Here is a 115,343-nt window from a genome sequence, read left to right on the forward strand (position 1 = left end):
TTCTGGGGAAAGAGAGACGCCTTTAAAGCTGAGCCGCTAGGGAAGGCCATTCATTCCCGTACCCAAACGTGGGAGCCGATTTTTACCCCTGGTCATGCGAAGGACCATATGGTGTATTTGAATCACAGTAATGGGTTGCTCTTTTCAGGAGACCTTTTCGTAACGCCAAAAACAAAGCTTGTCTTACGGGAAGAGTCTGTCCCGGTCATCATCGATTCCATAAAAAAATTACTTCAATATGACTTCAGGGAAGTGTTTTGCTGCCATGCTGGGCATGTGCCTGATGGGAAGGAAATGTTTCGAAAAAAACTCGATTATTTGGAAAACCTCCAAGGTGAAATTTTACGCTTACATTCTCAAGGACTGACCGTTCATGAAATCCAGCAGGTCGTTTTACCGAACCGCTATCCACTTATCGAGATATCTGGGCATGAATGGGATTCAGAGCATATCATTACATCGATATTAAAAGGAAATGTATTGATTAATAAGGATAATCTAGCAAAACACTAAGTAGTGATTTTGTGTAATGGAAGAAGAAAAATCGTAAGAAATGGAGGAGGTTCTAAGCAATTTCTTTTTGAACACGAAGCACGAATTGTAATTTAAGGGATGATTTGATACATTAATACGTCTAGAAAAAGGTGCAGGCAATGTTTTTGGGGAGTGTCTGCTTAAAAGGGAAGTCCGGTTAGATTCCGTCGCTGTCCCGCAACTGTATATGGGAGCGATTCGAGTAATGCCACTGTCTTCTGCAAAAGGGGATGGGAAGGTTCGAAAAGCGATGATCATGAGCCAGGATACCTGCCTATTTTTAGCACAGCATCATAAGCCTACGAGGATAGGAGGTGTAAAATGCGAAAATTGACAAGAGCATGTTTTTTATTTTTTGTTATGTTTCGTTTGCACTCTAACAACTTCTAATGGGAAGTTGTTTTTTTATTTTTAAAGAAGGAATCCGATACAATAGTAGACTTATTATCAAAATCATAAGGAGATCTCTTCTTCCTATGGAACAGAGAAAAGAATTCTTTATGAACAAAATTTAAAGAGGTGTAATGCATGTTTGGAACAGTTAGGTACTATACGGATTTTTTTAAGCTCAGGTTATATCTAATTTTTCTGGGGAAGAAATGGTTTCTTTAAGTGAAAATTATGCAAGGTTGAACAAGTAAATTAATGTGAAGGCAAAAAATTCAAAAGAACAAGTAGAGTATTTACTTAATCTTGAAAAGGCTTATGTAATAATTAATAAAGAAATGTTCGGGCTAGAGGAAGAGTTGGCAGTTTTATAAAAAGGAGCCACCTAAAGGAGGCTCCGAACATTATTATTTATTTTCGTTTGGATCTGTTTCATCATAAAAGTCATGTGCTTCTTCGATGTTCTGAAGGTTAGCGACTTCATACACATTTCCGCCCGCCATTCCTTCATTGATGATACGGTCGATATCCAGGTAAACGGAATCCTTGCCGTCATATTCGGTATCCTTCAAAAATGTCATTTTTTCTTTATCCAAAATAAATCCCTCCTAGCCTTTTCTTTAGTTTAGGCAAAGGAGTTTTTTTTATTCAGTTTAGGGATTTCATGAATGTAAAGGGGGGTCATTCGTATACATGGAAGATCATTAAATCATGTATCATGCTTTTGAGTTTGGTTTCATCTGTTTCAGAGGGCGGATTGGCTGTCCACTCGATGGATCCATCTTTATGATACAAGGCCTGGACTGCCTGCTTGTTGAAGTAAAAGGAAATTTTCCATCCTGGCAGATTTTTATGCAATGGTGCCCATTGAAAATGAGTGATCATATGTATTACCTCCATATATACAGTTTCTCATATAATTATAATGGAAAACAGCGTCTGGAGGTGTTATTTTATTGTCAGGTTAGGAAAAGTTAATTCAATGAAAAGATTTTTTAAATGCAAAAGCCTGTTTGTTTCAATTTCCTCCTCATCGAATTGCATGGGCTTTGAGTTCACTTCGTATATGAAGAGAGAGCCTGATTCGTCTTCCCCTATATCAATGGAAAACTCTCCGAGAAACCCGATTTTTTTTGAAAGTATCTCTCCGCATTTTTGGGCGATATTCGCTAATTTTAGATTCAGGCTTCTTGATTGCAGGTCTTGATAAGGAAAAAGCTTACCCCCTCGGGGAGTGTGGGTGGTGATTTCCTGAGTTTGTGACATTCTTACCGCTTTGCCGGTCACTTTATAAAAACCTTTTTCATAATGGACGAGAATCCGGTAATCGTAACGATGTCCAAAAAGTTTTTTTGGTATGATCGCCTGTTGAGCAATGTAGCTCCTTTTTAATAAATCCCTTTTTTTTGTTTCCCAGAATGACGCGTAGTCCGGGAAGGACTCACTATGCTTTAAGCTATTGAACAATAGTGTATCATCATCGTTTTTGATTATAGTATAAATGCCCTTTCCTTGGCTGCCTTTGCAGGGTTTAAGGTATATATGCCTGTAGGTCTCCAGGAAAACATCAAGGCAACCGCTGTTTCGTAAGACCATGGTGGGGGGAAGGTGATTGGTGAGGGATCCATCTTCCGCTAATGCTTCGAACATCACATATTTATCTATAAAACAGGGGTTGAATAGATTCATTCGGCATTCTTTAAAATATTTGATGAGATTTTGGAATTCCTCTGACGCCTCATAGCTCCTCGAGGGGATACGGTTATAGACGATGTCAGGTAAGGGCACTTTACATGCGGTCCACTTGTTTGAAATGGAGGAAAAAACATAAGCTCTCATCGACTCGGAATGAAGGGCATTTCCTGTGAATACATACGCCAATATTCCATGTTTCAATAAATATAAGGATAGGTCCCGAAAAAGGTTCAGGTTTCCACCCAAACCTGATTCCTTTTTGGGATTGGAAATAGTTAAAATTCCGACGGCAAGCATCCGGTTACCTGGAAACATTGTGATTGGAATAAGGGGTTGATTTGAATGGTCCTTTTTATAGCTGATTTTCTCTTGGGCAGAGCCCGCGAAAAGCTCCGCATTCTCATGAGTGTGGTACCAATTTTCAGTGTGGATATCGTAAAAAATGTTCATCGCGGCACACTGATTGATTTTGTAATCGTCTGTTCCGTAAGATAAATGGCATAATCAAGGCTTAGCTTTCTGGTCAGCAATTCGAAATCCTTGAGTTTTGGATGGGAGAAGATGGAACGTCCCGGTTTGGAATTGGCTTCAAACATCCAAACCTGCCCTTTTTTATCCAATCCAAAATCAAATCCTATTTCTGCAATGATGCCATCCAAGTTCTTTTCTATACTGTCACTTAAAATCAGCGCGGCTTCCGATAGCTTTCGTTCGACTTCTTTGGCCTCATCGTCATCTCCAAACAGTTCGGCAACCGTTTTGATGACACCCCCGCTTTTAATATGGGTCGTGACGCTGCCGGCGCCGGCGATTTTTGCGGCAATCGCGGTTACCTGCCATTTTCCATTACTATCCTTGTTCGAATGGACCCGGAAATCCACTGGACGTTTTTCAGATCGAATTAATGGGATGCCCTGCTGCACGATAAGATTCTCAAGGGGTCGGTCGTGAAAAATATGTTTAACGATGGATTCCAATGTGGAAAACTTTTGCAGTTTATTTTCTTTTGCTTCATTTGTATAGCGGCAATAGTAAACATCCTCATGCTTATCATAAAGAATTTGGTGAATCCCTAGACCGAGGCTGCCGTGAATGGGCTTTATATAAACTTGCCGGTAATGGGAAAGAAGGGTTTCCACCACGGACATGGATTGAAATGGGTACGTTTCCGGCAAATAAGACAGTGCCCGCTCATCTGCGCATAACCTTTCATTTACATCCCATTTATTGAAAAATCCTGGATTATACCATGGAATGGTATATTCTTTTTGAAATTTTTGCTTCACTTCTTTAGGTCCATCGCGGTTTTCCGTCAAACGATTTGGGAGACGGTCATAGATGACATTAGGAAAAGGAAATTCATTAATATGCCAGTCATCGTTATCAAATACATAGCCTTTGATTGTCTCCTCATCCCAATTGATTACATTCTCACCAAAAACAAAGGGGATACAGCCTGTGGTCCTGCTAAGCGAAAGGAGCTTTGAGAAAAATTCCGATCTCTCCCCTAATGGTTTGTTTGAAAGGCCGGTGAAGCCTGAAGAAAAAATTCCGACAAGCGGTCCGATATGGATGCTCTTGCCGTATATGAATAAATGAAGGGGAATATCGGTATGATCGAATATTAGAGATTCCGCAAGACTTTTCGATAGGACGATTGATTGATTGACTGCCGGGTTTTGTTTGACGATGGCAGGACATGAATGTCGTCCGAAATAAATTAATTCAATCTCTGCCAAATCTCCAAGCTCTGAAGGGTAGAAGAGAACATTGCCAGGGATAGCGGCAATTTCGGCAGGATAAGTCTTTCTCACTGTCTATTCACCTGCTTTCTGAAGATGTTCGGCTAAATACTGGCTATATTGAAATGGTGCGCGATGAATATCTTTCATGGTCTCCGGCTGTAGTACCTGAATGATTTTCCTTCCGGGCTTCGAGTTAATGTCCATTATCCATATTTGACCTTTTTTATCGATGCCTAGATCAATCCCCAACTCGAATAATCTTTCAAAGACAGCTTCGGTTTCTATGGGCAGGGTGCGAAGGATATGCTGAATTTTTCGTTCGACAGCAATCGTAATCGTTTCTGGGTTTCTTTTGATGAAAGTATCCAGTGAAATGGCTTCCCCGCCTGTGGCAAGATTTGAGGTAATTCCGTCTTTTTGTCCCGTCCGAATCCCGCGGCCCCGTTCCATCCAGTGATTCTTCTCGTTTTTTTGAAGTAAAATCCGTAAATCAAATGGCTCGTTATTTTGGTTGCAAAGTTCCAAATATGGCTGGCAGAGGTAACGGTATCGATTTAATAAATGCTGCAGCCATTTGTTAAGCTGAGATTTGGAAGAGAATTGGCGGTCATATTTGGTGCCCTTTTTCGTCATGGATACTAAAGTGCCGTCTTCGGTATTTGAAAGAAGATAGATTCCTGTACCTCCTGCACCGAATTCAGGTTTGATGATGATTTTATCCAGGCGTTCCAAATGACCTGTAATATCTTCAGGTGTCGTCACTTGTACGGTCTCTGGAAAAAATGCCTGTAGGTGTGGATGGTTTTTTAGGATTTGGTACACTTCCCACTTACCAGGAAGGCCCAGCCCTAAGAAATTCGAGTTATCTTTTAACCAATCGATTTTGTGTCGCGTTTCCGTTGACTCACGAACTAATCCGTGAAAACAGCGATCATATACAAAATCAGGTAAATCAAAAGATGCGGCGATCCAAGTTTCGTTCTCGGCATCAAAACGCTCGCCCCGCACCTTTTTTAAATCCATATCAATATTTTCCGGTGAGAATTTACAAACTTTCATATTAAATGATTTAGCGGTTTTGGCTATTTCGGTGAAGTAGTTGTTTTCATGTGAATCCGACGCGGCCATTAATCCTATTAACACGTGCTAGCAACTCCTTTTATGGATGGTTTTCGCGGTTAAGGGTAAGCATGAAATCTATGATTGACTTTACTGATGGACGAAAGGTTTCATAGTTGCCTTGAAATTTTTTCGAAGGTTTTGAATTCACTTCGATGATCCATGGATGGATATCGGTATCCAGTGCTAAATCGATCCCTAGCTCACCGAATGAATCGTCATGGTTTACCACTAAGGCCTGGGCAGTGTTTTTAGCCAGTCGTACGAGCTTTTGATATATGCTGCTGGCGTCCTGAAGGTCAAATGCTTCCTTTAGAAAATCCGGCCCATTTTTCATCAATCCGCCTTGTGCAATATTGGAAACGATAGTACCAGGGTCCCCAATCCGGGCAACCATTGATGAAACTTTCCATTCAAGCTGTTCGTTCCGGTGAAGAAGTATGCGGAAATCAACTTTTCTCTGATCGGTTTCGAATAGGGAAATCCCTTTTTGAAGAATGAAGGATTGTTTTCTGGAAAACCTTTTTAAGGTTTCATACAACTTTTCATCCGTATCAGCAAAATGCACATCCTGGAGATGTCCAGATTGCTCGATTTTCCATTTATCAGCTACTTGCGTTAATCTGAAAATATTTCTGCCCTGGCTGCCTGATACGGGTTTAAAGTAGATTACCGAATGCTTTTCTATAAATGTGAAGAAAGATTCCTTTTCGTTAAAAAGTATCGTCTCTGGCAAATTTGGCAACAGCTCATCTTCTAAGATTAGCAGCTCATGTACATGATGTTTGGAGAGGAACCTTCCATTGAACATCGGTTTTGACAGTTCCTGGAGTTCAGTTTTAAACAGCTTGAAAGAATGCGATTCCTCAAGTTTTCGCGAATGAATCCGGTTATAAAATACATCAGGAATGGGGAGGGGCATGGTTTGCCAGCCATCTTGCCCTGGCAGGTAACCTTCCACAACTCCATCATGAAGAGACTGCAGTTTTACTAAATAGAAGGGGATGCCCTGCTGATTACAATATGATTTTATTTCCTGATAAAATTTTTCCATCTCGCCGAATGTCCCGTCTTGTAAGGGAGTCTGGTTCATGAGTGAAGCGAAGAATGGGCCTATTTTAATTGACCTTCCCTCCGCATGGTATGAGACGGAGATTGGATCGGAAAAAACGGGTAAGGATAAAATTTGGTTCATATCATATGAAAGTTTCAATGTAGGCTGGGATGACGGAAATGGCTGGACAAGTACCGGAACGGAACGGCATCCAGCCATGATCGTTACGGGTTCTCCAAATTGAAGGCCCCATTCCTTAAATAGTTTTTCTTCGATAAACAGTAGCGCCTTCTTTCTAGTCTCTGCGGGATTTACCGTAATGAAAACTTTCTGATGGTTAAGGTTCATAATAATTCCCCGTTTGCACTAAGTTTGATATCCTTTAATAATTAAATGCTGGGCAAATGTGGATAACACATTCTATGTTTTTTTAAATAGAAGGTGTCATCAAGCCTCTATTTCAAGCAATAAAAGGAGAAATTTCATGGCTGAGTTTTGGATGACGATACTGTTTATGGTCGTCGTAGGTGCTGTAATAGGTGGCTTCACTAATTTATTAGCTATCCGAATGCTGTTCAGACCTTATAAACCAATCTATATTTTCGGGAAACAGCTGCCGTTGACACCAGGGTTGATTCCGAAGAGGCAGATGAGTTAGCCAAACAATTAGGCAAATTGGTGGTTGATCATTTAATCACGCCAGAGAGCATTCAAAGTAAAGTCATCAATGATGCCTCTATACAGAATATGAAAATTTTCGTGAAGGCAGAAGTAAAGAAAGCATTGTCCACGGAAAAAAGTACTGCTCAATTGCTTGATCAATTGGGAATCAAGAATTCTTCATTTACGTTAGAACAGAGATTACAAACATTCATTCTTGGTAAATATGAAACCTGGTCGGAAGAGAACAGGAGCAAGAGCTTGAAGGATATCGTCCCGCCGCACATCCAGCAAAAAGCCCTCGACTCGATTCCTGATTTTTCACGTTTCATTGTGAAAAAGGGAAAAGAATATTTTGACAGTGCAGAAGGCAAAAGCCGTCTTGAAGACATGTTGGATGATTTTTTCAAGGAACGGGGCAAGCTGATCAATTTAATTCAGATGTTCATTGGAAAAGAAAAGTTAATTGATAAGATTCAGCCGGAAATCATTAAATTTTTTGAACAATCGAGAACGATTGATATATTGTCAGTGATGATGGTGAAAGAGTGGGGAAATCTCGAGAAATGGGATGTAGAGAAAATCGAGGGAATGGTCGGACGAGAAACGATAAAACAATTGATTACCGAAAAAACGGCTGAAATGCTGCCTGTCGCTTCGATCATGAAGAAGCCGGTTCGAGAATTGACGGCTAATTTCATGGACACCATTGTGGAAAAAGGCGTCCCGATCTTCGTGGAAAAAGGTGCCGATTACTTAATCAATCATTTTCAGCCGCTTTTCCAAAAACTGCATTTGGACGATATCGTGGAAGAACAGGTTTCGGCATTTTCGGTTTCCTGACTTGAGGAAATGGTCGTTTCCATCACTAAGAAGGAATTGTCGATGATCACATACCTTGGGGTTCTGCTTGGTGGAATAATCGGTTTATTTCAAGGTTTCGTAACTGTTTTTATAGGATGACGTGTAATTCGCAATCGGATTTGTTATAGTGGAAAAGGTGTAGGAATACAATGATTACCGGGAGGGGAAAAAATGAGTAACGTATATGATGCAGCGTATGAAATGGAAAAGGCGATTAGGGCAAGTAATGAATATGCCGATTTGCAACGCTTATATGATCTTGTCAATTCTGATGAAGCAACAAAAGGAATGTTTGAAAACTTCCGTAATCTGCAGATGTCATTGCAGCAAAAGCAAATGATGGGACAGGAGATTGCACCGGAAGAGGTTGAGCAAGCACAAAAGACAGTACAGCTTGTCCAACAAAACCCAACCATTTCACAATTGATGGAAGCTGAACAACGGATGAGCATGGTCATCGCAGACCTCAATAAAATTATCATGAAGCCGCTTGAAGATTTATATGGCTTACCTGAACAACAGCAATAAGCAGTTGGAGAGACTCCCTTCTATAATGGTTGGGGGTTTTTTTGTTCCCTAAAAGCACCGGTGCAAGGGTCATGAACCACTATTTGTTCTATTCTCGAAATTTTAGTCATAAATTTGAAAGAGGATACTACAGATGGGGGAGATCAGCATGGTATATCGATTACTTGCGGTCAATATCGACGGGACATTGCTCCAATCGAATGGCCGTTTAAATAAATCGACTAAAGAAGCAATAGATTATGTTCACCAAAAAGGTGTCCATGTTGCACTTGTGACGTCAAGAAACTATCACTCAGCAAAAAAAGTGGCCAAAGCCCTAAAAATAAATCCGATGATCGTTGCTCAGCAAGGAGCCTTTGTCGGAGCTTCCATAGAAAAGCCTATAATGGTAAAAAGAATATCAGAAGAACTGACTGCAGAGCTCGTACAAATGCTTGAAAAGACCACGTGCCAAATATTGCTCGTTCATGAAAAATACTCGCTGGGCAATCGGGTGAACCTTCCCGAGAATTTGCTTGGTAAAACGGTTATGTATATGAATGATCAAAATATTTATGCTCAAAATTATGTGGACGATATCAGTGAAGAGCTTTTTGACCAGCCGATGGCCCCGACGAAGATGGACATAATATTTCCAGAAAAAAGTGATCGAAATGATATGTTGAAATTGATAAAGGAAATGTTCCCTGAAGTGGATGCAATCTTACATCCAGGACATAAAGTGACAATCGTTCCTAAGGGTGTTTCCAAATGGAGTGGTGTATTGTATCTAGCTGACCATTTAGAGGTGAAAAGAACGGAAATCGTCTCGATTGGAGATGGATTGGATGATATGGAGATGATTGCCGGTTCTGGTTTGGGAGTTGCCATGGGCAATGCGGATGAGGAAGTAAGGAAAGTTGCAAAATGGGTGACGCGCTCCAATGATCAAGATGGTGTTGCCTATATGCTGAGGGAATTTTTCCGGAAACAGCATCCGATCGATTTTTTACAAAAGATGAATATGCTTAAGTGAATGGCGGGGCTCCTTCATATAGAAGGGGCCCCATTCAGGTAATGTCGCTTGCGAGGCCTGTTATATTTCATAATAATTATAAGTTTCTTTCCATAAACTAAAGGAAAATCAGTAATGGAAAGGAAGAATTCAATGGGTGTAATCAATGCAAAAGAAGTGCAAGTCGGTGACGAGGTGTTTGTGATTTATAATAATCCGCATGTTCCTACCGTTTCGAATATAAGGGCAGCGGAAATTGTACCGCATCCCAAAGATCCCAATGCAGTTGCCTTGTTCCTGAACGATACATTTCATACGATTGAGGATGATGATGCTTTGTTCACTTCGGAAGCCGCAGCGGAAAAAGCATACAGTGATTATATGGATAACCAGGACCAAATGACTTGAAGAGCGAATACTTCGCTTTACGGAAAGAGAATGAACAGATGAAAGCCCTCGCTTAAAAAGCGGGGGCTCCTTTTGATTATTAAATTAGAGCATTGAACAAACGTAGCTTGGCATTGATTGGCCCCATAGAAAGGAACCAAACTCACGAGTGGATGCTCCGAATTTACAAGTAAAAGCACGAAACTCACGAGTATTTGCTCTAAACTTACCGATACTCACATGTCAGAAGCCATTAGTGATTAAAACAGCAAATTTGACTGGTGAATTTCTGTCTTAATTAAAAAATACTGCCACTCGTTTTTTCAAGAAAAACAGAGTGACAGTTACATAATCTCAGTTATTGGATTGTACGAATAGTTTCATTGCGTGAATTTGGCCTATATGATTGGTTTCATGCAAGACTACAAAATTAATGAATTCTCCCACTGTTTCCATTCCGTTGAAAGGCTGTGCCGTTTTTTCTGTCAGTCGTTCTTCCGGAATTTCAAGAAGTCGACCAAGTTGATCATGCAACTGTTGCTTTAAAACTTCAACTGTAGGTACATCCCCGGTCCAGTCGGCAGGTTTTGAACCATATCCGAATAGCTGGCTGTAATTCGCTGGCAAATTGCTGTTGGCGTTCAATAAAAATTTTTCCGCTGCAGTAAGGACATGTCCAATGTGCCAATGGATTGTATTATTAAAGCCTTCAGGCTGCACATCCATAAACTCTGGATTGATTCCCTCGATTTCTTTTAAAAGATTGCCGCGCATGGCTGTCAGTTGATTTTTAATATAATTCATTTTACATTCCCCTTTCAATCTTGTTTTTCTTACCGCTACTCATGAAATTATAGCAAGGATATTTCAATATTATCAAATTTTAGATAAGCCTTTCAAAAGGGAAGGGCTTATCGATTTACAATTTATTTCATTTTAAGGGTTGTAATTGTCAGATAATTTATTATAATTAAAATAATGTCAGGTAAACTTACATGAATATGTAAAGTTAAGGTGCGGAAAGAGAAACAAGATGATGGTAATTAAAGTCAGTGTATGTGTTTATTGCGAGGGAAGAGTGTATCCAAATTTAATGGGGAGTACTTGGAATATTTGGCGGTATAGTTTGGCAAAAGGAGAGAGGGTATGCGTTTAACAGCAAGGGAGCAGGAAAAGTTAATGGTTGTAGTGGCGGCAGATTTGGCAAGAAGGCGAAAAGATCGCGGCTTGAAATTGAACTATCCGGAATCCATTGCCTTGATTACCTATGAAATAGTTGAAGGCGCCAGGGATGGGAAATCAGTATCGGAACTGATGCAATTTGGCAGGACGATTCTTTCAAGTGAAGATGTTATGGATGGGATTCCTGAGATTATTCATGATATTCAAGTTGAGGCGACGTTTCCGGATGGTACAAAGCTTGTGACTGTTCATAATCCGATTCAGTAAGGAGGAGGAGGCCATGATACCAGGTGAATATATCTTGAAAAAAGAACCGGTGGTATGTAACGAGGGAAAGATTTCAACGGTCATAACAGTCATCAACAGGGGAGACCGTCCGATACAGATTGGATCACACTTTCACTTTTATGAAGTGAATCTTGGACTGGAGTTCATTCGTGAGAATGCTTTTGGGAAAAGGCTGAACATTCCTGCCGGTACAGCTGTCCGTTTTGAGCCGGGTGATGCGAAGGAAATCGAACTGGTCCCATTCAGCGGCAAGAGGGAAGTTTATGGATTAAGTAATAAAACGAATGGTCCGCTTGATAAGGAGTGAAAATATGAGTCATGAGATGTCACGTAAGCAATATGCCGACATGTTTGGTCCGACAACAGGGGATTTAATTAGATTGGCAGATACCGAGCTTTTTATAGAAGTGGAAAAGGATTTTACAAAGTACGGGGATGAAGTGAAATTTGGCGGGGGTAAAGTGATCCGTGATGGTATGGGGCAACATCCAACCGCTTCAAGAGATGAGGTGATGGATCTTGTTTTCACCAACGCGATCATCATCGATTATTCAGGCATTTATAAAGCGGACATTGGCGTGAAGGATGGAAATATTTCAGCTATAGGAAAAGCGGGAAATCCCCTATTGATGGATGGGGTGACAATGGTGATAGGAGCAGCTACCGAAATAATTGCAGCTGAAGGAAAGATCGTTACAGCTGGTGGTATTGATGCCCACATCCATTTCATTGCCCCGCAGCAAATCGAGACTGCACTGTCAAGCGGGATCACGACAATGATCGGTGGGGGAACCGGACCAGCAACGGGAACGAACGCCACGACGTGTACTCCGGGAGCTTGGAATATACATAAAATGCTCGAAGCAGCAGATCATTTCCCTATGAATCTCGGTTTTTTGGGTAAAGGCAATTCCTCGGCCAAAGAACCGCTTGCTGAGCAAATAGAGGCTGGTGCGATCGGGCTGAAATTACATGAAGATTGGGGCACGACAGCTGCAGCGATCGATACAAGTTTAATGGTGGCTGACGAATACGATGTTCAAGTGGCGATTCATTCCGACACGCTTAATGAAGGTGGTTTCGTTGAGGATACGATCAGAGCGATCGACGGCCGTGTCATTCATACATATCATACCGAAGGAGCGGGCGGGGGGCATGCCCCTGATATCATCAAGGCGGCTAGTTATCCTAATATTCTCCCGTCCTCGACGAACCCTACCCGTCCATACACCATCAATACGTTGGAAGAGCATTTGGATATGCTGATGGTATGCCATCATTTGGATCCATCCGTTCCGGAAGATATCGCTTTTGCCGATTCCCGGATAAGAAAAGAAACTATTGCAGCTGAAGACATTCTTCATGACCTGGGCGTCTTTAGCATGATCAGCTCCGATTCCCAAGCGATGGGTCGTGTAGGAGAAGTTATACTACGAACATGGCAGACTGCCGATAAGATGAAAAAGCAGCGTGGCAAAATGCTGGAGGATACAGGGGAAGGGGACAATTTCCGCGTTAAGCGTTATATTGCCAAATATACGATAAATCCTGCAATTACACATGGGATTTCTGATGTCGTCGGATCTGTGGAAGAAGGGAAATTCGCAGACTTGGTGCTATGGAATCCAGCCTTTTTCGGAGTTAAACCGGACATGATTCTAAAAGGGGGCATGATCGCGCACAGTATGATGGGAGATCCGAATGCTTCGATTCCAACGCCTCAACCCGTGTTATACCGCCCGATGTTTGCAAGTTTTGGAAAGGCCGTTGCGAGTACGTCGATTACGTTCCTATCAAAAGCATCATATGAAGCGGGAATTCATGATGACCTTGGTTTGAAAAAAATAGTGAGGACTGTCTCGAACATTCGCAATCTTACAAAAAAAGATATGAAGTTAAACGGGGAGACCCCTGTCATAGAAGTTGATCCGCAAACATATGAAGTGACGGTGGATGGTGATTTAATTACGTGTGAGCCTGCGGAAATCCTGCCGATGGCGCAACGATACTTTTTATTCTGAGGTGATAACATGATAGTTGAAGAAGTATTGGGGAATATAGAGTTTGTTGAAAAAAAAGCGAAACATATGGAAAAGGTTTATCTGGAAAGCGATGCATTAAGAAAACGGATACTAAGGGTTAAAACGGATCATGGAAATGAAATAGGGATACGCCTTAAAGAAAACAAGGATTTGATGGATGGCGACATCCTTTATATGGATGAAAATAATATGATTGTGATCCATACGATAGATGACGATATTTTGACGATCTTGCCTACAACTCTAGGGCAGATGGGCGATATAGCGCATCAATTGGGAAATCGCCACTTACCTGCCCAATTTGATGGGGATGAAATGCTTGTTCAATATGATTACCTGGTGGAAGAGCTTTTAATGGAACTTGATATACCGTTTCGTCGTGAAAAGAGAAAGGTGAAGCAGGCATTCCGTCATATCGGCCATTCACATGATTGAACGTTTGTTTCCGTTGATCCAGCTTTGTGATTCCAATTTTCCTTCTGGGTCGTTCTCCCATTCATTCGGGATGGAGACTTACATTCAAGAAGGGAAGATCCATGATGCAAATTCTTTAAAGGCGTTTTTGAAGGTATACATTTCTAAATCTTTAACTTATACAGATGGACTGGGGTGCCGGCTTGCATATGAATTCGTAAGTAGTCGTAGGGCTGAAAGAATATGGGATCTGGATGAGTTGCTTTATGCCGCATGCTCCGCCCAGGAATCCAGGGAAGCCTCGAAAAGAATTGGACAGCAGATGGCTAAACTATGCTCGAACTTATACCCATCCGAAGAGTTATCGGAATACTTGAAGAAAATCCAAGGAAAACAATGCTATGGACATCCGGCCATTGTATTTGCGCTTGTGTGTAACGAACTGAACCTTACCGTAGAAATGGCCATTCATGCCTGTTTGTATGCAGCCGTGTCCTCGCTGATCCAAAATGCAGTAAGAGGGATCCCTTTAGGTCAGACAGCTGGACAATCATTGTTATTTTGGACACATGAGGTCATCCAGACAGCCGTTGCATTCATTAAAGGACTTCCAGAGGATGAACTCGGACGGACACTGCCGGGATTGGAAATCGCCCAAATGAGGCATGAGGGTTTACATGTAAGACTATTTATGAGTTAACCAGAAAAGAGGTGACAGGTTTGCCTCATATGGAGGTAAATCGAAATGGATGAAACAAGTAGTCAAAATAGGTGTAGGCGGCCCGGTTGGTGCCGGAAAAACGATGCTTGTCGAGAAGTTGACACGGGTAATGGAAAATGACTTCAGCATGGCAGTTGTAACGAATGATATATATACAAAAGAAGATGCGCTGTTTTTAATGAAAAATGGTGTACTTCCTGAAAATCGGATCATTGGTGTGGAAACAGGCGGCTGTCCACATACAGCGATACGTGAGGACGCCTCGATGAATTTTGCAGCCATTGATGAATTGATGGAACTCCATCCGGAACTGGATTTGATCTTTGTGGAGAGCGGCGGTGATAATTTAGCGGCGACCTTCAGCCCTGAACTCGTTGACTTTTCAATCTATATCATTGATGTCGCACAAGGAGAGAAAATCCCTCGGAAAGGTGGCCAGGGAATGATTAAATCGGATTTATTCATCATTAATAAAACGGACTTGGCGCCGTATGTAGGAGCAAGCCTGGAAGTGATGGAGAGGGATACATTAACGACCCGAGGGAATAAACCTTTCTTTTTTACTAACTTAAAAGACGAAAAGGGTTTGACTGATGTCGTCAACTGGATAAAGTCAGAGGCATTTCTAGTAGGTCTTGAGCAATGAGTTGGACAGGCAGCATTCGCTTAAAGGCGGTGCTGAAAAATGCTCGAACGATAGTGAGTGATGCTTATTATGACGGGGCATTCAAATTGTCCCGTCCTGTGTTTCTTGATGAACTTTCACCTACCTATTTTCTCATTCATGTTGGAGGCGGCTATGTAGGTGGTGACAAGTACCATCAGCTTTTTTGTTTGGAAGAAGGGGCTACAATGACATTGACGACACAGTCTGCGACAAAGATATACAAAACGATGGATGAGCCGGCAGTGCAGAAAACCGAGTTAGTCTTAAAAAAGGAAAGTTTTCTTACCTATGTGCAGGACCCTGTAATTGCCTATGAATCTGCCCGATATATTCAGGATACGACGATACATATGGAAAGCGGAGCGGGATTGTTGATGACTGATATATTTACACCAGGATGGTCAGAGAGCAGGGGGACATTTACATATGATTGGATCCGATCCAAATTGAATGTGTTTCAAGATGGTAAAAGGCTGATAATGGACCACTTGTTTCTGAATCCTTCAGACGAGATGGACTCTGTACTTTTATTGGAAGGATACAGTCATTTTGGCTCGCTATTATTGATATATCAAGAGGTGGATGGGGAATTCATTACCGAGCTAGATGAAATGCTTTCCCCGTTAGGAAGCAATGTTAGAATAGGTTTTTCCCAGCTGCCGATACGTGGTTTGATGCTGCGGGTATTGGCAAATCAAACTCAACAGATAGAAAAGGTATTTTCAGTTTGTGAGGATCTCTTCCGAAGGAAAATCCTTCGGGAGGATCCAATTTTTTATCGTAAATATTAGTAAAGGGAAAGGCTGTGTTTTATGGAAATGAGTTTATTGCTGGTTTTAGGGATTGGATTTGTATTAGGCATCAAGCATGCTCTGGAACCCGATCATATCATTGCCGTTTCTACGATTGCGAGCCAAAGCAAGAAAATATGGAAATCTTCACTTGCAGGCGTATTTTGGGGAATCGGGCATACACTTACTCTTTTCGTGTTCGGTGTCATCCTGATCCTTTTGAAAAACGAAATTCCGGAAGCTTGGGCAATGTCATTGGAATTTCTTGTGGGAATCATGCTGGTATATTTAGGTTTCACGACGATTTTTTCTTGGAAGCAACCGGAGCGGCATGACCATACAGGACGGGCTACATATCTGAAATCGATGATAGTGGGAATTGTCCACGGACTTGCAGGCAGTGCTGCAATGGTCCTTCTTACTATAAGTACGATTGATGAAGCATGGCAGGGGGCAATCTACATTATCATATTTGGTGTGGGTACTTGTATAGGCATGCTTCTGTTCACTACGATTTTAAGCATCCCCTTTGTCACGAGCTCTTCCTCCAAAAAAGTCAATCGTTTACTCATCCGATTGACAGGTGTGATAAGCACGGTTTTCGGAATCTATTATATGTACAATCTAGGCATCAACGAGGAACTATTTTCTGTATGGTTTGGGTGAATGCAGGCCATATGCAAGGGATACAAGGATCATGAACTCTCAAGCCAAAAGCTTGAGGGTTTTTTTGCTGTTAATAAATCGATAAACATTCCTATTACTCTTTTGAGTGGACTAGTATAATGAAATATATTGGATAATTAATCCATTTGGGTGTGAGGAGATGACATGTAATGAAAAGGAAACCGTTCCTGGTTGCACTTAGCCTAATATCAATAACGTTAGCTTCAGGTTGCACAACAAAGCAAGAACATATTTCCGTTCAAAAATATGAAGGTAAAAACTACAAATTCGAAGCATATAAAGAAAAGATAGAAATGGGGAAAACAGAAAAAACAAAAGAAATAGTAAAGAATGCTGAGTGGGAAGAATTCGCATTGGAGAAGGATCATCCTAAGGCGGACTTCATCTTTTATTTTAATGATGAAAAAAGCGAAGGTAAAATAGCTGTATTTTATGTTTGGGTTAATACTGATGAAAATATTGTAGAATTGACGAAGGATGAACATAGCCAGTATGTACAGTTAAATAGAAAGGATTCTGAAACTATATTAAGACTGCTGCATTAATGAAAAGGAGAAGATTCCTACTTTCAAAATTCCAGACAAGCAACTTTTTATCATGTGCCCGAATAACATCAGAGTTAGAGTATTTAACGTAGCCGGCTTTTTAAGGTGTAATCTTTAGGGGGACTTATGAGGAAAATTACTTTATCTAATGGAAAACGGTGGAAGTTGAATGTTTAAGCTGTGCTTTGACAAGTGGGGAGGTAGAAGCCGAGGGTGGTGTAATAGTCGAATCTGAATATTTTCATGCTCACCAAGACGTTGCATATCCCATTAAAGGTTTAGTTATTTTAGCATCTAAACGCCATTTTAAGTGCTTTGATGAAATAAATAAACCAGAAAAGGTTGATTACATAAACTTATTATCCAAGATTAGAAAAGCACAAAGGGAAATATTAGGGATAGAACATGTTTATTACTTTTACAATGAGGATACTACCCACCATTTTCATACTTGGAAATTTTCAACATTATTCAATCTCTTTCTTGCATGCAGCAAAACCGTTCTAACTGATTCCACCGAACGTCCAAACTCGTACATCCATTCATATCGAGGAACCATGGTATCGAGGCATTAAAAAAAGAACTAAACCCTTAATCCTTCCTTTTCCAAAGAAACAGATGCGTGATTTCCCAAAATCTATAATAATGTTTGATAACACCTTGTTTATAAAAGGAGAAAGAAACCGGACTTGCATACAAGTCCGGTTTCTTTCATTCTGCTCAGGCTAAATCAGTCTTCTTGTTCGTTGTCCTCAATAGTGGCATGGTGCAACAACGGAAAGAGCCACCGGACTTGATGATTTCGCTTATATCGACTTCAATGACTTCGTATCCGCGTTCACGTAGCTGACTATTTACCTGTGTATTACATGGAAGACTGAATAATTTTTTATTCCCAATCGAAAGCACGTTGGTTCCTAATGTGAATTGCTCTTCTTTAGTCACTTCGATCATGTCATAACGTGAACCTAATAAATCCAACTCTTTTTTTGTAAAGGACTCTGGAAAAATAAGCGCCTCTGTAGGTGATATGATATTGAATACACAATCTAAATGAAGGAATTTTTCAATAAAAGGAACCGCGATGACATCGTATTCCGGTAATAAGGTTTGAAGATGCTTGATGGATGTTTCATCCGTTCTTTCACTGATTCCAATATAGATAGTCTTTCCATCAATAATGACATCCCCGCCCTCGATATGATTTTTGCGGAGGTTGACAAATGGGATATCGTTCGTTTCGAGCCAGGATTTCAATATTAGTTCTTCCCCCTGCCTGATACCTGTAGCCAACTCAGCTACATAAACGGTATTGCCAAGAGTGAAACCGATATCTCTCGTGAAGACTTGTTCTGGATATGTAAATTCCGGCGGAAGTTTTATGACCTCAATCCCTTCATGTTCAAGAGCCTTTATAAATTGGGCGTGCTGCTCCAAGGCAAGTACTTGATCGATATTTTCTTCTTGAAACTCTTTTTGAGTTTCGTTAATGATCTCCCGAATCTCCATATAACGGGGTTCACAGACCATCACCCGTAATAGCTTTGAATATTCACTCGCACAATAAGCTTCTAGTTCTTCGTTTATTTTGTTTACCATAAATGAGCTCCCTCTAAATATAATTGTATCTTTACTATTTCCTCTTTTTTCTAGAAAGAAACATAAAAAATATGTCAGAGAACTGCACCACTAAAGTTGGATGGTTTAAAAAATAACTTTTTAGATTACGCTCCTAATAACTGATTCCGATATATACCGGTTAGATCCTTTCAATTCGAAGAAAAGCCAGTTTGCCTGCAGTTTTTAAACGTTCCAGTTGAGTTCCGAAATCCACTCCCTTTCCGCCGACTGTCTGCCAGGCCTTCTCACCGCAAGCGGCTTTGGGGTCTCAACTAGCCAATTATTTGGCAGGAGTGTCGCAAATCTCTTCAATCTAGTGAGGGTTTCATCCATATAAAAAAAGTAAAAAAACATGAAGGGTGACCAAGTTTTCAATTAATAACATGGTTCGGGGTAAGAGCATTCCGAACGTCCTTTTTGTCGTCAAACAGAAAGGAACTAGTTTAGATCCTTTTTTTATTTGAAAATATCATCTAGATTAAGCCGGATTCAAAATAATCGTAAAAGGAACCTAGGGAAAAAGGATTATTTTTTTTCTGGTCGAATATATAATGAGCATGCTTTTAATATAAGGGGGAGATTGTAATGATGGATACTCCATTGATCATGACTCAAATCATTGAGAGGGCTGAAAAATATTTTCCTAAGAAAGAGGTAGTTTCGCGTACGGATGGTGGAATTCATACATTTACATATGCTGAGATTGCTGAGCGTACAAGAAGGCTGACAAGTAATCTTGAAAAATTCGGTATTCAAACAGGTGACCGCATTGGAACACTTGCCTGGAACCATCATCGTCATTTAGAAGCTTATTTTGCAATTCCTTGTCATGGTGCTGTCCTACATACAATTAATATGCGTCTGTCTCCTCAACATGTTTCTTATATCGTCAATAGTGCGGAGGATCGATTATTATTGATAGACCCGGACGTCATCCCCCTTTTGGAAGCAATTAAAGATGAGTTAACGACAGTGGAAGGTTATATCATAATGACGGATAAAGAGGAGCTGCCCGATACGACCCTTTCACCTATTTACCATTATGAAAAATTATTAGCCGAAGGGAATCCGCAACAGGCCTTCATTCAAACCTTGGATGAAAATGCACCTGCCGGCATATGTTATACTTCCGCCACGACCGGGAATCCAAAAGGTGTGGTTTATTCACATCGCGGAATTTTGTTGCATGCGATTGCACTGGGGCTTGCCGATTCTACAGCATTAAGCGAACGTGATGTGGCCCTTCCTGTCGTGCCCATGTTTCATGTGAATGCCTGGGGGATGCCTTTTGCCAGTGTTTGGTTTGGAACGAAGATGGTTTTACCGGGACCCTATTTCACCCCAAAGATTTTGGCTGAGCTTATAGAAACGGAGAAGGTTACAATCGCAGCAGGGGTTCCGACGATATGGCTGGGCTTATTGAAGGAGCTAGAAGAAGGCTGCCATGATACGAGCAGCATTCGTGCTGTTTTATGCGGAGGGTCGGCAGCTCCGAAAAGCATGATTAAAACCTTTGAACAAAAGTATGGGATACCATTCCTGCATGCCTATGGAATGACTGAAACAAGCCCGCTCGTATTTGTATCCAAACCAAAAAGCTATCAGGAAGACCTCCCTGAAGAAGAACTTTATGAGTTGAAGGCCAAGCAAGGGCTTGTTTCGCCAATGATAGAAATTAAAGTGATCGGTCAGGATGGCGAAGTGAAACCTGATGGAAAAGAAATGGGCGAATTGCTGATCAGGGGCCCTTGGATAGCAAATGAGTATTTTAAGGATGGGCGGTCAGAAGATACGTTTAAAGATGGCTGGCTGTATACGGGGGATGTTGTCACGATTGATGAAGAAGGATTCGTGAAAATCGTCGACCGGACTAAGGACTTGATAAAAAGCGGCGGTGAGTGGATTTCTTCCGTAGATTTAGAGAATGCATTAATGGCCCACGAAGGAATCTTTGAGGCGGCGGTAATTGCAGTGCCTCATGAAAAATGGCAGGAACGGCCGATTGCCTGTGTTGTTTTGAAGGACGCATACAAGGGGCAAGTGTCCCAGGAGGACATCATCGAATTTTTAAAGCCGCAGTTTGCAAAATGGTGGCTGCCTGATGAAGTGGTCTTTTTGGATGAAATCCCGAAAACCGGTGTTGGGAAGTTCCTGAAAAGGGCATTGCGCGATCAACTTCAAGATAAATATATAAATAAATAAATAAATAATGCTATATTTGTTTGATTATAACTTTTCACCCTATTCTGTTAATGGATGATAAATATATAATAGAGTCATAGAACGAAAGAGGAGGAAACAAATTGAGTATTGAATCGACATCACCTGCAGGCACTGTTTTAGTCACATATTCGCACAGGAGGGCTACTGTTGCAATGAACCGTCCAGAGGCCATGAATGCTTTAAATCCGAAAATGCTGCATGATTTTATTAATGCCCTTAAGGAAGTAAGTGAGAATGATGAAGTGGACGTCGTCATTTTAAAAGGGAATGGGAAAGCATTTTCCGCGGGTGGTGACATTAAGATGATGCTCTCGCCTAGAAAAGAAAACGCTTTCGATGAACTGATGGATGGAATCAGTGAATTGGTGACCACTCTATACTTCATGCCTAAATTGACCATCAGTGCCATTCATGGTGCAGCTGCAGGGCTTGGGTTGAGTATAGCTCTTGCAACCGATCATCTTATTGCTGATTCGGAAAGTAAGGTTGCGATGAATTTTATCGGGATTGGATTAATCCCTGATGGCGGCGGACACTTCTTCCTTGAACGTCGTCTTGGTGAAGTGGGTGCGAAAGAATTGATTTGGGAAGGTAAAGTGCTTACAGCGCTTGAAGCAAAAGAAAAGGGCCTCATTCATGAAGTGGCAGACGGAACCTTGGAACATGCGGTAGAGAAGAAAGTGCAATCATGGCTGCAAAGCCCGGTTCAGGCCATGATTAAAACGAAAAAGATCCTTAGTGAAAAAAATCGCCCACTATTAATTAAGATGCTTGAGATTGAAAAAGCTGCTCAGATGAAAATGCGCCAAACAGCGGACCACCAAGAGGGAATAAAAGCTTTCGTGGAAAAAAGAAAACCGAACTTCATCGGAAAATGAATGAGAAAGGCCGTCACGTAAATGTGACGGCTTTTCTGTATGTATTAAAAAGGAAGAAACGAGAAAAGCTTTTTCGGTGATTGCGCTTCCATTTTAGCGATGAAAAAGCAATAAAGCGCCTGAAGGTGATGTGCAGCGATGTGTTTGATCTTGATAGTTTTTTTCCTTTAATAGATTTTGTCCCAATTCTTTTGCTTGTTCATCATTCTCGGCTGTAAATGATTCATCCAATAGTTTTTCCCCTGACGGTTCAAAAACGGTTAATTTGTATATTCTGCTCATTTTCAAAAACTCCCTTGTCAAAAATAATACTGTCTTTTATCTAAAGCTAACTGTTATAAAAATTTTATCATTATCTGTCAATTTTGACTATTGTTAAGTGAGGGATATGTATTAAGACAGGGAATATTGATCAGTAGCTGAAAATCTTAAAAAATGATGGAAAATAAATATATCGAACTAATTTCATAGGTTTTCGAAAGAATGAAAACAAAACCTATTTATACTAGAGGAATTCTCTCTTTAAAATGAAAAATCATAAATGATATAATAAACCTGAGTAAAAGTGCATGTAGGAAGTGTATGGGTCGAAGGGGGATTTTTTGAATGACGGTAAAAATCGTTAATAATATCACTGAATTGATAGGAGATACACCTGTTGTAAGGATTAATCATTTAACAGCGGAGGGTGACGCTGAAGTATTTGTGAAACTTGAATATTTCAATCCGAGCCGGAGCGTAAAAGATCGGGCTGCCTTCAACTTAATTAGGCAGGCTGAATTGGATGGTATCATTCAATCCGGGGCCACGATCATAGAACCAACATCAGGGAACACAGGTATAGGGCTTGCTATGAATGCCGCGGCAAAGGGATATCGGGCCATTATGGTCATGCCGGACAATATGTCGAAAGAAAGAATCAATATCTTAAAGGCATACGGAGCGGAAGTTGTCCTCACCCCTGCATCTGAGCGGATGCCGGGAGCCATTCGTAAAGCTGAGGAACTCGCCGCAGAGATTCCTAATAGCTTTATTCCGCAGCAATTTGAAAACCAAGCCAACCCTGATATTCACAGAGTGACGACAGCAGTCGAGATTCTAGACCAAATGGATGGAAACCTGGATGTGTTTGTCGCTACTGCTGGAACGGGAGGGACGATAACCGGTACTGGTGAAGCCTTAAAGGAACATCTTCCGGATTTAAGGGTTGTCGTTGTCGAGCCTATGGGTTCTCCAGTTCTTTCCGGCGGAAAGCCTGGGCCTCATAAGTTAGTGGGTACGAGCCCTGGTTTTATCCCCACCATCTTAAATACAGAGGTATTTGATGAAATCGTTCAAGCGACTGATGAAGATGCGATTTCCACCATGAAGGATATGGCTTCGAAGGAAGGTATATTGATTGGACCTTCAGGAGGTGCCTCTGTCTGGACTGCCCTGCAGGAAGCCCGTCGTCTTGGAAGTGGCAAACGAGTATTATGCATTGCACCGGATAATGGTGAACGCTATTTAAGTATGGATATTTTTAAATGAGGAAAAAGACCGAATGCCGTGCATTGAAACAATGTTCACGCCATTCGGTCTTTTTCCTGTTGAATTTGCCCATACTGGAATAACTAGGTACCATGATGCCATATTAAAATAATAATGTATGGGAAAGTATGTTCTATTCATGTTAAAATTAAATGTGAAATGTTGATAGAAATCGAGGTGATACTTTTGAGTGGTGTGAAGTTCATTCATGCGGCGGATCTCCATTTGGACAGTCCCTTTTCAGGGTTGAAGGATATGCCGTCATCTATATTAAAGAAATTAAGGGAAAGTCCGTTTAAAGCTTTTCAAACTATCATTAATGAAGCAATTTCCCATCAGGTTGACTTTATCGTGTTATCGGGGGATCTATTTGATGGGGAAAATCGGAGTCTCCGGACACAGGTCCGCTTTCGAACCGAAATGGAAAAACTCCAGCAACATCAGATCCCTGCTTATATCATTCATGGTAATCATGATCATCTCAGCGGTTCATGGATTACTGTGGAGCTGCCGGATAATGTCCACGTATTTTCAGGGCAAACCGAAGTGAAACGGTTTGAAAAAATCGATGGGACGACTGTCCACCTTTATGGATTCAGTTATCCACGCCGTCACGTAAGGGAGAGAATGATAGAAACCTACATAAAAGCTGAAGGGGCCGATTATCATATAGGTCTGCTTCATGGGAATTTGGAAGGCAATTCCGAACATAGCCCATACGCCCCTTTTTCATTGAAGGAACTAACTGCTAAAGATTTCGATTACTGGGCATTAGGCCATATTCATAAGCATCAGGTGGTTTCAGAAGATCCGCTAGTGATATACCCAGGAAATATTCAAGGCAGGAACAGAAAGGAGTCTGGCGTTAAAGGATGCCTGCTCGTCGAATTCGACGGGGACATGAAGCGTCATTCCTTTATTGAAACCTCTAAAGTGATATGGGGAAGCGAAACAATTGAAATATCCGCAGAGGGTGGATTTGATGCCCTGTTCAAGCAATGCAAGGAAGTAATTGAACAGAAGGGTTACGATGGGAGAAGCTTTCTTTTGGAGTTGAAGCTGGATGCAGGTGACGCAGCAGCAGCTTCCGGGGAATATCTTGAAGAATTGACTCGGATCTTACAGGAAGAGGACCAAGGGGAATCATTTGTCTGGGTGTATAAAATCAAAGTCATCCAGTCCATGCCGATGATTAGGTCAAATGAAAGAATATCGCCATTTATGGCTGAGGTAACCAGGCTTGCTTCTGAATTTGATGATACGGAGGCTGCTCTGGCCCCGCTTTATATTCATCCGGGTGCAAGAAGGTTTCTAGATTCAATAGAGCCGGAAGATGAGAGGGAACTTTTGGATGAAGCGGAAAGATGGCTTTTGCAAGTTTTTGAAGCGAATAAATGAGTGTAGGGAGGAGGAACGGATTTGATTATTAAAGACCTCCATGTTTATGGTTACGGCAAACTGGAAAATCAGCGTTTTCCTGAATTGGGACAGCTGCAGATTTTCTTTGGGGAAAATGAATCGGGAAAGTCAACCATCATGTCCTTCATTCATAGTATGCTATTTGGATTTCCGACAAAGGTTCAAAACGAACCGCGTTACGAGCCCAAAATGCATGCCAAATATGGGGGAAGGCTCAGTCTCATAACAAAAAAAGATGGGGAAATCGTTATTGAACGTGTGAAGGGAAAAGCTGCTGGTGATGTAAAATTGACTTTCGAGGATGGAAGGGTCGGCGGAGAGGAAGAATTGAATGAGATTCTCCATGGAGTTGATAAAAACTATTACCAAGCCATTTTTTCTTTCGATCTTCAAGGTCTGCAGGGTTTACATACGCTAAGTGAAGGGACCATGAGTAAATATCTGCTTTCAGCTGGGCTGATTGGGAATGATAAACTTCTTGAAGCCGAAACGAAATTGCAAAAAGAGCTGGATTTAAGGTTCAAGCCATCAGGCCAAAAACCTTTACTGAATGTGAGATTAAAAGAACTTAAGGAATTGCAGAAAAAGGTGAAAGCATCAGAAGAAGAACAGCAGTCATATACGGGATTGCTTCAGGAAGAAGCAAAACTTAAGGAGGAGCTCTCTAAAGTCACGGAAGATATTCGAGAAATTGAAGAAAACCTTGTTAACGTGAGTACTTTTTTGCGAATTAAACCATTGGTTGAAGAACAGGGGGAACTTGAAACAGAAATAAGTAAAATTCCGGAAGTGAGTTTTCCTGTTGATGGCTTAAAAAGACTTGAACAGTTGCAGGCAGTTGGAATGCCCATGAAAGCCCAACTTGCCGCACTGACAGAGAAAATGGACAAACTTGAAGGAAAACTTACGGAAATCGAAATCAATCCGTTCATCAAGGAGCATAAAGAGCAAATTGAACATGCAATCGATCAAGGAACATTGCTAGAGAAGCTGGAGCTGGATATAAGAAAAGCGGAACACGAAAGGCTGTTGGAAGAAAAGAATATCGAAAAGGTGAAGCAGGAATTATTCTTGGATGTTACTGATGATGAAATAAGAAAACTGGATATCAGTACATTCATGAAGGAAAAGGTGAAAAGGGCCGAGAGGGAAAAGCATCAACTCCAAAATGATAAAAAACAGCTTGATGAAAAATATGGACTGCAAAAGGAAAGTCTGGAAACGACAGAAGCCCGCTTGAAGGAGATAAAGGCCCAGTTACTGCCAGATGAAAAAAGAATTGAGCTGGAGTCCTTATACAACAAGCAGAATAACATCGAATTTGAAGCAGCACAATCCCTTATTCTTGATGAACAAATACTCGAACTTGAAAAACAATTGGCAATACAGAGGAAGAAGGAAGCGCATAATCGCAAACGTTCACTTTTCATGAATGGCAGTTTAATAATACTTCTTTGTTTAGGTGCGATCGGAAGTTATTTCAGTGAACAGATTTTGTTGGGGATTACACTTCTAGCCGTGGCTGTTCTGTTTGCGGTTTCCAGGTATCTCTTTAAAGGTGATGATATATTGTCCGGATATATCAGGCAATTGGATGAGATGAAAAGGAAAAGGGCTGCAATTGGGAGTGAAACCAATAGTGGGGGTGAAGGAGAGTCGCTGGGACGGTTGCTTGAAATGGACCACCGTCTTCAAAGGCGGTTTGATAGTGAAAGGTTCAAATATGAAGAAAGAGAGGAAGCTTTTGAATCGACCATTCAGGAGTATGCTACTTGGGAAGCTAGCAGGGACCGATTGGATAAAGAAGTTAGGAGCATCTTAAGTGGTTGGGGTCTGTCTTATCCCGGAATGGAAATCAATCTTGAATCTGTATTTGAACTTCTTGAGAAATGGAAGGAAGCCGTTGATAAGAAATATGAAACAATCAAAAGGCACAATTTTCTGCATGCAGAATTTGAGGGTAAATCGATGGCATTATTTCATTTTGCACACAGCCTCTATTTTGAACCATCCACATGGCGGGAAGCGATTGGCATATTGAAACGGGAAATGAATAAATCCGTTGAATTCTCCGTTCAACTAACACAATGGATGCAGGAACGGAGTCGTTTGACGAACGAAATCGAGCAGTTGACGATGGAAAAAGGCTATCTTGATGCAGAAATGGAAATGCTTTTTAAGTTAGCGAAGGTCAATGACGAGGAAGAGTTCAGGCAAGACGCTGCATTGTCCGAAAAGAAAATCACTATACAAAAACAGCTTGATTTGATTTCCATTCAAATTGGGCAATCCAGAATGCTGCCTGAACAAATCCAGGCTTACCTAAAGCAGGGGATCAACACGTATACATTTGAAAATTTAGAACGGAAACGGAAGGATTCTGTAAAGGTGAAATCACTTTTATTAGAGAAACAGGTGGATGCGAAGCATAGGATAAAACAGCTTGAAGTTTCGGGGATTTATGATGAATTACTTCATCGTTTTTATGAAGAAAAAGCTGCTTTTAACGAAGAGGCGAAGGAATGGGCGAAATTGGCAATAGCCAAAAGCTTATTGAATAAAACCTTGGACCGATATAAAAGGGAACGCCTACCGAAGGTCATCGCTGATGCCGAGCGGCATTTTTCCTTTTTAACGAATGGAAGCTATCGTAAAATCATCCTTGATCAGTCGGGAGAAGGAATTTGGGTACAGCGCAGTGATGGCTTAAGTTTCAGGGTTGAAGAGGTCAGCCGCGGGACAGCAGAGCAAATTTATGTTTCCCTAAGGATCGCACTTGCTGATCATACTTTTGAAAATGATTCGTTCCCGCTCATCATTGATGATAGTTTCGTCAATTTTGATGCGGAAAGGACAAAACGGATGCTCGAGTTATTGAAAAAAGTTTCGGAAAAGCGGCAAATTTTATTTTTTACATGTCACCGATATATAATGGAGTACTTTAGCGAAAATCAAGTGATTAGTCTATCCAGCCCCATATTGCTCCAAAATATGAATGAATTGATCATTCCCGAAATATAATGGGTTTTAAACTTTAAATAAAGAGAGTGAAGTCATTGAATATGAATGAGTTTGTAAGCCACCATGATCCTTGTTTGGAGTTAATCATCGAAAAGGAGTTTCCTGGTAAACGATGTGTTGGGGGAAAGTATTCTGCCAAAGGACATAGCATCACTTTATATAAGAGAGATATCGAAATTCAGTGTGAACGCTCCCTGGGCTCGCTTGCAAGGCTTGAGGAATATACATGGGTGATCCTCACACATGAGATGGGCCACGCATTAGACCCCGAACTTGCTGTGCTTAGTGAGGAGCTATACAATACAGGAAAATCAGAAATCCTGTATCAAATAGAGGTCAATGCATGGAATATTGCAGAAGGATTAATTCCTTTTATCGTTCAGGATTTATTTACCTTCATTAGGGATGAATCCCTGGAACATTGTACGAATCGCCTGCTGGTCGGTTAAAAGGCTCTCCACATGGAGGGCTTTTTTTATTTCGGCTAAATGTAGTTTGGAAATTCCGATATGGATTGCGCGGTGGGGGAGAATGGACTATTGAATCGTTCGGAAACTACAGGAAGCGGTAAATGATATGGCAATTTAATATAATGTGCTAATTTTTTTACATTAATGTTTCCAAAGGAAGCTTCATATCTTTAATGGAGTATTCTCTTTAATGAATCATTTAAGCGGAATGAGACATGGAGTTTTGGGCTTATATTCATTTTTAAGATTGACAGTGAGAATCATTTTCATTAAACTGGTATTATTAGACTAAAAGGGGAGTATTTTAATGCGACCAGCTATTAACACACAGTCTTTATCGCTCGGTTATGGTGATAAATTAATTATAAATGATATGAATATAGAAATACCCAAAGGTGAGATCACCGTATTCATTGGTGCCAATGGATGTGGAAAATCAACATTGCTAAGGTCGGTTGCCCGATTGTTAAAACCTCAATCTGGCTCAGTTTTGCTCGAAGGTAAAGCGATTTCAACCATGTCATCGAAGGATGTAGCAAGAAAGATGGCGATTCTTCCACAATCCCCGGTTGCTCCTGAAGGACTTACAGTCTATCAACTTGTTAAACAAGGAAGATACCCTTATCAAAGTTGGTTGAAACAGTGGAGTTCCTTGGATGAAGAAAAAGTTCAAAAGGCGATTGAAGCAACGAACCTGACCGATTTAAAGGATCAGGCAGTTGATGAATTATCGGGAGGCCAAAAGCAACGGGCATGGATAGCAATGACTCTGGCTCAGGATACAGACGTCATTTTGTTGGATGAACCGACTACATATCTTGATATGACCCATCAAATCGAGATTTTGGACTTATTGTTCGACTTGAATAAGTTTGAAAACCGAACGATCGTGATGGTGCTTCATGATTTGAATTTAGCTTGCCGTTATGCGGATAATCTAGTAGCACTTAAAGATGGGGCGATACATGCGCAAGGCCGGCCAGAGGATATCATCACGCCTGAATTGGTACAGCATGTATTCAGCATGGAATGTCAAATTTCTTTTGATCCGATTTTCGGCAGTCCCATGTGCGTCCCGTTTGGTAAAGGACGCTACGCCCAAAGGCATGTAAAAGCGCTGGCCAATGCATAACCTCACACCATCTATTGAAAAAGAGCTGCAAAGATATCGCATTTTCTTTCGAGATGAAGCCAAAGTTTCCAAGACCTTCAATCAAGCTGATGAGCTTATTCAGTATGCACAAGCCCGGACTGGGGCGGAAACGTCAAGGATAGCAATTTCAATGTGGTTCAGACGTTATGCTTTTTTTGTCACGGCACAATTTTACATGTTAAGCAAACATCGGCTTATCTGGGAAGGCACACTTCAAGACATTGGCGTTTTGGATGATCCAGAAGATAAACATTGGCTCCCGAATTTTTTGCTGAAAACTAACAGGTGGAGCAATGTTACGGAAGAGAAAAGCCCTTCTGCCCTCCATTCCATATTAAGCAGCTTTGGTGCTGATGCCATTCGCTTCTTTTCCGGAACTGCTAAATTATCGAAGCTTGTACTCTGGGAAAATATTTGGAGCTATACGGTATGGATGTATAGTGAGTTACTGAAGGAGACAGATATAAAGGCGCGAGTTGAAAAGGACATTGAAATACTGCTTGCAGATGAAGTATGGCTGAATATTGAAACGCATTCTCCCTTTAAACGATTCATTGGGGAAAAAAGTGTTCCGGCGTCCATGAATCCTTATAAACGGGTGACATGCTGTTTATATTACCGAATTGAGGGCCAGGGAAAATGCGCGTATTGTCCAAACAAAAACTGTTGAAATAGATTTAATTGGAGAGCCAGGCTTGGGGTCAAGCCTGGTTTTCTTGTGGAGTGATAAGAGACGGTCAGCTTAGGCTTTTCTCGTCCATTGTCTATCACTTATTAACGAAAACTAAACGCACTAACGAGATGGGTATGTTATAATGTTGATATTTAATTGAACGGAGGCAGTCGCATGGGAAATGGGATCATACACTACGGAATTGGTGAAGTAGTAGATATATATATGTACATTAAAACGAGCACAAAAGCGGTGGCAAGTAATGGAAAGCCGTTTTTAACATTGATTTTGTGCGATAAAACTGGGGAGATCGAGGCAAAGCTATGGGATGTTTCCGAGACTGATGAGAAAACATACAGTGCTGAAGCTACGGTGAAAGTTCAAGGGGAAGTCCAGAATTATCGAGGACGCAGCCAATTGAAAATCCGTAATATTAGAATTACTTCAGATGCTGATGGGGTCACGAAAGCCGATTTAATTCAAACGGCCCCTTTAAGTCAGGAAGAAATGATGGAAACCATCACTCAATTCATTTTTGAAATGAGGAATCCGAATATCCAAAGGGTGACTAGGCATCTCATTAAAAAATATCAGAATGAATTTCTGACGTTTCCTGCTGCCACCAAGAACCATCATGAGTACATGTCGGGTCTGGCCTATCACGTTGTATCTATGCTAGGGCTGGCTAAGGCCATTTCAACCCTATATCCTTCGCTCAATAAGGATCTTTTGTATGCAGGAGTCATTCTGCATGACCTTGGAAAGGTACATGAGCTATCTGGACCTGTTTCGACTGTTTATACAGTGGAAGGGAACTTGTTGGGGCATATCACCATCATGGTAAATGAAGTCGGTAAAGCTGCAGAGGAATTGGGCATTGAAGCGGAAGAAATCATGATTCTCAAGCACTTGATATTAAGCCACCATGGTAAAGCTGAGTGGGGCAGTCCCAAACCGCCAATGGTGAGGGAAGCGGAAGTGCTGCATTATATTGATAATATGGATGCCAAGATAAATATGATGGACCGGGCATTGGAAAAAGTGAAACCGGGTGAATTTACGGAAAGAGTCTTCGCGCTCGATAATCGTTCATTCTATAAGCCAACATTTTAATAAAATATGCTTCTTTCTCGATGGAGAAAGAAGCATATTTTTTTTATTCGCGCATATTCTCTAGTAAATGAATAGTAGATTTTTTGGGAGGGAATGGACATGCCAATTTGGATCTGGTTCGTGTTTATTGGGATAATTGTCAGTGCAGTCATGTCAATTTGGACAGCTAGACAGGAACGCCTCATAGATGATGCATGGATTGAGAAGGAAGGTCAGAAGTACATTGAGCGCATGGAAGAAGAGCGCGAGAGGCGTAAAAAGGATATAAATCAGGGAGCATAGCTCAAATGATAAAAAAAAGCGACAGGCAAGTCCTGTCGCTTTTTCCTATTCAATTATTTTTCAGCCTTGGTTGCGTCACCGGAAGTGATGGCATCTTTTAGATCTTCATCTTTAATCTTCACGTCCGCTTTTTTGACTTCTGAATTCAAAATATCCTGAACTTTAGTTTGGTCAATTTGAGCAACTTTCAAATCATATTCAAGATCTTTTTTCATATCTTTGTATGATTCTTTTTCTTTTGTATCAAGAAGTTGGATGATGTGGTAGCCATAATCAGATTTAATCGGCTTACTGATTTCATTCTTCTTCATTTTGTAAGCTTGTTCTTCAAATGCAGGAACCATTTCACCTTGACCGAACCAGCCTAGCTCCCCGCCTTTTTCAGCTGTGCCTGTATCTGTTGAATATTCTTTGGCAAGTTTAGCGAAGTCTTCGCCTTTGTCCAATTTAGCTTTAACTTCGTTGGCTGTTTTTTCGTCTTCCACTAGAATATGTCTCGCTTTGATTTGTGGTTTATAGTCTTCATAAGCTTTTTTCACATCAGCTTCTTTTACTGTAATATCGGCAACGGCTGCTTTTTCTTGAAGCATGCCGATTTTAAGTGCACGTTTAAGATCATCTTCGCTCTTATATCCGGAAGAGGCTAGGGCCGTTTCGAAATTTTCACCCATCTGCTCTTTAAGCTCGTCCGTTTTAGCTTTAACTTCCTTATCGGTTACTGTATATTTTTCAGAAAGAACTTTTTCATAAACAAGTTCCTGAAGAACGGTTTCACCATAACGGTCTTTCATTACATTGTAAAATTCTTCTTTAGTTATATCCCCCGCTTTAGTTTCCACGACTGCTTCCTTGTCGCTGTTGCATGCTGTAAGTCCGATCAGCCCTGCAGTAACAGCAATCGATAATGCCCACTTCTTCATAAAAACAACTCCTAGTTTTAAGTTTCTGATTTGATATTTTTCGTATTTCCACAAAATTAACTATAACATATTCTGGTTACTTTACAAAAAATAATATATTGGTGTATGAATAAGATTTTTTTGAAAAATGGGTGTACGCCTACCCAGATAATAAACCATTACATATGATAAATCGAGGACAACAAAAGGAGGTAGCAAAATGAGTAATGGATTTAACGGAGGTTTCGCTTTGTTAGTGGTGTTATTCATATTATTAATAATTGTAGGATCAGCCTGTTGCTAATCGGTTGCAAAATTAATAATGGAAAGAGCCCACTCCTTTTGCCATGGAGTTGAATAGGATAGGGTAGCCGCTCAACAAAAAGACGAAGTGATTATCAAGCTTAGAAAGGATTGGATTCCTTTTGGCGGATTTAAGGGTGTGCATGAAATTACAATTACTTAAGAATGGAAAGGAGGAAGATCAATGTCTGGAGGAATAGGTGGAGGCTTTGCTCTAATTGTCGTTCTTTTCATCCTGTTAATCATCATTGGAGCTTCTTGGTTATAAACTCATAAACAAAAGGCGAAGCTAATTGCTTCGCCCTTTTTCTTTATGTGGATAATGCTCCGGGTATCACCATTGTATGTAACAAATGACGGCATCATTTGTTGCTCATCTCTACGTATACAAAATTTCAATATAGGAGGATAATAACATAATAGTAATTAATACATTAATGGTCCTGAATACTTTAGGCTGCCGGTCTTCAGCAATTTCCTTTTGAATGCATAAAGAGTTTGTCATTCTATTAATATTATAAAGGATCAAAATAGCAAAAATAATAAACCAGAACGAGATCAAAACCTAAAATCCCTCCTTGCAAAACATCATGTATAAATACGATACCAAATTATAATGAAAAAAGATACCTAAAAATCTTATTAGGCATCTTTATGAATAAATAAGAAATCACTTTTGAATAAGTATATCGTATCCTTCGAGATGTTCCTCGATAAATGAATTCCTTGGGGAACCAACCAGGTTTTTTATATAAATAAAATCCGATACGCATAATCCGGTGTGCAGGGATAACAAAATAGTGAAATAATGGAGATAATGTGGAAAACTAAGGGCACAACCAATCAATATGACAGACATAATGAAGAAAGGCAACACAAGAGTAAAGAGATAAAGATGCTTTCGAATCGGATAATGCACATTGACTTTGCATGTAAGCACAAGGTTCCACTTCAAGGACCAAGAAGTTTTTACTTTTTTACATAATAATCGTAAAGGTAGATAGTGTAATAGTTTGTGAACAGGATATAATAAGAATAATAGGCTAAAAAATACCATTGTTTGATCGCCATACAAAATAACATGGGTTGAAAAGACACTTAATAATGTATAGATCAGAACAAAAGACATCAATATAGTAAAAACTGAAAAAAAGATCAGACGGCAATTCCCATATTGTTTTGCCACGTCAATTGTTTTCCACGAATTCATTTCGAAATCAGCCCTCCAAAGCTGTTGAATATAATTACATACATTACGATGAATTGGTGGAAAAAGCAATGAAATTCTTGGATTAAGTTCAAGATAAAATCACTTTAGTGTGTAAGTATGCTAATGGCGTTTAAGTCCAGGTTTTGAAGGGATCAGGCGGATTACTGAGTGTGAACAATCAAGAATTGGTTATAAGCCTATTATGTTAAATTGAATGATCGATTGGGGATTAGTGATGTATGAAAAATATAAATGAAGAAATAGAAATACTCCGTTTTCATCAACGGCTTTTATTAAACCTGATACGAAATTCGGAGGCAAAGTTGGACTATCTGTTTGTGGAAAAAAATTTCACGAGGCAGGAAGCGGAAGAATTATTGGAAACATGTGATATCTTGAGCAAACGCTATGAAATAGAAAAAGCGGAAGGGTATATGAACTTTCGACCGCTTTTTAATCAATTTGAAAGAAAGGTTAATCCAAAAATAACCATAAAAGAATGCATTGATGCATGCCTTTCACAAGGTTTATATGTATCATTCATGAAGGAAATGGATAGAGTATGAGATTAGACTGGCTCAGTTTCTTTCTCTATCTTTTTTTTTGTAATTTTACCCTCCACGTCAGTAAACTCCTGATCGATGTTATCGAAGGATCGTTCAAAGATTTGCATGAAATCCTCACCGTAGATATTACGGATGATGGCCATCATTTCGATCATATCCGGAAACTTACCATAAAGCTCACGCAGTGGAAGTGCACCTGAAAAAGCAGAGTTCTTGCTTGGGTCGTATGTCTCCATTAAATCAAGTAGAATTTTTTCACCTTCTGCTGTGATCTCTATATACGTATTCCTTTTGTCATTTTCTTTTTTTGAAAATGTTAAGTACCCGCGTTCCTCTAATTTTTTTGAAAAGTTAAATGCCGTAGAAACATGCATGACCCCAAATTTTGCAACATCAGAAATGGAAGAGCCATTAAGATGGTAGGCAATCCAAAGAATATGGTGCTCATTGATATTTAAATCATAGGGCTTGATCCATTGCTGCCAATCTTTTTCAATCGATTTCCATAATGCTTTGCTTAATTGTGCAATTCGTTGACTAAAAATCATTGCTTCTTTCATAGAATAATTTTTATTCTGCATATTATGGGCTCACCTACTTATAAGATTCTATATATTTATTATGACAATAAAATAAAAATTAATAAAGATAAATATTTGCAAAATTTTTAGAAAATTTTAGTTTTTTTAATGAATTCTCCATTCTTCTCCAATAAACCATGTAATTTATTGGGAAAAATGGAGAATCAAGCTTGTGTGACTATGTCACTATTAATTTTTGGAAGAAGGGGCGGCCGCTTCCAATTCTTTTAATGAATTTTCAATTTCTTGAACGTTCTTCAATAATTCATTCTTATTGGGTTCGATTTCCCGCTTCCAGTTCTCGATGACGACCTGAACATCCGAAATGAACGTTTTTACCGTTTCTTTGCTGATTTGTGAAGCTTCCATCGTGTCATCCTTAATATTTAGCATCTTTACCTTTAATTCATCAATTGTATTCTTAATTTCGTCGGTATTCGTTTTGATGCGGTTTCGTAGGTCTTTACCTGAACTTGGGGTTGAAAGTAGGGTTGCCGCACCAGCTACTACTGTTCCGGTCAAAAAGCCAATTAGTAATGATTTTGCTTTCATTAGGATCACCTCATTTTATAATATGTTTTCGCTTTCCATGGTCGGAATCCCTGCTGAAAAAAGCATCAATTGGAAATTATGATAAATAGGGAGAGAAATACTATTGATATCAAAATACCATAATTTTCATCCTTATGGAAGAGTATCGACCATTTTATCTTTATATCACAAAAATATTTTTTTAAACTTAAAGAGTAAATATATAATATTTAAAAATAACTTGAAGCTTTAATAATAATGCTTCATATAAAGGGAAGAGCAGCATATAGATAATAAAAACAAGCTGTCGGAACATGGATGGCACTGGTGGGTTAATAATGAAAATCATTTTTTTATTAAGCCTGGTATGCCTGTGCGGAATGGGGTATTTTCTAAGGCAAGCAAAAACTCCTGGCATCTATCCGCCTAAAAGGGTGCTCCAGGCTAGGGCCTTCGCTATGGGTCTCCCCGGGGTTTTACTGCTTTTCATTTGGTTTATGTGGATATTGATTCATTGATCCTTGGAGGATGATTCTGACTAGAATTCCAGATTCATAAGATTGGAAAAAAAAGCACCGGACATTCCGGTGCTTTTTTAGGTATGATGATCCTGCTGTTAAGCATTAATGGGTATATTTGATTTTCTTACGATGCCGTTCACAATTGGATAAATGATGACCATCGCAACTGTATTTAACAGTACGGCAGGAAGTACAACAGCGCCGAAAAGTGCAACGAAAGGCCCTGGAAGGGAAACGATATAATATGCCGAACCAAGGAAGACAGCGCCGGAAATCATTGTTCCTACTGCAGTCAAGATACTAACGGTGACAACGGATGTTGAAAACTTCTTAAGACTGATGAATAAAAGGTAAAACAGAAAGGCTGTTGCCATTTTGTCTATGATATTTGGAATCTGTCCTCCAGGAAATGTAGTTGTCATTGCAGAGATGGCTCCAGCAGCCAGGGCGACAATGAATACATTCTTCTTCGCGGGAAACAGGGTAATCGCCAAAAACATCATCAACAGCATCATATCCGGTTTCATTCCAAGGAAGAATCCAGGTACGATAAAATGCAGGGCAGCCCCAATCCCGATTAATAGGGACAGTGACACAAGGGTTTTCGTTTTCATTTACTCATCTCTCCTATTCTCATCTCAACTAACATCTTTTCTTCAACAATGCACTATTGCCTGTTGCAAGAAGTTTAAAATAGTATATCATAAGACCTATTTTTTTAGAAGTTATATTTGTTTGAATTAAAGGGTTTTAGCTTCCTTCGCTTTATACGATTCCTGGAATTTTTTCATGAAATCAGCAAGGTCCTGGCAATGGGATAGAGGGACCGCATTATAGATGGATGCTCTGCAGCCACCGATGGAACGGTGACCGTTCAGTCCTACGAATCCGGCTTGCTTCACTTCTTTAAGGAATTGTACTTCAGCTTCTTCAGATGGAAGCGTGAACGTTACATTCATTAATGAACGGCTGTCCGGTAAGGCATGGCCTTTATAAAAACCATCACTGCCGTCGATGGCATCGTAAATGACTTTTGCTTTTTCTTCATTGATTTCAGCGATCTTTTCCACGCCGCCCTGTTCTTTTGCCCAATCCAATACAAGGGACAATAAGTAAATGGCCAATGTCGGAGGAGTGTTGTATAGAGATTGATTTTTAGAATGGATAGAATAGTTCATCATGGATGGTATTTTGTCATTATCCGTTATTAAATCTTTACGGATGATAACGACTGTGATTCCCGACGGACCTAGATTCTTTTGTGCACCTGCATAGATGATGCCGAATTTACTAATATCAATCTTTTTGCTGAGAATATCACTTGACATATCAGCTACTAAAGGAATGTTGCCTGTTTCCGGGAATTCCTTCCACTGTGTTCCATAAATCGTATTATTGCTTGTGATATGAAGATATGCAGCATCATCATTAAATTTGATGTCTTCCACTTTAGGGATGAACGTATATTTTTCATCTTTGGATGAAGCGACTACGGCCGTTTCACCAACCTTTTTGGCTTCTTTTAATGCTTTTTCCGACCAAGAACCAGTGAGGACATAATCTGCCCTTTTTCCGTCATTCAAAATGTTCATGGGAATCATGGAAAATTGTAGACTTGCTCCTCCTTGCAGCAGGAGAACTTCATAATTTTCAGGAATTTCCATAAGGTCTTTTAATGATTGAATGGCATGGTTATGAATTTTTTCGAATTCCGAACTTCTATGGCTTAATTCCATGACGGACATACCGGAATCCTCAATATTCAACCATTCGTTTTGGGCTCTTTGTAAAACTTCTAAGGGAAGGGCGGCTGGCCCAGCGTTAAAATTACGTGCACGTTTCAATTTTTTTCCTCCTATACGACTATGTGATAAAGTATTTGAGACTATTCATATATCCTACCAGAAAACTAAATTCAATAGGAGGAAAATTTAGAATTTTAAGTGACAATCTGTTTTAATGATCGGTCAAAGTAAAAAGGTCCTGCACTTTGAGTGAGGACCAAACCGGGATTATTGTTTTTTCATGCAACCAGCGTTTAGCTAAAGTTCAATCGCCGATTCTTTTAAAAAGATATAACGAAAGGAGAAAGAAACCTTCACAGGCAATCACAGTCTCATTTTAAATGCTGTGCAATGGAGTCAGCGATTTGTTTCAGGTCATCTGGTGTATAGTCGCTGGTATTCGTTTTCCAAACAGCCCCAAAGCCGTCTCCTTCCCCATGCCGAGGAATTAAATGCATATGAAAATGGAAAACGGACTGTCCTGCAGCTTCACCATTATTATTTAAAAGATTCAGGCCTACGGGTTGGAATTCCTGCTTCATGGCGCGGGCAATTTCCGGTACCACTTCAAAAAGATTCTTGGCAATCTCAGGTGTTAACTCATAAAGATTTTCCTTATGTACTTTAGGTATTACCAGCGTATGGCCTTTTGTTACTTGACTGATATCGAGAAAAGCCAATACATGTTCATTTTCGAAAACTTTCGTACTTGGAATTTCCCCATCGATTATTTTGCAAAAAATGCAATCACTCATTAAAAACGCTCCTTTAAAAGTTAATGTATTTGGTTAATCGTACCATAGCTTGAATCCTTGAGAAAAGGAAAAATCATAAAAACAGGATGCAACATTAAGTTGCACCCTGCCTGTCGAAAAAGGGGGTTTTGCTTCAAAATTCGCATTAGCATAAATTCTCTGCGACAAACACCTCATCTACATTGTAGTAAAATATGGTTATTATCTGATTAGAGATTTTCCATTCAAAGCAACCATCTCCTATATCTTTAAAGTTTCATCAACTTTCAAAGCATAATTGATAATTATTGAATGATTTTTCTGCTTTTACGTGCAAGAGAACCATCTCCTTGCTCGAAACGATTTTTTTTTAATGAAGCTTCTGGTTTAATTCAGTTATACGTCTTTAACTGACACCTCATTTACAATATGATGTGAATCATTTGTAATCAAACTTATGGGTATTTCAGTGTAATACGTCTTTAACTGACACCTCATTTACAATATGATGTGAATCACACGTAATGACTAACCCCTTCTTCCTTATATATGATGACCACCAAGCCGGGAAAATATAATTAGTTATTTATGGAAATTTTGTTTCGGGTACACTCGACTATATAAAAGCAGGAGAATTTGATAAAATGGAAATAAGAACCTCTATATAGAAAGGATTGTTTATATGTCCTTATTGGAAATAAAGCAATTAGTGGGCGGATACACGAAAACGCCCGTTTTAAAGGGAATAAGTTTTGACATTCAACCGAATGAGCTAGTAGGGTTAATTGGGCTTAACGGGGCTGGGAAAAGTACGACGATTAAACATATCATCGGACTCATGGAGCCGAAAGGCGGAAGAGTCTCGATTCATGGTAAAACACTTGCCCAGGATCCGGATACATATCGTAAACAATTCACTTATGTTCCTGAAACGCCAATCTTGTATGATGAGCTTACACTTGAGGAGCATTTAAAGCTTACGGCAATGGCACATGGTTTGGCGGAAGCAACATTTAAAGAAAGGATGGACGTTCTATTAAAGGAATTCCATATGGAAAAAAGACTTAAATGGTTTCCTGCCCATTTTTCAAAGGGAATGAAGCAAAAGGTCATGATTATGTGCGCCTTTTTAGTACAGCCATCTTTATATATCGTCGACGAACCCTTCGTGGGTCTTGATCCATTAGGCATTCAATCCCTGCTTGATTTGATGAGGAAAATGAAAGAGAGCGGAGCGGGAATATTAATGTCTACACACATACTGGCGACAGCCGAGAGGTATTGTGATTCATTTATCATACTGCATAATGGAGAGATCCGGGCAAAAGGCAATCTTGAGCAGCTTCGTGAACAATTTTCCATGCCGGGTGCAACTCTTGACGATTTATACATTCAATTGACGAAAGAAGAAATCGGTCATGAATAGTCAAAATCTCTGGAAGGAAAGATATTTAGGCTATATAAATGAAACGCAAAAATATCTTCGCTATATTTTTAATGGCCATCTTGTTTTTGTCATGGTATTGGTTCTTGGTGGTTTGGCTTATTATTACAGTGATTGGGTGAAGACGTTAGACAGCGATTTCCCTGCTGAATTGATCATGGCCTTTGTTTTATCGATCATTGTAACCAGAAGCCCGATAAATACTTTTTTGAAAGAACCTGATACGGTATTCCTGCTTCCGCTTGAAACGAAGTTGAGAAGCTATTTCAAGAATTCACTGATATTAAGTTGGGTCATGCAGGGTTTCATTCTTCTGGTAGTCCTAATTGCATCTATACCGATGTATTCGAAGGTTACGGGTGCTGGAGGTACGGACCTTGGAATCATCCTGGTCGTTTTGCTTATTTTGAAGTTCTTGAATTTAACCATGCGCTGGCAGGTGTTGAAATATCAGGATACATCAGTGAGCCATTGGGACTCGCTCATCCGCTTTCTACTTAATGGAGTGATTCTTTATTTCATCTGTTCAAGGGCAAATATACTGTTTTTACTTATAACATTTTTAATATTGTTAGCACTTTACATGTATTACCGAAGTGCAACTAAAGGTTTTGTGTTGAAGTGGGAACGGCTGGTGGAACTGGAAAACAAACGGATGAATTCTTTTTATCGAATAGCGAACATGTTTACTGATGTTCCTCATTTGAAAGGGAAGGTAGCCAGAAGGAAATGGATGGACTGGTTATTATCTTTCATTCCGTATGGTGAAAATTCAACGTATACCTATCTTTACGCCCGTACTCTTTTGCGATCCAATGATTATGTGGGACTTTGTTTTCGCTTGACTATCATTGGGTCCGTGATTTTAAGTGTATTCACTAACATATGGGCACATTTGATTGTAACGTTCATGTTCCTATTCATGACAGCCCTGCAGCTGCTGCCGGTTTGGAAGGCTCATGAATGGAAAGTATGGGTCTCATTGTATCCATTGCCAGCAAAAATGAGAGAATCTGCCGTCATAAAGCTAATTTCCTATTTCTTATTATTTGAGGACCTGGTCTTCAGTTTGGTCCTGCTAGTGAAAGGGGAATGGATGTCCGCTTTAGCCGCCTTGGCAATGGGGCTTGCTTTCTTATTCGGTTTTAAAATTTATGCAGCAAAGAAAATTAAAAACTTTTAACCAGAAGCTGATTTTTCATAAAATCGGCTTTTTCTTTTAAGAAATGAAAATTGAAAATAAAAGCTTCATAGGGGGTATATACATATTTAACGGAGGTGTTAAATGATGGATGAATATGGACAAAAGGCATTATCGGAACTAGTATCATGGAAAAAGAAAGTAGCCAAGAAATCCGGCAGACTTGAGCGGATGTCCAAAAAGGCGCAAATCAAATTGAATAGTTATATTCCAGACCGAGTGCACAAAATGATTACTGATAGTATTAAAGGGATGATAGAGGCCGTATTATCAGGTTCTAAATATATGTCTAAAGAAAAAAATGTAGTGCTTCTATCCTTGCAGCAGAAAGAAGAATGGGTTGCGGAAACTGTAACGGCATATCGGAAAACGGCCGTTATAGAAGGTGTGGGAACCGGGGCGGCAGGTCTTTTAATTGGATTGGCAGATTTCCCATTACTGCTTAGCATCAAGATGAAGTTATTATTCGAAATATCCCGTATATACGGTTTTGATCCAAATAAATATGATGAACGCCTGTTCATTCTCCATATCTTCCAGATGGCATTTTCAAGCGAGGAAAAAAAACTGGAAACATTACGGGTAATAGAAGAATGGGATTCAGGTAAATGGCCGGAAATAGACTGGCAAGAATTTCAGCAGGAATATCGCGATCACATCGATGTCATCAAAATGTTCCAGCTCGTTCCAGGTTTTGGGGCAGCTGTCGGTGCATATGCCAACCATCATTTGTTGGAACATCTTGGGGAGACGGCTGTAAATTGTTACCGGATCAGACTTCTTAAAGAGTAAAGGGACGGGGATAACCCGTCCCTTTACCATTACCGCAATAAAGATTCATTCACCTTTTGAGATGATTGTTTCTTATTGTGATAGGTTACCGCTGCAGTGCCTAATATTTTGGCTGCAATGAGCATCGCTTTTTCATCAATGTCAAACAAAGGATGATGATGCGGATATGTATGTTCATTTTTAGGCCTGGCCCCTGTAAAGAAGAATGTACCTTTTACATTTTGTAAATAATAAGAAAAGTCTTCACCTGTCATATCTGGGTCAATTTCCTCTGTAATCAAAACTTCCTTGACGGACTCAGTGCTTTCGATGAGGAAGTTAGTTTCCTCAACATGTGGAATAACAGCTGGATATCCTTGAAAGTATTGATATTCATAGGTGCAGTCCGCTGCTAGGCAGGTTCCTTTAACTATCCGCTCCATTTCTTCGCTAATGAATGAACGGACATCTTCCTTGAATGTACGGACGGTCCCGATTATTTTAGCCTTATCTGCTATGACGTTAAAGGCATTATCCGCTACAAAGGAACCGACGGTAATGACTGCAGAATCTATTGGGTTAAGGCGGCGGCTTACTATTTGCTGTAGGGCCATGACTAGCTGAGAGCCGACTACGATTGCATCACGGGTTTTATGCGGCTGGGCTCCATGTCCGCCCTGCCCTTGAATGATGATTTCAAAACGGTCAGCAGCGGCCATAATAGGTCCATAAGCGTATTGTACTGTTCCGGTGGGAACCGTAGCCCATAAATGGGTGCCGAAAATTACATCCACCCCATCAAGGCAGCCAGCCTCAATCATTGGTTTGGCGCCTCCTGGAGCATATTCTTCAGCATGCTGATGGATAAATATATATTCACCTTCGAGCTCATCCTTCAGTTCATTCAGATTTTTTGCAAGGACAAGGAGTGTCGCTGTATGGCCATCGTGTCCACACGCATGCATTACCCCGGATACGGAAGATTTATAGGTAACTTCTTTTTCATCTTGAATGGGTAAGGCGTCGAAATCAGCGCGCAATGCTACGGTTTTACCTGGCTTATTGCCTGTGACCTTGGCGATAACACCATTACCGCCTACATTGGTCCGGTGTTCGATTCCAAGTTTTTCATAATATCCAGCGATGAAGGCCGCCGTTTTGGTTTCTTGAAAAGAAAGCTCGGGATGTTGATGAAGATACCGCCTTATGGAAACCATTTCTTCATATGAACCATCTAGAAGATCGTGTAATCGCTGTATCATTTTGCACCTCCCAATGATTGGATTAATTGTAAATAGTATATCATATTCTGAATAGTCCAAAGTGAATTAAATACCTCGAGGAGAGATATATAATAATGATTAAATATTCCTGGATTGCTATGGTTTTGCTTTGCTTATTGCTATTCTTTTTTTTGATGCATGAAGTCCAGAGTGAGAAGACTTTAGCATTCGATACATATATTGCGGAACTTTTTTCAGTAGGTGAAAATACTTTTTCGTTCACTTTCTTCAAGTCCATTACCTATCTTGGGAAATCCAAGTTCATTGGTTTTGGAAGCTTACTATGTGTTCTATATTTGTGGATAATAAAGAAGGATTATTGGACCATGGCCGTATTCTCTATCGGTATCGCTGGGGGAGATGTATTAAACGGGTGGATAAAAAATCATATTCAAAGAGCGCGCCCCGAAAATCAATTGATGGAGGCCGCCGGCTTCAGTTTTCCAAGTGGCCACGCAATGGTAGGCCTTATTTTCTTCAGTATGGTTGCTTATTTAATTATTAAAGAAGTTAAAGGAGACTCATTGAAATGGGCAGTGGGAATCGGCTTCGTTTGTCTGGTTCTGCTAATCGGAGTCAGCAGGATCATTATGAAAGTTCATTTTCCAACTGATATCTTGGCAGGTTTTGCACTAGGAGCTGCATATAGTTTAACCTTGTTTAATTTGTATAAGTTCCTGGGGCGGAGAGTACTTTGAAAAAAGGATTCTTAGATGAAATATATGTAAATATCCGTTGCATTTCCCCGGAAATAAAGGAGGAATTTGTCGGATTGTTATAGGTTATATGATTTTTGGGCCGTCCAAAATAACGGTCCATATTACTTTGAATACAAAGATGCCCACCTTTGAGGGGTGGGCATCTTATTGAGCAAGAATGGATTATTCTTCTGAATCCTTCACCAAAGTATACTGCGTTACATAGGCTTCACCTGAAAACATCTTCTGGCTGGAATTCGTAACGGGAGCTTTGGAGTCGCTGCTATGTGCCTTCTGAAAGGAACTGGATTTCTTCCAGTTCAAGAAATCGGTTTGTTTTTCCCAAATAGTTAAGATTACATAAGTGTCAGAGTTGATTGGCCGCAGTACACGAAGTGCGACGAAACCTGGTTCATTTTCGATGAATCCGGCCCTGTTTTTAAAACGATGTTCGAATACCGGCCTTCCTTCTTCACTGACAGGTATATTGTTCATGACTACATACCCATGATCCTGAAGGTTTCCTTTCCCATCAACTACTTCATACTTACGTGGAGAGCTGAAGATCGTTTTACCAGCTGTTTCATGTAAAAGTACTGCAGTGCCAGAATTTTGCATAAGTAATATTTTTTCATTCGGATGCTTATCTTTTTTGATTTTCAAAAAATCGAAACTGCCTGATGTGATGAATACATTCATAAATTCCCCTCCAATATCTATATAGTACCTGTATACCCATTTTACCCAATGAATAGTGCTTTTACCATTTACAAACTAACCATTAGGCTTGGATACAGGTATGATACATATAAAAACGTCGATTTTCTGACAAATATATAGGTTGGCTATACTTCTATTATAGAAAAAGCTATAGTTTAAGGAGATTCGATTTGAAATTCAACATCCTTCTGATATTCTATGTAGGTAATGAATAAAAATAGAAACGTGATTGCTTGAAAGGTGGATATTAATGTCTAAGGAAATTACGAATGATACATTTTTAAAAGCTGCGAGAGGAGAGAAAACGGATCATGTGCCTGTTTGGTATATGCGACAGGCTGGCCGTTCGCAGCCGGAATACCGTAAATTGAAAGAGAAGTACTCCCTTTTTGAAATTACTCATCAGCCGGAATTATGCGCTTATGTGACTAGATTGCCAGTTGAGCAATATGATGTTGACGCTGCGATTTTATATAAAGATATAATGACACCGCTACCAGCCATTGGTGTCGATGTTGAGATCAAGTCCGGAATCGGTCCAGTCATATCCAATCCTATCCAATCAGTGACAGATGTTGAAAAATTAGGTGAATTGAACCCAGAGAAAGACATCCCATATGTGTTGGACACGATTAAATTATTGACCACGGAGCAATTGTCCGTTCCTTTGATCGGTTTCTCCGGGGCACCATTCACCATTGCTTCATACATGATTGAAGGCGGTCCCTCCAAAAACTACAATAAGACGAAAGCTTTCATGTACTCTGAGCCAAAGGCCTGGTTTGCATTAATGGATAAGTTAGCGGATATGATCATCATCTATGTCAAGTCACAAATTAAAGCCGGCGTTAAAGCCATCCAAATCTTTGATTCATGGGTAGGTGCTTTGAACGTTGAAGATTACCGCGTATTCATCAAGCCAATCATGACTCGTATCTTTACTTCATTGCGTGAAGAAAATGTACCGCTAATCATGTTCGGGGTCGGCGCAAGTCACTTGGCACTTGAGTGGAATGATCTTCCGATTGATGTGGTCGGGCTTGATTGGAGACTACCAATTACAGAAGCAAGACAAATGGGAATACAGAAAACGGTACAAGGTAATCTTGATCCTGCCCTACTATTATCATCATGGGATGTTATAGAAGAACGGACAAAAAGGATCTTGGATCAGGGCATGGAACAAGATGGCTACATCTTTAATCTTGGACATGGGGTTTTCCCTTCCGTAAACCCGGAAACACTGAAGAGGCTGACCGCTTTCATTCATGAATATTCATCAAAAATGAAGTAAGGTGAGCGAACCATTTGCTGAAAATATTTAATTGGATGCACAATAAAAGAACGAAATCTTTAAAAGAGGTGTAACTTCATGTCAAGAAAAAAAATGGGCCTTTTAGTCATGGCTTATGGTACTCCGTACACTGAAGAGGATATTGAAAGATATTATACACATATTCGTCATGGGAGACGGCCAAGCGACGAATTGATTGCCGACCTAAAAGGCAGATATGAAGCGATCGGTGGATTATCCCCGCTTGCAAAAATAACAGCAGGACAAGCTGAAGCCCTTGAAAAGAAATTGAATTCCGTTCAGGAGGAAGTTGAATTCAAGGCATATCTTGGACTGAAACATATTGAACCTTTTGTTGAAGACGCAGTGAAACAAATGCATGAAGATGGAATCAAAGAAGCGGTCAGTATAGTATTGGCACCGCATTTTTCAACATTCAGCGTGAAGTCTTATAATGGACGTGCCGAGGATGAAGCCGCTAAATTGGGGGACCTGACCATCACTTCCGTTGAAAGCTGGTATGATGAGCCAAAGTTCATTCAATATTGGGTAGACCAAGTAAAAGAAGTAATCGGGAAAATGACCTCGGAAGAACGGGATAATTTCGCTTTGATTGTGTCGGCACATAGCCTTCCTGAAAAAATCTTGCAATCAGGAGATCCGTATCCAAATCAACTAAAAGAAACGGCAGACATGATTGCTGAGGGCGCAGGGGTTACCAATTATGCAGTAGGCTGGCAAAGCGCTGGACAAACACCTGAACCATGGTTGGGACCTGATGTACAGGATTTAACCAGAGATCTTCATCAAGCAAAAGGTTATAAAGCTTTCATTTATATTCCTGTTGGCTTTGTTGCCGAGCACCTAGAAGTCCTTTATGATAACGATTATGAATGTAAGGTTGTGACGGAAGATATTGGTGCAAGCTACTATAGGCCGGATATGCCCAATGTTAAACCTGAATTCATCGATGCTTTGGCCACAATCATTTTAAACAAATTACAGGAAAAGTGATCAGTCAATAGAGGTAATTTATTTTACTATGCTTGCAATGTGCTCTACATATTTTCATATGAAGTTGATAGATGCTATACACCCGGAAAAGCGACGCTTTTTTACTTTACCTTGCTGATTTAATAAATACACTATTTTTGAAAAAGTGGCTGTCCAGTAAGGAGGATGGCCATTGTTTCTCTAAAAAATTGAAAATTTAATTGAAAAGACTGAATATTTTTGGTATGATATCGTTGAACATAATGACTGTTTGGTCCGTTTGGTCAGGATTGAGGTGTGAAATGTCTGTTGATCGTAAAAAATTAATTTTAGAAGCCGCGACCAAGTCGTTTTCACTTTTTGGATATAAGGCAACGACGATGGATCAAGTCGCTAAAATTGCCAATGTGGGAAAAGGGACCATTTATACCTTTTATAAAAATAAAGAAGAGCTGTTTAAAGAAATCGTTCAGCGGATGATTGAGGAAATGAAATATGAGGCGGAACAATCTTTGGATGACCAACTCTCCTTTTTTGAAAATCTGCATCGGGCCGTTTATCGAATTCTGGAGTTCAGGCAGGAACATCAATTATCTTTGAAACTTCTTCAGGAAGAGCGGGAAATTGGTACGCCGGCCGTTCAGGAAATGGTTAATGAAATGGAAGAAGCCATTGTATCATACATTAAGGAAAAACTAAAAATAGCGATTGAAAAGGGCTATATACAGCCTTGCGATCCAGAGATAACAGCTTTCCTGATGCTAAAGATGTACCTTGCCCTGATTTTTGATTGGGAAAGGAACCATGCCCCATTAGAGAAAGAGGAAATTGCTGAACTATTTAAAATATATTTGTTCAAAGGATTATCCGTTACGTGATAATTCTATTTTTTTTGCTGCAAGGCAATGAATCTCAATAAAAAGAAGAGATACCGATCATCGGCATCTCTTCTTTTTATTGGGGATGTTTTTCAGCTGCGAAACTGAATCTTATATAAAATCATCCTGCTATTTGGGAAGCGGATGGTGAAACACAAGACTACTACTCTCCAGAAAGGCAATGATCACAGTGGTTTCCATAACATTCGTGCTGTTCTTCAATTTTTTTTCCGCATTCCGTGCATTGTTTCGGAGGCAGGTTTTTAAAGAACTCAACGCTACTTTGAATCATGAACATCATCTCCTGAATTTTTTTATTATTCGCTTTTCTATGGCTTCATTGTATTATAACAGAGATGTGAAGTCAATGAATGTTTTATAACATAAGTAAAAAAGGTGAAATAAGGGGAAGAATAGTTTATATTAATTGGGAAGTCATTGAGAGAAAAAAAGGAGTGCCTAAGCATGAAAATCACCGTAATTGGCTGCTGGGGAGGTTATCCAGCTAAAAATGAGGCAAGTTCCGGCTATTTGCTTGAATATGAAGATTTTCGCATTCTGCTTGATTGTGGCAGCGGTGTTCTATCACAGCTGCAAAACCATATGAAGCCGGAGGACCTTGGTGCAGTTGTATTATCCCACTATCATCCGGATCATGTAGCGGATATTGGTGTCCTGCAGCACGCTGCGTTCATTCAGCAGATATTGGGCAGCGAAAAAAGGACCATTCCTATTTATGGTCATGATTTAGACGAAGTCGAATTTGGTAAGTTAACTTATAAAGAAGTGACAAAGGGGATAGCCTACTCTGCTGATCAACCCTTAACCATTGGACCATGTAAATTTACGTTCATGAAAACAAAACATCCAGTCCCTTGTTTTGCAATGAGGATTGAAGCTGAAAATCATTCAATAGTTTACACAGGTGACAGTTCATATATGGATGAGCTTGCAGATTTTGCTAAAGACGCTAATGTTTTATTATGTGAAAGTAACTTTTACAGTGATATGGATGGTTCAAAGGCGGGTCATATGACGGCAAGAGAAGCGGGCATGCTAGCAGAAAAGGCTGACGTCCAGCTTTTGCTGTTAACTCATCTCCCTCATTATGGGAATATAGATCAACTGAAAAAAGAAGCATCCGAGGTATTCAAAAGGGAAATAGCAGTTGCTAAAACCAATCTCGAATTCCAACTATAAATGAAACATCAGTGATATGAAGTCTACAAGGAGGAACAACTGTGCTTTTTATTGATAATAAGGGAATTACAGATCCAAGAATTAACCTGGCAATCGAAGAATATGCGCTTAAACATTTAAATATAGATGAAACCTATCTTCTTTTTTACATTAATCGTCCCTCAATCATCATAGGTAGAAATCAAAATACGATTGAAGAAATCAATGCCGATTATGTAGATGGAAATGGCATTACAGTTGTTCGCCGCCTTTCCGGGGGGGGTGCGGTTTATCATGACCTAGGGAATCTCAACTTCAGTTTCATTACGAGGGATGACGGAGATAGTTTCCATAACTTCAAAAAATTTACGCAACCTGTCGTGGAAACGCTTGAGAAACTTGGAATACATGCTGAATTGAGCGGTCGTAACGATATTTTGGCTGAAGGAAAGAAAATCTCGGGAAACGCGATGTTTTCAACGAAGGGCAGAATGTTCAGTCATGGGACATTGCTGTTTCAATCAGAAATGGATCACATTGTATCCGCTTTAAAAGTGAAAAAAGATAAAATCGAGTCAAAAGGGATTAAATCGATAAGAAGCCGTGTCGGTAATATCGCTGATTTCTTAAAAGAACCGATGTCGGTTGAAGAATTCCGTTCATTCCTTCTGCAAAATATTTTCAAAGATAGCGGAAAGGTTACAGAATATGTTTTAACGGAGACGGATTGGGAGAAAATTCACAAAATCTCGGAAGAAAGGTATCAAAGCTGGGAGTGGAATTACGGAAAATCACCTAAATTCAACTTGCAAAACTCACATAGATTCGCTGTGGGATCTGTTGACATTCGCCTTGAAGTGAACAGGGGAATCATTGAAAACTGTAAAATCTACGGTGATTTCTTCGGGGTCGGAGAGGTTGCGGATATTGAACAAAAGCTTACTGGAACACGCTATGAAAAGGAAGCAATCAGCAGTGTACTAGATGAGATTGATGTTCGTCATTATTTTGGCAATGTAACGAAAGAAGAAATATTGGCTTTAATATATTAAGCCTGAAAAAGCCGTCCCGACTTAATAGGACGGCTTTTGTGTCTAATAATGACAGTAATTGCTTGAATATGGATAAAGTTGTTGCTGTGATCGCTTTCTTTTAATATAATAAAAATGTATTTAGTTTACCATAAAAATGAATGACTATTCATTCATGCTATTTGCAGGGGAGGGAGAAAGATGAATTTATCTGAACAGCTTCATCAAATGGCTTTAAAAAAGGCTGGTAAGCCAGCATATTACTTTATGGATCAATCCACTTCATATGGGGAATTGGATAAAGCCGTTACGAAGTTCGCAGACGAATTACATAGGCTTGGTGTTTCAAAGGGTGATAACGTTGCACTGTTATTGGGAAACTCTCCACATTTCATCATTTCGTTGTATGGAGCTATGCGAGCAGGGGCGACCGTAATTCCCGTCAATCCAATTTACACACCTGACGAGATTGGTTACATCCTGAATAATGGTGATGTAAAGGTTGTTGTGGCATTAGATAAGCTATTACCCCTACTAGAGAAAATGAACCCGATCCTCTCAAGCGTAGAGCAATATGTAATTTGTGAAACGCAGCCGGATAATGGGGATATTAGCCAATTTAACATCTACCCAAAAATGAAATCGTTTACAAAAATGATTGAATCGGGGGATGATGGCTTTAAAGGTCCAGAACTGGATCCTGAAGATACGGCAATCATACTCTATACTTCCGGGACAACGGGGAAACCAAAGGGGGCCATGCTTACACATACCAATATATTTTCAAATGCACATGATGTTGGTGAATATTTAAAAATCACGGAAAGTGACCGTGTCATTACGACATTGCCAATGTTCCATGTTTTCAGTTTAACGGTAGTTGTGAATGCCCCATTGATAAGCGGAGGTACGCTTTTAATTGTCCCGCAATTCAGTCCAAAGGAAATATTCAGGCAAATCAAAAAATATGATGCAACCGTTTTTGCTGGAGTGCCTACGATGTATAACTTTCTTTTCCAATATCCAGATGCGAAAGAAGATGCTTTGAAGTCGTTGCGGATATGCATATCAGGCGGATCCGCCATGCCAGTGTCCCTGCTTGAATCATTCGAGCGGAAATTTAATGTCAGGGTTTCAGAAGGATACGGCTTATCCGAAGCATCCCCTGTTACCTGTTTCAATCCTTTGGATCGTCCAAGGAAGGCGGGATCCATCGGAACCTCCATCCTTAGGGTGGAAAACAAAGTGGTCAATGAGCTTGGAGAAGAAGTGCCAATCAATGGGGTAGGAGAATTGATCGTCAGAGGTCCCAATGTAATGAAGGGTTATTATAAAATGCCTGAAGAATCAGCCGCTGTCTTGAAAAATGGTTGGTTATATACAGGCGATTTAGCCAGAATGGATGATGAAGGCTATTTTTTCATTGTAGACCGTAAAAAGGAGCTTATCATCGTCGGTGGCTACAATGTCTATCCACGTGAAGTGGAGGAGATTCTGTATGCCCATCCTGAAGTAGTTGAGGCAGCAGCCATAGGCGTTCCTGATCCCAATCAGGGAGAAGTGGTTAAATGCTTTGTGGTAAAGAAAGACAATGCATTGACCGAGGAAGAACTTCTTGCCTATTGCATGGAACACTTGGCCAAATATAAGGTACCGGCAAAAATTGATTTTTTGGATGAACTTCCAAAAAATGCGACTGGTAAAATTTTACGACGCTCCTTGAAAAACCATGTACTACAAAACTAATTTATTGAGCATAAGGGGATCATTGCCTATAACCGGCAATGGTCTCTTTTTGTACAACCAAATTGTATCAGGCTGCATAAAATATATAGGAGAATCTTAAAATCTTGATTCTTGTTTCGAAAAGAGTTATGATTGTCATTAAAAATTTCCACATAATTGTAAGGAGGAGTTAGATGAGAGATGTAAAGCTTTTGGATATTTTTACACATCCCATTGCTCAAAAATACTTGAACCGTTCAGGTCTGGCACATGCAATTGCGGTAGCATACCATGCGTTTCACTTAGCAAACGAATATAATATAGACCCTGATATTGCTGCTAAAGCTGGACTTTTGCATGATATGGGTCATTTTACCTGGTATCGCAATGGTAAATGGGATTATGATCTGTATAAACAAAATGATATCCATCCCATCAAAGGTGCAGAACGAGCACATAAACTGTTAATCCGCTTGGGAGAAAACCCGATAAAGGCAAAGACCATTTCCCTCGCCATTTTATTTCACACCGATTCGTTCTTACCTTCAAATGATATTATTCGTACACCGCTTCAGCAAGTCGTCAAATGGGCCGATGAAAAAGATGAAGAAGAAGGTGGAAAACACCATTATCGCAAAATTGATTTTCTACGGGCAGAGGAGAGCATCATGAAACTTGATACGCTCATAGATGAGGAACAAAGAAAAAGGCTATCATCCTGAAGGCAGACAGGTTGATAGCTTTTTTACTGTCAAAGGGTGCCCTTTTTTAAGCATTCTACAGTTTAAATTTGTTATCAAGTGAATTAATGATGTAAAATATAGACCAATAGAACTATTCGCGGCAGGCGATTATAAAAAATTATCGGATTAATAACAAATAATGAAAGTAACGGGTGAAGTTATGAAGTCGATTAAGCTAATGATATATGGTGGTCAGGTAGGACTTGAGGGAATCATCGAAAAAGAAGAAGACATTAAGGTCATGGGGATAACCGGAGATGAAATGGAACTTCTTGATTCTGATCATACATCATCAGTCATGCCGGATGTCATTCTAATTGATGCCCGGTCATCAGGGAAGTATGGACAGGAAGTCATGCCAATCCTAAAGGAAAAACATCCATCCACTCCTTTCCTCATTTTTACTGCCTATTCAGAAGATCATAATCTTATCGAAGCGATATGCCATGGTGCAGCAGGTTATGTGTTACAGGATGACGGTATGAAACAAGTGCTGTCAGCAATCCGTCAATGTGCCAACGGCCAGATAGTTTATCCTGCCTCATTTAAATCAATTTTAATGAAGAGGCTGCAGCAGGATGTTGAAAGATCACCAGTAACTTTGGATAAGGCAATCGAAAAATTGGGGGCCTTTTCTAAACGCGAGTATGAACTGCTTATCCTGATAACCCAAGGCGAAACGAATCAACAAATTTCAAAAAAACTTTTTCTATCCATCGGCACGGTAAAAAACTATATAAGCCGGATTTACAGAAAACTGAATGTTAATAATCGACCGGAGCTTATGGCACTTTTGTATAGGTTTCAAAATAGCGGGATGACTCATAAACTTTGATGAACGATTTTCGTCCCGTAAGTGCATTTTTGACTGAAGGTGTATTCTGTGAAATCTTAAGGTTGATAATAAAGAATAAAAAATCAACAAATGTTGAAGATTGAAAGGAATAAATAATATAGAAAGGAAATGCGGTTCTAACCTGTCCATTTTGGATTAAACTAATGAGAGGGAGATTCGTTTAAGGAGGGGCATCATGGTTAGAAAATGGGCTGGAAGAGCGATTCTATTATATATCCTTTATGCAGCAGCGATGTATTGGTATATTTTTTATGGAGCTGATACCTCCATTCCTGAAGCTTTGCGTGGAACTGCAGCAGATCCTGCAACATTCCTGAATGCAAGGGAACTAAAGCTTAGCGAAGAGTATTCAGGACTGCGGAATTTTATTTTTTTCGTATCCACGCCATATGAATGGCTGCTTTATTTCTTCATTTTATTATTTGGTTTTTCGAAAGCGTTTGAAAGGTCGTCAATGGCAGTCTCGAGACGGAAAGTGATCAGAACGGGCATTTACTTATTCTGGCTTTCCGTGATTACTTACCTGGCACTGTTTCCAATCAGTTTCATTGGATATCGGATGAGCAAGAGTTACCATATAAGTACTCAAAGTTTCACCTCGTGGATGAAGGATGGAGTCATCGAATTCTGGGTGAATTTTGGGATGATGTTCATCATCGTTTCCGTTTTATATTGGTTAATGAAGAAAAGTGTGAAGAAGTGGTGGCTCTATGCTTGGATGTTGTCCATTCCATTTTCCTTGTTCCTGATGTTTGTTCAGCCTGTACTGATTGATCCGCTGTACAATGAATTCTATCCGCTCAAAAATAAAGAGCTGGAAACGGAAATATTGGCACTTGCCTCACAGGCTGAAATCCCGGCTGAACACGTGTATGAAGTAAACATGGCGGAAAAGACAAATGCCTTGAATGCATACGTGACCGGCATAGGTTCCAACTCAAGAATAGTCCTTTGGGATACGACCCTGAACAAACTGAAGGAAGATGAAATCCTTTTTATCATGGCACATGAAATGGCTCATTATGTGGAAAAGCACATTTATATAGGGATTGCAGGTTATTTAGGACTGACTTTAATCGGTTTGTGGCTGACATCGAAAATCATGAATTTTATCATTAGACGCTGGGGTCAGCTGTTAAAGGTCCGTTCGGTTGACAGCATTTCTTCTCTTCCATTATTTCTCTTAATAACGTCAGTGTTGCTCTTTGCTTCGAGCCCGCTGTCCAATTATGTTTCCAGATATCAAGAAACAAGGGCTGACCGCTATGCCATTGAAATGACCAGGGATAAAGAATCAGCAATCACGACGTTCCAGGAACTCACGAGGTCGGGTTTGAGTCAGGTCAACCCACCATTCCTGGTTAAATGGCTCCGCTATTCCCATCCAACCATGCTCGAGCGGATTTCAACAGTTGAAAATGCAGATACAAAGGGTGATTGAAAGCCAGCTGATAATCAGCTGGCTTTTTTTCTTCGGAAAGTGGAAGTTTGTAGTTGTTTTCAGAAAAAACTATTATTTTTAAAAATCTTAGGTTCTCTACTATAATAAATTAAATTCCCAGTTCGTTTTAAGGAGATCGGATATGTATAATGTACTTTTCATCACTATAGGCTCCGTGCTTGTTGCAGTAGCCTACAACTTATTTTTGATACCTCATTTAATTTTAAGCAGCGGACTTAGTGGACTTGCGATTATGTTCGGAATCATCACACCAGTCAACACAGGGATATTGAATTTTCTGTTGAACCTGCCATTGCTGATTCTTGGATATCTGAAATTAGGGAGACGCTTTATCACCTATACGATATTATCAGTTGTCGTGATTTCGGTCAGTTTATACCTCATTCCAGTTCACGGAATATCCACTGAACCGATTTTGTCTTCTTTATTTGGCGGAATCATATCAGGATTCGGTATAGGCATCATCTTTCGTGCTTCGGGGTCTTCGGGCGGTTTTGATATCATTGCCATGCTATTGGCTAAGAAGAGCGACTTCCCACTTGGTACATTGCTTTCGGTGATGAATGGAGTTGTGGTGGTTATCTCTGGCTTCATCTTTGGGTGGGATGCCGCATTATATACGCTGATTTCCATTTATGCAGCAGGTAAGGTGATCGATACGATCCATTCCAATCACATTAAATTAACATTGATGATCGTTACCAAAAAGAGTGACGAAATGAAAACAAAGCTCCTGTCCAACCTATATCGTGGAATTACAGTCATGGATGGTGAAGGTGCATATTCAGGAGAAAAGAGTAAAGTCATGATGACAGTCATTACACGTTATCAGTTGACCGATGTAAAAACGATGATAAAAGAAGTGGATCCGAATGCTTTTGTCAATATAACCGAAACAGCCGAGGTCATGGGGATGTTTCATAAAGAGTGATGATAATTAGAAAAGCCTCCCAACATTATGGGAGGCTTTTTTGATCATTAGACTGTTTTTTAATCATGCATTTTAATTTCCAAACTGCTTGAGTAAAACGTTCATTTCAGAACTTAGTTTTAAGAATAAAGGTTTGTTTTTCATATCCAAGGCTTCATCGATCTGTTTTGCAAGGATATTCTTTTTGGTAGTAAGGACGGCTTCCTGAATAATCATATCAATTAACATTTCCTGAACCACGGCATCGTTTTTCATTTCGCTCATTGATAAGGACTTCACTGACTCTGAATAAGATTTTTCATTTTTCAAAGTTACCACCCCTGACCCTTTTTATTATTATATGGATTTGAGTGGATAAAATCAACTGAAAATTTAAAAAATTTAAATTCTAATAGAGAATGTGTCGTTTAGATGACGAAAAAGCCACTATATAAAAGAATTTTTAATTTTTTGTGAACTTACTTTTTATGTTTGAGGGTTGTGCTATTATAGTGAGTAATTTAACAAACATTTACTGTCTCCCTTCACTCTTCTTGGACAATGGGGAACGGAAGGGTACAAGCAATTAAGAGTATTAGCTTTGGTAAAGTAAAAGCGGTGTTTAGCAATGAGGAAGAGGTGGATTAAAAATGAAGGAAAACAATCAGGGAATCATCGAGGAATATGAAATCACGCCACATACACTAATGGTTTCGCCAATCAATTACGGCAGTAAAATATATTCTCGTATCGTAGAAATGGAGGACGAGTTCATCTCCCCCTTTAAACCTATGGAAATAATAAAGAAAAGCTGTGAGTTCTTCGGATCAAGTTATGAAGGACGCAAGCAAGGCACGAAACAACTCATAAACATCACACATAAAGCGCCTATTGCGATTGATCCGACCAGTTCGATTTTTTTCTTTCCCACTACATCTCCGTTGCGTCCTCAATGCATCTGGTTATCACATGAGCATGTGGTATCCTATGATCGCCTGGATTCCAAACATACAACCATCACATTCAGGAATAGACAAACCATCGATATAGAAGTATCATGCAGTTCTTTCGAAAACCAGCTGCACCGGACATCTTTTTTAAAAACGAAATTGATCCAGAGGATTGAAGAAACAAAGAGGAAATCATTCTATCTGTTCACCGAAGCAAATGGGGCAAAGGCTTCAGAGGTAATGTCAAAGTATATACCACGTTAGAGGGGTTTCAGTGATAATCATAGAAGAATGCAAACGGGATTCATTCAAAATTAATGCAAGCCCTTCTTATTAAAGAAGGGCCCCGGAATTAATCTTCAAATAATTCATCCATTAAGTCGTCAATCTCTTTTCTTAACTTCTCAGTGCCTTCTTTGGAAATGGTGATAGTATTACCATCGATAATCAGCATATCTCCTACTTTTGCTCCCTTGGGAAGAGCGCTTTTAGGAAAATCCTTCATGTCACCACCATCGATTTCAACGACAGCGATCTTTCCCTCGAAGCGATCGATAATTCCTTGTACCATTTATTTCACCGTCTTTACAGTTATTTTCTGACCTGTAGAAGTAAAAATAATGTTACCTGATTTATCTGTGCGATAAGTTTTGGCTTTCACTGAATTCAACCGTTTTACAACAGTAGAGGTAGGGTGCCCATATCCATTTTTCCCTACACTGATTACAGCGTATTTCGGTTTTGCTTTGTTAATGAAAGCTGAACTTGTTGATGTTTTTGCACCATGATGGCCGACTTTAAGTACATCCACACTTGGTACCAGTTTTTTAGCCAGCATATCTGACTCTGCTTTTTCTTCAGCATCACCTGTAAACAAGAATATTTTTTTGTCGTGTTTAAGTAAAAGGACTGCACTCAAATTATTTAAGTCAGACTTAGCATATTCTTTAACAGGTGCAATGAATTTAAGGGAATTATCCTTAGCTTTTGTGTTGATTTCCACGCCAGACTGCGCTTTTTTTATTGTAAGCTTCTTCTGCTTAACAGCCGTTAAAAAGTCTTTGTATGCTTGGGTGGTATGAGAAACTTTAGGGGCATACACAGATTTCACATTAAGCGATTTAATCACATAAGCCAGACCGCCCACATGATCCGCATCTGGGTGAGTGGATACTAATGCATTAAGTGTTTTTACCTTTTGTTTTTTTAGGTAAGCTACAACTTCGTTGCCCTTTCCTTTACCGCCACCATCAATTAAAACGTTTTCGTTACCGGTTTGAATAAGGATTGAATCTCCTTGTCCAACGTTGATGAAATGTACCTTCACATTTGAGGCTGCCTCAGTTGTTTTAAGTCCAGTGAATAAAGACAAAACAAGAACAGCAACCAGTAGAATATTAATTTTCTTCATTTTTTCCCTCCAATTAATAATTTACCATGTGTAATTGAGAAAATGGGATTTGGACATAATTTTCTTTGTGATAAAAAAGGAAGCGGGCGTCTGAATCGTGGTTAGGTAAAATAATCCTGGGTATTTATGATTAAGTGTCGCTGATGAAGAAGGGGAATGCACCTTTCTCCTGAGCTTTTAGAATCGTATGATTCATGTGGAAGATATTAGGAGTGAAGGTGAGGCAATCCGAAAATCAAGGATTAGAGGGTGATTTTGTTTGGTACTCATAAGATCGTTCAAATCAAAAGATAATATATGCTTCCTTTAGCAAAAGGCTTAATTGCACAACGAAAGCCCTTCTCATATGAGAAGGGCTTTCGAATTTATCTAATCCCGTTACGATAAACCTTCATATCTACTGATTAAGCTTAACCTTGTCTTTCAAATAAGATGATGGATGATATTCTCTATTTCTTCTAATGCAGGTTAATAACAATCTTTTGCAAAAACGTTATACTGACTCTAAAATGATAGTGTTGACGAATAGTATAATAGATGATGAATAGAAATTAAGAGGTGATTAAAATGACGATTAATTATGAACAGACGAGCCCCACCTATTATTCGTTAAGATCTGTGTCCTCGAAAATGTTTGCCTTAATCAGTAAGCAGCTAAATGTGCAAACGGCTTATGTAACAAAAAGAGGAGAAACGGCGATGACAGTCCTCAGTTCCTATAATAGGGAAGAGGAGATTATACCAGAAGGATACAGCGTCGAATATGGAGGGACATTCTGTCGTTTAATCATTAAGAACAAAGGCGATGCTATGCATACAGCAAACTTAATGAAGGATGCCATAACAAGGGAGCTTGAAGTAACCGGTCAGTTAAATGTAAAAGGTTTCTTAGGAGTGACGTTAAAGAATTTGAAAGGGAATGTATTCGGGACCCTTTGTGTAATGGACAAGGAGGAAAAAGTGTTTTCAGAAGAAGATATTTACTATCTGAAATCCATGGCAGACATTTTATCCCACATGATAGAGCTTGATCATACAAAGTATAGCATGGGCTTTTTAAGCGTACCGATCATCCCGATCACTAAAGGCATTTCCATTCTTTCGATACAGGGAATTGTTGACGGCAATCGATCAGAGCAAATCATGAGTGATGTTTTACATTCTGCAGCGGATAATGATATTGGTTACTTTATCATTGATTTGTCGAAGCTCCTCGTTCAAGATAACTGTTTTCCAAACTTTCTCTTAAATATGATGAGTGCTCTTGGTTTGATGGGGGTGGAAACGATAATAACGGGTGTCACTCCAACCTTTGCCAAGGAGCATGTAAATAACTTTGATTTAAAGAATCTCAAAACTAAAATGGTTAAGGATATTCAGTATGCACTTGATTACATAGGTTATGCCTTGATCGAAAAGTAATTTCATGGAAGTAAATCCATGGTTTTGAACCTATCCAATTCTATTATTGGGCAGGACAATGATAATGGAAAATCCAAACAGGTGAATGGATGTAAGTGAGTCTTATCGATCTTAATTCTGAAAAATTGAAATCACTTATCTTTATGCCAGGAAAGATGAGATGCTTTTTTAATGGACATACTAAGGGCATCTGTATCCTCCCCGAAAGACTTCAAACACCCACCCATATTTCACAGACAAGCATATATGGAGGATGACCCGCTAATTCCTTGAACGATGTTTTTTTTCGAAAAAGTAATAACATAACAAGTCTTCGGTTTTGTTGCGAAGGCGGGGATTGAAATAATTATGATGTTCCTCGTATCCTTTATATAAAAAACAATACATCGTGAAGGATTCATCGCGTTTGATTTCACTAACCTTAATGTTCTCCTTGCGCAAATAGCGCCGTACCTCGGCAAGTTCGTCTTGAACCACTTTTAAAATATGTTCGACTAGCTCCGAATAAGGCCTTTTTAATTTAAACGGACTAATTTCGATGACCTTGAGATCCCGGTTTAAGACTGTAATAACCATAGGAAGGTAGATGGCTTTTTCAATCATATTTCGGTCATCTTCTGGAATGCGGGTCATCTTGACCGCTCCTTTCTAAAATAGCACGCTTTTAATATTAATATGTATACCTTGTAAAAGTAAGAACGCTTGTTCTATTTTTTTATCCTAATGTATTTTCAGTGTATATGCAAGCAGTTTTGATAAATCATAAAATATTCGTTAACAAGATTATGTTTTCCGGAGATAGGGAAAGTATGAAGATATATGGATAATAATTCTTGCAATTTCAGGGGAAAGTGATATATCTAAAATAAACAGTTTTTATTAAGTTTATGCTGCTTTGATAGCAGCATGTCGAGGGAGATAATTATGGATTTGGATACTATACGTGAGTGGTTTACACTTGATCATATATCTGCACTTATTCAGCAATATCGCTCATTCGGTCCAATTCCTGGGATCTTACTGCCGATGCTGGAAGCTTTTTTGCCCTTTTTGCCCTTAGTGGTGTTCGTGCTTGCTAATGCAACGGCTTTTGGTCTCTGGTGGGGATTTTTATTTTCTTGGATTGGTGCGGTAGCGGGTTCTTTTTTAATCTTTTTGGTTATTAGAAGATATGGTCAAATGAGATTTTTCCGATTTTTGCAAAAGCATAAACAGGTGCAGAGGTTGATGGTTTGGGTGGAAACCCATGGATTCGGTCCTTTGTTCATATTGCTCTGCTTCCCTTTTACACCTTCGGCTATCGTTAATATCGTAGCAGGACTTTCAAAAGTCAGTCCCTTGCAATATGGACTTGCAGTAGTGGGAGGGAAAGCGGTGATGATTTTTACGATCAGCTTCGTAGGTTACGATTTAGTATCTTTAATTCATAAGCCTCTGCGTACGATCATTATCGGGATCGTCATCTTTATCCTGTGGTATGTGGGGAAAAGATTGGAATTCCGGTTAAATAAAAGCATGAAGAGGGAAGAAGGACAATAAATTAGTATATAAATGTAGTAGGGGTTGAACTAGATGGAAAAAACAAACAAGAATTCTTTATCCGATTGGATAAAACCAGCGATGATAGCTTTTGTTATTTACATCTTAATCCGTACATTTTTCTTTTCAAGCTATGATGTTGAAGGGAAGTCGATGCAGCCGACCCTTGAAGATGGAAATAAACTTGTCGTGAATAAAATCAATTACCAGATTCATGATATCAACCGTTTTGACATTATTGTTTTTCATGCGAATTCACATGAAGATTATGTTAAGCGAGTTATAGGGATTGCAGGCGACCGAATTCGTTATAAAGATGATTGGCTTTACGTAAATGGTGAGAAGGTGGATGAGCCTTATCTTGAGAAATTCAAGGAAGGTTTCCCAGGACAGGACTTTACGGGTGATTTTACATTAAAAGAATTGACGGACATGACCAAAGTTCCGGAGGGCAAGCTTTTTGTCATGGGTGATAATCGTCTTGAAAGTGCTGACAGCCGTCACTTTGGTTATATACCGGTTGAAAATGTTGTCGGTAAAGTGGATGTTAGATATTGGCCGGTCAAAGAATTCAGTTATAAATTTACAGGTGAATGATTGTGGAAGCCCAAAAATTATGAGGGCTTTTTCTTTTGGGGAAAAACACGAACGCACGATTGGTGTTTTTTAAAGGGAAACGGTAAAATAATAGAAAGTAAATCTAATTGGATACAGAAACCTAGTCAAAAAGACGAAAGTATTTCTGGTATGATGGATCTAGATATTATGTTGTAAGGGGGAAAAGAGATGTCACTCCGTTTTTTACTGGGAAGATCGGGTGCAGGGAAAACTTCGAATATATTGGGCGAAATTCGCTCCAAATTGGCAGAAGATCCCGAAGGAAATCCAATTATCTACCTCGTTCCTGATCAGATGACGTTTCTATCTGAATATAAATTAATTAAAACACCAGGCCTTGCCGGAATGATTCGGACACAGGTTTTCAGTTTTAGCAGGCTTGCTTGGCGCGTTCTTCAGGAAACGGGGGGGATGAGCCGGCTACATTTGGACAGTGTTGGCGTTAATATGTTGATACGGAAGATCATGGATGATAAAAAGGAAGAGTTAAAGATGTTTCGTCGATCTGCCGATAAGCAGGGGTTCATTGCACAGATGGAGCTAATGCTGGCTGAGTTCAAGCAGTATTGCATCCAACCTGATGACATTCAAAACTATTTGGCCGAAACCTCACAGGCCGGCAGCGGCATTCAGGATAAACTGCATGATCTTGAATTGGTCTATCAGGCTTTTGAGGATGAAATGGTTAACAAATATTTAGATTCCGAAGATTATTTCACTTTGCTGATCGAAAAAATGGCAGAGTCTTCATATATAAGGAATGCAGATATATATATCGATGGTTTTTATAGCTTGACTCCACAGGAATTATTGATTGTGGAAGAAATGATGAAGCTGTGCAGGAGTGTAACGATCTCGCTGACGTTAGATCAGCCCTACAGACAATATGCTCCGGATGATTTGCAATTGTTCAGGCAAACAGGAAATCTTTATCATCACCTTTATCAGGCTGGATTGAGGAATGGCATAACAATTTCAGAAGATCGAATCTTAAAAGGATCGGAAAGGTTTGGAAAGAGTCCGGGGCTGAATCATCTGGAAACCTATTTTGCCATTCGACCTGCACAAACGTTTGAGCAGTCACCTGATGTAACGATCGCCCAGGCAGTTAACCGCAGAGCTGAGATTGAAGGGGTTGCCCGGGACATCTTGTCGCTGGTCAGACAGAAACAGCACCGTTTCCGTGATATTGCGATTTTAGTCCGTAATGGAGAAGCATACGCAGATATTTTACAAACTGTTTTTCGGGATTATCAAATTCCCTTGTTCGTCGATTCCAAACGGACGATGCTGAATCATCCTCTGATTGAACTGATTCGTTCCACTTTGGAGATCATCAATGGCTATTGGCGTTATGAGCCGGTATTTCGTGCAATCAAGACGGAGCTTCTATTTCCGCTGCAAAAAAACCACGATAGGATGCGTGAACAGGTTGATAAGTTGGAAAACTATGTGCTGGCCCGTGGCATTAAAGGAAGCAGGTGGACGTCCAAAGATCGTTGGACCTATCGGCGTTTCCGCGGACTGGAACTCGAGGACCGGAATCAAACTGATAAGGAAATGCGGCTTGAGCAAGAGTTGAATGAGATGAAGCAATTATTTACCGAGCCTATCTTGAAGCTCTCAAAACGTGTTAAAAAGGCTGATAATGGCAGGGAATTGTGTGAAGCCCTTTATCTATATCTTGAAGAATTGCATGTACCGGAAAAATTGGAAAAGCTGAAACAAGAGGCAGAAGAAGCAGGTGATTTGGTATCGGCAAGAGAGCATGAGCAAACATGGAATGCGGTTGTCGACCTATTAGACCAATTCGTTGAACTGCTGAGCGGGGAAGAGCTTTCCATGAAACAGTTTACGGTAATCATTGAAGCTGGTCTGGAGTCTCTTGAATTTTCTTTGGTACCGCCGGCAATTGACCAAGTATTAGTCGCTAATCTAGACTTATCCCGCCTGGATGATGTGAAGACAGCTTTTGTTATCGGCCTGAACGAAGGGGTTCTGCCAGGAAAAGCTGTATCTGATGGGATATTTTCAGATAGTGATCGTGAGGTGCTGCTGGCTGGTGGACTTGATGTGGCCCCAAGTTCAAAAGTGCGCCTGCTGGATGAGGAGTTTACAGCGTACAAAGCATTTACTACGCCTGCTGAGGCCCTTTATTTATCATATCCGCTTGCTGATGAGGAAGGAAAGGCACTTTTACCCTCATCCTATTTAAAACGGGTAAGGGACGTATTGCCTAACGTTTCCGATGTGTATTATATGAACGATCCGTCCGATCTGTCTGCTGAGGAACAGGTGAAATATGCTGCAAATCATGATGTGGCCCTATCGTACCTGGCTGCCCAATTGCAGCTGAAAAAAAGGAACTATCCAATCCATTCACTATGGTGGGATGTATATAATGCCATTATTGATGATGAAATGGCCGGTCCTTCAGCAACTAAGGTTTTATCGAGCCTTTTTTATCAAAATAGGACAAAGAAATTATCTGAGGAAACAAGCAAGCAATTATATGGTGAGAGCATTCTTACAAGTGTATCCCGGATGGAAATGTTCAATAGCTGCCCGTTTTCCCATTATGCCGCACATGGCTTGAAATTACGGGAACGGCAAATTTTCCGTTTGGATGCACCGGATATAGGCGAGATGTTCCATGGAGCGTTGAAAATGATTTCCGATTACTTAAAGGAACATGATATTCCTTGGTCTACATTGACCTCGGAACAATGCTTGGAGTTGGCCAGAATTGCTGTGGAGAGACTTGCTCCTAAACTTCAAAATCAGATTTTGTTAAGTACGAACCGCCATCACTATTTACGCAGGAAACTGGAACACGTGATTGGACGGGCCTCGATCGTATTAAGTGAACATGCAAAGGTGAGCGGTTTTGCTCCAATCGGATTAGAACTTGGATTCGGAAAAAATGGCGAGTTGCCTCCACTTTCTTTCACATTGAAAAACGGTACGAAGATGGAATTGATCGGGCGGATCGACCGCGTGGATAAAGCGGAAGAAGATGAGGGTGTCTATTTGCGTGTGCTCGATTATAAGTCGAGTGAAAAGGAACTGAACATGAGTGAAGTTTATTATGGACTCGCGCTCCAAATGTTGACATACCTTGATATCGTCGTCACCCATTCCAAGTCGCTTATTGGTAAAGAAGCGATTCCAGCCGGCGTTTTGTATTTTCATGTGCATAATCCCGTTGTCAAATCAAAGGGAATGCTCAGTTTGGATAAAATTGAAGAAGAAATTTATAAAAGTTTTAAAATGAATGGACTTGTACTAGATCATTCAAATGTCATTCAGATGATGGATACCTCGCTTGATATTGAAAATTCGGGTAAGTCGGATATCATCCCAGCTGGATTTAAAAAGGACGGATCGCTCCTGGCGGCTTCCAAAGTTGCCAGCAGGGAAGAGTTTTCGCTTCTGAATCATCATGTGCGCCGTATTTATCAGGAGGCTGGTGATCGAATGGTCGATGGTGATGTGGATATAACGCCATACAAATTAAAGGAAAAAACGCCGTGTACCTTCTGTTCCTTTAAATCTGTATGCCAATTCGACCAGTCACTGGAGGAGAACCAATTCAGGAATTTGGCACAGAAAAAACAAAATGACGTTCTTGAGCTATTAAGGGGAGAGGGGGAGAGTGATGAGTAAAACGAAAATTCCTGCTCTGCCAGGAGACGTGACTTGGACGGAAGATCAATGGAAGGCGATATGGGCTAAAGATCAGGACATTCTGGTTGCGGCCGCTGCAGGGTCAGGGAAAACGGCGGTGCTGGTCAATCGTATCATTCAAAAAGTCATTTCAGAAGAAGATCCAATCGATGTTGATGAACTGCTCGTGGTTACATTCACCAATGCCTCGGCTGCCGAGATGCGCCATCGGGTAAGTGAGGCATTAGAAAAAGCGATCAATGATAATCCGCATTCACAGCATTTGCGTAAGCAGTTGAGCTTGATTAATCGTGCATCGATTTCCACACTTCATTCCTTTTGTTTAGAGGTCATCAGGAAGTATTATTATCTGACGGATATCGACCCGGGCTTCCGGATTGCAGATTCTACGGAGATCCAGCTTCTCCGTGATGAAGTGATGGAAGAGCTTTTCGAGGAGCAGTATGGCCAAAGTGATAATGAAGAGTTCTTTAATTTGGTTGATGCTTTCACAAGCGATCGAAACGATGATGCACTTCAGAATATAGTTCGATCGCTGCATGATTTTTCGCAATCGAATCCAGACCCGGACCGATGGCTCGATGGTGCCGCTAGCATGTATGAGCTGGCAGATGATGATGAGATTGATGACCTTTCGTTTATCGATTCATTGAAGTTCGATATTGGCTTACAATTGGACACTGCCAGGGATTTATTGGAACGCTCGCTTGCGTTGACAAAAGTCCCTGGGGGGCCGGCACCAAGGGCTGAGAACTATATAGCTGATCTTGCCCTGGTTGCTAAACTTTCGGAAGTGAAGGAACAATCCTGGAATGCCCTTTATGAAGAAATCCAAAACGTGAAATTTGGAACGGCAAAACGCCTTACTGGTGCAGATTTTATCAAAGAAGTTACGGAAGAGGCTACCAAGTACCGGGATAAGGCGAAGAAGATCATCAAATCATTACAGGAAGAGTTATTTTCCCGTAAACCGGAAAGCTATCTGCGGGATATAAAGGAGCTCAAGGATTATGTCGATACGCTAGTAATGCTTGTTAAAAGGTTTGATGATCGATTCTTTGCTGCAAAAGCAGAAAAGAACTTGGTGGATTTCGCGGATTTGGAACATTATTGTCTACGGATTTTGACAGGGGAAACTGTGGATGGTGAACGAAAACCATCAGCAGCAGCCATCGAATACAGGAACCAGTTCAAAGAGGTACTTGTTGATGAATATCAGGACACGAACCTGGTTCAGGAATCCATCTTAAGACTGGTGACGGCTGACGGCGAATATAATGGGAATCTTTTCATGGTAGGCGATGTCAAACAGTCCATTTACCGGTTCAGGCTTGCCGAACCGAATCTCTTCCTTGGAAAATACACACGTTTTACCCATGATGGTGTTGATTCCGGACTGAAAATTGATTTAAACCGCAATTTCCGGAGCCGAAAAGAAGTTCTTGATGGGACCAATTTCTTGTTTCAACAGTTGATGGGCATTACAGTTGGTGAGATTGATTATGATGAAGATGCCCAATTGAAAAAAGGTGCCCCATATCCCGAAGACGATCCAAACCCGATTGAACTCCATTTAATTGATGGAACAGTCGATCCGGAAGCTCATTCGGAAGCGGAAGGATCGGATGGCGGGTTTGAGGTTGAGGAGCTTGAAAAAGCGCAGCTCGAAGCAAGGCAGATGGCAAAGCTCATTAAAAAGGCTATAAGCGAAAAGCATCGGATATATGATACGAAAACCAAAATGTACCGCTCTGCCACTTATCGAGACATGGTCATTCTTCTTCGTTCGATGCCATGGGCACCGCAAATTATGGAGGAATTTAAAAAGCAGGGAATTCCAGTCTATGCCAACTTGTCGACAGGGTATTTTGAAGCGACAGAAGTTGCCATCATGATTTCCTTATTGAAAGTGATTGATAATCCGCAACAGGATATCCCATTGGCATCCGTTCTCCGTTCACCAATCGTCGGACTGGATGAAGAAGAGATGTCACAGGTGCGTTTATTCCATACAGGGAGCTACTACGAAGCGCTAGCTGATTTTTATAGAAAGAGTGATCCGGAAGAACATCCGGGGCTTTATGAAAAAGCCTCAGCTTTTTATAAAAAACTAGTGAAGTGGAGGAAGCTTGCCAGGCAGGAGGCATTATCAGATTTAATCTGGCTTCTGTACCGCGAAACGCAGTTTTATGATTTTGCAGGTGGGATGCCGGGTGGCAAACAGCGTCAGGCCAATTTAAGAGCTCTGTATGACAGGGCAAGGCAATATGAGGCGAGTTCTTTCCGCGGTCTGTTCCGTTTCTTGCGGTTCATAGAAAGGATGCAAGAACGTGGAGATGATTTAGGGGCAGCTCGGGCTTTAGGGGAACAGGAAGATGTAGTCCGGCTGATGACGATTCACTCCTCAAAAGGGCTTGAGTTCCCGATCGTTTTCATTGCCGGTCTTTCCAAGCAATTCAATATGATGGATTTACGCAAGCCCTATTTACTGGATAAGGATTATGGCTTTGCGGCAAAGTATGTGAATTCTGAATTACGGATAACTTATCCATCCCTCCCTCAATTGGCTTTTAAGAAAAAAAAGCAGCTTGAATTAATTGCCGAGGAGATGCGTGTCCTCTACGTGGCCCTTACAAGGGCTAAGGAAAAGCTTTATTTGATTGCCAGTATCAATGATGCAGAAAAAACGCAACAGAACTGGGAAAGTAATGCGGCACATGGAGATTGGCTATTAAAGGACTATGTTCGGGCAGGTGCAAAAAGTTATCTTGATTGGATTGGTCCATCCCTTGTCCGACATCGGGATTCTCTTGGTGCTGCAGGTCTTGGCTTGGAAATGGAGTCGCATCCATCGAATTGGTCCATTTCCGTCATTCCAAGCGAAGAACTTGCTGTTCTGGATGAGGAAGAGGCACTAGTTCAAGAGCAAATACTTGATCATGTTCAGAAATCGGAGAAGGTCGGTATCGTTTCCGAGTTTTATGATGATATCAAGGAACAGCTAGAATGGGAATACCCCGAACATGAGGCGACGGTGTATCGTTCCAAGCAATCCGTTTCTGAACTAAAACGTCAATATGAACTTAAGGACGAGCAAAGTTCCACAGAGTTGTTGCGTAAATTTAAGCGTCCTATCACGAAGCGTCCGACTTTCATGCAAGAAAAGTCACTGACTCCTGCTGAAAGGGGTACGATTACACATTTAGTCATGCAGCATATTGATCTATCTAAGGAGATTACCATTCAATCAATTCAGGAACTGATGGTTGACTTGATTCAACGCGAGTTGTTGACGGAGGAACAGAAAGAAGCTGTGGATCCGGAGACGATCGTCGATTTCTTTGACAGTGAAATCGGTCAAAGAATGCAGAGGGCCGAAAGCATTCGTCGTGAAGTGCCATTTACGATGTCGTTGCCTGCAAAGGAAGCTTATAGCGATTGGGCAGCTGGAGATGAAGAGATCCTTATCCAAGGTGTGATTGATTGTATCTTTGAGGATGAACAAGGCCTTGTGCTTCTAGATTATAAAACGGATACAATCACCGGACGTTTTGCTAGCGGGTATGAAGGGGCAAAAGAGATTCTTGCCGATCGATACCGGATGCAGCTTCAGCTCTATACGAGGGCTGTTGAAGGGATAATGAATAAGAAGGTAACCGGCCGTTACTTGTTTTTCTTTGACGGCTCGCATTTATTGGAAGTATAAGAGAGAAGGAGTGTCCCATTGATGTGGGACGCTCTTTTTGGTTAAATAAACAGAATAGTTTGAAAAGGTGTAAATGCTTACTATATACTAGTGGAGAAAAATACCTTTTTAAAGGAGTAGAGATGAGTATGACGAGTGAGATCAAGAGCAAGGGATACTTTGGTGAGTTCGGTGGAAGTTTTGTACCAGGTGAACTTCAGGAAGTTATGGATATTTTAGAAACGGAATTCCTGAAATATAAGGATGACCCGGAATTCATTGAGGAGTTTCAATATTATCTGAAAGAATATGTCGGACGCGAAAACCCGTTAACATTTGCAAAGAATTTAACGAAAAAGGTTGGCGGGGCAAAAATATACTTGAAGCGTGAAGATCTGAATCATACAGGTGCTCACAAAATTAATAATGCGATTGGACAAATCCTACTCGCTAAACGTATGGGTGCCAAACGCATCATCGCAGAAACTGGGGCTGGACAGCATGGTGTGGCGACTGCGACAGCATGTGCGATGTTTGGCATGGAGTGTGTGATCTATATGGGTAAGCTGGATACGGAGAGGCAGGCATTGAATGTCTTTCGGATGGAATTGTTGGGGGCAAAAGTTGTAGCTGTCGAAAAGGGACAGGGTCGACTGAAGGCTGCCGTTGATGAGGCATTGAATGATTTGGTACAAAACTATGAAAATACTTTTTACTTGCTTGGTTCAGCAGTGGGACCACACCCATATCCAACGATCGTTAAGCATTTCCAATCAATCATAAGTGAAGAATCCAAGCGCCAGATCCTTGAAAAGGAAGGAAAACTGCCAACTGCCATCATTGCTTGTGCAGGAGGGGGAAGTAATGCCATTGGAGCTTTTGCGCATTATATCGATGAAGAAAATGTCCGCTTAATTGGTGTAGAGCCAATTGAAGCCCCAAGTATTTCGCAAGGGGTACCGGCAGTATTGCACGGATTCAAAAGTTTGACGTTAGTGGACGAACAAGGGGAACCAAAACCGACATTTTCCATAGCCGCCGGTTTGGATTACCCAAGCGTGGGACCCGAGCATAGTTTTTTGAAAGATAGCGGACGAGCGGAGTATGTGACGGTAAAAGGGGAAGAAGCTCTTGAGGCTTTTCAGGTATTATCCAAAACAGAGGGAATCATTCCAGCACTCGAAAGCTCACATGCTCTAGCACACGCCATGAAGCTTGCAAAAGAGTTAACAAGAGATGATATACTGATCATTAATTTATCAGGCAGGGGAGACAAAGATGTTGAGCAAGTATTTAACATGTTAGAAAAATAGGCCGAAATAAAAAGCCTCCCTGGAATTGGGAGGCTTTTTATTTCTAATTATTCCCTGTAATGGGCTGATCGATCCCATTGATATCAAGGACATTGCTTCCATTCAGGCCATTGGCCGTAAACACGATTGCAGCTGTGTTCCCTGAACCGGATCCGGAAACCGATTTGGAGGAAGACTTAGGGGAAATGACGGCGCAATCACCGAATAACAGGTTTCCTTCCGCGACATTAAATATTTGAATTGGGCCGATAATGGCGGGCATATGAACCCCTCCTTTTAAAATTTAAGTGTTGTTGGTTGAATCCACGACTGGCGCTTCTTCGATTTTTTTAGGAACTTCCCGAATATGTTTCACTCTTGATTCCATACGTGCATGGCCTACGTTTCCCACACCAACTACAGATGAGGCTGATATCCCGATTATATTGATATTGCCGACCCGTATGAAGGGATTCGGATTTGAAAAACTTGATATGACTGGTTCAGTCAATCTCGGAATATAAAATGGTCTCTTGAAAATTTCATAATCTTCGAAATGAATATCGACTGACTGGAAAGTTTCACTTCTCTTTTGGATCGCTAAAGCCTGGGAATTACCGTCTATATATGAAGTATCCCCGATTTGCAGAGTGGAGCTGAATGATACCGTGTCGGATAATAAAGATTTTACTTTTGATATTCTAGAAAACATGTTGTTATTTATCCTCCCGGAGAAAGCGGCACGAGTGGCCCGATAATAAGGGATTCCGGCGGGGTATCGAATGCTGAGGATAGTTGGACCGTTTGTACATCCCCTATGAGAAACAAAGCAGAGCTTGCTACACCGGTAATTTTAATATCTCCTACGCAAAGCTGATGATTGGTTACATTAAACTCCATTTAAATTTCCTCCTGTCTCGGCTTGTGAATGGGTAATGAATTGAAATAGTGCGGTTTGAATATCGGATTTCACCTTTTCCCTGATCTTTTCCTTGATATTATCCCTTTGCTGCGGAGCACGTTCAGCGTACGAAAGATTATCGAAATACATATTGATCCGTTGATGCAGCTGGCGTTCGACGTCCTGCTTAATGAAGTCATGATAAGAGGGTTCCAATGATATTTTTAGCTGGTTTTCCGCATCGTGAATCATACTTTCCAAGTCTGAAAGTATATCGTTGTGAATTTCCTGGACGACGATCTCCCTGCCTGGAAATAGGTTAGGGGCAGGTTGGACAGGTTGGTTGTTTACGGCAAATTCGTCAATGTTGTTAAGATCAGTTGGATTTAAACCGATATTCAATGTTCCATCTAGAGATTCGACCTTTAACTGATCGAATTTATATTCAATTTTATCAACATGGATTGGCGGTTTATTTTTCAGCTCGGCTAGTTCATCTGTCAGGCGTTTGAGTTCGTGTTCAAGTTTCATGATCCGTTTATCCTGGGCTTCAAGAAAACGCTGCATTTGTATGGAATATGAATAAAGATCCTGATTCACGATTCAACACCCCGCCTTCACAATAAGTTAATTTCATATAAGACAGTATATGAAAAAGCTGGAGGTAGGTGAATGCCTATGAACTAGGAAGGTGTGAACGGGACAAAACTGGTTAATGGGATTACATCAGCTTCAATTTCGGGAGCAGGCTCGGTGAATCCACCGGTATTGGCTAATGTGGAATATGGTTTAATAACCCCTGCACTTCCTATTTGAAAAACGGATGAATTGGCGATGCTTTCAATTTTTATCATATTGATTTGTATGGTCTGGTGAATATTGAAGATCATGCTGACTCCTTTCTTAAAAACATTAGAGATTTAAGACCAGTGGCTGATCAACACCATCTGTATCATTTGTATTTGTGGTGCTATAGGCATTATAAAGGGATATGGATTCACCCGTATTAAACGAGCCAGCACCTGCAAACGTTTTTGAAGTGGAATATGGACTAATTTTAAAGACGTCACCAATATGGACAATTCCACTGCTACCGACGTTGATGACTTGAACGATTCCTACGATGGCCGGCAAGAAAATCACCCTTTTTTCATTCTGGTTTTCCCCTTGAATCTCAGGACATGAGCCTAACATTGAAGGGAGTTTCAATGTATTGTATGTTGACTCATGATTGATGTGATTCATCTGCCTATCCAATATATTGTTATATAACAATGGTGGGTATTATTGAAATAATGGTAACAGATATGGTAATATAATACTAATTCAGAATTTTCAAATAAAATAAGAGGTGAGGAAATGAATGTACCGTTAGTATTATCGCATTTCTTAGATCGAGCAGCCTTACTATATGGCAATAAGAAAGCCATAATTGGAGATGACAAGGTATTAACCTACTCAGAGTTGAACGGCCGTGTAAACCAGCTTTCAAACGGTTTAAGGGATCTTGGAGTCAAAAAGGGCGATAAGGTGGCATATTTGGCACCTAACTCAGTTGAAATGCTTGAAGGTTTTTATGGGGTATTTCAACTTGGGGCCGTAATCGTTCCATTGAATATCCGCTTGAAGCCTGCTGATTATGTATTCATTTTGAACCATAGCGAGTCAAAGGTCCTTTTCGTAGATCAGGAATTGTATCATCTAATTTCACCTGTCAAGGATGAACTTGAAACAGTGGAGCACATAATCGTACATTATAAAGATGAAAAGATAAATGAAACCGATTACAACCATTGGTTGGAACGTTATGATAACATGAGCTTTAACCGGGAGTCAGTGGATGAAAATGATGTTTCGAGCCTCCTTTATACGAGCGGGACCACAGGAAATCCCAAAGGAGTGATGCTGACACACCGCAACAACTATTTACATGCCCTAGGTGCGATGCATCATTTCAGGGTCAATGACCGCGATACATATTTGCATGTACTGCCGATGTTCCACGTGAATGGGTGGGGGGCCCCATTTTATTATACGGCAAATGGTGCCACTCAAGTTTGTTTGAGGAAAACCAGCCCAGAAAGGATATTTGATGCACTGCAAAAGCATAAGGTTTCCATAATGCATATGGCACCAACGGTTCTGAATTCCCTGTTTCAATATTATGAACGGAATGTTCCGAATATCGAGCAGGATATCCGAATCGTTGTTGCGGGTTCCGCACCGCCTCCTGCATTCGTTACAAGGGTGGAAAAAGAGTTGGGCTGGGAATTTATTCAAATTTACGGAATGACTGAATCAACACCGGTTAGTCTGATATCTCTGATTCGTTCTGAATTCGATGATCTTTCGGAAAAAGAAAAATACAGAATGAAGGCGAAAGCCGGATATCCCATCATAGGCAGTGAGGTAAAGGTTATCCATGACAATGGTGAGGAAGTTGCCCATGATGGCGTGGATATCGGGGAGCTCATCGTACGCAGTCATGGAGTGATGTTAGGTTATTGGAAAAATGAAGAAGCGACCAGCCAGACACTGATAAATGGATGGCTGCATACTGGGGATATGGCCACAATCGATGAAAATGGTAATGTTGATATCGTTGACCGCAAAAAGGATATAATCATTAGTGGCGGAGAAAATATCTCTTCCATAGAAGTGGAAGGAATACTCTACGAACATCCGGACATTCTTGAAGCGGCAGTCATTGCCGTTCCACATGAAAAGTGGGGAGAGACGCCGCATGCCTTCATTGTGCCAAAACCGGGTGTGGAATTAACGGAGGATGATATAAAGACCTTTACACGGGAAAAATTAGCTCATTTCAAATCAGTTACCAGTGTGTCGTTCGTGGGGGAGCTTCCTAAAACGGCATCGGGGAAAATACAAAAAATCCATCTCCGTAATGATTACTGGGAATCTAAGGGAAAAACAGGCAGATTCGTTAATTGATGCTCGCTAAACGCTGTTCAGAAATGATCAGCGTTTTTTTTCTGTTTGCCCGTTCGAAGGGTTTCATATTAAGCTATGAAGATATCGATCCTGATGAAATGAAGATTAATAGGGCGATATGTTCCCATCCGTAAATAAGCCATATTAACTCATGCCATTGTGGATAAATGATGATCATTCTGAGCATTGAAATTTGTTTCGATAAAAAGCTTCCAGTTTAATGATAAAGTGTTACTATTATAAAATATTTCAAATTATTATAATTTTTCTTTTTCATCATGTTTATTCTAATAGTTTTGGATTGTGGGGGAGAGCATTGAAACGTATTCATTATAGCTGGGTTATTTTAATCATAACATTCTTCTCGATCATTGTAGCCGGAATAGTTAGGTCATCATCGGGAGTATTCATCGTACCATTTGAAAATGAGTTCGGATGGGACCGGTCCGTCATTTCTTTAGCCTTCGCCATAAGTCTTTTTCTTTATGGATTATCGGGTCCATTCATGGCCGCTCTAATTGAAGTGCTTGGATTGAAGAAAATGATGATATTGGCCATGTCCACTTTATTGGCAGGGATTTTCCTCACTTTTTTCATGGAGCATGAGTGGCAGCTCATTCTAATTTGGGGAATTATCATTGGATTGGGTTCTGGAGTGTTTTTAACGGTATTGAGCCCATATGTGGCAAATCGTTGGTTTGAGAAAAGGCGGGGGCTGGCGGTCGGGATACTAACGGCAAGTACGGCCACAGGTCAGCTCATTTTACTACCGGTTTTAGCCATCATCATTGAGAATTACTCGTGGAGATGGGCGATTGGATTAATTTTGGTACTTAGCTTGATCATGCTGGCAATCATCCTTTTATTCATGAAAAACAATCCGAAGGAAGTAGGCACTCTTCCATATGGATTAGAAGAGGAAAGTCATGGGGCTATTACAGTCCAAAAGAAGAACCCCATCGCCATGGCTTTTCAGTCGTTGATTGAAGCAGTGAGAGTGAAGGAATTCTGGTTATTGGCAGGAAGCTTTTTTATATGCGGACTTTCAACGAGCGGGTTGATCGGCACACATTTCATTTCTTACTGCATTAGTTTTGGTTTACCGGTCGTGACGGCAGCATCACTGCTATCTTTCATGGGAATCTTTGATTTGATTGGTACGACTGTATCCGGGTGGTTATCAGATCGTTTTGATAACCGTTGGCTGTTGTTTTGGTATTACGCTCTAAGGGGTGCTTCCCTCGTATTACTTCCTTTTGCGCTTAATGAAGGCTCAATCGGTCTATTGATCATCTTCTCCGTTTTTTATGGTTTGGATTGGATAGCCACTGTTCCTCCGACCATAAGCATTTCAAGGCAAGTCTTTGGCATGGAGAAAAGCGGGATTGTATACGGTTGGATATTCGCGGCCCATCAGGTGGGTGCAGCAGTGGCGGCGTACGGTGGAGGGCTTATCTTCAAAATATTTAACTCCTATACATGGGCATTCTTCCTTGCAGGAATCTTTTGCTTATTGGGCAGCTTGTTTGTCATATTGATAAAAAAGCAAAAAGCGGTCACGAAGGTTAAAGATGCTGTAATGGAGTTATAGAAATGATGTTAAATCTGTATGGATGAAAGAGGGTGTACCTATGAAGGGCACGATGGTTCCATTGCAGGAAAGTAAACGGATCGTAAGTATCGACATTTTACGAGGATTAGCCATTTTAGGGATTTTTTTAGTGAATATGCCTTCTTTCCACTCTCCGCTCTTGTACATAGATGGTGCCGAGCGGTGGTCTGGAGGATGTGACAGGATTTTGTACAGATTCAGTGATATTATCGCACAGGCCAGCTTTTATCCGTTATTTGCCTTTCTGTTCGGTTTTGGGGCAATCATACTAGCTGTAAGGAGTGAAGAAAAGGGTATTTCATTTCCTTTACTATATATGAAAAGGCTAAGTTTCCTGCTGATACTTGGGTGTATTCATGCTTTTTTCATCTGGCATGGGGACATCCTCATTAATTATGCTGTATTTGGGTTTGCCTTTTTATTTTTTTATAAGATGAAAGGCAGGAATTTAATTCTGCTAGGCTCAATTTGTTATGTCCTGCCTTTTGCGATATTGGGTTCGCTATTTCTTATAATGGGCATTTTTGATAGGGAAGGGATGGCAATTATAACTGATTCTGCGATGATGAAGCAGTCTTTGGAAGTTTATCAATCTGGTACATTTACGGAAATAATGAGTCAAAGGGCACTAGATTGGTATATGGTGAACAACCCTTATAATGCCATTATCCTTTTTTTATCGATTTTTCCGTTTTTTTTAATTGGAGCAGGCGTTGCAAAACAAGGCTTTCTCCAAAAACCAACTCAATATAAACGACAATTGAAAGCGATATCGATTGTAAGCTTGCTGTTGGGCATGTCAATTAAGATACTGCCATATGTGACGGTATACCATTTTGGTACGATATTCGTGCAGGATTATTTGGGAGGACCGTTACTTACGATTTTTTATATCACGGCAATCGCGCTTTTGGCGGAGCAGGCAGGGGCTTCCCGCCTTTTACACCCGCTTTCATATATCGGAAGGATGTCGATGAGCAATTACTTGTTCCAATCGATGGTATGTACGGCCATTTTTTATTCATATGGTCTTGGTTTATATGGATCAGTCTCTTATACGACGGGGTTTGTTTTCTTAATAGCCCTGTTTTGCCTGCAAATCCTGCTTTCCTTATTGTGGATGAGGCTGTTTAAATACGGACCGGTTGAATATATATGGCGTTTTGTTACATATGGTAAAAAGCCGGTTATGCGTAGGTAGGGACCAGTTAAGAAGAAATGTAAATGATGTTCATTAAATTGTTGATTTTACCCATTCAGGTGAATCCTTAGTTTTGTTTTTTTGTAAAAGCCTATGATATGATGATATGGAAACTGAACGAGGGGGCAAAAAAATGACACATATGCATATTACAGCTTGGGTTATCGGAATCATTCTTTTCTTTGTCACATATTCGATGCTTAAAGGTGGAAATCCGAAAGCAAAAATGCTACATATGATAACACGGTTGTTCTATCTATTGATTTTCCTTACTGGCGGTATGCTGATCACTGATTTTGGTGCTTACGCAGTAAAAATGATTGTTGGAATCATAGTGATTGCGGCGATGGAAATGGTGTTGGTACGTACAAAAAAAGGAAAAAGCACAAGTGCCATGTGGATATTGTTCATCGTAGCGCTTGTATTCGTCCTTTATTTAGGGCTTTCGCTGCCACAAGGAATGGACTTTTTTTAATAAAGAATTAAAACGGGTAAATGAGGAGATCTCATTTACCCGTTTTCTTTTACCCGTTATTGTGAATTCACTTTCTCAATGATGATCCTTTTACCCGTGTTCAGGGTGAATTCAAAACGATCGTGATCCTTTTTCCCATAAGAAAAATGGTGCTGAACGAGACATATTTGGCTCTCGTTATCAAAGGTGAAGAAATTCACGCCGGACTGGTTAGGGACGGCCCTTAAAAAAGTGAGCTGGTTATAGCTATATATACAATCATAAATAGAAAAATCAAGTGAATTCAATGTCGTTACAAATTGGAAAAAGGAATCGTCGTTCAATTCTTCCAATAAACGTTCAAAAGAGTAGAGCAGTTTTTTGCGTATCCGAATGGGCTCATTTTCCCTTAAGAAGGTGATTTCCCGGTGAAGCAGGATTTTTCCCTCTTTTTCAACTACTCCTTGCTGCCAGCGCCCACCCCTGTACACTTCAATGATGCTATCAACGTGGTCTTCAATGGAGCAGGCCTCATCTGTTTCATCATCGAAAAAAATCCATTGTTGATTGATATTTTCCACTGTTCCTTCGGTAAAAGCTCTTGTTTGCCTGTTCATTAACTTGGTTCGTTGTTGCTGACTCATACATATACCTCCAATAGTGGAATCCTCACCTACTTTTTAGTCAAAATCCAATGAAAATATAACTGTATATTTTAAAATATTATGGACAAATAACCATCTTTCCGTCTTTGCATAGGCTATGTTTAAACACGGGATTCTTTGCTCAACAATTCATTAACAACGCCAGGCGTTGTGGGCAGGGGTCCTACGGAATGATGCTGATCGATACTTAGGAACTGTAAATCTTTTTAAGACAGGGAGCCAATATATTTTTGATAGTCCGGATAGAAAGGATGAAGTGTAAAATGTGTGGGATAACAGGCTGGGTGCATTTTCAAAAAGATTTACGGACAAAAACGAAAACACTGGAAAACATGACAAAAACGTTGGCAAAGCGGGGGCCAGACGAAGAAAATGTTTGGAGCGAAGCCCATGTTGCCTTTGGTCATAAACGGTTAACGGTTGTCGACGCGGAAGGCGGAAAACAGCCGATGACGAAAAATCACGAAAACGGCAGATATACGCTTTGTTATAATGGCGAGCTATATAACACCGAGGATATTCGTAAACAGCTATTATTAAAAGGATATTCCTTTAACGGTCATTCTGATACAGAAGTTTTGCTAACTTCTTATATAGAATGGAAAGAAAAGTGCATTGACTTGTTCAATGGGATTTTTGCGTTTGCGATTTGGGATGAAAAGGAACAAAAATTATTCGTTGGAAGAGATCGCATGGGGGTAAAACCATTCTTTTATACGGAAAGGGACGGCGGGTTCATTTTCGGATCGGAGCTTAAGGCGATTCTGGCCCATCCGGATGTTAAAACGGAGATTGACCGCGAAGGGTTGTCTGAAGTTTTTGGTGTTGGTCCATCCCGAAAGCCAGGTTCAGGCATATTTCATAATATCCAGGAATTAAGGCCTGCCCATGCGCTTACCTTATCAAGGAAAGGCCTCCGGATTTGGAGATATTGGAATGTGAAAAGCGAAGAACATCGGGATACGCTTGATGAGACGGCCGAGAAGGTTCGCTTCCTTGTCGAAGATGCAGTGACACGGCAACTTGTATCAGATGTTCCACTTTGTACCTTCTTATCAGGGGGGCTTGACTCAAGCGCGATAACGGCCATTGCTGCAAATGCCTATCAAAAAGAAGGGAAAGGCCAGCTTCATACGTATTCCATTGATTATGAGGATAATGAGCGCTATTTTAAGGCAAATGATTTTCAGCCTAACTCCGATGGGTATTGGATTAAAAAGATGTCGGATAGTTTTAACACGGTTCACCATTCATCGATCATCACTCAAGAGCAGTTGACGGATTATTTAACAGAAGCTGTCCTTGTAAGGGACCTCCCAGGTATGGCGGATGTCGATTCTTCTTTACTTTGGTTTTGTAAGGAAATCAAGCGGGATTTTGTGGTAGGGCTGTCCGGCGAATGTGCGGACGAAATTTTTGGAGGCTACCCTTGGTTTCATCGTGAGGATGATTTGAATCGTGCTGGTTTTCCATGGATGAGATCGACAGGCGAGCGGGTATCTTTATTGAAAACGGGATGGCGTGAGAAATTGAAGCTAGAAGAATATGCGCAGGAAGCTTATTTGACCACCCTTGCCGAAACGCCTAAATTGGAAGGGGAAAACGGTGTAGCAGCAAAGCGGAGAGAGCTTTTCTATGTGAATTTATTATGGTTCATGACGACGCTCCTTGACCGGAAGGACCGGATGAGTATGGGTGCAAGTCTAGAGGTGCGCGTGCCATTTGCCGATCATCGTCTTGTTGAATATGCATGGAACATTCCTTGGGAAATGAAAATGGAAGGCAACCGTGAAAAGGGTATTCTAAGGAAGGCGTTGGAGGGGCTATTACCGGTTGAAGTATTGTATCGAAAAAAAAGTCCTTATCCAAAAACCCATAACCCTATATATACAGACCGTGTGCAGGCATGGCTGAAAGACTTACTGACGGATAAAAATTCGGTCCTGCATGAGTTTTTCGATAAACAGAAGCTAACCGATATAGTAGATTCCAAGGGTGCCGCTTTTAAAGTGCCGTGGTTCGGGCAATTGATGTCAGGTCCACAGTTGCTCGCTCACTTGGCACAAACCCATGTATGGTTCAAAGAATATGACATCCAAATAATCGATTGAAAAAAACGGGGCGGATGATTTTCATTGCCCCGTTTCATTGCCTCAATGATTGAATGCGAGAATTTTATATTGATAACCACCCAATTCAAATTTACCTTCCTGTGTGGTTTCTTTTGTTCTTAAATCCGTTAGTGTACGTCCTTTCAAATCAAAAGGGAGGGTAAAGGATTGCTGGACATCCGTCGGATTGATGAGGATCACGACAGACCGTTTTCCATTATACTTTTGGTAGGCCACGATATTTTCGTTTCCGGCTGTATCAAGGAATTTGAACTTTCCGTCATTGGCAAGTAATCGTTCTTCTTTTCGCAATAGGATCAATGCCTTAATTTCATTGAAAAGCTCGGTATTTTGTTTTTCTTCTTCCCAGACCATGCATTTTCGGCACCCTGGATCCATGCCTCCGGTTAAGCCGATTTCATCTCCATAGTATATACAAGGGCTGCCATTGAATGTCAGCAGGATTGCGTGGATGAGCTTGGTTCGAGCTAGATCTTCCCCGCAATCCGTGAAAATCCGCGGTGTATCATGGCTTCCAAGAAGATTGAATGTTACGTCAAAGACATTGGTGGGATAACTGTGATAGATGGCTGTCATTTCTTCTGTGAACTCGCGTGCATTGATGGTTTGAGAAGCGACCAAGCGAAAAACTTGGTTGGTAAAAGGGTAATTCATGACCGCATCGAATTGATCGCCGCGAAGCCATGGCATCGAGTCATGCCAAATTTCCCCAAGAATATAAAGGTCAGGCTTTATATTTTTCACCGTTGTTCGAAATTCACGCCAGAATGGCTGATCGACCTCATTTGCCACATCGAGCCGCCAGGCGTCTATATCGAACTCCTTGATCCAATAGGCCGAGACTTCGAGCAGATATTCTTTCACCTCCGGATTCGCCGTATTCAATTTTGGCATCGATTCAAAAAAACCGAATGTTTCATAATTGGGCCTTTCCCCTCCCTTAAGAGGGAAGCTGTGTGGGTGGAACCAGTCCTTATATTTCGATTTCTCTCCTTTTTCTAGTAAATCCTGAAAAGGGGGGAAATAGTAGCCGCTATGGTTAAAAACGGCATCCAGCATGACCCGTATATTCCTTTTGTGGCATTCGGTTATTAGTGTTTTCAATGTTTCCTTCGTCCCGAATTGCGGATCGATACTCCGATAATCAATCGTATCGTATTTATGATTGGAGTAGGCATGGAAGATTGGCGTGAAATAAATTCCATTGATGCCGAGATTCTCTAGGTAATCCAAATGCTCAATGATTCCTTCGAAGTCCCCGCCAAAAAAATTATCCACGGCCGGATCTTCACTTCCCCAAGGTTTCACACCTTCCGGATCGTTGTCGGGGTTTCCGTTCGCGAAGCGTTCAGGGAAAATTTGGTACCAAGTTGTATCTTTTACCCATTCCGGTGCCCCGAAAACTTCATTTTGATGTAGATAGGGAATCGCGAAATAGCTTCCTGGATCTCGGGGGGGTTCTTTAAAGAAGCCCTTTTCCGTATAAATGGCACTTTCATCTTCTGAGGATACCTTGAACCCATATCGAATTCTTCGGTAGGGAGGCTTCACATAAATATGCCAATAATCATAACGGTTATCGCTGCCTGACAAACTCATTGGAAGTTCTTCGTACTGCCATTGCCCATTATCAGAAATGTATGGATCCCCAAAAATCAATCCAACTGAGGAGATATCTGTTTTTTTCGTACGTAGGCGGATATGTAGGGTTTCAGTGTTGATGGGATAGCTGTAATTGTCATTAGGTCTATGGTGTATGGATGAAAATTCCATTTAAAATCACTCCAGTTCTATAAGTATTTGAGGATGTGAATATGAAAAAGGGATCTTCAGGCTGTTTATGGGGGTCTATGCAGTTAAGTTACTAAGCCGTGTTTAAGTTTTTTTTCAATATGGTTATATACCCAATTCCAAATGAAAGAAGCACTTATTAACTAAAAAATAACAAAAAGTGTTCATCACTACAAGGAAATAAATACGTCGAGGAAAATGTTGTAAAAACCAAAGCCGTTCATATAATGATAACAATAGCTTTGGCATCGCTTTCATTAAGGGGCTTAATTTGAATGACTGAACTGAAAAACAGTATTATTTGATGCTTTTGGACATGATAGAATAAACATTTTAAAAAGGAGAATGAAAGTGAAGAAGCTGATTTTTCATTTGTTCATGTCCATATTTTTGATTGTTAGTGTAAGTGCGTGCGGATCCAGTTCAGATTTAGAAAATAAAGTAGTGAAAGAAAAGAAGAAAAAAGAAGAAGCCAGCGATGAAGCGAAGCCGGAAAAATTGATCATTTGGGAGGAAAAAGGTAAAGCGGAGGCCCTAAAGCCGGTGATTGAAGCTTTTGAAAAAGAATATGGAATAAACGTTGAGCTTGAAGAGCTAGAAATAGCTACCGAAATGTATGAGCGGCTTCGTAGTGATGGGCCAATTGGAAATGGAAATGCCCCGGATGTCGTAACTTTTTCTCATGAAAAAGTCGGGCAAATCGTGAAGGAAGGCCTAATTCAGGAAGTGAAGGTGAATGATGAAGTATTAAATGCCTTCATTGAACCTTCAATTAGGGGAGAAATGTATCAAGATAAGGTATTTGGATTGCCAAAATCCATGACCACTTCCGTTTTCATTTATAATAAAAAATTGATGGCTAAGGCTCCTGAGACGATGAATGACCTATATAAAATGGCGAAGAAATTAGAAAAAGGTAACGTGTATGGTTACTATGCCGAGTGGAATGATTTCCATGATTCGTTTGGGGTAATGGCTGGAATGGGAGGTTATATATTTAAAGATAAGAATGGAAAACTAGACCCATCTGACATTGGTTTGAATAATAAGGGTGCTATAAAAGGGGCTGCATACATCCAAAAATGGTATAGGGCGGGTTTGATCCCTAAAGGCGACAAGGCAGCGATCGAGAAGTTGTTCATACAAGGGAAATTGGCTTCTTTCATGAGTGACGGGAACACATTTACCGAGCGAAAGGATACAGGTGTTGCACCCATGCCCGAATTGCCCAATGGACAGCCAATGAAAACGTTAATGAAAATCAAAGGCTGGCATGTAACAGCATTCACAAAACATCCTTATTGGTCTACGAAGTTAGTTGAATATTTGACAAATGATGATAATGCAATGCAGCGTTATGATTTAACAGGGGAAATCCCTCCTAATAAATCAATCAAACACAATGCCGCAATCAATGAAAATGAAAGGGCACAAGCCTTAAGCATACAATTACAAAACGCTGAACCAGTGCCGAATATTCCGGAGATGAATAAGGTATGGGGACCGATGAATTCAGCTATGGATGTAATAACCACTCAAAAAGCTAAGCCAAAAAGGGCCTTGGATAAAGCGGTTAAGACGATAAAAAAAGAACGTTAATCGTGTTCTGCCTTTTCTAATTCAGTAACAATAACCAGTATCACCAATTTGTCCCTTTAGTGTAAAGTTTTTTATAAATTGGATTTGACGTTAAGGGGTCAAAAGGCTAATCTTAAAGGCGTAAAGAGATAGCTAGGAGGAGAGCGGATATGAGAAAAAGAGTGTTATCACTCGCTTTAATTCCGTTGCTTCTTTTTTACGCCATTCCAGTAGGAGCAGCTGAAAAAGAACAACGAACTTGGAAGGATGAAATCGTATATTCATTATTGGTCGACAGATTTTTCGATGGTAATACTCAAAATAATGGAGATGCGAACGTGAATGACCCTTCCACGTTTAATGGTGGGGATTTCGAAGGTGTCACGAAGAAGCTGAATTATTTAAAAGATATGGGTTATACCGCTATCATCCTTTCACCGATTTTCGCTAATGATGAAAATGGCTATCATGGCGATTGGGTGGCCGATTTTTATAAAACGGATAAACACTATGGGACAATGAAAGAGTTTAAAAAACTCGTGAATGAGGCACATAAACGCGATATGAAAGTGATCATTGATTTCCAAGCAAATAATGTGGGCCCTGACTCCACCTGGCTGACCGATCCAAAAAAACAAGATTGGTTCCATGAAGAAAAGAAGATTTCCAAGGAAGGTAGCCAAACGGATTTGGAAACAGGCTGGGTCGATGGTCTTCCCGATTTGAATCAAGATAATGAGGAAACAAGGGAATATTTGCTCGATGCTGCTAAATGGTGGATAACGGAAACCGATATTGATGGATACCGTATAAATAAAGTCCAATACGTAGCAAAAGATTTTTGGAAGGAATTTGTGGATGCAGTCAAATCTGAAAAATCAAATTTCTATACAATTGGCGATGTACAAGGTGATGCAGATTTGATTTCAAGCTACAAGAAGACGGGTATCGATGCTTTTATGGCTTATCCACAAAATGCTGAGCTACGGGAAGCATTTGCTGCACCCGATAAAGAATTGAAACCTGTTTTTAATGCGTTTGCGAAAAGCGAATTAGGGGGCAATGCCCATCAGGCATTGTTCATGGATACTCAAGGAATGCCCCGTTTTACAAAGGATGCAGCCGATCATAACGAAAACCCAGGTTCCAGATGGAGAATGGCGCTGTCTTATCTATATACGATGCCAGGGGTGCCAATCGTATTTTATGGATCGGAAATTGCCTTAAATGGCGATATTGCCCCGGATAATCATAAGTTGATGAATTTTAAGACAGAACAGGAATTGGTGGAATATATAACAAAGCTTTCTGATCTCAGAGACATGTACCCGGCATTGGTAAAAGGGGATATGGAGCTTTTATATGAAAAAGGTGGAGCTTCGGTATTCAAGCGTGTTTATGGTGATGAAACGATTGTCGTCGCCATGAACAATACGACTGAAACTCAAACGATAAACCTTACTGATAAGGAACTTGAAAGTAATAAAGAGTTGAGAGGTATGCTGAATGGGGATCTGGTCCGCAGTAAGGACAACAGTTACTCTATCGTAATCGACAGGGAGACGACAGAAGTTTACACACTGTCACCGAAGTCGATTATTAATATTCCTTACCTGTTAGTTATAGGATTAGTTCTTCTTATTTTTGGTATATTCATTGCTTTGGTTATTAAGCGTTCAAAACGGAACCAACCAAAATAATCATATGCCTCTCGATTGTCGGTAGCCGCCAAACATTGTCCCTAAGGCTTTGTGGAAAACAGGATCGGGAGGTTACAGCATGAATAAGACCTGGTGGAAAGAAGCGGTTTGCTATCAAATATACCCGCGTAGTTTCATGGATAGTAATGGTGATGGAGTCGGAGATATAAAGGGTTTGATTTCAAAGCTTGACTATCTGCAGGAATTAGGGATAGATGTTATTTGGATTTGCCCGTTTTATAAATCGCCCAATGCGGATAATGGCTATGATATTAGTGATTATCAAGCAGTTTCCGATGAATTCGGTTCAATCGAAGATATTGATCTATTATTGAAAGATGTTCACGGACGTGGGATGAAGGTGATACTCGATCTTGTTTTGAATCATACAAGTGATGAGCACCCCTGGTTCGTAGAGTCACGTTCGTCCCGCGATAATCCGAAACGGGATTGGTATATATGGAGGGATGGGCAGGACGGTCGTGAGCCTAATAATTGGGAAAGCATCTTTTCCGGAAGTGCCTGGAAATTCGATGAAAGGACCAATCAATACTATTTACATTTATTTGCCGAAAAGCAGCCCGACTTAAACTGGAAAAATACTGATGTGCGACAGGCATTATATGAAATGGTCAATTGGTGGCTCGATAAGGGAATCGATGGCTTCCGGATTGATGCAATCACGCATATTCATAAGCGTGAAGGCCTTCCGGATATGCCCAATCCTTATTGGCATCAGTATGTACCTGCGTTTGAAATGCACACCAATCAGGACGGGATTCTGGATTACCTTCAGGAGTTGAAAGAAGAGACTTTCTCTAAGTATGATATCATGACGGTTGGTGAGGCCAATGGCGTCAGGATTGAGCAGGCGGAGGAATGGGTCGGGGAATCGAATGGGAAGTTCAATATGATATTTCAATTTGAACATCTTGGACTTTGGAATAGGGGACAGAATCACGATGTTGATGTTCAGGGGTTAAAGCGCACAATGACCAAATGGCAAAAGGGGCTGAAAAACAAAGGATGGAATGCTTTGTTTTTTGAAAATCATGATCAGCCCAGAAGTGTATCCACCTGGGGAAATGATCATCAATACTGGTTGGAAAGCGCAAAAATGATTGGGGCTCTTTACTTTTTCATGCAAGGCACACCTTTTATTTATCAAGGTCAGGAAATTGGCATGACGAATGTCCAATTTGATTCGATTGATGATTATGATGATGTAGGAATGAAAAACTTTTACCGGATAGAGACCTCCAAAGGTCGTCCGCATGATGAAATCATGAACATTATATGGCATAGCGGCCGTGATAATTCACGAACACCGATGCAATGGAATGATATTGAAAATGGCGGATTCACGCACGGAACACCTTGGATGAGGGTTAATCCCAATTATCGCGCCATTAATGTAGAACAGCAGAAAAATGACCCTTCATCCATTTATCATTTTTATAAAAAGATGATTGAACTTCGAAAGAAACATCAGGCCCTTGTTTATGGGGAATATGAGTTATTATGGGAAGATCACCCTGAACTTTATATTTATACAAGAAATATGAATGATAATTCAGTGATGGTAGTATGTAACTTTAGTATGAATCACCACCAAATTGACCTTTCTTATTGGGGGGAAATGGAGCTTTTGTTAGCAAATTATGAGGATTGTCCTAAGGTGTCCATTATTGATTTACGTCCATATGAAACGAGGGTTTATCGTTATTAATTTGTAAATCACTTTTATGGTCTTGATTGGAAATTAGCTTAAAACCTATGTAGTTAGTCGTCTGACTTCTTAATTCCCAATAGACCTATCGTTTTTTTAGAAGCTGATCATACATCAGCTTCTTTTTGAATTTTTAATACAGAGATGAAAAAAACGGAAAAGTGAGTATTTTCTGAAAAATTGAACAAACATTAAAAAAAGTATGGATATAACTATTGAACTGAGTGTATTATGAATACATACAAAATGTATAAATATAAAACAAATATTAGAGAAGTGTTTATTGGTATTCACCTTTTTTTAAATGAAGTCAATAAAGGCTAAGAGAGGAGAGGGGAAATGCATGGCCATCACAATAAAAGATGTGGCACAGCTAGCGAATGTTGCTCCTTCAACAGTTTCTCGAGTGATTGCTAACAATCCTCGAATAAGTGAAAAAACAAAGGTACGGGTACGTAAGGCGATGAGTAAATTAGGATACCATCCAAACTTCATTGCACGCAGTCTTGCCAATCAATCGACCAGGATCATTGGCTTGGTAATGCCCAGTTCGTCAAATGATTATTATCAAAATCCATTTTTTTCGACGATTCTCCAGGGTCTAAGTGAGGGAGCTCAGGAAAACCATTATTCCCTGTTGCTAAGCACGGGAAAAACAGAAGATGAAATCTACGAAGGAGTAGTGAATATGGTGCAGGGGGGGATGGTGGATGGAATAATCCTGATGTATTCAAGGATGAACGATCACATTCTGACCTATTTGAGAGCAAGGGCTTTTCCATTTGTGATCATTGGGAAACCCTTTGATTTTATCGAAGAGATAACATATGTTGATAATGATAATGTCTTGGCTGCCGAACAGGCAACGGATTACCTCATACAGCTAGGACATGACAGGATTGGATTCATCGGAGGTGATGTAACCCTCGTGATGACCCTTGATCGCTTGTCAGGATATGAACGGGCATTGAAGAGGGCTGGAATCGATCGAAGGAGGGAATATACCCTGCATGAAGATTTTTTGCATGAAGGGGGACAAGCAGCTGCAAAAAGGTTACTATCCATCGATGAACCACCAACCGCATTGGTGGTCAGTGATGATCTTATGGCACTTGGAATCGTGCATTCACTTCGCGAGATGGGCGTGCGCACTCCTGAAGAAATGTCAATCGTCAGCTTCAATAACGTTGTTTTCTCTGAACTGTCATTACCAGCCTTGACTTCCGTAGATATTAACATTTTTGATTTGGGATATCAGGCCGCTAAGGGCATCATTCACATGCTGCAGACTGGAGATACTCCTGCTGGGACCATCATTCCACATCATTTCGTTGAAAGGCATTCCTGCAGATCAATCAAGCAAGGTGCAATGGCCATGACTTATTGAACGGAAAGGGCATTGCGTATAAGCAATGCCTTTTTTTGCTAGAAATGTACGCTGAAACTTTTGAATGCATGTACACCCGTTCCGTGTCTGACTAAATTATTCTCTTTAAGATATTGAATGGCTGCAAGGACTTCATCAAGGATCCTTGGTTCGAGGCCGAGTTGGTTGTGTCCGCCATAGATTTTGGAGACTGCCTCGATCTTTGCGATTTTTTCTAACGAATTCACAAGGTCTTCAGGGCTTGTCGAGGGATAAAATGCATAAACTGGAGTATCTGAATAAAGCAGGTCGCCAGTGAATAAATAACCTGTTTCATTATCCAAAATTGAAATGTGGCCAGGTGAATGCCCAGGTGTGTGATAAATGCTTAAACTGCGGTTCCCAAGATCGATCGTGTCACCATCCGATAAGAGACTATCAGGGTACCCCTGGTATGGCTTGTATGTAAAAGGGTCGAATGATTCGGGTATGGTTACAGTGATATCCCGGGCCATGTTCTTTCTTATTTGTTCCAGGGACAAACCTTCAATGCCGTTGATCAGCCAATTGGCATCATCACCATGAACATAAATTGTATCATAATCCCCATGACCGCCAATATGATCCGCATGAACGTGTGTTGTCAGGACGATAATTGGAAGATTGGTAAGCTGGTCTGTAATCCGCTTAATAGAACAGATGCCTAACCCTGTGTCGATTAACGCAGCTCGGGTCTCCCCAAGTAATAAAAAGGAATGAACTTTCTCCCAATGACCATATTCACTGATTGCAAACGTTTCTGAGTCCAATTCCTGAACGGTGAAGTATGGATCTACAATTTTTTTCAAAAATGACTCCACTCCTTCCCATTCATATATTCCGCGTTAACCGGAAATATCCTGCTTGAAAGAGTAAAAGCAGTGGATTTGTGAAGTCCACTGCTTTTGAAAAGGTAAGGCCTTATCCGTTTACAACGGTCCCGCCGTTTACATGGATGACTTGTCCGCTGACATAGGATGAATCATCACTTGCCAAATATACATAGGCTGGTGCTAATTCCTCTGGCTGCCCCGCACGGCCCATTGGAGTATCCTGTCCGAATTTGGCAACATCCTCTTCACCGAATGAGGCAGGAATCAGCGGTGTCCAGATCGGACCTGGCGCAACACCGTTCACTCTGATGCCATCTTTTGAAATGGAGTTCGACAGGGCTCTTGTAAATGCCAGTATTGCACCTTTTGTTGAAGAGTAATCGATTAGTTTTGGGTTGCCTTGATAGGCTGTGATTGAGGTTGTATTAATGATGCTGCTTCCTTTTTTAAGGTGCTTCAATGCAGCTTTAGTTAAGTGGAACATCGAGAAAATATTCGTGCGGAACGTTTTTTCCAATTGTTCAGCTGAAATATCAAGGATACTTGTCTGCACATGCTGTTCTCCGGCGTTGTTGACTAGAATGTCCAAACCGCCAAATTCATCAACAGTTTTTTTGACGACATCCTGGCAGAAGGCTTCATCACCGATATCTCCGGAAATGAGTAAACATTTCTGACCTTCTTTTTCGATCAATTCTTTCGTAGCTTTGGCATCCTCGTGTTCATCCAAGTATGCAACTGTCACATTTGCTCCTTCTTTAGCGTAATAAATGGCAACCGATTTACCGATTCCGCTGTCTCCACCTGTTATGATTGCCGTTTTACCTTTTAGTTTGCCGCTTCCTTTATAGGCAGCTTTAACGGAATCTGGGTTCGGTTCCATTTTTGTTTCCAATCCAGGTTGATGCTGTTGATGTTGAGGTGGAAATCCTTGCTTGTTCTGATTTTGGTTTTGAGTAGTCAAGATTAAAACGCCTCCTGTTTAATTTATCTACGCTTTTTCTATTCCTTTTTTTTGAAAAAAGGAAACATGGAAAAATTGACCAAAATAAATCTTGTTTAATGTTTTAACTGAAGGGAACATGACTAGTCTTTCCATGTTCTATGATGGCGATTCATTTGAAGAAAATTGGGATTTGACCGTTGATAGAGGCAGTTTTAATAAAAAAAGACCCCACCTAAAGCAGGTGAGGCCTTCATACTTAGCGGTAATTTAAGAATTGTACATCAATGGACAGATCAGCGCCCCGGATTGCGGAAATGATCCCTTGCAAATCATCCCGGTTCTTACCGGTAACACGGATTTGATCATCCTGGATTTGGCTTTTCACTTTAAGACCGCTATTTTTAATGATGGTATTGATTTTTTTTGCTTGTTCCTTATCGATGCCTTGAATTAACTTAGCCCGTTGGCGAACGGTTCCACCAGAAGCACCTTCTAATTTGCCATAGTCCAGGTTCTTGACTGGTACGTCACGTTTAATGAGTTTACTAATGAGAACATCCTTCAGCTGTTCGAGCTTATATTCATCGTCGGATACTAAAACCAGATCTTCTTTTTCAATGGTGATGCTGCTTATGCTCCCTTTAAAATCATAGCGTGTTTGTATTTCCTTCATAGCCATGGTAACTGCATTCGTTACCTCTGAAAAGTCTACTTTCGAAACAATATCAAATGAATTTTCCTTTGCCATCACTTACCTCCAGCAGGGTTTATTTCCTTTATTATAGAGAAAGTGTGATAGGAAGACAACTATATAAACCATATAAAAAAAGCGAGGGGACAAGCCCCGCGCTTCATTTATGGTCCGTTTTCTTCGAATAGGAGTGCTTACCTGCAGCCAGGTTTTCCTGATATGCGATATTTTTTTCAGCATTTCTCGCTTGGTTATCTTTTGGCCTTTTATTGTCATCGGTTGTTTTGGACATAGTGAAAACTCCCTTCCATTATCTGATCAATATATATTGTTCACAATTATGGAAGGGAGTATGTATGTTTATGATTTCTCAGGGGTATCGTTTAAGAAGAAGAGGGCAATTGTACCAGGACCGGCATGTGCACCGATGACGGAGCCAATTGTATGGATCATGAAATCGGTTGTCCCGAATTCATTTTGAATGGCTTCCTTCCATTCCAGGGCCGTTGCTTCATCATCACCATGACTGATGGCAATCGTTTGGGTTGTTAAATTTTTGCCTCTTTCGTGCATTAATTCGATTACACGTTTAATCAATTTCTTTTTGCCGCGTATCTTTTCAAGCGGAACAAGCTTCCCATCTTCAACATGCAATAACGGTTTAATGTTTAATAAACCGCCTACAAGGGCAGATGTCTTGGAGATGCGGCCGCCGCGGGCCAAATATTCAAGGTTATCTACAGTGAATAAATGTTCCATATGCCGGGTTTGGAATTCGATATCAGCTAGGATTTCTTCTTTAGTGGCACCGTTTGCTGCAAGATCGGCTGCTTTCTTTACAATTAAACCGACGCCCATCGAAGCGCATTTCGTATTGACGATTTCAATGTCAAGGTCAGGGTACTCTTCCTTCACCTGATTAAGAATCATCACTGCCGTTTGATATGTTCCTGATAACTCAGAGGAAAAGGCTATATAAATCCCTTGTTTTTTCTCCTTGGCAAACTGTGTGAAAAGTTCTATAAAGTATTCTGGGGAAGCTTGCGATGTTTTCGGGGCTTTTCCCTCCAGCATCGCCTGATAGACTTCGTGAGAATTTATGGTAAGTAAATCTTCGTAATTTTCCCCGTCAAGATGGACTTGTAAAGGGATTAATGAAACATTGTTTTCCTTATAGAAAGACAACGGCAAATCACATGCACTATCTGCAAGAATTGTGATAGCCATAATACACCTGCTTTCTTTTTACAATTTTTAGAAAATGAGTGGTCACTCTACTTTTTAGTGTAGCACGTAACGGTAAAAATTCAATCTCTACGTAAATAGAATAAATAATTAAGGGTAAAAAGATAATAGAATAAGGGTGAAATGGAGGTTTTTAGGATGTACAGTGGTGAAATGAAGAAGATTATCATAGTTGTGGTCGGAGCATTACTGAATGCCATCGCAATGAACTTTTTTCTAATACCGGCAAACGTATATGCAAGCGGCTTTACAGGAGTGGCCCAGCTTTTATCGAGGATGATTGGTTCTTTTGCTCCTTTTAATGTATCGACAGGTATTCTACTGCTTTTATTGAACATTCCAGTAACGATCATTGCTTGGCGAAAGGTTGGAAAGTCTTTTACTTTTTATAGTTTCCTCAGCGTTGTCTTGATGTCCTTCTTTATGGAAATCATTCCGATTACACGCTGGTCACCTGACATATTATTGAATGCGGTGTTTGGCGGAGTCATAGCTGCAGTAGGTGTTGGGATCACCTTGAAATACGGTGCATCGACTGGTGGAATGGATATTATCGCTATGCTTCTATCACGGAAGAAAGATAAACCTGTGGGAACTTATTTATTTCTGCTGAATGGCGTGATCATTGTAACGGCAGGTGCTGTTTATGGACCGGAAAAGGCTTTGTACACACTTGTTACCCTTTACACATCGACCCGTGTTGTTGACGCGATACATACGCGACATGAAAAGCTTACGGCCATGATCATTACAAAGAAAAGTGAAGAACTTAAACAGGCAATCCATGCTCAGTTAGTTCGCGGAATTACAAGGGTTCCTGCAAAAGGGGCGTTCACCAACGAAAATAAGGAAATGTTATTGATTGTCATTACAAGGTATGAACTGTATGACCTTGAACGGATCATCAAGGAAGTGGATCCTCATGCTTTCACAAACATCATAGAAACTTCAGGCATTGTTGGAACTTTCCGCAGGGAATGATGTTAACAAAAAATTAAGGCCATTACACTTCTATTACAAAAGGTAGTATTTCGGCGTTTTAAGTTTATTGCTTGTAAAAAACGGCTAATTCTCATATTGTAGCGCCAATTTAAAATCTTATGAAGGAGTGATAAAAATGGCTAACGACGAAAAAATGAGCAGGCAGGAAGCAGGGCGTAAAGGCGGGGAGGCCACATCTAAAAATCACGACAAGGATTTTTACCGGGAAATTGGGCAAAAAGGCGGAGAAGCCACATCGGATAATCATGATAAGGAATTTTATCAAGAAATTGGACAAAAGGGCGGAGAAGCCACTGCTGATTCCCATGGTAAAGCCTTTTATAAAGAAATCGGTGAAAAAGGCGGTAAGGCACGAAATAACAATTGATGAAAACAAAGCGAAAGCCTCCAGGAATCCTGGAGGCTTTCAAGTTATTTAGAGTGGTTTTCCAGCTCTTCCTGGAGTTCTCGCAGTTGTTCTTTTTCGGCCTCGGTCGTATTGGCAAAGGCTGATGAAAGAGCGTTTTTAGCGATTTCCTCTGTCTTGCGCTGGTCACCGTCATGCTCAGAGGGGAGAGCATTTTTAGCGATTTCCTCTGTCTTATGCTGGTCACCGTCATGCTCAGAGTGGAGAGCTTCTTCAACAAATTCCCTTGCCTTCTGGAATAGATTGTTTGCCATTAGAAGCCACCATAGCTTTGTTCTGACATAATTCTTAACCTGTCTTTTTCAGCCTCTTCAAACGTAGTGTGATAAGGGATTTTTTCGGCATGCCTGGCAACACTTTCTTTGCCTTGCTGTACAAATCGTTTAGATTTACTGCTTTTACCCATTCTTATCTCCTCCGATTCTGAGCGTTGTCGACAACTGAATGGAAGCTGTTGTCCATATTAGTTTGGCTTGAAAGAGATATATTATGAAGGTAAAAAATGACGTATTAGGCTTTTATATTGAATTTTTCTTCGAGGAAGACCGCTATTCCATCTTCTTCATTCGTCAATGTAGTCGTATTTGCTACCGTTTTTACTGGTGAGATCGCATTTCCCATGGCCACCCCGGTTCCCGCGTAATCGAGCATTTCCAAATCATTATCTTCATCACCGAAAGCGATTATCCTGTTTTGAGGAATTTCTAGATAGTTGGATACACGTTTTAAACCTACGGCTTTACTTAACCCGCTCTTTATGATTTCGATGATATGAAAAGGCTCTGCCCAACGGCGATGATCGACCAATTCTGCATGGACATCGGATAAATGTTGGCGAATCTGTCCTACGAATTCACTATCTGTGTGAATAAGCATCGAAGTTGGGGAATCCTGAAGGTAATTGCGCAGGTCACCCGTCTTCATGTTCGGATTTCCTACATTGAACATGTTCATCAACTTTTCATCATGATAATGGACATAAACATCATCCCGGACTTCTGCGATGATGTTGTGATATTTAAACTGATCACACGCTTCAACAATATCTTTCGCAACGCTAATATCCAGTGGAGAGTGGTATACCCCCCAGCTTGTATGTAATGGGTGATGAACGAAAGCGCCATTGAAATTAACGATTGGTGTAGTCAACCCTAATTCCCGGTAATAAAGTTCACTTGAGCGAAAGGGACGACCGGTAGCGATCATAACTTCGTGTCCATCTTCTTTTAGTTTTAGGAGTGTTTTTTTAGTTCTTGAAGAAATTGTTTTGTTATCTGTGAGTAAAGTACCATCAAGATCCAATACGATTAAATGTTTCTCAGCCATGTACACACCTTCTGTTCTTTTTGATTTCATTATATGCAAATATTGTTAAGCCTATTTTAAAGTAAATGTAAATCTTTTTCATTCTTTATGCATTCATGTATGATATTACTATATCCAGGATTATGATAATTAAAGCGATGCTCAGGTTTAAAGGAATGGAATGATGAATGCCGATGCCTTTTTGAGAAGGGTATTGAAAAGACAGGAACAAATTTATTCGGAGGGGTTAACTTGATAATAATTGAAAAAGAACATATTGGACATATTCCTGTATTGCATCTAGGTGAAGAAACCACTTTCAATCAGGAGTTGCCGCTTATTATTTTTATACATGGTTTTCAAAGTGCGAAAGAACACAATCTTCACTATGCTTATTTATTGGCTGAAAAGGGGTTTCGTGTGCTTCTTCCCGATGTGATTCATCATGGGGAAAGGGAAGCTGGTTTAAGTGATTCTCAAATGATGCCCCGTTTTTGGGAAATGGTTTTACAGACAATCCAGGATTTATCTTTGTTGAAGGATGATTTATTATCCCGGAAATTAATTGATCCCGACAGAATTGGCGTAGCAGGTACCTCTATGGGGGGAATAGTGACTAATGGGGCCCTGGCTGCTTATGAATGGATATCCGCCGGAGTCAGTTTAATGGGAAACCCATCATATGTCGAGTATGCAGAGCTCCAAATGGCGGAAATTAAGAAAAGGAAAGTTAAATTCCCAGCTACTGATGAGGAAGTTGCCAAGGTGATTGAACAGCTCAAGCCATTTGATTTGAGTCTTAATCAGGATAAGCTTTCCAACCGTCCGCTTCTTTTTTGGCATGGTGCCAAAGATCCGGTTGTGCCTTATCATCATGCATATCGTTTTTATGAAGGGGTCAAAGCAGGGTATAATGAGGCAGATGAAAAAATTAATTTTATCCTTGACCCTAAGGCTGGACATAAGGTCAGTAGAGAAGGCGTGCTTATGACGGCAGACTGGTTCGCGAAACATTTACTGTCAACTGTGCAAAATGCTTAAGTACTCATTCAAAATCTGTTATGATGCTAATACGGACATAATATAAAGTCTAAAATGGACATAATGATGAAACCGACAATTTTAAATGAAGAGATTTTCCATAAAAGGAGTGATCGAAGTGGATCAAGATACAAAAGACATTATTTTTGGAGCTTTGGAGCAGGTCATAGACCCTGAGCTTGGTATAGATATCGTTAATTTAGGTTTGGTATATGATGTTGATATGGATGAGGAAGGTCTGACTACGGTGACGATGACATTGACAGCAATGGGCTGTCCGATGGCTGGGACGATCGTCGATCAAGTTAAATTGGTTCTGGAAGATATCCCTGAGGTCAAGGAAACGGATGTGAAGATTGTCTGGAGTCCGCCATGGACTAAAGACAAAATGTCCAGATATGCTAAAATTGCATTAGGAATCAAATAATAACTCTGTAATAGAAATGTAAAGCCAGTCAAAAAACGGTGAATCCATTCAATGGAGCCACTTTTTATGGTCTGGTTTTTTTCTAATACTTTTGGCTAGGAGTGATTAATTGAACAGTCATATTAAGGATTCATTGGGCAGGCCACTTAGGGATTTAAGGATTTCAGTCATAGATCGCTGTAACTTTCGCTGCCAGTATTGCATGCCTGCTGAAATTTTTCATGAAAATTTTCAGTTCCTGCCAAAAAGTGAGCTACTATCTTATGAGGAAATTGTAAGGCTTTCTGAAATATTTGCAAGCTTAGGGGTTAAAAAACTAAGGTTGACAGGCGGGGAACCATTACTCCGGAGAGATCTTACCACTCTGATTTCAAATCTCGTTAAAATTGATGGTATTGAAGATATTGGATTAACTACGAATGGGGTCTTCTTGAAAAAACATGCCGCGAATTTGAGGGCAGCTGGTTTGCAGAGGGTGAATATCAGCTTAGACAGCCTCGATGATGAACTTTTCAAGAAGATGAACGGCAGGGATATCGGTATAAAGCCTGTTATTGAAGGCATAGCTGCAGCCAAAGAAGCAGGGCTTGGCGTTAAAGTGAATATGGTCGTGAAAAAAGAGACCAATGAATCTCAAATTCTGCCGATGGCCCGATTTTGTAAAGATGAGGGCATTCAATTACGCTATATAGAATTTATGGATGTCGGGCATACAAACGGCTGGCAGTTGAAGAATGTCATTACGAAAAAAGAACTGTTAGCGATGCTCCAAACCGAATTCGATCTTGAACCGGTTGAAGAAGATTATTTTGGAGAGGTGGCAAAACGCTTCCGTTATAAGGGCACTACTGCAGAAGTGGGCTTCATAACCTCGGTTTCCGAGTCTTTTTGTTCAAGTTGTACACGTGCACGTCTTTCTGCTAATGGAAGTTTATATACATGCCTGTTTAATGGAAAGGGACATGACTTGAAGTCTTTGCTCCGTTCCGACATGACAGATGAAGAATTGACCGGGTTCATCATTTCACTTTGGAATCGTAGGGACGACCGCTATTCGGATGAGCGGGCAGCGGGAACAGTGAAGAAACAGGAAAAAATCGAAATGTCATTCATTGGCGGTTAAAATACATGGGACTCCCGTCCGAATGAATAAGAAATTAAGGGATGGCAACATGCCATCCCTTTTTTGTATAGTTGGTACGAACCTGAGATGCCAGCAATGAGCGAAATCGATTTTTATACTTTTTTTATGCATTTTTATATAGGACACATGGTAATGAAAATAATTCAATGGTCCTAGGGATGGATTTAGCCTGAAATAAACTTCAATCATTTTAAAATCAGTAAGGCATTATGTATTGATCTTTTTATGGGAGGGATTTAATCGATGGTACAGATTTCTATTGGACAGTTTTCACAGTCGATTTCCTGTTTCAAATAGTCAAAGTCAAGAATCGTAATGCGTCCCTTTTTAATGGAGACGACATTGTTTTTCCTTAATTGAGCGAGCATTCGATTGACTACCTCGCGGGATGTGCCGCAAAAATTAGCGAGTTCTTGGTTTGTAAAGGGAAGATTGATAACTTTACCGTCTTCTACTTCAGTGCCATAGCTATTTGATAAACGGATGAGGGTGGAGTAAAATGCACCTTTTTTACCGTGCAGGAGCATATCGCGGAATTTAGCCTGATTTTTACGGTTTTGAGCGGATAACCATGTCATCATATCGACTGCAAGACGGCTATCGGAGGCGATTTTATCTTCTAGTGCTTCTTTGGAAATAACCGCTACAGTTCCATCTTCCATCATTTTTGCATTCATCATATATTTAGGATTTTGAGAAAATAAGACTGTTTCCCCAACCAAATCATTCTCCGAACTAATCCGTATAGTTAATTCCCGACCGTCGGGAACAACCTTACTCACTTCAACTTTCCCTTTTATAATATAATACAAATCACTTGCTGGGGTGCTCTCCTGAAAAAGGTAGCGCCCTTTTTCCATATGTTTAACTTCATATTTATTATCTAAAATTGCATGCATCCGATTAGATAACGATAATTCATTCATGCATATGACCACCTTTCAGATACCATTATTACTCAATTACTATCTTTGATTTAAACGGAAAAAAACCTAGTAGTCAACAAGTTTGGATAATTCTAGGATTTTTGATGGATAATTTTTCATTTAAAATTAATGTTTAAAATTTTATAAAAATACATTTGATTTTATTTTTATTCAGTCTTATAATAATAGAATCAAAGAATGACAGGGACCTGAAATTATAGGAGATGGTTTTATGAACGTATCAATAGTAGGTGCAACGGGTTATGGAGGACTGGAACTAATAAGATTTTTGAATAATCATCCGCAATTTAAAATAAAATCATTGCATACTTCATCCCAATTTGGACGAAGTTTATATGAAGAAAATGCACATTTAATGCATATGAAAGATAAATTAGAAGAAATTGACCCTGAAGCGATTGCAAAAAAATCCGATATTGTATTTCTAGCAACTCCTTCTGGGGTTTCCTCGCAATTGATTTCGGAATTTTCTGACCTTGACATTAAAGTAATCGACCTATCTGGAGACCTCAGGCTTCAAACTCCAGGTGAATACGAACACTGGTATAAAAAACCAGCCGCGCCTCAGCAAATTATAGAAGAAGCCGTATACGGATTGACTGAATGGAATGCCGAAGCAATAAAAAAAGCAACGATTATTGCCAATCCAGGGTGCTACCCAACCGCATCACTATTAGGTCTTGCCCCTTTATTCACTGAAGGATTGGCCGGAGCAGCTGCCGATGTGATCATCGATGCAAAATCTGGGGTTTCAGGGGCGGGTAAATCACTTTCGGCAGTCACCCATTATAGTGAAATGAATGAAAACTTTAAGATATATAAGGTAAATCAGCATCAACACATACCGGAAATCGAACAACAGCTTGGGCGATGGTCATCAGGTTTACAGCCCATCACCTTTAATACACATCTTGTTCCAATGACAAGAGGGATTATGGCAACGATGTATATAAAGGTAAATCGGGAAACCACAAATGTTGAATTAAAGGATTTATACGAAACAGTATACGAGAACCACCCATTTGTCCGGATACAGCCTCTTGATCGCTTTCCATCCACGAAACAGGTATATGGATCGAACTTTTGCGATATTGGCGTCGATTATGATGAAAGAACAGGTAAGGTAACAGTGGTTTCAGTTATTGATAATTTAGTGAAGGGTGCTGCAGGGCAGGCCATTCAAAATGCAAATATATTAATGGGACTAGAAGAAACGGCAGGACTATGGAACAGTCCGCTATATCCGTAAACTATGGAGGGAAACAATGAATACACTACAGCCAGTTGAAGTAATCAAACAAATTCAAGAAGGAAACATTTTAATGCCCCAAGGGTTCAAAGCGTCAGGTGTCCATGCAGGATTACGCTATTCTAAAAAGGACGTTGGAATCATTTTTACCGATGTCCCAGCATCAGCCGCAGCGGTTTATACACAAAATGTAGTTCAAGCCGCTCCAATCAATGTAACGAAAGATAGCATTGCAGTTACTGGAAAACTTCACGGCATTGTAGTGAATAGTGCTTGTGCGAATGCTTGTACAGGTGAACAGGGTTTAAAAGATGCAAATGAAATGAGGAAGCTTGCGGCTCAAAAGTTCGGTTTGGAGGACCATTCATTTGCAGTGGCTTCAACGGGAGTCATAGGGGAATTCATGGAAATGGAAAAAGTAAGAAAAGGCATAGCGTCATTGCAGCCAGAAAATACACCTGAAGCTGCTGAAGCTTTTGGTACAGCCATTTTAACAACGGATATTGTAACGAAGAGCTGTGGTTATGAAACAATTATTGACGGTAAAACCGTGAAGATGGGCGGCGCTGCGAAGGGATCGGGAATGATTCATCCCAACATGGCCACAATGCTCGGTTTCATTACCACGGATGCTGTAATTGAACCGGATGATTTACAGCAAGCACTATCCTCCATTACAAATGATACATTCAATCAAATCACGGTTGATGGTGACTGTTCAACGAACGACATGGTGTTAGTGCTCGCGAATGGAGAGGCGAACAATGACCCTTTGACACCTAACCATCCAGAATGGTCCATCTTCCTGGAATTATTAAAACAAACTTCCGAAAATCTCGCTAAACAAATTGCGAAAGACGGAGAAGGTGCCACAAAACTGATAGAAGTGAATGTTCATGGCATGCATACGAAGCAAGATTCACAGATGATGGCGAAGACGATCGTAGGGTCCAATCTAGTGAAAACAGCAGCTTTTGGAGCGGATGCAAACTGGGGACGGATCATTGCTGCGATGGGAAGAAGCGGAGTGGCATTCAATCCGGATCAAGCAACGATCGTTTTTGGTGATATCGTCGTACTTAATGAAGGTGAGCCGATAATGTTTTCTGAGGAAGAAGCCAAAGCATACTTGGAAAATGAAAGTATCATCATTCATGTTTATTTAAAAGATGGTAATGAATCAGGCACGGCATGGGGCTGCGATTTAACCTATGATTATGTGAAAATAAACGGAAGCTATCGTTCGTAGAGGTGAAAATATGGACATATTAGTCATAAAGTGCGGCGGCAGCATCATTAATGAGTTATCTGAGTCGTTTTTCAATAGTGTTAGAGAGTTACAAAACCGCGGCTACCATATTGTCTTTGTGCATGGAGGCGGCCCTGATATAAATTCAATGCTTGAAAAATTTGAAATTGAACCAGTATTTGAAGATGGTTTAAGAAAAACGACCACGGAAGTGTTGGAAATTGTCGAACTAATGCTGGCAGGCAAATCGAACCGCAGCCTCGTTCATAAATTGGAAGCTCATGGCATCAAGTCAATCGGTATAAATGGCTCTGACGGCGGAATTCTCACAGGTGATTATATCGACGAACAGAAACTTGGAGCTGTTGGTGAGATACAACAAGTCAATACGGAGTTATTAGGACTTTTATTCGAAAAAGGTTATTGTCCGGTATTGACGCCCATTTCAACTACCGAAGAAGGCACTAAATTAAATGTGAATGCCGATATGGCTGCAGGGTCTGTAGCGAAGGCACTATCGGCTGATATGTGTTTATTTGTGACCGATGTTAAAGGGGTCTTGAAGAATGGGCAGATCATTGAGAAATTGAATGAAACGGAAACGAAGAATATGATCATGGATGGAAGTATCCATGGGGGAATGATCCCGAAAGTCAATACAGCGTTGTCGGTGCTGAATAAAGGGATTGAAGAAGTGATGATCGTTAGTGGGAAAGATCATTTTTATCAAGGTGGACAATTCATCGGTACGAAATTTCTTCAGGAGGAAGGGGTATTTCAATGAGTTCTTTATTTCCAACATATGCAAGGTGGAACATTGAGCCAGACACAGCGTCAGGATTGAAGATTACGAGTGCAACAGGTAAAGAGTATCTGGATTTTACATCCGGGATCGGGGTTTTGAATCTTGGACATTGTCATGAGAAGGTAAAAATGGCTGTCACGGAGCAGCTTAATAAATATTGGCATGTATCGAACATGTTTCAAAGTTCCATACAGGAACGGACAGCAAAAATGCTGGCTGATGCCTCTGGTTTAAGTCAGGTGTTTTTTGCCAACAGCGGTGCCGAGGCTAATGAGGCAGCTATCAAACTAGCACGTAAAGCTACTGGGAAAAGCAAAATTGTCACATGTCAGCAGTCTTTCCACGGCCGTACGTTTGCAACGATGGCTGCAACGGGGCAGGAAAAAATCAAGACTGGTTTCGGACCGATGCTAGCTTCGTTCGAATATGTTCCATTTAATGATAATGATGCCATGGCAGCAGCCATTGATGAAAATACGGCAGCTGTAATGATTGAAATAGTTCAAGGAGAGGGCGGCATTCATGTTGTACAGCAATCTTATCTGGACGTGATTCAAACTCAATGCCAAGAAAACGGAGCTCTCCTTATCATAGATGAAATTCAGACTGGAATAGGGCGTACAGGGAAACCATTTGCATTCCAGCATTTTAATATCCAACCGGACATCATCACTTCAGCAAAGGGGCTGGGAAATGGCCTGCCAATCGGGGCGATGATTGGAAAGGAAGCACTGTCTGAGTTCTTTAACCCTGGAAGTCATGGATCTACTTTTGGAGGTAATCCCGTTAGTGTCTCAGCGGCCGAAGCCGTTTTAAAGGAAATTTTCCAATCAGGGTTTTTAAAAGAAACCGTTAAAAAGGCTGAATACCTTGAAAGAGAATTGGCAAAAGCAATGAAGGACATGGAAGAAGTGAAAGAGATTCGCGGTCTGGGAATGATGGTCGGAATTGAATGTAAACAGGATGTTCAGGTGTTTTTAATGGAATTGCAAGAAGAGGGCTTACTTGTATTGAGTGCAGGTCCTAAAGTACTTCGTTTACTCCCATCTCTGACAGTTACCGAATCGGAGATCAATAGTGCAATAAACAAAATTAAAAAAGTATTGGCAATAAAACAAACTATCTAAAATTATTGAATTTTTATAGAATAAAATGAATAATTATGCTATTGTGTATATAAATATACATCATCTAAAGAGGTGAAGATCATGAAAAGCTATCTATATTTAGAGAATGGTTCCGTCTTTGAAGGGGAACTGCTGACTAAATCGACTGAAAAAACAATCACTGGAGAGATTGTCTTTTTTACAGGAATGACCGGATATCAAGAAGTGTTGACAGATCCTTCATATAAGGACCAGATTGTCATCTTCACATACCCACTAATCGGAAATTATGGAATCAATGAACATGATTTTGAAAGTAAGAAGCCGCATGTTGCCGGTGTGATTGTATATGAAGGAAATATGAGTCATTCCCATTATCAAGCTAAATATTCACTTGGTGAATATCTAGACAAGTGGAACATTCCTCTTTTAAGCCATGTTGACACAAGAGCGGTCGTTAAGAATATAAGACAGGAAGGTTCCATGCAGGCAGCCATCACCGCGGAAGAAAAATACACTGTCGTACCTGGCCTGAATGGTTTATCGGCCCACGTTGCTGAGGTATCCACAAAGGTTGTCGAGAGTTTTGGGAAAGGCGACAAGCACGTGGTAATGATGGATTTCGGCTATAAAAAATCCATATTGGATTCATTGGTCGAGCAAGGCTGCCGAGTCTCTGTCGTACCATTCGATACTGAATTCGAACAAATCAAGGACTTGAAGCCAGATGGGATTTTGCTTTCAAATGGGCCTGGGGATCCAAAACAGCTTGAATACCTCTTAGGAAACATTAAAAAGATCATTACGAATTTTCCAACGATGGGCATCTGCCTCGGTCATCAATTAACGGCCCTTGCCTTAGGTGGAAATACAAAAAAAATGCTGTTTGGACATCGCGGTGCGAATCAGCCCGTGGTCGATTTGAAAACGAAAAAGGTGTATATGAGTTCGCAGAATCATAGTTATGAGGTTGATGAACCGAGCTTACAAGGAACATCGCTGCAAGTGAGATTCAGAAACGTGAATGATAACACGGTTGAGGGGCTCATGCATGAAGACTTGCCAATCTTCACTACCCAGTACCACCCAGAGGCAAATCCAGGACCTATCGAGAGTTCATTACTATTCAATGACTTTTTACAAATGATAAATGATTATAGCGGGAGAGAAAAAGCTTATGCCTAAGGACGACACGATACAGACCATTTTAGTGATTGGTTCGGGGCCGATTGTCATCGGGCAGGCCGCCGAATTCGACTATGCAGGTACACAGGCCTGCCTTGCTTTAAAGGAAGAAGGATATAAAGTCATACTGGTCAACAACAACCCTGCAACGATCATGACTGATGATATGAATGCGGATGCTGTCTATTTCGAACCTTTAACAGTTGATGTACTGGAAAAGATCATTTCCAAAGAAAAGCCGGATGGCCTGCTCGCTACATTAGGCGGTCAAACAGGATTGAATCTTGCTTATCAATTGGATGATGCTGGAATACTTGAAAAATATAATGTCAAATTATTGGGGACTCCGATCGACTCCATCAAAAAAGGGGAGGATCGTGAACTGTTTCGTGAGTTGATGTTTGAAATAGGTGAACCCGTTCCTGACAGTACGATTGTCCATACTCTTGAAGAAGCGCTGGATTTTGCCGACAAAATCGGTTTTCCGATCATCGTTCGTCCCGCTTATACACTCGGAGGAACTGGCGGTGGGATTGCTGATTCACTGGACACCTTTAAGGAACTTGTACGGGGCGGACTTCAAGAAAGTCCGATTACACAATGCTTGATTGAAAGAAGCATAGCTGGTTATAAGGAAGTCGAATATGAAGTTATGCGAGATGGCAACAATACGTGCATCACTATCTGTAATATGGAAAACATTGATCCGGTCGGAATCCATACAGGTGATTCAATTGTCGTGGCACCATCACAGACTTTATCGGACGATGAGTTTCAGATGCTGCGGGCCGCATCCATTAAAATCATCTCTGCGTTAGGTATTATAGGCGGCTGTAACATTCAATTTGCACTTGATCCGAATAGCAAGCAATATTATTTAATAGAAGTAAACCCGCGCGTCAGCCGTTCATCGGCACTAGCTTCGAAAGCAACAGGTTATCCCATAGCACGCATAGCCGCAAAACTCGCTGTCGGCTACGATTTATCGGAGCTCATCAATCCTGTAACGAAAAGCACATATTCAAGCTTCGAACCTGCTCTTGACTATGTAGCGGTGAAGTTCCCAAGGTGGCCATTCGATAAATTTACGACCGCCAACCGCAAATTGGGAACACAGATGAAGGCGACTGGTGAAGTGATGGCTCTACACCGCAGCTTTGAAGGAGGAGTCCAAAAGGCCGTCGATTCTTTGGAATTGAAAACGATTGGGCTGCAGCTATCATCGCTGAAAAATAAAACGGTTACTGAACTTTGGGGAAAGCTTGCCGAAAAATCTGATGAACGAATATTTGTCATTTTTGAAATGCTTAGAAAAGGTGTGGCGATTGAAGAAATCCATGAAGCGACAGCCATAGATTATTTCTTCCTTAAATCCTTTGCGTCATTGATCCAAAATGAAATGGAGATTGAAGCTAAGGCAATCGATCAGGTAACAAGAGAAGAACTGCAGACATACAAGGAAAAGGGCTTTTCAGACTGTTATCTTGCTTCCGTATGGGAAGTAAGTGAGATGGAAGTGAGAGCACACCGCAAATCACTAGGCCTTACGGCGGTCTACAAAACGGTTGATACATGTGCAGCCGAGTTCGAATCACATACGAACTATCACTATTCAACATATTTTGGTGAGAATGAACAGAAAAAAACTGATAAAAAGAAAGTCTTGATGATTGGCAGCGGTCCGATCCGTATCGGACAGGGAATAGAATTTGATTACTGTTCGGTTCACGGTGTTTATGCACTCCAGGATGAGAATGTTGAAACGATAATGATCAATAATAATCCGGAAACGGTAAGCACGGATTTTGCGACGGCAGATCGCCTTTATTTTGAACCTTTAACTCTAGAATATGTTCTTAATGTAATAGAAGCCGAAGATATAAAAGACGTTATCGTCCAATTTGGTGGGCAGACTGCGATAAACCTGGCAAAAGGCCTGGAAGAATACGGTGTCAATTTGTTGGGGACTACCTTCGATACACTCGATCAATTAGAAGACCGTGATCGTTTTTATCAGCTGCTTCAAAAACTGGATATCCCCCATGTACCGGGTTCAATGGCTAATGGTGAAGAACAATTAATTGCCTTTGCAGAGGAAATCGGTTTTCCAGTGCTCTTACGCCCATCCTATGTAATTGGCGGCCAGGGAATGGAAATCATCCGCTCCAAGGAAAGCTTAGTGAATAGAATGGTAAATGGAACGGCACTTGTATATCCCGTGTTGATCGATTCCTATATTCCAGGAAAGGAAGCCGAAATCGATTTGATTGCGGATGGAAATGATGTATACATTCCCATCATTGCCGAACATATAGAGAAAGCAGGTGTCCATTCAGGGGATAGCATGGCATTATTGCCAGCTCAATCCTTAACGGATGATATCAAAGATAAAATGACCCTTTATGCTAAAAAACTAGTTAGGGAACTTGGTTATAAAGGACTTATGAACATCCAATTCGTGATTGAGGGAAATAGTGTATATGTATTGGAAGTGAATCCTCGTGCCAGTCGGACAATTCCAATCATCAGTAAAGTGACCAATGTATCCTTGGTGCAAATAGCGACAAAAATATTGCTTGGGAAATATTCGTTGTCGAATGCGTTCGAAAAAACGGGTTTAATGGAAGAAATTCCGTATGCTGTCGTCAAATATCCAGTATTCTCTACCTTTGCACTAAGCGGACTCGATTCGAAGGTAGGTCCGGAAATGAAATCAACAGGTGAAGGAATCGCCATCGGAGAAACGGTAAATGAAGCGTTGACAAAAGTATTCCATGCTCAAAAAGCTAAACATACTTCAGGTGTTTATCAATCAGGATCAGTCCAATTAAGTGAAGATTTGTTAGTGCAAATCAAAGAAGCAGGTTTGAAATTGGGGAATTCAGATTTTGATAAATGGTTAAATGAAGGAAATGCTGCGGTCGTTCTGGCATATGGAACAACGGAAGAAGATAAGAAGCTAAGGTTACTTGCAGCGAAATACCGACTGCTTGCATTTACGGAAGAAGAGACTTTCAAGGCCTATCTACAATCGGTAGAGAATGCTGATCCAGGGGTTACCTCGCTTCAGGAATGGCTTTTACCATATTCGAAAGGAGTGTCACACGTATGAGTTCAATGACGGCACCGACACAAGCGAAGATTTTAAATGGAAAAGATTTTTTGACCATGAAAGAGTCTACACCAACGGCAATTGCAGATTTGTTAAAGCTGGCGCAGACCATTAAAGGCAAATTGCATGCTGGTGAAGAATATACGCCTTTAAAAGGGAAAACGCTGGGGATGATCTTTGAAAAATCGTCTACCCGTACCCGTGTTTCTTTTGAGGTAGGCATGATGCAGCTTGGTGGACACGCTTTGTTCCTGAGTGGCAATGACTTGCAAATTGGACGTGGTGAGACTATTTCGGATACTGCAAAAGTCCTTTCTGAATATATTGATGGCATCATGATTCGTACCTTCGAGCATGAAAAAATCCTGGAATTGTCAGAAAACGCTTCTATCCCAGTCATCAATGGGTTAACTGATCTTGCACATCCTTGTCAGGTGCTTGCTGACTTCTTGACGATCATCGAGATAAAAGGGCAGCTAAAAGGCTTGAAAATGAGTTATATCGGTGATGGCAATAATGTTGCCAATTCATTGATGGTAGGCTGTGCAAAAATGGGAATGGATTTTTCCATTGGATGTCCTGAGGCCTACAAACCCGATGAAAAAGTCGTCGCCTATGCTCAAAAAGTGGCAGAAGAGACTGGCAGTGAAATTGTGGTCACAACCTCCGCTTCAGAAGCCATAAAAGATGCGGATATCGTCTATTCCGATGTTTGGACCTCCATGGGGCAGGAAATCGAGAATGGTATCCGCTTAGAAGCTTTTAAAGATTATCAAATCAATGGTGAACTTGTAAAACTTGCTAAAGAAGATTACTTATTCATGCATTGCCTGCCTGCACACAGGGAAGAAGAAGTAACGGCTGAAGTCATCGATGGACCTAATTCCGTCGTTTTCCACCAAGCCGGAAATCGTCTGCATGCCCAAAAGGCGGTTCTAGTGGACTTAATGTCTTAACCAAAAAAAGCGTCTCCTCGCAGTCGCTCAGTTTGTAGAAAAAAAGGTTTCGGAATGGTCTCATTCTGAAACCTTTTTGATTTTATTTGTAGCAGTTAGAGAATATTAACTAGATCAATACTTGGGCATCCTACCACCAATTCATAAATAAAAAAGACACTAATTGTTGCCTTCATTTTACGAACCAAATGGTTCGATGGCACCAGTTGATCTAAAGTAAATCATTTCAAGTTGATCTCGCTGAATAGAACCATGTTTAGAAAGCATCCTTAGCACCTTAAGTTTTAATCAATCTATATTAAACAGAAAAGACTGCAGGTAAAAGGGTCTATCCTTAATGTTAAAACAAAGTTGATTGGAACGGAAGGTACGAGACTCCTGCGGGAAAAGCGCGTCCAAGGGAGACCCCGCAGGCGCAATGGCGCCGAGGATGCTCCCGGACCGCCCGCGGAAAGCGAGTGCCCTACGTTCCAATCAACGGTCAAGTTCAGAGAACAACGCTTTATTAATTCAGTCAAATTTCCTGTGTGTCCTTTATTTTTCTGACATGAAAGAAAGGAACCTGGTAATAATAACAGGGAAAGCATGTAAAGGGGTGAGATCTATGGGGCAAAATCGTCAATTTAAGCCGGGTCAGAAGGCACCTAATAATGGGACCTACGTAGAAATCGGTGAAACGGGCAGCACGGTAGTGAATCCGAAAATGGTAAAGCTTGATGCAGGGGATTCTTTTCCTGAAACATCCAATCATAACCGGATATGGACATATAAGCGGAAGCCATGAAGCATCAAAAAGCAGGAAAAAGGAATGATCGCCATCCTTTTCCTGCTTTTTTCTATTCAGCGGAATAACCGAATATTTTCGAGATTTCCAAACAGCTCTTTCTTAAATAGTGGCTTAAAGGATCTTCATAATGATCAGGAATGCTTTCGGTGAACCCAACGGCAGTGATCGCTCCCAATAATTCTGAATTATAATTAAAAACCGGAATGGACATGGAGGAAACAGATGGTACAAGAGGCTCTTTGGCAAAAGCTATTTTGTATTTCCGAATTTCATCATATTCATTTGTTTCTTTAAGGAACGAGCCTTTATCATTACGATCTTTTTCAATCCATTCCGCCGTCAAGGAAGGATCCTGAAATACAGTGAATACCTTTCCGGAAGAGGATGATGGCGGAAGTCTCGTACCTAACTGTGCCCCGATGTTTAAGTTTTGATTGGAATTCCATATTTTTGCCGTGATTGGTCCATCATATGTCCAAACGGAAAAAAGGACCGTGCAAGAAGTATGGTGACTGATTTCCTGTAAATAAGGAGTTATTCTGCTCGTGACATCCTCATTTCCTATCGCGGCCATGCCGTATTGAATCAATTTGCTCCCAAGATGATACATACCGGTTGTCTTATCGCGATATAGTAACTCCAGTTGAGTCAAAGTATTCAAATACTTATAGAGGTTACTTTTCGTTATTTCCGTTAATTCTTGAATATCAGAGAATCTTAAAGGAGTTCTTTGGGAAGCAAGTAAATCTATGATGCTCATCCCTACTTGTAATGATTGAATCGTCGAACCGGATTTTACGATTTCCATAAATCAATCTCCCTAATCTGTTTTAATTTAGGTCTAGTATATCAGAATCTGTAATATTTAAATGAAATTTAGCATGAAAAACCGGAAGCTGCTTGAACCTATCAATATACTTTCCTTTTAAATAAATAACTTTAGCGGACCTTTTTATTGATTCCGAAGTAGTCATAATGGTGTAGATGATAACATTTGCACAAAATTTTGCAATACTTTCTTGACAATATTCCGAAAATTAAGTTATTATTTATATAAATAGTGAACAAAGTTACCTATAAGTGAAATTGGTAGATGTTCAGTCATTCATATTCTAGTTTGTGAAGCGCATCCAGCAGAATTAGCCCACAAATAAGGATAATGGCATCAAAAAGAGATTTTTTTTAAAATCCAGATTAATAAAGGAGAATGAAATATGAAATTAGTAACTTTCAGCAGTAAAGGATTTAAACGTATTGGTGCAATTTACCCGAATAATGTAATAGTCGACTTGAATTATGCCTATCAAGCGCTTCTTGAAAGCGAAGGGAAGCTTCGCAGTGAACAAATCGCTGAAGCATATGTCCCTGCAACCATGGAGGCGTTTTTACAGGGAGGTAATGAAAGCCTTTCCATCGCGAAAAAAGCTGCGGACTACGCTATTAACAATCGTGATTCCTTCAGACATGAATTGGTGCATGATGTTGAAAATATAAAGCTTGAGGCCCCTGTCCAAAAGCCAGGCAAAATTATTTGTGTGGGACATAACTACCGTGAGCACATTGCTGAAATGGGTCGCGAATTGCCGCCATTCCCTGTGGTATTCGCAAAGTTCGCCAATACAGTAATCGGTCCCCAAGATGATATACCGTTTTTCCCAATCTCTGAACAACTTGATTATGAAGCGGAATTCGCTTTTGTAGTCGGACAAAGGGCACGTAATGTTTCAAAAGAAGATGCTCTTGATTATGTAGCTGGTTATACAATTGCGAATGATGTTACGTATCGTGATATCCAACGGCGTACACTTGAGTGGCTTCAAGGGAAAACGGTTGAAGGAAGTGCTCCGATGGGTCCTTGGTTAGTCACTTCCGATGAACTATCCGATCCATCTGGCTTAAATGTCCGATTAACGGTAAATGGTGAAGAACGCCAAAAAACGAATACATCCAACTTCGTATTCGATGTGAGATATCTTGTTGAGTTCTTATCGAATTTAATGACTCTTGAACCAGGTGACATCGTTCTCACAGGAACACCGGGTGGGGTAGGAGTAGCCCGTGATCCACAAGTGTTCTTAAAAGATGGTGACGTAGTCAAAATCGAGATCGACAAAATAGGTTATCTTGAAAACCGTGTGCGACTTGTCGGGGAGGGAAAATAAAATGGCTTATCAGGAAATCGGGACATCAATCCAATCGGTTCAACAATCAATCGACCACATTCTTGAGACAGCGGCAAACCTTCCGGAAGCAACGATCCGATTTAAGCCTGCAGATGATGAATGGTCAATCATGCAGATACTTTCCCATTTAGCTGAGGCGATTCCTTATTGGTTAGGTGAAGTGGAAAATGTAATAGCGGTGCCTGGATCCAAATGGGGGCGTGGATTGCAAGATCCAGCCCGCCTGGCAGCAGTTACCGATACTGACAAACTTGCTGTTGATGATGTCATGAAGCAAGTGGAAGGGCTTAAATATAAAGTGGAAAGCAGTCTCGGGAATTTAGATGAAGAATCACTATCCAAAGAATCGCCACACCGGAATTTCGCTAAATTCGGAAACAAACCAGTTTCTTATATAGTCGATCACTTCATCGATGAGCATATTTTAGGACACTATGATCAAATTAAGCGAAACCTTTCTAAAATCCAGTGAGGAAATGATAAAAAAAGAAAGTAGGGATTAATATGGCTGAAAAATCGGAATACATGAATAGTACAATCGTAAAAGATTTTACAAAGGATATTCAGCAGTATAACCTTGGGCCACTGTGGGAAGCCATTCCCGCTCTGATGGACCATGAACCTAAACCTCATGCCCATGCTTATTTATGGAAAGAAGAGCTTTTGACAAAAAAATTGATGGAAGCAGCTGAAATCTTCACTCCTGACCGAGGAGGGGAGCGCAGGGCCATATATTTTCAAAACCCTGGCCTTACTTATCGCCAGCCTTGGGGATGGGCTTCGACAACGCAAACGCTTTATGCAGCGGTTCAGCTATTGTTGCCAGGTGAAGTGGCCCCTTCCCACCGCCACTCCCAAAGTGCACTTCGTTTCATTACGAATGGTGAAGGTGCATACAGCATCGTGCAGGGAGAAAGGATCTTCATGGAAGAAGGGGACTTCTTGATCACGCCTAAAAACCTTTGGCATGGTCATGGACATGTTGGCGAAAAGCCAATGATTTGGATGGATGCCCTTGATATCCCAACCATCTATTCCATAGGAGGCACTTTCTTTGAACCATATCCAGATCGTATTGAAACGCCTAAACGGCCGGATAATTTTTCAGAGCTCCGTTATCAAGGCGGAATGGTTCGTCCAGTATCCGACCGTTATTCACAAGTGGCACCGCTTGCCAACTACAAGTGGAAAGGCACCAAAGCAGCGATAGAAGGATTAATGAATTTTGAACCGGACCCATATGAAGGGTTCGCCGTGGAATATATCAATCCATCAAATGGCCAAACGGCCAATCCGACGATGGGGGCATGGATGCAGAAACTTCCTAAAGGTTTCCATACGAAAGCACATCGCCATACCCATTCCACAATTTATCAAGTACACCAAGGATCAGGCTATACGGTCATTAATGGAATGCGTTTTGACTGGTCCAAGGGAGATTACTTCGTCGTTCCGAATTGGGCCTGGCATGAGCACGTTGCAGAAGCCGATTCTTACTTATTCTCGGTAAACGACCTACCAATAATGGAGAGATTCGATTTGGAACAGCAACAGGCATTAGACGGAAACAATGGTTACCAAAAGGTTGAAAGTGAATTCAAGCCTGTTTTGGTATAAAATTAATCGGTTTGAAAACTTTCAGAATGATCCTGATGGATATATGAAATGCCAGTCGAATGAAAACGCTTACTATGGTAATGGTCCACAACATTGGCTAAATCAACTAATTTAGGGGGAATTGATGATGAACACAGAAAAAAAACCATTCATCGTAATCGGTGGGGGAATTGGCGGATTGGCAACTGCTTTGGGAATCGCAGAAACGAAACAGTATGTAAAAGTCTTGGAACAAGCTCCCGAATTTGGTGAGATTGGTGCAGGGATTCAGCTTGCCGCAAATGCCACCAACGTATTGCAGCGTTTAGGCGTCATGGATAAAATCAATGAAATTGCAGTATTTCCAAAAAGGTTGGTGCTGATGGATGCCTTTTCCGGAAAAGAGCTTTCCGCTTTGGATTTAGGTGATGTTTATAAAGAAAGATACGGAGCTCCGTACGTTGTTTTGCATCGTTCCGATTTGCATAAAGTACTGGCTGAAGCCTGTGAAAAGAACCCGTATATCGAACTGGTTACGAACCAAACCATTATTGAGACAGTAGAAAATGAAGGTGAAGTGACGGTTACTTCTGCCAATGGGTCCCAACATTCAGGAACTGCTGTCATTGGAGCCGATGGATTATGGTCCAAGGCACGGAAACTTTTTGTGGAAGATCAACCGGTCTGCTCTCAATATGTTGCATACAGGGGAGCGATCCCGATGGAAGAGGTTACGAGCCATGGAGATTTAGATGATGTATATATGTGGATTGGGCCAAACCTTCATCTTGTTCAATACCCGGTTAGAAGGGGAGAACTATACAACCAAGTAGTGGTGTTCAAAAGTTCTCAATACACGGAAGAAAACGAAAAAACAGATCAATGGGGAACCCCGGAAGAAATGGACCGTGTATTTGTCGGAACTTGTGAGCTTGTTCAGAATGCGATTTCATTCATTCAAAGGCAACGCCGCTGGCCAATGTATGACCGTTTACCAATTGATAATTGGACAAAAGGAAGAATTACGCTTACGGGAGATGCGGCACATCCGATGCTTCAATACTTGGCACAAGGGGCTTGCCAGGCTTTAGAAGATGCAGCTTATTTGTCGGATATGCTTCATAAGCATGGGGATGACATTGAACAGGCGTTTTTGGAATATCAAGAGGAACGGATTCCGCGTACGGCTCATGTTCAAACAAGCGCAAGAATGTGGGGGGAAATCATTCACAACACAACCGATGCAGGCATTCTGCTTCGAGATACGATTCTTGCAGGTCGCACGGATAAGGATTTTCAATTCGTCGATGAATTTCATGGTTACAATAAAACGGCCGTGAAAGCATAACCCATTTTGTTTTTTTTGAATACTATGCTAAGTAATTTTATGCATTTTACAAATGGGTCTGCCTTTCTTCTATATGAAGAAAGGCTTTTGCCGTTTATCCTCCATGCCTCCTGCATTTTTTATAACTTTCCTTTACATGGGGAAAATTAGAAGTATAATGAAAATATAAAGGTCAAATTTGGTCAAACTCAGTGGGGATTCGTTCATGATATAGATGAATGGGAGGTTTTAAGATGGATATTAATAAAATGACGGAGAGAACCCAACAGGCGTTCATTGGCGGCCAGGAACTAGCCAGAGATAGAGGGAATCCCGAGCTGACGGAGCTTCATTTATTAAAGATCTTAATGGAACAGGATGAAAGTTTATTAATCAGGATTTTATCGGAATCTGGTAAACCGATGAATCTATTTGATATAGAGCTAAATAAGGAACTGGATCGATTACCGGAAGTGAGCGGGAGTATTTCCCAGGTTTACATGTCATCTTCCCTACAGCAAATTTTGACGGCTGCCGAAAAAGAAATGCAAGTGTGGGAGGATGAATATTTATCTGTTGAACATATACTGCTTGCGTCGTTGCAAGTCAATAAAACGAATGTAAACAGACTTTTTTCATCATATGGAATTGATTATGCTAAAGCAAAACGGGTTATAAACGATATAAGGGGGAATCAGCGAGTGACTAGTCAAAATCCTGAAAGCACTTATGAAGTACTGAAAAAATACGGCAGAGATCTCGTTGCTGAGGTTAAATCGGGGAAGGTCGATCCCGTAATTGGTCGAGATACGGAAATCCGTAACGTCATCCGGATCCTTTCACGTAAAACGAAAAATAATCCTGTATTAATAGGAGAACCCGGAGTAGGTAAAACAGCCATCGTCGAGGGGTTGGCACAAAGGATCGTCAGGAAGGATGTGCCGGAGGGATTAAAGGACAAGACCGTTTTTTCACTAGATATGAGTGCGCTTGTCGCTGGCGCCAAATTCCGCGGTGAATTTGAAGAACGCCTAAAAGCGGTGTTGAATGAGATCAAGAAAAGTGACGGTAAAA

Annotated in this window: 115 protein-coding genes, 4 pseudogenes and 1 riboswitch (2 of these 120 only partly in view); of the genes and pseudogenes, 77 read left to right on the forward strand and 42 right to left on the reverse strand. The window is 40.5% G+C overall.

The window, feature by feature from the left end; genetic code table 11:
- Positions 1 to 513, forward strand: the 3' portion of a protein-coding gene (locus NYE63_RS06165) for an MBL fold metallo-hydrolase (protein ID WP_342604494.1). Its footprint begins 315 nt before the window's first position; 513 of the gene's 828 nt are visible here — the last part of the coding sequence; its start codon lies beyond the left edge, outside the window; the stop codon is at positions 511 to 513.
- A gap of 112 nt (positions 514 to 625) precedes the next feature.
- Positions 626 to 827: riboswitch (cobalamin riboswitch) on the forward strand.
- A 501-nt stretch (positions 828 to 1,328) separates the two neighbouring features.
- On the opposite strand, the gene NYE63_RS06170 is transcribed toward NYE63_RS06165, so the two are convergent.
- The 6 genes from NYE63_RS06170 to NYE63_RS06195 form a co-directional block, all read right to left on the reverse strand.
- Positions 1,329 to 1,517, reverse strand: coding sequence for a hypothetical protein (locus NYE63_RS06170; RefSeq protein ID WP_076367325.1), 189 nt, complete (start codon positions 1,515 to 1,517; stop codon positions 1,329 to 1,331).
- Positions 1,518 to 1,602: 85 nt separating this feature from the next.
- Positions 1,603 to 1,806 (reverse strand): YheE family protein, encoded by a 204-nt coding sequence (locus NYE63_RS06175; RefSeq protein ID WP_251433303.1) that lies wholly within the window; start codon positions 1,804 to 1,806, stop codon positions 1,603 to 1,605.
- A gap of 63 nt (positions 1,807 to 1,869) precedes the next feature.
- Positions 1,870 to 3,066: a YheC/YheD family protein gene (locus tag NYE63_RS06180; RefSeq protein ID WP_342604495.1), complete on the reverse strand. Its 1,197-nt coding sequence runs from the start codon at positions 3,064 to 3,066 to the stop codon at positions 1,870 to 1,872.
- Positions 3,063 to 4,430 (reverse strand): YheC/YheD family protein, encoded by a 1,368-nt coding sequence (locus NYE63_RS06185; RefSeq protein ID WP_342604496.1) that lies wholly within the window; start codon positions 4,428 to 4,430, stop codon positions 3,063 to 3,065. Before NYE63_RS06185 ends, NYE63_RS06180 begins: the two co-directional genes overlap by 4 nt.
- Before the next feature lie 3 nt (positions 4,431 to 4,433).
- Positions 4,434 to 5,504, reverse strand: a complete 1,071-nt coding sequence (locus tag NYE63_RS06190) for a YheC/YheD family protein (protein WP_342604497.1) — start codon at positions 5,502 to 5,504, stop codon at positions 4,434 to 4,436.
- A 16-nt stretch (positions 5,505 to 5,520) separates the two neighbouring features.
- Positions 5,521 to 6,534 carry a YheC/YheD family protein gene (locus tag NYE63_RS06195; protein WP_342604498.1) on the reverse strand — a complete coding sequence of 338 codons (1,014 nt, stop codon included), beginning with the start codon at positions 6,532 to 6,534 and terminating at the stop codon, positions 5,521 to 5,523.
- A 37-nt stretch (positions 6,535 to 6,571) separates the two neighbouring features.
- On the opposite strand from NYE63_RS06195, the gene NYE63_RS06200 reads away from it, so the two are divergent.
- The 5 genes and pseudogenes from NYE63_RS06200 (at position 6,572) to NYE63_RS06220 (ending at position 9,988) form a co-directional block, all read left to right on the forward strand.
- Positions 6,572 to 6,778, forward strand: a complete 207-nt coding sequence (locus NYE63_RS06200; protein WP_342604499.1) for a hypothetical protein — start codon at positions 6,572 to 6,574, stop codon at positions 6,776 to 6,778.
- 324 nt (positions 6,779 to 7,102) lie between these two features.
- Positions 7,103 to 8,157: pseudogene (locus tag NYE63_RS06205) on the forward strand (DUF445 family protein).
- Between the two features lie 72 nt (positions 8,158 to 8,229).
- Entirely contained in the window at positions 8,230 to 8,586 is a 357-nt protein-coding gene (locus NYE63_RS06210; protein ID WP_034314741.1) for a YlbF family regulator, read from the forward strand.
- A gap of 148 nt (positions 8,587 to 8,734) precedes the next feature.
- Positions 8,735 to 9,601 carry a Cof-type HAD-IIB family hydrolase gene (locus NYE63_RS06215; RefSeq protein ID WP_342604500.1) on the forward strand — a complete coding sequence of 289 codons (867 nt, stop codon included), beginning with the start codon at positions 8,735 to 8,737 and terminating at the stop codon, positions 9,599 to 9,601.
- 114 nt (positions 9,602 to 9,715) lie between these two features.
- Positions 9,716 to 9,988 (forward strand): transcriptional regulator SplA domain-containing protein, encoded by a 273-nt coding sequence (locus tag NYE63_RS06220; RefSeq protein ID WP_230160273.1) that lies wholly within the window; start codon positions 9,716 to 9,718, stop codon positions 9,986 to 9,988.
- A 333-nt stretch (positions 9,989 to 10,321) separates the two neighbouring features.
- On the opposite strand, the gene NYE63_RS06225 is transcribed toward NYE63_RS06220, so the two are convergent.
- Complete coding sequence (locus NYE63_RS06225) at positions 10,322 to 10,771, reverse strand: DinB family protein (protein ID WP_342604501.1); 450 nt, start codon at positions 10,769 to 10,771, stop codon at positions 10,322 to 10,324.
- Between the two features lie 342 nt (positions 10,772 to 11,113).
- On the opposite strand from NYE63_RS06225, the gene NYE63_RS06230 reads away from it, so the two are divergent.
- The 10 genes and pseudogenes from NYE63_RS06230 to NYE63_RS06275 all read left to right on the forward strand — a co-directional run.
- Positions 11,114 to 11,416 carry an urease subunit gamma gene (locus NYE63_RS06230; RefSeq protein ID WP_048687392.1) on the forward strand — a complete coding sequence of 101 codons (303 nt, stop codon included), beginning with the start codon at positions 11,114 to 11,116 and terminating at the stop codon, positions 11,414 to 11,416.
- Between the two features lie 13 nt (positions 11,417 to 11,429).
- The gene (locus NYE63_RS06235) at positions 11,430 to 11,744 is read left to right on the forward strand and encodes an urease subunit beta (RefSeq protein ID WP_063577125.1); all 315 of its coding nucleotides are present in this window, start codon (positions 11,430 to 11,432) and stop codon (positions 11,742 to 11,744) included.
- A gap of 4 nt (positions 11,745 to 11,748) precedes the next feature.
- Entirely contained in the window at positions 11,749 to 13,458 is a 1,710-nt protein-coding gene (gene ureC / locus NYE63_RS06240) for an urease subunit alpha (protein ID WP_342604502.1), read from the forward strand.
- 9 nt (positions 13,459 to 13,467) lie between these two features.
- The gene (gene ureE, locus NYE63_RS06245) at positions 13,468 to 13,914 is read left to right on the forward strand and encodes an urease accessory protein UreE (protein WP_342604503.1); all 447 of its coding nucleotides are present in this window, start codon (positions 13,468 to 13,470) and stop codon (positions 13,912 to 13,914) included.
- On the forward strand, positions 13,907 to 14,593 hold the full coding sequence (locus NYE63_RS06250; RefSeq protein WP_342604504.1) for an urease accessory protein UreF: 687 nt from the start codon (positions 13,907 to 13,909) through the stop codon (positions 14,591 to 14,593). The genes ureE and NYE63_RS06250 overlap by 8 nt, the downstream gene beginning before the upstream one ends.
- Positions 14,594 to 14,642: 49 nt before the next feature.
- A complete protein-coding gene (gene ureG, locus NYE63_RS06255; RefSeq protein ID WP_342604505.1) occupies positions 14,643 to 15,260 on the forward strand; it encodes an urease accessory protein UreG in 618 nt (205 codons plus the stop codon).
- Positions 15,257 to 16,072, forward strand: a complete 816-nt coding sequence (locus NYE63_RS06260; protein WP_133348865.1) for an urease accessory protein UreD — start codon at positions 15,257 to 15,259, stop codon at positions 16,070 to 16,072. Before ureG ends, NYE63_RS06260 begins: the two co-directional genes overlap by 4 nt.
- A gap of 21 nt (positions 16,073 to 16,093) precedes the next feature.
- On the forward strand, positions 16,094 to 16,738 hold the full coding sequence (locus NYE63_RS06265; protein ID WP_342604506.1) for a sulfite exporter TauE/SafE family protein: 645 nt from the start codon (positions 16,094 to 16,096) through the stop codon (positions 16,736 to 16,738).
- 170 nt (positions 16,739 to 16,908) lie between these two features.
- On the forward strand, positions 16,909 to 17,304 hold the full coding sequence (locus tag NYE63_RS06270; protein WP_342604507.1) for a hypothetical protein: 396 nt from the start codon (positions 16,909 to 16,911) through the stop codon (positions 17,302 to 17,304).
- Between the two features lie 126 nt (positions 17,305 to 17,430).
- Positions 17,431 to 17,759 (forward strand): annotated as a pseudogene (locus NYE63_RS06275) (diadenosine tetraphosphate hydrolase); the annotation flags it as partial.
- Here NYE63_RS06275 and NYE63_RS06280 read toward each other — a convergent pair.
- Positions 17,750 to 17,863, reverse strand: a pseudogene (locus tag NYE63_RS06280) (diadenosine tetraphosphate hydrolase); the annotation flags it as partial. The pseudogenes NYE63_RS06275 and NYE63_RS06280 overlap by 10 nt on opposite strands.
- A gap of 161 nt (positions 17,864 to 18,024) precedes the next feature.
- A complete protein-coding gene (locus tag NYE63_RS06285; RefSeq protein ID WP_342604508.1) occupies positions 18,025 to 18,903 on the reverse strand; it encodes a dimethylarginine dimethylaminohydrolase family protein in 879 nt (292 codons plus the stop codon).
- Positions 18,904 to 19,509: 606 nt separating this feature from the next.
- Between NYE63_RS06285 and NYE63_RS06290 the strand changes: the two genes are divergently transcribed.
- Both NYE63_RS06290 and NYE63_RS06295 read left to right on the forward strand, forming a co-directional pair.
- Positions 19,510 to 21,126: a long-chain fatty acid--CoA ligase gene (locus tag NYE63_RS06290; RefSeq protein WP_342604509.1), complete on the forward strand. Its 1,617-nt coding sequence runs from the start codon at positions 19,510 to 19,512 to the stop codon at positions 21,124 to 21,126.
- Positions 21,127 to 21,227: 101 nt separating this feature from the next.
- Positions 21,228 to 22,025, forward strand: a complete 798-nt coding sequence (locus tag NYE63_RS06295) for an enoyl-CoA hydratase (protein WP_342604510.1) — start codon at positions 21,228 to 21,230, stop codon at positions 22,023 to 22,025.
- 93 nt (positions 22,026 to 22,118) lie between these two features.
- Here the strand turns inward: NYE63_RS06295 and NYE63_RS06300 are convergent, their stop codons facing one another.
- Positions 22,119 to 22,307 (reverse strand): YhzD family protein, encoded by a 189-nt coding sequence (locus NYE63_RS06300; protein WP_048677954.1) that lies wholly within the window; start codon positions 22,305 to 22,307, stop codon positions 22,119 to 22,121.
- A gap of 324 nt (positions 22,308 to 22,631) precedes the next feature.
- Here NYE63_RS06300 and cysK point away from each other — a divergent pair, with 324 nt between their 5' ends.
- From cysK to NYE63_RS06340, 8 genes are all read left to right on the forward strand, one after another.
- Entirely contained in the window at positions 22,632 to 23,555 is a 924-nt protein-coding gene (gene cysK, locus NYE63_RS06305) for a cysteine synthase A (protein ID WP_342604511.1), read from the forward strand.
- A 195-nt stretch (positions 23,556 to 23,750) separates the two neighbouring features.
- Positions 23,751 to 24,953 (forward strand): DNA repair exonuclease, encoded by a 1,203-nt coding sequence (locus NYE63_RS06310; RefSeq protein WP_342605694.1) that lies wholly within the window; start codon positions 23,751 to 23,753, stop codon positions 24,951 to 24,953.
- Positions 24,954 to 24,974: 21 nt separating this feature from the next.
- Positions 24,975 to 27,995 (forward strand): AAA family ATPase, encoded by a 3,021-nt coding sequence (locus NYE63_RS06315; RefSeq protein WP_342604512.1) that lies wholly within the window; start codon positions 24,975 to 24,977, stop codon positions 27,993 to 27,995.
- 41 nt (positions 27,996 to 28,036) lie between these two features.
- Positions 28,037 to 28,444 carry a hypothetical protein gene (locus NYE63_RS06320; protein WP_342604513.1) on the forward strand — a complete coding sequence of 136 codons (408 nt, stop codon included), beginning with the start codon at positions 28,037 to 28,039 and terminating at the stop codon, positions 28,442 to 28,444.
- Between the two features lie 328 nt (positions 28,445 to 28,772).
- Positions 28,773 to 29,597 (forward strand): ABC transporter ATP-binding protein, encoded by an 825-nt coding sequence (locus NYE63_RS06325; RefSeq protein WP_342604514.1) that lies wholly within the window; start codon positions 28,773 to 28,775, stop codon positions 29,595 to 29,597.
- The gene (locus tag NYE63_RS06330; protein WP_342604515.1) at positions 29,590 to 30,288 is read left to right on the forward strand and encodes a (2Fe-2S)-binding protein; all 699 of its coding nucleotides are present in this window, start codon (positions 29,590 to 29,592) and stop codon (positions 30,286 to 30,288) included. The genes NYE63_RS06325 and NYE63_RS06330 overlap by 8 nt, the downstream gene beginning before the upstream one ends.
- A gap of 177 nt (positions 30,289 to 30,465) precedes the next feature.
- A complete protein-coding gene (gene yhaM, locus NYE63_RS06335; protein WP_063232262.1) occupies positions 30,466 to 31,404 on the forward strand; it encodes a 3'-5' exoribonuclease YhaM in 939 nt (312 codons plus the stop codon).
- A 93-nt stretch (positions 31,405 to 31,497) separates the two neighbouring features.
- Positions 31,498 to 31,686 carry a sporulation YhaL family protein gene (locus NYE63_RS06340; RefSeq protein ID WP_048677962.1) on the forward strand — a complete coding sequence of 63 codons (189 nt, stop codon included), beginning with the start codon at positions 31,498 to 31,500 and terminating at the stop codon, positions 31,684 to 31,686.
- A 53-nt stretch (positions 31,687 to 31,739) separates the two neighbouring features.
- Here the strand turns inward: NYE63_RS06340 and NYE63_RS06345 are convergent, their stop codons facing one another.
- A complete protein-coding gene (locus tag NYE63_RS06345) occupies positions 31,740 to 32,606 on the reverse strand; it encodes a peptidylprolyl isomerase (protein WP_342604516.1) in 867 nt (288 codons plus the stop codon).
- Positions 32,607 to 32,805: 199 nt separating this feature from the next.
- Here NYE63_RS06345 and NYE63_RS06350 point away from each other — a divergent pair, with 199 nt between their 5' ends.
- Entirely contained in the window at positions 32,806 to 32,889 is an 84-nt protein-coding gene (locus NYE63_RS06350) for a YjcZ family sporulation protein (protein ID WP_081112840.1), read from the forward strand.
- Positions 32,890 to 33,072: 183 nt separating this feature from the next.
- On the forward strand, positions 33,073 to 33,156 hold the full coding sequence (locus tag NYE63_RS06355) for a YjcZ family sporulation protein (protein WP_061462016.1): 84 nt from the start codon (positions 33,073 to 33,075) through the stop codon (positions 33,154 to 33,156).
- Between the two features lie 111 nt (positions 33,157 to 33,267).
- On the opposite strand, the gene NYE63_RS06360 is transcribed toward NYE63_RS06355, so the two are convergent.
- Positions 33,268 to 33,450: a hypothetical protein gene (locus NYE63_RS06360; RefSeq protein ID WP_034314696.1), complete on the reverse strand. Its 183-nt coding sequence runs from the start codon at positions 33,448 to 33,450 to the stop codon at positions 33,268 to 33,270.
- An 887-nt stretch (positions 33,451 to 34,337) separates the two neighbouring features.
- Here NYE63_RS06360 and NYE63_RS06365 point away from each other — a divergent pair.
- Entirely contained in the window at positions 34,338 to 34,664 is a 327-nt protein-coding gene (locus NYE63_RS06365) for a DUF1878 family protein (protein WP_342604517.1), read from the forward strand.
- 2 nt (positions 34,665 to 34,666) lie between these two features.
- Here the strand turns inward: NYE63_RS06365 and NYE63_RS06370 are convergent, their stop codons facing one another.
- From NYE63_RS06370 to NYE63_RS06390, 5 genes are all read right to left on the reverse strand, one after another.
- A complete protein-coding gene (locus NYE63_RS06370) occupies positions 34,667 to 35,245 on the reverse strand; it encodes an HTH-type transcriptional regulator Hpr (protein WP_034314691.1) in 579 nt (192 codons plus the stop codon).
- Between the two features lie 189 nt (positions 35,246 to 35,434).
- Positions 35,435 to 35,797: a YtxH domain-containing protein gene (locus tag NYE63_RS06375; protein ID WP_342604518.1), complete on the reverse strand. Its 363-nt coding sequence runs from the start codon at positions 35,795 to 35,797 to the stop codon at positions 35,435 to 35,437.
- Between the two features lie 595 nt (positions 35,798 to 36,392).
- Complete coding sequence (locus NYE63_RS06380) at positions 36,393 to 36,911, reverse strand: tryptophan transporter (protein ID WP_342604519.1); 519 nt, start codon at positions 36,909 to 36,911, stop codon at positions 36,393 to 36,395.
- Between the two features lie 126 nt (positions 36,912 to 37,037).
- A complete protein-coding gene (gene serC / locus NYE63_RS06385) occupies positions 37,038 to 38,141 on the reverse strand; it encodes a 3-phosphoserine/phosphohydroxythreonine transaminase (RefSeq protein ID WP_342604520.1) in 1,104 nt (367 codons plus the stop codon).
- Positions 38,142 to 38,413: 272 nt separating this feature from the next.
- Positions 38,414 to 38,836, reverse strand: coding sequence for an HIT family protein (locus tag NYE63_RS06390; protein WP_063232254.1), 423 nt, complete (start codon positions 38,834 to 38,836; stop codon positions 38,414 to 38,416).
- Between the two features lie 661 nt (positions 38,837 to 39,497).
- On the opposite strand from NYE63_RS06390, the gene NYE63_RS06395 reads away from it, so the two are divergent.
- The 3 genes from NYE63_RS06395 to NYE63_RS06405 all read left to right on the forward strand — a co-directional run bounded on the left by NYE63_RS06395 (position 39,498) and on the right by NYE63_RS06405 (position 42,252).
- Positions 39,498 to 40,241: an ABC transporter ATP-binding protein gene (locus tag NYE63_RS06395; protein WP_342604521.1), complete on the forward strand. Its 744-nt coding sequence runs from the start codon at positions 39,498 to 39,500 to the stop codon at positions 40,239 to 40,241.
- Positions 40,234 to 41,442: an ABC transporter permease gene (locus NYE63_RS06400; RefSeq protein ID WP_342604522.1), complete on the forward strand. Its 1,209-nt coding sequence runs from the start codon at positions 40,234 to 40,236 to the stop codon at positions 41,440 to 41,442. The genes NYE63_RS06395 and NYE63_RS06400 overlap by 8 nt, the downstream gene beginning before the upstream one ends.
- A gap of 105 nt (positions 41,443 to 41,547) precedes the next feature.
- Complete coding sequence (locus NYE63_RS06405) at positions 41,548 to 42,252, forward strand: EcsC family protein (RefSeq protein ID WP_342605695.1); 705 nt, start codon at positions 41,548 to 41,550, stop codon at positions 42,250 to 42,252.
- A 29-nt stretch (positions 42,253 to 42,281) separates the two neighbouring features.
- Here the strand turns inward: NYE63_RS06405 and NYE63_RS06410 are convergent, their stop codons facing one another.
- Entirely contained in the window at positions 42,282 to 43,493 is a 1,212-nt protein-coding gene (locus tag NYE63_RS06410; protein ID WP_342604523.1) for a M20 family metallopeptidase, read from the reverse strand.
- 95 nt (positions 43,494 to 43,588) lie between these two features.
- Here NYE63_RS06410 and NYE63_RS06415 point away from each other — a divergent pair, with 95 nt between their 5' ends.
- A complete protein-coding gene (locus NYE63_RS06415; protein WP_342604524.1) occupies positions 43,589 to 44,212 on the forward strand; it encodes a phosphatase PAP2 family protein in 624 nt (207 codons plus the stop codon).
- Between the two features lie 183 nt (positions 44,213 to 44,395).
- Here NYE63_RS06415 and NYE63_RS06420 read toward each other — a convergent pair whose 3' ends face one another.
- Entirely contained in the window at positions 44,396 to 44,911 is a 516-nt protein-coding gene (locus NYE63_RS06420; protein WP_342604525.1) for an antibiotic biosynthesis monooxygenase, read from the reverse strand.
- 271 nt (positions 44,912 to 45,182) lie between these two features.
- On the opposite strand from NYE63_RS06420, the gene hemE reads away from it, so the two are divergent.
- From hemE to NYE63_RS06435, 3 genes are all read left to right on the forward strand, one after another.
- Complete coding sequence (hemE, locus tag NYE63_RS06425; protein WP_342604526.1) at positions 45,183 to 46,226, forward strand: uroporphyrinogen decarboxylase; 1,044 nt, start codon at positions 45,183 to 45,185, stop codon at positions 46,224 to 46,226.
- A gap of 78 nt (positions 46,227 to 46,304) precedes the next feature.
- Complete coding sequence (hemH, locus tag NYE63_RS06430) at positions 46,305 to 47,240, forward strand: ferrochelatase (RefSeq protein WP_342604527.1); 936 nt, start codon at positions 46,305 to 46,307, stop codon at positions 47,238 to 47,240.
- A gap of 281 nt (positions 47,241 to 47,521) precedes the next feature.
- Positions 47,522 to 48,097, forward strand: a complete 576-nt coding sequence (locus tag NYE63_RS06435; RefSeq protein WP_063232247.1) for a TetR/AcrR family transcriptional regulator — start codon at positions 47,522 to 47,524, stop codon at positions 48,095 to 48,097.
- A gap of 163 nt (positions 48,098 to 48,260) precedes the next feature.
- Here NYE63_RS06435 and yhfH read toward each other — a convergent pair whose 3' ends face one another.
- Positions 48,261 to 48,389, reverse strand: coding sequence for a protein YhfH (yhfH, locus tag NYE63_RS06440; protein ID WP_065310849.1), 129 nt, complete (start codon positions 48,387 to 48,389; stop codon positions 48,261 to 48,263).
- A gap of 173 nt (positions 48,390 to 48,562) precedes the next feature.
- Here yhfH and NYE63_RS06445 point away from each other — a divergent pair, with 173 nt between their 5' ends.
- The 7 genes from NYE63_RS06445 to NYE63_RS06475 all read left to right on the forward strand — a co-directional run bounded on the left by NYE63_RS06445 (position 48,563) and on the right by NYE63_RS06475 (position 56,024).
- Complete coding sequence (locus tag NYE63_RS06445; protein ID WP_342604528.1) at positions 48,563 to 49,297, forward strand: MBL fold metallo-hydrolase; 735 nt, start codon at positions 48,563 to 48,565, stop codon at positions 49,295 to 49,297.
- 41 nt (positions 49,298 to 49,338) lie between these two features.
- Positions 49,339 to 50,328, forward strand: a complete 990-nt coding sequence (locus NYE63_RS06450) for a lipoate--protein ligase (RefSeq protein ID WP_342604529.1) — start codon at positions 49,339 to 49,341, stop codon at positions 50,326 to 50,328.
- 180 nt (positions 50,329 to 50,508) lie between these two features.
- Positions 50,509 to 52,053: a fatty acid--CoA ligase family protein gene (locus tag NYE63_RS06455; protein ID WP_342604530.1), complete on the forward strand. Its 1,545-nt coding sequence runs from the start codon at positions 50,509 to 50,511 to the stop codon at positions 52,051 to 52,053.
- A gap of 173 nt (positions 52,054 to 52,226) precedes the next feature.
- On the forward strand, positions 52,227 to 52,754 hold the full coding sequence (locus NYE63_RS06460) for an HD domain-containing protein (RefSeq protein WP_207440481.1): 528 nt from the start codon (positions 52,227 to 52,229) through the stop codon (positions 52,752 to 52,754).
- A gap of 181 nt (positions 52,755 to 52,935) precedes the next feature.
- Entirely contained in the window at positions 52,936 to 53,610 is a 675-nt protein-coding gene (locus NYE63_RS06465; RefSeq protein WP_342604531.1) for a response regulator transcription factor, read from the forward strand.
- Positions 53,611 to 53,806: 196 nt separating this feature from the next.
- The gene (locus NYE63_RS06470; protein WP_342604532.1) at positions 53,807 to 55,072 is read left to right on the forward strand and encodes a M48 family metallopeptidase; all 1,266 of its coding nucleotides are present in this window, start codon (positions 53,807 to 53,809) and stop codon (positions 55,070 to 55,072) included.
- Positions 55,073 to 55,214: 142 nt separating this feature from the next.
- Entirely contained in the window at positions 55,215 to 56,024 is an 810-nt protein-coding gene (locus NYE63_RS06475; protein ID WP_342604533.1) for a YitT family protein, read from the forward strand.
- Positions 56,025 to 56,096: 72 nt separating this feature from the next.
- On the opposite strand, the gene NYE63_RS06480 is transcribed toward NYE63_RS06475, so the two are convergent.
- Complete coding sequence (locus tag NYE63_RS06480) at positions 56,097 to 56,333, reverse strand: IDEAL domain-containing protein (RefSeq protein WP_034314641.1); 237 nt, start codon at positions 56,331 to 56,333, stop codon at positions 56,097 to 56,099.
- Between the two features lie 320 nt (positions 56,334 to 56,653).
- Here NYE63_RS06480 and NYE63_RS06485 point away from each other — a divergent pair, with 320 nt between their 5' ends.
- A complete protein-coding gene (locus tag NYE63_RS06485; protein ID WP_342604534.1) occupies positions 56,654 to 57,217 on the forward strand; it encodes a competence protein ComK in 564 nt (187 codons plus the stop codon).
- Positions 57,218 to 57,305: 88 nt separating this feature from the next.
- On the opposite strand, the gene NYE63_RS06490 is transcribed toward NYE63_RS06485, so the two are convergent.
- Positions 57,306 to 57,524, reverse strand: coding sequence for a DUF3006 domain-containing protein (locus NYE63_RS06490; RefSeq protein WP_342604535.1), 219 nt, complete (start codon positions 57,522 to 57,524; stop codon positions 57,306 to 57,308).
- On the reverse strand, positions 57,525 to 58,364 hold the full coding sequence (locus NYE63_RS06495) for a ComEC/Rec2 family competence protein (protein ID WP_342604536.1): 840 nt from the start codon (positions 58,362 to 58,364) through the stop codon (positions 57,525 to 57,527).
- 567 nt (positions 58,365 to 58,931) lie between these two features.
- Between NYE63_RS06495 and NYE63_RS06500 the strand changes: the two genes are divergently transcribed.
- The gene (locus NYE63_RS06500; RefSeq protein ID WP_342604537.1) at positions 58,932 to 59,786 is read left to right on the forward strand and encodes an STAS domain-containing protein; all 855 of its coding nucleotides are present in this window, start codon (positions 58,932 to 58,934) and stop codon (positions 59,784 to 59,786) included.
- A gap of 261 nt (positions 59,787 to 60,047) precedes the next feature.
- Here the strand turns inward: NYE63_RS06500 and NYE63_RS06505 are convergent, their stop codons facing one another.
- Positions 60,048 to 60,419 carry a hypothetical protein gene (locus NYE63_RS06505; protein ID WP_230300926.1) on the reverse strand — a complete coding sequence of 124 codons (372 nt, stop codon included), beginning with the start codon at positions 60,417 to 60,419 and terminating at the stop codon, positions 60,048 to 60,050.
- 291 nt (positions 60,420 to 60,710) lie between these two features.
- Between NYE63_RS06505 and NYE63_RS06510 the strand changes: the two genes are divergently transcribed.
- The 5 genes from NYE63_RS06510 (at position 60,711) to trpB (ending at position 70,628) form a co-directional block, all read left to right on the forward strand.
- Positions 60,711 to 61,325 (forward strand): TVP38/TMEM64 family protein, encoded by a 615-nt coding sequence (locus NYE63_RS06510; RefSeq protein ID WP_342604538.1) that lies wholly within the window; start codon positions 60,711 to 60,713, stop codon positions 61,323 to 61,325.
- 33 nt (positions 61,326 to 61,358) lie between these two features.
- Positions 61,359 to 61,922 (forward strand): signal peptidase I, encoded by a 564-nt coding sequence (lepB, locus tag NYE63_RS06515; protein WP_342604539.1) that lies wholly within the window; start codon positions 61,359 to 61,361, stop codon positions 61,920 to 61,922.
- 189 nt (positions 61,923 to 62,111) lie between these two features.
- Positions 62,112 to 65,609 carry a helicase-exonuclease AddAB subunit AddB gene (addB, locus tag NYE63_RS06520; RefSeq protein ID WP_342604540.1) on the forward strand — a complete coding sequence of 1,166 codons (3,498 nt, stop codon included), beginning with the start codon at positions 62,112 to 62,114 and terminating at the stop codon, positions 65,607 to 65,609.
- Positions 65,602 to 69,336 carry a helicase-exonuclease AddAB subunit AddA gene (gene addA / locus NYE63_RS06525; RefSeq protein WP_342604541.1) on the forward strand — a complete coding sequence of 1,245 codons (3,735 nt, stop codon included), beginning with the start codon at positions 65,602 to 65,604 and terminating at the stop codon, positions 69,334 to 69,336. The genes addB and addA overlap by 8 nt, the downstream gene beginning before the upstream one ends.
- Positions 69,337 to 69,458: 122 nt before the next feature.
- Positions 69,459 to 70,628 (forward strand): tryptophan synthase subunit beta, encoded by a 1,170-nt coding sequence (trpB, locus tag NYE63_RS06530; protein WP_342604542.1) that lies wholly within the window; start codon positions 69,459 to 69,461, stop codon positions 70,626 to 70,628.
- Positions 70,629 to 70,671: 43 nt separating this feature from the next.
- Here the strand turns inward: trpB and NYE63_RS06535 are convergent, their stop codons facing one another.
- From NYE63_RS06535 to NYE63_RS06560, 6 genes are all read right to left on the reverse strand, one after another.
- Positions 70,672 to 70,890: a spore germination protein gene (locus NYE63_RS06535; RefSeq protein ID WP_342604543.1), complete on the reverse strand. Its 219-nt coding sequence runs from the start codon at positions 70,888 to 70,890 to the stop codon at positions 70,672 to 70,674.
- Between the two features lie 21 nt (positions 70,891 to 70,911).
- Positions 70,912 to 71,319 carry a spore germination protein GerPE gene (locus NYE63_RS06540; protein WP_283901526.1) on the reverse strand — a complete coding sequence of 136 codons (408 nt, stop codon included), beginning with the start codon at positions 71,317 to 71,319 and terminating at the stop codon, positions 70,912 to 70,914.
- A gap of 8 nt (positions 71,320 to 71,327) precedes the next feature.
- Positions 71,328 to 71,507, reverse strand: coding sequence for a spore gernimation protein GerPD (locus NYE63_RS06545; protein WP_283901527.1), 180 nt, complete (start codon positions 71,505 to 71,507; stop codon positions 71,328 to 71,330).
- Positions 71,497 to 72,108, reverse strand: coding sequence for a spore germination protein GerPC (gerPC, locus tag NYE63_RS06550; protein WP_342604544.1), 612 nt, complete (start codon positions 72,106 to 72,108; stop codon positions 71,497 to 71,499). Before gerPC ends, NYE63_RS06545 begins: the two co-directional genes overlap by 11 nt.
- An 83-nt stretch (positions 72,109 to 72,191) precedes the next feature.
- Complete coding sequence (locus tag NYE63_RS06555; protein ID WP_283901529.1) at positions 72,192 to 72,398, reverse strand: spore germination protein GerPB; 207 nt, start codon at positions 72,396 to 72,398, stop codon at positions 72,192 to 72,194.
- Positions 72,399 to 72,420: 22 nt separating this feature from the next.
- Complete coding sequence (locus NYE63_RS06560) at positions 72,421 to 72,642, reverse strand: spore germination protein (protein ID WP_034315507.1); 222 nt, start codon at positions 72,640 to 72,642, stop codon at positions 72,421 to 72,423.
- A 225-nt stretch (positions 72,643 to 72,867) separates the two neighbouring features.
- Between NYE63_RS06560 and NYE63_RS06565 the strand changes: the two genes are divergently transcribed.
- The 4 genes from NYE63_RS06565 to NYE63_RS06580 all read left to right on the forward strand — a co-directional run bounded on the left by NYE63_RS06565 (position 72,868) and on the right by NYE63_RS06580 (position 77,748).
- Complete coding sequence (locus NYE63_RS06565) at positions 72,868 to 74,460, forward strand: long-chain-fatty-acid--CoA ligase (protein WP_342604545.1); 1,593 nt, start codon at positions 72,868 to 72,870, stop codon at positions 74,458 to 74,460.
- A gap of 316 nt (positions 74,461 to 74,776) precedes the next feature.
- On the forward strand, positions 74,777 to 76,051 hold the full coding sequence (locus NYE63_RS06570; RefSeq protein ID WP_342604546.1) for an MFS transporter: 1,275 nt from the start codon (positions 74,777 to 74,779) through the stop codon (positions 76,049 to 76,051).
- Positions 76,052 to 76,091: 40 nt separating this feature from the next.
- Positions 76,092 to 77,273, forward strand: coding sequence for a DUF418 domain-containing protein (locus tag NYE63_RS06575; RefSeq protein ID WP_342604547.1), 1,182 nt, complete (start codon positions 76,092 to 76,094; stop codon positions 77,271 to 77,273).
- 133 nt (positions 77,274 to 77,406) lie between these two features.
- Positions 77,407 to 77,748, forward strand: a complete 342-nt coding sequence (locus NYE63_RS06580) for a YisL family protein (RefSeq protein ID WP_076367205.1) — start codon at positions 77,407 to 77,409, stop codon at positions 77,746 to 77,748.
- A gap of 56 nt (positions 77,749 to 77,804) precedes the next feature.
- On the opposite strand, the gene NYE63_RS06585 is transcribed toward NYE63_RS06580, so the two are convergent.
- Entirely contained in the window at positions 77,805 to 78,371 is a 567-nt protein-coding gene (locus tag NYE63_RS06585) for a DUF2777 domain-containing protein (protein WP_342604548.1), read from the reverse strand.
- A gap of 284 nt (positions 78,372 to 78,655) precedes the next feature.
- Between NYE63_RS06585 and asnB the strand changes: the two genes are divergently transcribed.
- Positions 78,656 to 80,503, forward strand: a complete 1,848-nt coding sequence (gene asnB / locus NYE63_RS06590) for an asparagine synthase (glutamine-hydrolyzing) (RefSeq protein ID WP_342604549.1) — start codon at positions 78,656 to 78,658, stop codon at positions 80,501 to 80,503.
- Positions 80,504 to 80,545: 42 nt separating this feature from the next.
- On the opposite strand, the gene NYE63_RS06595 is transcribed toward asnB, so the two are convergent.
- A complete protein-coding gene (locus tag NYE63_RS06595) occupies positions 80,546 to 82,297 on the reverse strand; it encodes a glycoside hydrolase family 13 protein (RefSeq protein ID WP_342604550.1) in 1,752 nt (583 codons plus the stop codon).
- A 363-nt stretch (positions 82,298 to 82,660) separates the two neighbouring features.
- Between NYE63_RS06595 and NYE63_RS06600 the strand changes: the two genes are divergently transcribed.
- The 4 genes from NYE63_RS06600 (at position 82,661) to NYE63_RS06615 (ending at position 88,709) form a co-directional block, all read left to right on the forward strand.
- Positions 82,661 to 83,914, forward strand: coding sequence for an extracellular solute-binding protein (locus NYE63_RS06600; protein WP_342604551.1), 1,254 nt, complete (start codon positions 82,661 to 82,663; stop codon positions 83,912 to 83,914).
- 149 nt (positions 83,915 to 84,063) lie between these two features.
- The gene (locus NYE63_RS06605; RefSeq protein WP_342604552.1) at positions 84,064 to 85,593 is read left to right on the forward strand and encodes an alpha-amylase family glycosyl hydrolase; all 1,530 of its coding nucleotides are present in this window, start codon (positions 84,064 to 84,066) and stop codon (positions 85,591 to 85,593) included.
- A 79-nt stretch (positions 85,594 to 85,672) separates the two neighbouring features.
- Positions 85,673 to 87,322 (forward strand): alpha-glucosidase, encoded by a 1,650-nt coding sequence (locus NYE63_RS06610; RefSeq protein WP_342604553.1) that lies wholly within the window; start codon positions 85,673 to 85,675, stop codon positions 87,320 to 87,322.
- Between the two features lie 343 nt (positions 87,323 to 87,665).
- Positions 87,666 to 88,709 carry a LacI family DNA-binding transcriptional regulator gene (locus NYE63_RS06615; protein WP_342604554.1) on the forward strand — a complete coding sequence of 348 codons (1,044 nt, stop codon included), beginning with the start codon at positions 87,666 to 87,668 and terminating at the stop codon, positions 88,707 to 88,709.
- Between the two features lie 38 nt (positions 88,710 to 88,747).
- Here NYE63_RS06615 and NYE63_RS06620 read toward each other — a convergent pair whose 3' ends face one another.
- The 5 genes from NYE63_RS06620 to NYE63_RS06640 form a co-directional block, all read right to left on the reverse strand.
- Positions 88,748 to 89,527, reverse strand: coding sequence for an MBL fold metallo-hydrolase (locus tag NYE63_RS06620; RefSeq protein WP_342605696.1), 780 nt, complete (start codon positions 89,525 to 89,527; stop codon positions 88,748 to 88,750).
- Positions 89,528 to 89,648: 121 nt separating this feature from the next.
- Positions 89,649 to 90,524: an SDR family oxidoreductase gene (locus NYE63_RS06625; RefSeq protein WP_214743716.1), complete on the reverse strand. Its 876-nt coding sequence runs from the start codon at positions 90,522 to 90,524 to the stop codon at positions 89,649 to 89,651.
- Positions 90,525 to 90,762: 238 nt separating this feature from the next.
- A complete protein-coding gene (locus NYE63_RS06630) occupies positions 90,763 to 91,254 on the reverse strand; it encodes a YajQ family cyclic di-GMP-binding protein (protein WP_063232211.1) in 492 nt (163 codons plus the stop codon).
- 103 nt (positions 91,255 to 91,357) lie between these two features.
- The gene (locus NYE63_RS06635) at positions 91,358 to 91,489 is read right to left on the reverse strand and encodes a DUF3941 domain-containing protein (RefSeq protein ID WP_072272565.1); all 132 of its coding nucleotides are present in this window, start codon (positions 91,487 to 91,489) and stop codon (positions 91,358 to 91,360) included.
- Positions 91,490 to 91,557: 68 nt separating this feature from the next.
- Positions 91,558 to 92,424 (reverse strand): DegV family protein, encoded by an 867-nt coding sequence (locus NYE63_RS06640; protein WP_342604555.1) that lies wholly within the window; start codon positions 92,422 to 92,424, stop codon positions 91,558 to 91,560.
- 156 nt (positions 92,425 to 92,580) lie between these two features.
- Here NYE63_RS06640 and NYE63_RS06645 point away from each other — a divergent pair, with 156 nt between their 5' ends.
- Together NYE63_RS06645 and NYE63_RS06650 are read left to right on the forward strand one after the other, a co-directional pair.
- Positions 92,581 to 93,423: a YitT family protein gene (locus tag NYE63_RS06645; protein WP_289317488.1), complete on the forward strand. Its 843-nt coding sequence runs from the start codon at positions 92,581 to 92,583 to the stop codon at positions 93,421 to 93,423.
- A 136-nt stretch (positions 93,424 to 93,559) separates the two neighbouring features.
- Positions 93,560 to 93,796, forward strand: a pseudogene (locus NYE63_RS06650) (general stress protein); the annotation flags it as partial.
- A gap of 59 nt (positions 93,797 to 93,855) precedes the next feature.
- Here the strand turns inward: NYE63_RS06650 and NYE63_RS06655 are convergent.
- The 3 genes from NYE63_RS06655 to NYE63_RS06665 form a co-directional block, all read right to left on the reverse strand.
- The gene (locus NYE63_RS06655; RefSeq protein ID WP_342604556.1) at positions 93,856 to 94,104 is read right to left on the reverse strand and encodes a DUF3813 domain-containing protein; all 249 of its coding nucleotides are present in this window, start codon (positions 94,102 to 94,104) and stop codon (positions 93,856 to 93,858) included.
- Positions 94,104 to 94,256, reverse strand: coding sequence for a hypothetical protein (locus tag NYE63_RS06660; RefSeq protein ID WP_164468789.1), 153 nt, complete (start codon positions 94,254 to 94,256; stop codon positions 94,104 to 94,106). Before NYE63_RS06660 ends, NYE63_RS06655 begins: the two co-directional genes overlap by 1 nt.
- A 104-nt stretch (positions 94,257 to 94,360) precedes the next feature.
- Entirely contained in the window at positions 94,361 to 95,176 is an 816-nt protein-coding gene (locus NYE63_RS06665; RefSeq protein WP_342604557.1) for a Cof-type HAD-IIB family hydrolase, read from the reverse strand.
- Positions 95,177 to 95,407: 231 nt separating this feature from the next.
- Here NYE63_RS06665 and NYE63_RS06670 point away from each other — a divergent pair, with 231 nt between their 5' ends.
- The 3 genes from NYE63_RS06670 to moaA all read left to right on the forward strand — a co-directional run bounded on the left by NYE63_RS06670 (position 95,408) and on the right by moaA (position 97,746).
- On the forward strand, positions 95,408 to 96,196 hold the full coding sequence (locus tag NYE63_RS06670; protein WP_342604558.1) for an alpha/beta fold hydrolase: 789 nt from the start codon (positions 95,408 to 95,410) through the stop codon (positions 96,194 to 96,196).
- 118 nt (positions 96,197 to 96,314) lie between these two features.
- Positions 96,315 to 96,623, forward strand: coding sequence for a metal-sulfur cluster assembly factor (locus NYE63_RS06675; protein ID WP_133348747.1), 309 nt, complete (start codon positions 96,315 to 96,317; stop codon positions 96,621 to 96,623).
- Positions 96,624 to 96,732: 109 nt separating this feature from the next.
- On the forward strand, positions 96,733 to 97,746 hold the full coding sequence (moaA, locus tag NYE63_RS06680; protein WP_342604559.1) for a GTP 3',8-cyclase MoaA: 1,014 nt from the start codon (positions 96,733 to 96,735) through the stop codon (positions 97,744 to 97,746).
- Positions 97,747 to 98,003: 257 nt separating this feature from the next.
- Here the strand turns inward: moaA and NYE63_RS06685 are convergent, their stop codons facing one another.
- Positions 98,004 to 98,693 (reverse strand): Crp/Fnr family transcriptional regulator, encoded by a 690-nt coding sequence (locus NYE63_RS06685; protein WP_342604560.1) that lies wholly within the window; start codon positions 98,691 to 98,693, stop codon positions 98,004 to 98,006.
- 232 nt (positions 98,694 to 98,925) lie between these two features.
- On the opposite strand from NYE63_RS06685, the gene argC reads away from it, so the two are divergent.
- The 8 genes from argC (at position 98,926) to NYE63_RS06725 (ending at position 109,160) form a co-directional block, all read left to right on the forward strand.
- Positions 98,926 to 99,963: an N-acetyl-gamma-glutamyl-phosphate reductase gene (argC, locus tag NYE63_RS06690; protein WP_342604561.1), complete on the forward strand. Its 1,038-nt coding sequence runs from the start codon at positions 98,926 to 98,928 to the stop codon at positions 99,961 to 99,963.
- Positions 99,964 to 99,979: 16 nt separating this feature from the next.
- Positions 99,980 to 101,212: a bifunctional ornithine acetyltransferase/N-acetylglutamate synthase gene (gene argJ, locus NYE63_RS06695; RefSeq protein ID WP_342604562.1), complete on the forward strand. Its 1,233-nt coding sequence runs from the start codon at positions 99,980 to 99,982 to the stop codon at positions 101,210 to 101,212.
- A gap of 10 nt (positions 101,213 to 101,222) precedes the next feature.
- Positions 101,223 to 101,996 carry an acetylglutamate kinase gene (gene argB, locus NYE63_RS06700; RefSeq protein WP_342604563.1) on the forward strand — a complete coding sequence of 258 codons (774 nt, stop codon included), beginning with the start codon at positions 101,223 to 101,225 and terminating at the stop codon, positions 101,994 to 101,996.
- Positions 101,993 to 103,144 carry an acetylornithine transaminase gene (locus NYE63_RS06705; RefSeq protein WP_342604564.1) on the forward strand — a complete coding sequence of 384 codons (1,152 nt, stop codon included), beginning with the start codon at positions 101,993 to 101,995 and terminating at the stop codon, positions 103,142 to 103,144. Before argB ends, NYE63_RS06705 begins: the two co-directional genes overlap by 4 nt.
- 81 nt (positions 103,145 to 103,225) lie before the next feature.
- Entirely contained in the window at positions 103,226 to 104,308 is a 1,083-nt protein-coding gene (locus tag NYE63_RS06710; protein ID WP_342604565.1) for a carbamoyl phosphate synthase small subunit, read from the forward strand.
- Positions 104,301 to 107,420: a carbamoyl phosphate synthase large subunit gene (locus tag NYE63_RS06715; RefSeq protein ID WP_342604566.1), complete on the forward strand. Its 3,120-nt coding sequence runs from the start codon at positions 104,301 to 104,303 to the stop codon at positions 107,418 to 107,420. Before NYE63_RS06710 ends, NYE63_RS06715 begins: the two co-directional genes overlap by 8 nt.
- The gene (gene argF, locus NYE63_RS06720; RefSeq protein WP_342604567.1) at positions 107,417 to 108,376 is read left to right on the forward strand and encodes an ornithine carbamoyltransferase; all 960 of its coding nucleotides are present in this window, start codon (positions 107,417 to 107,419) and stop codon (positions 108,374 to 108,376) included. Before NYE63_RS06715 ends, argF begins: the two co-directional genes overlap by 4 nt.
- A gap of 604 nt (positions 108,377 to 108,980) precedes the next feature.
- The gene (locus tag NYE63_RS06725) at positions 108,981 to 109,160 is read left to right on the forward strand and encodes a YjzC family protein (protein ID WP_034314546.1); all 180 of its coding nucleotides are present in this window, start codon (positions 108,981 to 108,983) and stop codon (positions 109,158 to 109,160) included.
- Positions 109,161 to 109,212: 52 nt separating this feature from the next.
- Here NYE63_RS06725 and NYE63_RS06730 read toward each other — a convergent pair whose 3' ends face one another.
- Positions 109,213 to 109,971: an IclR family transcriptional regulator gene (locus NYE63_RS06730; protein WP_342604568.1), complete on the reverse strand. Its 759-nt coding sequence runs from the start codon at positions 109,969 to 109,971 to the stop codon at positions 109,213 to 109,215.
- A gap of 406 nt (positions 109,972 to 110,377) precedes the next feature.
- Here NYE63_RS06730 and NYE63_RS06735 point away from each other — a divergent pair, with 406 nt between their 5' ends.
- From NYE63_RS06735 to clpB, 5 genes are all read left to right on the forward strand, one after another.
- Positions 110,378 to 111,325 (forward strand): fumarylacetoacetate hydrolase family protein, encoded by a 948-nt coding sequence (locus NYE63_RS06735; protein ID WP_342604569.1) that lies wholly within the window; start codon positions 110,378 to 110,380, stop codon positions 111,323 to 111,325.
- Position 111,326: 1 nt separating this feature from the next.
- Entirely contained in the window at positions 111,327 to 111,818 is a 492-nt protein-coding gene (locus NYE63_RS06740; RefSeq protein WP_342604570.1) for a DinB family protein, read from the forward strand.
- A 32-nt stretch (positions 111,819 to 111,850) separates the two neighbouring features.
- Positions 111,851 to 112,963 (forward strand): cupin domain-containing protein, encoded by a 1,113-nt coding sequence (locus NYE63_RS06745; protein ID WP_342604571.1) that lies wholly within the window; start codon positions 111,851 to 111,853, stop codon positions 112,961 to 112,963.
- Between the two features lie 127 nt (positions 112,964 to 113,090).
- Complete coding sequence (locus NYE63_RS06750; protein ID WP_342604572.1) at positions 113,091 to 114,290, forward strand: FAD-dependent monooxygenase; 1,200 nt, start codon at positions 113,091 to 113,093, stop codon at positions 114,288 to 114,290.
- Positions 114,291 to 114,523: 233 nt separating this feature from the next.
- Positions 114,524 to 115,343, forward strand: partial view of an ATP-dependent chaperone ClpB gene (gene clpB / locus NYE63_RS06755; RefSeq protein ID WP_342604573.1) — the start only. The gene runs 1,769 nt beyond the window's last position; 820 of the gene's 2,589 nt are visible here — the first part of the coding sequence; it begins with the start codon at positions 114,524 to 114,526; its stop codon lies off the right edge, out of view.

This window comes from Peribacillus sp. FSL E2-0159 (assembly GCF_038643155.1).
Taxonomy (GTDB): domain Bacteria; phylum Bacillota; class Bacilli; order Bacillales; family DSM-1321; genus Peribacillus; species Peribacillus simplex.

What these genes read in the sequence shown, in the direction of transcription:
- NYE63_RS06175 (WP_251433303.1), bottom strand. Translation starts at nt 1,806, where the DNA reads ATGATCACTCATTTTCAATGGGCACCATTGCATAAAAATCTGCCAGGA.
- NYE63_RS06180 (WP_342604495.1), bottom strand. Translation starts at nt 3,066, where the DNA reads ATGAACATTTTTTACGATATCCACACTGAAAATTGGTACCACACTCAT.
- NYE63_RS06195 (WP_342604498.1), bottom strand. Translation starts at nt 6,534, where the DNA reads ATGGAAAAATTTTATCAGGAAATAAAATCATATTGTAATCAGCAGGGC.
- NYE63_RS06200 (WP_342604499.1), top strand. Translation starts at nt 6,572, where the DNA reads ATGAGTGAAGCGAAGAATGGGCCTATTTTAATTGACCTTCCCTCCGCA.
- NYE63_RS06210 (WP_034314741.1), top strand. Translation starts at nt 8,230, where the DNA reads ATGAGTAACGTATATGATGCAGCGTATGAAATGGAAAAGGCGATTAGG.
- NYE63_RS06215 (WP_342604500.1), top strand. Translation starts at nt 8,735, where the DNA reads ATGGTATATCGATTACTTGCGGTCAATATCGACGGGACATTGCTCCAA.
- NYE63_RS06220 (WP_230160273.1), top strand. Translation starts at nt 9,716, where the DNA reads ATGGAAAGGAAGAATTCAATGGGTGTAATCAATGCAAAAGAAGTGCAA.
- NYE63_RS06225 (WP_342604501.1), bottom strand. Translation starts at nt 10,771, where the DNA reads ATGAATTATATTAAAAATCAACTGACAGCCATGCGCGGCAATCTTTTA.
- NYE63_RS06230 (WP_048687392.1), top strand. Translation starts at nt 11,114, where the DNA reads ATGCGTTTAACAGCAAGGGAGCAGGAAAAGTTAATGGTTGTAGTGGCG.
- NYE63_RS06235 (WP_063577125.1), top strand. Translation starts at nt 11,430, where the DNA reads ATGATACCAGGTGAATATATCTTGAAAAAAGAACCGGTGGTATGTAAC.
- ureC (WP_342604502.1), top strand. Translation starts at nt 11,749, where the DNA reads ATGAGTCATGAGATGTCACGTAAGCAATATGCCGACATGTTTGGTCCG.
- ureE (WP_342604503.1), top strand. Translation starts at nt 13,468, where the DNA reads ATGATAGTTGAAGAAGTATTGGGGAATATAGAGTTTGTTGAAAAAAAA.
- NYE63_RS06250 (WP_342604504.1), top strand. Translation starts at nt 13,907, where the DNA reads ATGATTGAACGTTTGTTTCCGTTGATCCAGCTTTGTGATTCCAATTTT.
- ureG (WP_342604505.1), top strand. Translation starts at nt 14,643, where the DNA reads ATGAAACAAGTAGTCAAAATAGGTGTAGGCGGCCCGGTTGGTGCCGGA.
- NYE63_RS06260 (WP_133348865.1), top strand. Translation starts at nt 15,257, where the DNA reads ATGAGTTGGACAGGCAGCATTCGCTTAAAGGCGGTGCTGAAAAATGCT.
- NYE63_RS06265 (WP_342604506.1), top strand. Translation starts at nt 16,094, where the DNA reads ATGGAAATGAGTTTATTGCTGGTTTTAGGGATTGGATTTGTATTAGGC.
- NYE63_RS06270 (WP_342604507.1), top strand. Translation starts at nt 16,909, where the DNA reads ATGAAAAGGAAACCGTTCCTGGTTGCACTTAGCCTAATATCAATAACG.
- NYE63_RS06285 (WP_342604508.1), bottom strand. Translation starts at nt 18,903, where the DNA reads ATGGTAAACAAAATAAACGAAGAACTAGAAGCTTATTGTGCGAGTGAA.
- NYE63_RS06290 (WP_342604509.1), top strand. Translation starts at nt 19,510, where the DNA reads ATGATGGATACTCCATTGATCATGACTCAAATCATTGAGAGGGCTGAA.
- NYE63_RS06300 (WP_048677954.1), bottom strand. Translation starts at nt 22,307, where the DNA reads ATGAGCAGAATATACAAATTAACCGTTTTTGAACCGTCAGGGGAAAAA.
- cysK (WP_342604511.1), top strand. Translation starts at nt 22,632, where the DNA reads ATGACGGTAAAAATCGTTAATAATATCACTGAATTGATAGGAGATACA.
- NYE63_RS06320 (WP_342604513.1), top strand. Translation starts at nt 28,037, where the DNA reads ATGAATGAGTTTGTAAGCCACCATGATCCTTGTTTGGAGTTAATCATC.
- NYE63_RS06325 (WP_342604514.1), top strand. Translation starts at nt 28,773, where the DNA reads ATGCGACCAGCTATTAACACACAGTCTTTATCGCTCGGTTATGGTGAT.
- NYE63_RS06330 (WP_342604515.1), top strand. Translation starts at nt 29,590, where the DNA reads ATGCATAACCTCACACCATCTATTGAAAAAGAGCTGCAAAGATATCGC.
- yhaM (WP_063232262.1), top strand. Translation starts at nt 30,466, where the DNA reads ATGGGAAATGGGATCATACACTACGGAATTGGTGAAGTAGTAGATATA.
- NYE63_RS06340 (WP_048677962.1), top strand. Translation starts at nt 31,498, where the DNA reads ATGGACATGCCAATTTGGATCTGGTTCGTGTTTATTGGGATAATTGTC.
- NYE63_RS06345 (WP_342604516.1), bottom strand. Translation starts at nt 32,606, where the DNA reads ATGAAGAAGTGGGCATTATCGATTGCTGTTACTGCAGGGCTGATCGGA.
- NYE63_RS06350 (WP_081112840.1), top strand. Translation starts at nt 32,806, where the DNA reads ATGAGTAATGGATTTAACGGAGGTTTCGCTTTGTTAGTGGTGTTATTC.
- NYE63_RS06355 (WP_061462016.1), top strand. Translation starts at nt 33,073, where the DNA reads ATGTCTGGAGGAATAGGTGGAGGCTTTGCTCTAATTGTCGTTCTTTTC.
- NYE63_RS06365 (WP_342604517.1), top strand. Translation starts at nt 34,338, where the DNA reads ATGAAAAATATAAATGAAGAAATAGAAATACTCCGTTTTCATCAACGG.
- NYE63_RS06370 (WP_034314691.1), bottom strand. Translation starts at nt 35,245, where the DNA reads ATGCAGAATAAAAATTATTCTATGAAAGAAGCAATGATTTTTAGTCAA.
- NYE63_RS06375 (WP_342604518.1), bottom strand. Translation starts at nt 35,797, where the DNA reads ATGAAAGCAAAATCATTACTAATTGGCTTTTTGACCGGAACAGTAGTA.
- NYE63_RS06380 (WP_342604519.1), bottom strand. Translation starts at nt 36,911, where the DNA reads ATGAAAACGAAAACCCTTGTGTCACTGTCCCTATTAATCGGGATTGGG.
- NYE63_RS06390 (WP_063232254.1), bottom strand. Translation starts at nt 38,836, where the DNA reads ATGAGTGATTGCATTTTTTGCAAAATAATCGATGGGGAAATTCCAAGT.
- NYE63_RS06395 (WP_342604521.1), top strand. Translation starts at nt 39,498, where the DNA reads ATGTCCTTATTGGAAATAAAGCAATTAGTGGGCGGATACACGAAAACG.
- NYE63_RS06400 (WP_342604522.1), top strand. Translation starts at nt 40,234, where the DNA reads ATGAATAGTCAAAATCTCTGGAAGGAAAGATATTTAGGCTATATAAAT.
- NYE63_RS06405 (WP_342605695.1), top strand. Translation starts at nt 41,548, where the DNA reads ATGGATGAATATGGACAAAAGGCATTATCGGAACTAGTATCATGGAAA.
- NYE63_RS06410 (WP_342604523.1), bottom strand. Translation starts at nt 43,493, where the DNA reads ATGATACAGCGATTACACGATCTTCTAGATGGTTCATATGAAGAAATG.
- NYE63_RS06415 (WP_342604524.1), top strand. Translation starts at nt 43,589, where the DNA reads ATGATTAAATATTCCTGGATTGCTATGGTTTTGCTTTGCTTATTGCTA.
- NYE63_RS06420 (WP_342604525.1), bottom strand. Translation starts at nt 44,911, where the DNA reads ATGAATGTATTCATCACATCAGGCAGTTTCGATTTTTTGAAAATCAAA.
- hemE (WP_342604526.1), top strand. Translation starts at nt 45,183, where the DNA reads ATGTCTAAGGAAATTACGAATGATACATTTTTAAAAGCTGCGAGAGGA.
- hemH (WP_342604527.1), top strand. Translation starts at nt 46,305, where the DNA reads ATGTCAAGAAAAAAAATGGGCCTTTTAGTCATGGCTTATGGTACTCCG.
- NYE63_RS06435 (WP_063232247.1), top strand. Translation starts at nt 47,522, where the DNA reads ATGTCTGTTGATCGTAAAAAATTAATTTTAGAAGCCGCGACCAAGTCG.
- yhfH (WP_065310849.1), bottom strand. Translation starts at nt 48,389, where the DNA reads ATGATTCAAAGTAGCGTTGAGTTCTTTAAAAACCTGCCTCCGAAACAA.
- NYE63_RS06445 (WP_342604528.1), top strand. Translation starts at nt 48,563, where the DNA reads ATGAAAATCACCGTAATTGGCTGCTGGGGAGGTTATCCAGCTAAAAAT.
- NYE63_RS06455 (WP_342604530.1), top strand. Translation starts at nt 50,509, where the DNA reads ATGAATTTATCTGAACAGCTTCATCAAATGGCTTTAAAAAAGGCTGGT.
- NYE63_RS06460 (WP_207440481.1), top strand. Translation starts at nt 52,227, where the DNA reads ATGAGAGATGTAAAGCTTTTGGATATTTTTACACATCCCATTGCTCAA.
- NYE63_RS06465 (WP_342604531.1), top strand. Translation starts at nt 52,936, where the DNA reads ATGAAGTCGATTAAGCTAATGATATATGGTGGTCAGGTAGGACTTGAG.
- NYE63_RS06470 (WP_342604532.1), top strand. Translation starts at nt 53,807, where the DNA reads ATGGTTAGAAAATGGGCTGGAAGAGCGATTCTATTATATATCCTTTAT.
- NYE63_RS06475 (WP_342604533.1), top strand. Translation starts at nt 55,215, where the DNA reads ATGTATAATGTACTTTTCATCACTATAGGCTCCGTGCTTGTTGCAGTA.
- NYE63_RS06485 (WP_342604534.1), top strand. Translation starts at nt 56,654, where the DNA reads ATGAAGGAAAACAATCAGGGAATCATCGAGGAATATGAAATCACGCCA.
- NYE63_RS06490 (WP_342604535.1), bottom strand. Translation starts at nt 57,524, where the DNA reads ATGGTACAAGGAATTATCGATCGCTTCGAGGGAAAGATCGCTGTCGTT.
- NYE63_RS06495 (WP_342604536.1), bottom strand. Translation starts at nt 58,364, where the DNA reads ATGAAGAAAATTAATATTCTACTGGTTGCTGTTCTTGTTTTGTCTTTA.
- NYE63_RS06500 (WP_342604537.1), top strand. Translation starts at nt 58,932, where the DNA reads ATGACGATTAATTATGAACAGACGAGCCCCACCTATTATTCGTTAAGA.
- NYE63_RS06505 (WP_230300926.1), bottom strand. Translation starts at nt 60,419, where the DNA reads ATGACCCGCATTCCAGAAGATGACCGAAATATGATTGAAAAAGCCATC.
- NYE63_RS06510 (WP_342604538.1), top strand. Translation starts at nt 60,711, where the DNA reads ATGGATTTGGATACTATACGTGAGTGGTTTACACTTGATCATATATCT.
- lepB (WP_342604539.1), top strand. Translation starts at nt 61,359, where the DNA reads ATGGAAAAAACAAACAAGAATTCTTTATCCGATTGGATAAAACCAGCG.
- addB (WP_342604540.1), top strand. Translation starts at nt 62,112, where the DNA reads ATGTCACTCCGTTTTTTACTGGGAAGATCGGGTGCAGGGAAAACTTCG.
- addA (WP_342604541.1), top strand. Translation starts at nt 65,602, where the DNA reads ATGAGTAAAACGAAAATTCCTGCTCTGCCAGGAGACGTGACTTGGACG.
- trpB (WP_342604542.1), top strand. Translation starts at nt 69,459, where the DNA reads ATGAGTATGACGAGTGAGATCAAGAGCAAGGGATACTTTGGTGAGTTC.
- NYE63_RS06535 (WP_342604543.1), bottom strand. Translation starts at nt 70,890, where the DNA reads ATGCCCGCCATTATCGGCCCAATTCAAATATTTAATGTCGCGGAAGGA.
- NYE63_RS06540 (WP_283901526.1), bottom strand. Translation starts at nt 71,319, where the DNA reads ATGTTTTCTAGAATATCAAAAGTAAAATCTTTATTATCCGACACGGTA.
- NYE63_RS06545 (WP_283901527.1), bottom strand. Translation starts at nt 71,507, where the DNA reads ATGGAGTTTAATGTAACCAATCATCAGCTTTGCGTAGGAGATATTAAA.
- NYE63_RS06555 (WP_283901529.1), bottom strand. Translation starts at nt 72,398, where the DNA reads ATGATCTTCAATATTCACCAGACCATACAAATCAATATGATAAAAATT.
- NYE63_RS06565 (WP_342604545.1), top strand. Translation starts at nt 72,868, where the DNA reads ATGAATGTACCGTTAGTATTATCGCATTTCTTAGATCGAGCAGCCTTA.
- NYE63_RS06575 (WP_342604547.1), top strand. Translation starts at nt 76,092, where the DNA reads ATGAAGGGCACGATGGTTCCATTGCAGGAAAGTAAACGGATCGTAAGT.
- NYE63_RS06580 (WP_076367205.1), top strand. Translation starts at nt 77,407, where the DNA reads ATGACACATATGCATATTACAGCTTGGGTTATCGGAATCATTCTTTTC.
- NYE63_RS06585 (WP_342604548.1), bottom strand. Translation starts at nt 78,371, where the DNA reads ATGAGTCAGCAACAACGAACCAAGTTAATGAACAGGCAAACAAGAGCT.
- asnB (WP_342604549.1), top strand. Translation starts at nt 78,656, where the DNA reads ATGTGTGGGATAACAGGCTGGGTGCATTTTCAAAAAGATTTACGGACA.
- NYE63_RS06595 (WP_342604550.1), bottom strand. Translation starts at nt 82,297, where the DNA reads ATGGAATTTTCATCCATACACCATAGACCTAATGACAATTACAGCTAT.
- NYE63_RS06600 (WP_342604551.1), top strand. Translation starts at nt 82,661, where the DNA reads ATGAAAGTGAAGAAGCTGATTTTTCATTTGTTCATGTCCATATTTTTG.
- NYE63_RS06605 (WP_342604552.1), top strand. Translation starts at nt 84,064, where the DNA reads ATGAGAAAAAGAGTGTTATCACTCGCTTTAATTCCGTTGCTTCTTTTT.
- NYE63_RS06610 (WP_342604553.1), top strand. Translation starts at nt 85,673, where the DNA reads ATGAATAAGACCTGGTGGAAAGAAGCGGTTTGCTATCAAATATACCCG.
- NYE63_RS06615 (WP_342604554.1), top strand. Translation starts at nt 87,666, where the DNA reads ATGGCCATCACAATAAAAGATGTGGCACAGCTAGCGAATGTTGCTCCT.
- NYE63_RS06630 (WP_063232211.1), bottom strand. Translation starts at nt 91,254, where the DNA reads ATGGCAAAGGAAAATTCATTTGATATTGTTTCGAAAGTAGACTTTTCA.
- NYE63_RS06635 (WP_072272565.1), bottom strand. Translation starts at nt 91,489, where the DNA reads ATGTCCAAAACAACCGATGACAATAAAAGGCCAAAAGATAACCAAGCG.
- NYE63_RS06640 (WP_342604555.1), bottom strand. Translation starts at nt 92,424, where the DNA reads ATGGCTATCACAATTCTTGCAGATAGTGCATGTGATTTGCCGTTGTCT.
- NYE63_RS06645 (WP_289317488.1), top strand. Translation starts at nt 92,581, where the DNA reads ATGTACAGTGGTGAAATGAAGAAGATTATCATAGTTGTGGTCGGAGCA.
- NYE63_RS06655 (WP_342604556.1), bottom strand. Translation starts at nt 94,104, where the DNA reads ATGGCAAACAATCTATTCCAGAAGGCAAGGGAATTTGTTGAAGAAGCT.
- NYE63_RS06660 (WP_164468789.1), bottom strand. Translation starts at nt 94,256, where the DNA reads ATGGGTAAAAGCAGTAAATCTAAACGATTTGTACAGCAAGGCAAAGAA.
- NYE63_RS06665 (WP_342604557.1), bottom strand. Translation starts at nt 95,176, where the DNA reads ATGGCTGAGAAACATTTAATCGTATTGGATCTTGATGGTACTTTACTC.
- NYE63_RS06685 (WP_342604560.1), bottom strand. Translation starts at nt 98,693, where the DNA reads ATGAATGAATTATCGTTATCTAATCGGATGCATGCAATTTTAGATAAT.
- argC (WP_342604561.1), top strand. Translation starts at nt 98,926, where the DNA reads ATGAACGTATCAATAGTAGGTGCAACGGGTTATGGAGGACTGGAACTA.
- argJ (WP_342604562.1), top strand. Translation starts at nt 99,980, where the DNA reads ATGAATACACTACAGCCAGTTGAAGTAATCAAACAAATTCAAGAAGGA.
- argB (WP_342604563.1), top strand. Translation starts at nt 101,223, where the DNA reads ATGGACATATTAGTCATAAAGTGCGGCGGCAGCATCATTAATGAGTTA.
- NYE63_RS06705 (WP_342604564.1), top strand. Translation starts at nt 101,993, where the DNA reads ATGAGTTCTTTATTTCCAACATATGCAAGGTGGAACATTGAGCCAGAC.
- NYE63_RS06710 (WP_342604565.1), top strand. Translation starts at nt 103,226, where the DNA reads ATGAAAAGCTATCTATATTTAGAGAATGGTTCCGTCTTTGAAGGGGAA.
- NYE63_RS06715 (WP_342604566.1), top strand. Translation starts at nt 104,301, where the DNA reads ATGCCTAAGGACGACACGATACAGACCATTTTAGTGATTGGTTCGGGG.
- argF (WP_342604567.1), top strand. Translation starts at nt 107,417, where the DNA reads ATGAGTTCAATGACGGCACCGACACAAGCGAAGATTTTAAATGGAAAA.
- NYE63_RS06725 (WP_034314546.1), top strand. Translation starts at nt 108,981, where the DNA reads ATGGGGCAAAATCGTCAATTTAAGCCGGGTCAGAAGGCACCTAATAAT.
- NYE63_RS06730 (WP_342604568.1), bottom strand. Translation starts at nt 109,971, where the DNA reads ATGGAAATCGTAAAATCCGGTTCGACGATTCAATCATTACAAGTAGGG.
- NYE63_RS06735 (WP_342604569.1), top strand. Translation starts at nt 110,378, where the DNA reads ATGAAATTAGTAACTTTCAGCAGTAAAGGATTTAAACGTATTGGTGCA.
- NYE63_RS06740 (WP_342604570.1), top strand. Translation starts at nt 111,327, where the DNA reads ATGGCTTATCAGGAAATCGGGACATCAATCCAATCGGTTCAACAATCA.
- NYE63_RS06745 (WP_342604571.1), top strand. Translation starts at nt 111,851, where the DNA reads ATGGCTGAAAAATCGGAATACATGAATAGTACAATCGTAAAAGATTTT.
- NYE63_RS06750 (WP_342604572.1), top strand. Translation starts at nt 113,091, where the DNA reads ATGAACACAGAAAAAAAACCATTCATCGTAATCGGTGGGGGAATTGGC.